Origin of the sequence: Capnocytophaga bilenii, from assembly GCF_017565765.1 — a bacterium.
In the GTDB taxonomy this organism is placed as follows: Bacteria; Bacteroidota; Bacteroidia; order Flavobacteriales; family Flavobacteriaceae; genus Capnocytophaga; species Capnocytophaga bilenii.
Genome location: NZ_JAGDYP010000001.1, coordinates 374,386 through 463,971 on the forward strand (window position 1 = coordinate 374,386; position 89,586 = coordinate 463,971).

The window sequence follows — 89,586 nt, forward strand, 5'->3', positions numbered from 1 at the left end:
TTTAGATAAGAAAATAGAAGTCCCTCTCAATATTTTTTTGAATACTGTATATGGAGCTTCAATGAGTTTATATTTAAATTATAAAGGAAAAGTAGATAATAGTAATGGTATTTTAGATGAATTTAAAACAGAATTAGGTAGTTTTAAAAGAATTTTATTCTAAAAGTGAGTTTTTTATCAATAAGGGGCGTATGATGAAAATGGGAAAAGGTGTGGGCACGAGAATTAGACCTTTACGGGAATGCTATTGCTGGTGATAGCTCGTTTATTCCTTTCTTATACCAAGGACAGTATTATGATGAGGAAATAGGGTTAGCTTATAATAGGTTTAGGTATTACTCGCCTGAGAGCGGTACATATATTAGTCAAGACCCGATAAGGCTGGCAGGGAATAATCCCAATTTCTATGGGTATACCTTTGATTGTAATACTGAGGTGGATGTTTTGGGGTTAAATATTCTTGATGATATTTTAGCTAATCCTGCTTCAGTGTGGGGAAAAAGTGCAAAAGAGTTAGAGGATGAAATAAATAAGACAGAAGGAATTAATGCTTCTACCAACAAAACGACTAAAGGTTCAAAAAAAGCAGATAAAGTTTCGATTAATGGGAAGTCCCAAATTTCTCAAATTCAGGTACATCCAGGAGGTGGTAGACATACTGAGGGACCATATTATAAAATATCAACTAGTTCAAAAGGAACAATAAAAGTTATAGATCCAACAGATTATAAATATCAAGGAGACAATTGTCTTTTCTATGATTATAATGGTAATAGAGGACATTTTATAGAAAATGGAATAGATGAAAAAGGTAAAACTACATATATTTGGCAGGAGTTAGAACACAATCATTAAGAGTTATGTCAAGAGATTTTTTTTGTCAAGAAATAAATCCAAATTATATAGGAAATATATGTTTGGAACAACCATTAGAAAGCCTTCAAGATGTATGGAAATATGGCTATAAGAATGGTATTTTAGATATAGAGTTATCTAATAATTTTTTCTTAAGGTTTTCATTTGATGAAAATCTTATTGTAAATATCAATTTATTTAAAAATAAAATTGCACAAATATCTGTTTTAAATAATTATTTAGGTAAATTTAAAGGTATAGGAATAGGAAGTACACTTGGAGAATTATTGAAAAAATACCCCAATATTATATATGATAATGATGAAAATTTTTTTATTATTCCTGAATATAAGAGTGTCTGTTTTTTCTTTGAAAATCCATATGAAAAGGAACAATTAGATAATAAAGTAGAGGAAATAACTTTGAACTCTTACGAACTTATAAAATATCCTTTTTAAATTTTATTAAAAACGTCCTATTTTATATGAATTTTTATCCGATACTTTAGGGCGGGATTGGGAAGCGGTTATCAGCAGTGGGGAGAACCTGCATCGCCACTATGCACCACTTCCTGATGAGGAAGAACTCACTGATATTCCTTTAGAAAGCACAGAAGGTTAGTGATTTTTGAAAAAAATAAAAGAGGTTGTTTGAAAGGTTTTGTTTTGTGAGGGCGATTTGCCAATCGCCCCTACAATGTGAATAAACATCCCCTCTTAACACATACTCAGCTGCGCCAGCTTGCGGACTTCCTTCAAAAGAGGGGTATGCCGCAGTAGTTCTTTTAAAGACTTTTTGGACAGCCTCCAGCAGGGGAAGTAATTGATAAGGAATGAGCGACACGCTCTTATTATAGTAGGCACGAGCTACAAGCTCGCGCCAGCAGGGGGTGGACAATGGATGATGCATGAATCTGCAATAAGAGGATTATCTCCTGAAGAGATTAAAGAAAAATTTAGTCTCCCTGAAGTGCCTACTCATAAAACAACAGTAGTTGTACCTGAAGGAACCAGAATCAGATCAGGAAAAATCAATCCTCTTTTAAGTTTTGGAGGAATAGACAAAAATGCAAAACAATTCCAATTATTAGAGCGTATCCCTGATGAGTGTTTCAAAAATACAAAACCTTTAAAAAAAGAGCATTAATCTGAATGGAAAAACAAAAAATAGATATTAGTAATCTTGAAGTACAGATACTTTTAAAGTGTAATGGTATTATTGTTAAATTATATAAGGTTCCTGCGGGATATACATGTAATAGAAATATAACAGGAGAAGATATTAAAGGAAATTTAATTTGGCAAGTTGAAGATATAAACCCACTTATAGATTCTCCCTTTACTAATATTAAGGTATATGATGGTAATTGGATAATAGCCTATAATTGGTCAGGTATCAACTATTATATTAATATAGAAACAGGAATTTGTGAAGTTATAAAAAGTAGACCTTGGTGATTATAAGAAACCAAGTTTTGTAATTCTTTTCACAAATTTAAAATTTTGTACCTTCAGTAAGATCAATTGTACAGTATGCAGGAACGCCGTATGAGGCGTATGATGAAGAGGGGAAAAGGTATGGGCGCGAGAATTAGATCTTTATGGAAATGCTATTGCTGGTGATAGCTCGTTTATTCCTTTCTTATACCAAGGACAGTATTATGATGAGGAGATTGGGTTAGCTTATAATAGGTTTAGGTATTACTCACCTGATTCAGGTACGTATATTAGCCAAGACCCGATAAGGTTGGCGGGGAATAATCCTAATTTCTATGGGTATACTTTTGATTGTAATACTGAGGTGGATGTTTTTGGACTTGCAGGTACAGGAGGGGCGTATATGATAAAACTTAGTGACGGTAAGATTTATGTTGGAAAAGGTGAAATTGGTCGTATGAATGAATCTATTGAGGAGAGAACAAATAAAGAAGTTGAAATAGATGGAAAAAAGCAAAAAAGAACTGTAGTGGGCAAGGCACATATGAGTACAAATGGAGATAATGAGTTAGGAAAAGCTGTTGAGTATAAAGCATTGGAAAATGAAGGAGCTTATGCTAAAAGTGGAAAAAATAAAGCTTATATACCAAAGGATAGATTAGAAAATTCTATTGTCACAGGTAGCACCGCATACAAGAATTTAACAAAAGATAAAAGATTAGAAGCTGATAGATTAGCTAAAGAATTAAGAGAAGAGTTAGATAAAGATATAAAGAAGAAACATCATTAAATTTTATGAATTTTGAATTAGATTTTACAAATAGTCTTAATGTCCCTTATAACTTATTGTTAGAGGGAGTTGCTTATGCAAAAAATAAGAGAATAAAATCTATTACTCTTAGGCAAGAAGGATTTGAAATTCCTGATATTGATTTATCAGCTTTGTCTCTATATCCTGATATTGAAACCCTTAACTTCTCTGTACGCATAGGAAAAAACTCTAATATTGATGGAATTTATATTCTTAAGCATTTAAAGCGTCTTTCGTATGCGGGGTATGATAGCATACCTTTAGATCATACTCAATTAACATCTATAACATATCTATACACTCATTTTTCTAAAAATCATTTAGAAGGAAATGCAAGGTTTCAAAATCTAAACGATCTTGAAACCTTGCATTTATGGCATTTAAACCATACCGATTGTGTTTTTTTATCAGAAATAAATACATTAAAAAATTTAGAACTGACACACGGTTCACTTCCAACTATAGAGGGATTGCAATATTTACCTAATTTGGAGCATCTCAAACTTGACTATCTGCCAAAGTTGAAAGACATCAATGCTATTAATCAATGCGATAAAATTAGCTCTTTAACAATTCTTAGGAGTAAGAACATTTACCTGGAGTCTTTAAAAGAAAGTAATATTAAAAATTTATTTATTGATAAGGTTGATAATTTAGAATTTATAAAAGATTTTAATAGTTTAGAAAACCTTTATATTTATGATGATATAAAAAACGGAGACTTAAACCCTATTTTTTATAATAATTCTCTAAAAAAGATTGAAATATATAGCTATAAAAAGAAATATAATCGTACTGAAGAGCAGATAAAAGAATTTCTAAATAAAAAATAGTTGATGAGTAGTCCTTCAATATATAAATACTTATCAAGCGTGATCCTAATGTAGAGCGAATGATTTTTATCCGATACTTTAGGGCGGGATTGGGAAGATATTATCAGCAGTGGGGAGAACCTGCATCGCCACTATGCACCACTTCCTGATGAGGAAGAACTCACTGATATTCCTTTGGAAAGCACAGAAGGTTAGTGATTTTTGGAAAAAATTGAAACTACTTTTATAATCAGTTTTAAATAAAGAAGATACAGGAATTACAAGAAGATAAGATAATGATTTATTTTATTTGATTGTACCTATTTTCTGAGTAACTTCTAAATGCAAAGGTACAATATCTTGACAATATAACCAAAAAAAATTACCTTTGCACCGGCTTCTGAATTATGAATTGTGGGACGGGTGGGACAAATGGGACAAGTAGGAGAGAGAGAATTGTGAATTGTGAATTGGGCACAAGCTGCAAGCTTGCGCCAGCAGGGGGTGTGAGCCACACGGGTGATTATGGGACTTGTAGGACGGGGAGAGAATTGTGAATTTTGAATTTGGCACAAGCTGCAAGCTTGCGCCAGCGGGGGGGGACACTTGTGTTCCGAATCATTGACCATTTTGGGTTGGATGTAGCTGATATAGAAAGCTATGGTAGTGCGAGTAAAATTATTAAAAAAAATTGGAAAGTAGCAGCATTAGCAAGTGATATGGCACGAGGCTTTTGTGCTTGGTTTATTTTACAACATTTACGAGGTTATAAACCTTTCATTACAATAATGGAAAAAGAACAAATCTTAAAATTTAAGATATGAGAGTATTGATATTAATGATTTTAGCGTTTGGATTTTTATCTTGTGATAGTTATGACCCAAGTAAGCCAACGACTTTTTGTAAAATTAAAGGAAAGGAAATTTCATATATTATTAACAATCCTCCTGATGATACATTAGCTTTAAAAATAGAAGTTGAAAAATTTATTTATAGTAAATTTTCAGCTGACTCTATAAGAAAAGAAGATAGAACCTTTCATTTTTATAAAGCAGATAAATATTTAACTTGTGATTTTGAAGAAGGAAAACCTTACAAAATTGTACCTTGGCATATGACCTTGGATACCATTCAAGATTTGAGAAACCATATACAAAATAAAATTATTAGGTTTGCTGTGTATTGTAGAGAAGATGGTACAGGTTTTTATCGTTACGATTTCGATTATACTATGAAAGGTGAAGAACTTTATACAGAACATATATTCAGAGATTTTAACAATATAGATTCTTTATTTGAAGCAAAACAAAAAGAGTATGGTATTAAATAGTTCAGGTTTCTGTGCTTGGTTTATTTTACAGCATTTAAGAAGGTATAAGCCATTTATAACAAAAAACGTGTTTAAACTTTTTTGAGGAACTTGGAGATAAACCCTAATAGGAGCATTCCAATTCAAGTTACATCAAGATACTCATATCTCATTATCAAACCTTTATATCCGTCAAGCCAACCATTTGCTTGTTCAATCTTAAACCTATTTTTGTACAATTCTTCATCAAAATAAACATCTGGTTGCTTTCCTTTATTAAAGCTAAACCTTCTTTTTTCTACACTTAAAAAGAGAATAATCCAATTATTTATTGTATCTTTGCCCAAAGTTCCTGAATTTTGGTGTTCTTTTTTTCTCAAACACAAAATTACTAATTTTCGGGAACTTTTATTATAAGAAAAAGTTTAAACAGCTTCTATAATTTAAATTCAAATGATGAAAGTCTTTCTGAAGATAGTAAAATTAAACTAATAACAAAAAGAGTTAAAGGCACTGAGAAAGGGTATGAAAATAGAAAAAAACATTTTGATTCAATAAAAAAAGCAATTAATTATGACAAAAATAAATGTCCTACTATTTAGTTTTTTTTCTTTGATATATTCTATCAGTGTTCACGCTCAAGAGAAAGATGATGGTTCTTTTCGCTATTTGGCAAAACATCAACCTGAGTTGTTTAGGGATAAAGATTTTTCAATAACCTCAAAAAAACTGCATAAGACCATTCGTTTTAAGATTTCTCTTAAAGAGGCTAAGGGGGATGATTACGATATTCTGGTGCATTTTCCTAAGAAAGAGAACCCGTGGTTGGCAAAAGATGTACAAATTATAAATGACTGTACATCATGGAGTATAGGATATATTAGCGCAACTGTAACATTTAATAAAAGACATATCTATATTATCCTTACGTATGGTCAACCTAAACCACTTGGTCACGTATTGGTATTTACAAAGAACCATAAAGGACTGTATTATTTAGAAAAAAAACAGTATTTTTATCACAATGATGGAGTTGATATATGGTATACCACAAAAACAAGAGAGCAGCGGATGGAAAGAACCAGTAGAGATGAATATAAAGATGTGCCTATTCGCTGGTATAAACCTGTGAAAGATAAACAAAAATGACTAACTACATGACAAAAATTGATAAACATTGATTTTAAGATAGTTAATTCCCGAAATTAATATCCTTGATCACTAGTGTCCCATTAAAAATATAAAATGTTTTTTTAAATATTTGATATATAGTTAGTTGCAAAGGTTTTTAAATAGAACGGATTTGATTTTATTTAATTTTTATCTTTGCAGATATTAAGAAATCAGTTCATGAATCAATCTAAAAACGTGTTTAAACTTTTTTGAGGAACTTGGAGATAAACCCTAATAGGAGCATTCCAATCTAAGTTATATCAAGAAAATAAACATCTGGTTGCTCTCCATTATTAAAGCTAAACCTTCTTTTTTACACTTAAAAAGGGAATAATCCATTTATTTATTGTATCTTTGCCTAAAGTTCCTGAATTTTGGTGTTCTTTTTTTTTCAAACACAAAATTACTAATTTTCGGGAACTTTTATTTTATTATAAGAAAAAGTTTAAACAGCTTCAATGAGAATAGTTTTAAATATAGTTTTATATTTGGGGATTTGTAATATCATTATATCAAAAGAATCTTTCTTTATAGAGAGCTATAAAGAAAATATTAAACAGACGAGAGATACTATAGATCTGTCATGTATAAATTTTTTAGACGAAAGGAATAAAAAGGATAGTATTTCATTATCTGATTTGGGTCAGGGAGAGTTATTTCCAAGTTATAGTGGGGAAATTAAGCAAGGTTTTTTTTCTGTTAATTTTATAGGGAAAACAAAGAAAGAACGTTTTTTTTGGAGTATTTATAATAACAAAGGTTTTTTCAAAAATAACAACCCCTATTTGAAAAACTCCAGAGACATTGAAAAAATTATTAATAAAAGAAGAGGTAATTACTATATTTTAGTTGTGTTTTTAAGTAATAAATATATAAAACATATAGATAAAAATACTGGAGATTTTGAATTATCTAAAAATGCTGTTAATGAAATATATTTATATGAAAATAATCAGTGGAAATTTATAAAAAAAGAAAAAATTAATTTTTTAATTATTCCCTCCTTAAATTATTATGTAAATATAATAAATGAGTATAAAAAGTAGTTTGAGGTGTCAAAGTATTTTCATATATTTGCACTCTGAAAATTAATATATTATGGAATTATTCAAAGGACAAAGCCTCTTAGAGTTTACTGAACGCTTTAAAACAGACTTAGATTGCGAAGAATATCTAGCTTCAAGTCCGTGAAGCTATGAAATCCAGTGAATCGCATAAAATGAATGATAGCGTTTAGGTTGATGAATTTACCATAGGAGGAAAAGAGTAAGGAAAGGCAGTTTATACCAAAATTATGTACCTGCAAATGAGGCATATAAAGCAGCAATAAGATATATTCTAGGACAAGCAGAAGGGAGAGCTATACAAGTGGTTGTTGAGAAAAGAGATAAAGTAGAAGAATTAAGAACCTTAAAAAATTAATAAGATGAGTAAGATTATAAATTTAGTAACAATTGTTTTGTTATTTATTAGTTGCAACAACACTTCTAAGAAATTAGAGATGCTAAAAGAAGGCACATTTATTTATGAGAGAGAAAGAGTTTTTGAGAAAAAAAATATTACAGTTGAACAATCACAAATAGAAACGATAAGAGAAACTAAATATATTGTTGAAGAAAAAGTTATTTACGATAGTTTAGGTATCTTAGAAATATATGCTGGTGCTGCAGAAGGTTTTATCGTTTATTCAAGAGATAATGATTTTGGAAAATCTGTTATCAAAGAAGAAGGATATAGTAATAAAGTTCTAATAGATAAGAAGCAGGATTGCCTTATAGACGGAAAAGATACGATTAGGAACTTTGAAGTGTTTTTAAAAGATAGGCTTATAATGGTCTATCCTAAAGAAGGTAATAGAATTTATATATACAAATTTAAATAATTAATATATTGAGGTATCAAAATAATTTCATATATTTACGCTCTGAAAATTAATGTATTATGGAATTATTTAAGGGACAAAGCCTCTTAGAGTTTACTGAACGCTTTAAAACAAACTTAGATTGCGAAGAATTTTCCTACATTACATAAGGTAATACATCAAGTAACGTTTCCCAAAGTCAATTAGTATGTAACTAAATAGACGCCTCAAAAAGTAGTTATTCCAATAGCAAAATATTAAGAAGAATTTCAAAATAAAACAAGATAGAACAATGAACAATCTATTCACCCATTATCCTGTGAATTGGATAGACGGAATGAAGCTAAGCAGCAGGAAACACTCTTATTATACTAGGCACGAGCTAAAGTCGCTGAATACTTGGAAGCGAGTATGTGACTCGCGCCAGCAGGGGAAGTAGAGGAATCTAATTGGAATAACAAAAATATAGGAGAAACAAAATGGACTGGAAAATTATAATACTTTTTTTAATAGTAACTTTTAATAGCTATAGTCAGGAAGATAAAGAATTAATAACTTTTTTGTATCATAATGCAGAAAAAATAGACATTGAAGATGATGAGTTTGACAATATCTTATCAGAATGGGATTTTCGGAATTTATATTTGTCAAAAATGATAAAAATAACATTTGGAGATAATGATACAACAGCTCGTAAATTAAAAATATTAGAAAAGATCAGAGATAGTTTTTATAAACATGCTCTAAATGAAGTGAAAAATGAATATAGAACATATAATAATATTTCAGGACCCTATTTCGTTTATCTTGTAGAAAAAAAAGACAAAGAGGTCAAGGGAATATTAGAAAAGATTATAGCAGATACTACTATGAGACATGACAATAGGGAAGAGTTAAAATCTTTCCTAAAAGAATATGATACTCACTATTATATTAATGGAAAGAAAAGAAATATAGAAATAAAAAAAGAAGCAAATTCATCTTCCTATACTATAAGTAAGATAAGAAACGGAGAAGAAGTAAGAGTAGTTGAAGATGGAGACGAAGGCGATTGGTTATTAATTATAACAACAGATGGAATAAAAGGATATATTCATAAAAATAATATAAAAATAGAAATCATACAATGAGAAATATAACAAAAATAGATTTTGAAAAAAATGCTTTTAAAAGAAATGAAAATGATAAAATAAGATTAGCCGTTAAATCTACAATAGATGCGTTAAATTATTTTGATAAAGGAAGTAATGAAAAAGAGGATATTTCAAAAAGAACAATAGGATGGCATGGTATAGACATTTTTATTAAAAGAAAAGATGGAAAACTAACGCTTTTTCAGGAAAAACTATTTATCGAAGATAAGCATATAGATAATTTTTCACATCCAAAATACGGAAAGTGGAAAAACAATAAAACATTAGATAAGTCTATATTTGTTTCTGTATCAGTTCATAAAACTGAAAAAGGTTTGCCAACATTATTCTATAAAACAACAGAATTAGGTTATAAAGAATTATGAAGAAAAGTTTTATTATTTTATTACTATTAACTCAATGTATTATTTTTGCTCAGAATAAGAAGACATATTCCACAAAAGACATATACGAGTCTTGTTGTTGGAGTGAGTCAGATGATGGCGATAGCTATTATGTCGTTGATGAAGATATTATGGGTGATCATATTTATTTATGCATTAATACAGCAAATGGTTCATTAGGTACTCATAAATGTACTAATGTTATAAAAGAAAAATTAAAAAACAATCCTTTTTTAAAGATTAATAATCAAGTTATACAATTAGAGGAAATTGATAAAATTTATAGTTGTATACCTATGGTGCTTTGGTCTAAAAAACAGAATAACAACACCTATATCGCAATTGAATTATACACAATGTGTTATAGTAAATATTGCCACGATTATTATTATATCTTTGTATATATGGAAAAAGGAGTTGTTATGAATTCAAAAATAATTATGAGTGAGGGTACTTTTATTGATAGCTATACAAAAATCAAGCATTATATGCGTAATGGATTAAAATATTAATCTTTAAAAATAAAAAAATGAGATTTCTTTGTTTGTTTCTGTTTTTTAATATAGCATATTCACAGCAAAATGTGAGGTATGCTAAAATAGATTTGATTGATAATCCTCCCTATTGTTGGGGGCTTCTAAACGATTCTTTTGGCAGGTATGTGATAAATATCAAAGCATTAGATAATGACATCTATATGCTTATTGATACGAAGAATGATAGAAGGAGAGAGCCAGAGTGTTCTATCCCCAAACACAGTATAGACAACGGATATTTTCTAACCATCAATAAGCAGCAAGTGAGGTTTGACAAAACTGAGGAACTTGCATTAGACTATTGTATTCCTCTTGCTATATATTGCTCAAAAAACAAGAAGGATACTTATGTTGCTATTGAGATGGTTGTTGCTTGTTATATGAAGGATTGCGCGACTTGTAGCTATATTTTTGTGCATCTATATGACAATAAAGTTAAGGAAGTCAAAGCAATAGGAGAGCTAGACAACGAACTCACGGATAAGAAAATAAAGTCATATATGAGCAACAATGGTTTTAAGTTTTTAAAATAATGAACTTATTTATTTTATACGGATATAAATTCAGGAGGAACTAATGGAATTTCTTTTTTAAATGGAATGAATAATGTTTGGGAAAATTATTGAGTCATATTCAATTCTGGATTAAATAGTGAAAGAACTACAATTCATGAGTGTGGACATTCGTTATCTCTTCCTCATATTTTTCAAGAAGGTGGATTAAGTGAACATGTATTTTATCAAGGATATACAGATAATTATATGGACTATGATAGGAAGAAGGTAAATGCTCCTGATTCAAGCGATAATGATTTCAAAGGAAAGATGTATTCTTTTTTTAAATGGCAATGGGAAATAATGAGAAGAGATAGAAGTTTAATTTTTAATTATTAGTCTTATGAAGTATTTATTTTTATCTTATTATTTTTTTCTTTTTTGTACTAATTCTTGTGGTGTAACAGATATATATTACAATAAGAAATTTATTAAATTTAAAACAACTAAACATCAGGTTTCTAAAATAGCCTTCTATCACATTCCCTCTGATCGGCCTTTTAGTATAAATGATACAATCAATGGTATTTTTCTGACTAGAGATAGTGTTTGTTTATTTGAAAATATATATAAGGATACTCTTGTTATAGAATCAAATATTAAAAAAAGTATCACTAAAAATAATGAGTTTTTTTTTGAAAAGATACCTTACAAATATTTAGATAATAATAATTTTAATTTTTTAAATTATATACCTATTTGTGATGAGGAGTTTTTTTATATTGCATTATTTTTTAACAAGAATAACACAAATCCAGATATACTATGGTCTATAGATCGCAACTCACTTCCAGAAGACTTGAAGTTTGTGATGGAGTATTATGAGAAAATAAGAGGAAGTTTATAAACTTTATTCCCCTTTCTTCTCTACCAAATGCCTCAGCTCAGGGTCGTTGGTGATACGTTCTTTTTCGCGTTCAATGATTTCAACGACATCTAACTTTATTTGGCGGTAGTTGGCTTCTACCTGTTCTTTGGTGGTGTCGTTGCCGTTGGCATCGGTGAAGGAGAGGATTTGAGGTATATATTCTTGGGTATCAGAATTTAACTTAGACCGCTATTTAGCTGAGTATAGTTTTAGAATCAATCGCTCACAGAGCAAAGATACTATCTTTAACAATCTAATAAAAAGATTGATTGAAAGAAAACCTATTTTCCAATCTCAGTTGGTGTGTAGCTAAATAGACACCTCAATAAAATTGTAATAATATATGAGAAAAATAATAGTTATATTTATCATACTAACAGCAATGGTAATATCTATTTCTATTGCATTTGTTTTGTATTATAATCAAAAGAAAGCTATCTATTATGCTGAACACAGTTTGCTATATAAATATTGTATTGATAACTATAATGCAAATAATAGGAATTTTTTATATAATAAATTCTTAAGCACAGTAGCACAAAAAGATGATACTTTATATAATCTTCTCAAAAAAGAAAAAATAGTTTTTTTACCTTATCATGGGTTTATATGGAAACGTTCCCAAAACATTAAAAATTACATTGACAATAATGAGTATACCTTTTCTAAATTTTTATTTTCTGATAAGAATATTTATATACAAAAGGATGTAGAAGCGCCTATAACAAGTTATAAACCATCAGTAATCTATAAATACAAAAATAATATCTTTATTGAGGATACTCTATTTAATGATAAGTTATTAAGAAATAAATATGCAGAGATTATCAACTGTCCGTTACAAAATTTTAATGCTTATCTTAATAATAAAAAAATAGAAGATTTAAATGCATTAATTCTGATGCAGACTAATAAGATATACTTTATATATTCTGATTTTGACAAAGAAAGTGAGGAAATTATAGCACAGATTCTAAAAGATAATTACACTTCTACGAAAGATACATTTATAGTAAAAATCAATTATTATAATCTTAAAGATGCAGAATGTGTGTATATAAAATAAGCTCATTTTTATTCCTCTCAATCAATTATTCCCTATATAACTCCTATATACGCCCTATATAAATAAATTGCGTATATAGGGTAGTTATAGGATGTTAATAATTTATAATTATTCACAAATATTTGAAAAAAAATATTTGAGGTGTCAAAGTATTTTCATGTATTTGCACTCTGAAAATTAATGTATTATGAGATTGTTTAATGGATAAAACCTCTTATAGTTTACTGAACGCTTTAAAAAAGACTTAGATTGAGGGTGTCCAAAAAGTTTTATTTTAGCTTAAAACAAGCTTATTAATGAACAGAATATTTTGTAACTAATTGATTATTAACATCCCCCCTTAACACATACTCCGCTGCGCCAGCTCGCGGACTTCCTTCAAAAGGGGGGAGATGCCGAAGTAGTACTTTTAAAGATTTTTTGGACAGCTTCTTCCATAAAATGGGAAAAAGGGTATTGTTGCCGTAAAGTTATGAAATTAGTCGTCAGACTGCACATTATTTTATGCAAAAAGTCCGTGAAACTATGAAATCCAGTGAATCGCACAAAATGAATGATAGCGTTTAGGTTGATGAATTTACCATAGGAGAAAAAAGAGGAAGGAAATACACCAAGTAAAATCTTGGATACGAGGTATATATTCTTGGGTATCAGAGTTTAATATAGACCGATATTTAGCGGAATACAGTTTTAGAATTAATCGCTCACAAAATAAAGATACTATCTTTAACAAATTAATGAAAAGAATTGTAGAACGTTCTCCCGTTTCCCAAAGTCAATTAGCATGTAACTAAATAGATACCTCAATAATTTTACTTCATTAAACATCTATCATTAAACATTATTTTGTACCTTTGCGCTCAAATTAAGTCTAAATAAGGTGTTATGACTACACAATCATCTAAAAATCATACGGTTGCCGATCTTAAGAAAGGCGAAAAAGGCGTTATAGTTTCATTTGATGTAGATAAAATTCCCCTGAAATTGATTGAATTAGGCTGCTTTGTGGGTAGCGAAGTGGAAGTTCTGCAACGCGCTACTATGGGCGACCCTATCTATATCCGTATGAATGAGGCTTATTTATCTATACGAAAAGATATGGCTAAAGAGTTAGTCGTTAGTGATTAGTCGCTAATCGTTAGTGGTTGAAAAAATAATCTAATTAAGTAATATACAATTGGTGAACTCAATAAAAGTTGCGCTTATAGGGAATCCTAATACAGGAAAAACATCGTTATTTAATGCGCTCACGGGGCTGAACCAGAAGGTGGGAAACTACCCTGGTATAACAGTAGAAAAAAAAATAGGACAAACGAGCTTGTGCAGCCATTGCAAGGGCGTTATTATTGACTTGCCTGGTACTTATAGCTTGAACGCAAGCTCGGAAGATGAACGCGTGGCAGTGAATGTACTACTTGACCGCAAAGGGGAATATTTCCCTGATGTGGTAGTGGTGGTGTGCGATGTGAATAACCTGAAACGGAATTTGCTTATCTTTACGCAAATAAAGGACTTGCAACTGCCTACACTGCTGGTTGTAAATATGGCTGACCAGATGGAACGAAAGGGCATCAGCCTTGACATTGCTGCGCTAGAGGCTTCGCTGCAAACAAAAGTGGTGCTTACCAGTACCCGTACGGGAATGGGTATTGAGGCGCTAAAAAAAGCAATTATGGACTACCAATCGCTGCCTATAGCCCCTTGTGTGTCGGTAGAACGAATTGATAAAAGCTACTTTGACAGTTTAGCCACTCTTTTCCCCAATGAAAACACTTATAAGCTGTGGCTTATTGTGTCGCACAACACTTATATTATTGAAAATTACAAAGAAACTGACCTTACGAGGGTAAAACATACCAAAACAGAGAGCGAAATACGGCGAATGAAGCAAAAAGAGACGATTATTCGCTACCAATGTATCAACGAAACGCTCAAAAAGGCTTATTCGGTAGATTATCACAAGGCACAAACCCTGCGGGCGCGCCTCGACCGCTTGCTCATTCACCCTATATTGGGCTACGTGATTTTTACGTTGGTGCTTTTGGTGCTTTTTCAGGCGGTATTCAGCTGGTCAAGCTACCCAATGGACGGGATTGAGTGGCTTTTTGCTCAACTTACAGACTGGTGTGAGTCGGTTTTGCCTGAAGGAGCTCTTACCGATTTGCTCACTAAGGGAATACTGAGTGGTATTGCGGGTATTGTGGTATTTATACCGCAAATTGCTATTCTTTTCACTTTCATTTCGCTGTTGGAAGAAAGTGGCTATATGAGTAGGGCTGTTTTTTTGATGGATAACATTATGAGGCGCTTTGGGCTAAACGGCAAGAGTGTCGTACCACTGATGTCGGGCGTGGCGTGTGCAATTCCTGCTGTGATGATTGCTCGTAATATTGAAAATTGGAAAGAACGACTCATCACTATACTGGTAACGCCTTTTATGACTTGTTCGGCGCGATTGCCTGTGTATCTTATCATTATAAACTTGGTGATTCCTGAGGGTGATTTCTTGTTTTTCAGTTATAAGGCTTGGGCGTTTTTCGGTATGTACTTTTTGGGGGTTGCAGCGGCTTTGGTTTCGGCTTTTATCTTAGATAAGGTGCTGAAAATGAAACAACACAAGAGCTTTTTTATAGCCGAAATGCCCGACTATAAAGTGCCTATGTGGCGCAACGTGGGGATTACGGTATACGAAAAAACAAAAGGCTTCGTAACAGGGGCTGGTAAAATTATCTTATCCATCTCGGTACTACTGTGGTTCTTAGGCTCGCACGGCGTGGGTGAACGCTATAACACCATAGAACAACGTGCCGACACTTTGGCAGCCGAACAACAATGGGACGAAGACCAGAAAAACCATTATATAGAGGGCGAGCAGCTAGAATATTCATTTTTAGGGTATATAGGCAAGGCAATAGAGCCTGTATTTCGTCCGTTGGGATATGATTGGAAAATAAGCATAGGAGTAGTGGCTTCGTTTGCAGCGCGCGAGGTGTTTATCAGTACACTATCATCGGTATATAGCCTTGGCGGTGATTTAGATACTGAAGGTGAAGAGGGGGAACGTACTATATTGGCAAAAATGCGTAGCGAACTGCGTGCCGATGGTACACCTATATATACTTTGGGTACGGGTATTTCGCTTTTGCTATACTATGCTTTTGCTATGCAATGCCTTAGTACAGTGGCGATAGTGCGCAAAGAAACCAATAGCTGGAAATGGACGGCTATACAATGGTTTTTTATGACGGGGGTAGCATATATCAGTGCAATGTTGGCGTTTTTATTGATTAAATAAGCTAGTAAATTGATTTTATGAAAAAACTTGGTTTGGTATTTTCAGGAGGTGGTGTGCGTGCTTTGGCTCACGCCGGACTTCTGAAAGCACTGGAAGAACAAGGCATACGCCCCGCTGCTATCTCGGGTACCAGCGGTGGTGCTTTAGTGGGCGGCTTGTACGCTTCTGGGGTTACCCCCGATGAAATGCTTGAGTTCTTTAGAAAAACGCCCGTCTTTAAATGGTCGATGGTAACATTTAAAAAAATAGGGCTGATGGATAGTGCTAAATATACCAAGTTCTTTGAAAAACACTTCAAATATCGTACTTTTGAAGAGCTGAATATACCTCTTGCAGTAGCTGCTACTAATTTGCTCACGGGCAAGGTGCAGTATTTCAATAAAGGAGAACTAATACAACCCCTGATTGCTTCCTCGGCATTGCCGCCTTACTTTTCGCCCGTGCGGATAGATAAAGGGCTTTACTCAGACGGTGGTATATTAGACAATTTCCCAATAGAACCTATCAAAAATTTGTGTGAAGTGGTCATAGGTAGCTTTATCAATCCGTTAGAGCCTATTGGCGAAGACGAACTGAAAAACTCTTTACAGCTTTTACAGCGCATTTACAACATTGCTATGGACGGCAACTACACCCGCAAGTTTAAAAAGAGTGATTATGTATTTTTTCACAACCTGAGTAATATCAACGTACTCGATACTAAGATGTTAGAAAATGCTTTCCAATACGGCTACGAACAGGGAATTGAGAAAATTGAAACGATTAAACAATTAGTAAATTAACCCATAAATATATTGATAAATTAATTAAAAAACGATGAAAGAGATTTCTGAAATTCTATTTTTGGTATCGGATAGCTTATTGATACCTGACATAGTGGTGCTATTAGTACTTTTTGGGCGTGCGTTGCTACTGGTGGGCAGCTTCTACAACCGCTTTATTACGAAGTACAAAAACGATAAACAACTAAATGCAGCTATAGGGGCACTCACCCCTGACGGAGCGCAGCAGCTAAAGGCATTGCTGCCCGAACGCGACAACTCGCTCTACATACAGTATTTGCGCGACTTGCTTAGTCACGAACCCGATGCTGACTACTACGACTATATGATTGCTAACTTTGAAAACGAAGGCGAAAAAGACATCGCGACCTCTAAACTATTGGCAAAAGTAGGTCCGGTATTGGGGCTTATAGGTACGCTTATCGCTATGAGTCCTGCACTTACGGGGCTTTCAACAGGCGACATTTCAAAAATGGCAAGCAATATGCAGGTAGTATTTGCTACCACCGTAGTGGGGTTAGTAATTAGCTTGGTGGGCTTGGTAACCTTGCAGTTCAAACAACGCTGGTATGCTAAGGAAACCAACAACTTAGATTACGTAGCACGTGTATTAACTAAAAACAACACCAAATGAGAAATAACAGACGTTCCCTTGCTTTCAAAGATGACGATGCCGACCCGCTAAGCGTAGTTGTAAACCTCTTTGATGTGGCTATGGTTTTTGCCGTAGCTTTGATGGTATCTATGGTGATGAACCTCAATATGCAAGATTTCTTTTCGGGCGAAGACTTCACCATAGTAAAGAAAAAAGGCGATGATATGGAAATCATACGCCGCGAAGGGCAAAAAGTTACTAAATACAAAACAGTAGAAGGTGCTGCTGCCCCCGATGCAAGTCAAAAACGCGGTAAACGACTCGGAATAATGTACGAAACCGATACCGGTGAAACAATTTTGGTAAATGATTAATAAGTAAGCTAAAACAACAATGGAAAATAATAGGCAAAAGAAAATAGCAGGAATTATACAAGAAGAGCTGGCAAAAGTGTTGCAACAAGCCATACGCGATGCTGGGCAAAGCAACCTGATTATCTCGGTTACAAAAGTAAACGTAGCAGTTGATTTATCAACGGCTAAAGTATACGTAAGCGTATTTCCCGAAACGCAGGCTGCCGAAACACTCAAAGGGCTTAGCAGCAATGCGCCTCTCATCAAGCACGAATTGTCGCAAATCACTAAAAACCAATTTAGGCGTATGCCCGAATTGTTCTTCTATATAGACGACTCTTTGCAATATATTGAAGGTATTGAACAATCACTCAAAGAAGAAGAAAACCCTATAGAGAACCGCACCTTGCTCTACAAACGCAAAATGACCTAATAAAACGATGAAAACTAACGCCGTTCTGTACATTGCCAAGCGTTATAGCTTTGCCAAAAGCTCGCAAAACGTTATCAATATTATCAATAAAGTAACAGCCGTAGTAGTAGTGCTAGGGGCGGCGGCGTTATTCATTGTATTAGCAGGATTTGCAGGACTGAAAGACTTTACGTTATCATTTTCAACCACCTTCGACCCCGACTTGAAAATCTTCCCCAAAACGGGCAAATACTTGGCATTAGCAGCTACCGATACTCTCAAATTGCAACAAGTAGAAGGCATAGCTCATTTTACTAAAGTGTTGGAAGAGCAAGTATTCCTCACGCACAACCAGAAGAACCACATTGCTTACATCAAAGGAGTAGATGCTCAATACCCCTTAGTGAATGCTGTAGATAGCATTATCTCTTTGGGGCAATGGAACACAACGCCGCCAAGTGTAGTAGTAGGGGGGATTATCTTCAACAAATTAGGGCTCAATCTCGCCGATGGCAATTCGCCACTGCAAATAGTAGTGCCCAAAGCAGGCAAAGGGAGTATCCTCAATGACCCGATGCCCTACCGACAAGCTTTCACCGTAGTAGGCGGCATCTACCAGCTCACCGAAGATTTAGATAAAAAATACGTATTCTCAAGCCTTCCACAAGCACAATTTATATTAGGGTTACAACCCAACCAAGTCTCTGCCATAGAGCTAAAACTAACCCCAACAGCCAACGAGCGCAACGTTATAACGCAAATAGAGCACAGTTTTTCACAACCCGTAGTAGTAAAAAACCGTGCCCAACTAAACGATGCACTTTATCGTATGCTCAATACCGAAAATATAGCCGTTTATCTCATTTTTATCTTAGTACTCATCATAGCACTATTCAACCTTGTAGGAGCTATTATAATGATGATATTAGACAAGAAAGACGACCTATACACCCTCTATGCCTTAGGCTTCAGCCAGCAGCAATTACGCCGCATTTTCTTTTGGCAAGGAGTTATCGCCTCTGTAACAGGAGCCCTGATAGGCATAGCGATAGGCTTTGCAATAATAGTGAGCCAGCAACAATTTTCCTTCGTAAAGATAGCACCCACACTGCCTTATCCTGTAAGTATCACTTTGCTCAATACAATAGTCGTTTTTGCCACTATAGTAGTATTAGGCGTATTAGCCTCGTGGATAGCCTCCTCACGCGTGCCGCTTCGCAGGTGATGAGCGTGTAACTACTGCCACTACTACAAAAGCTACTAATGAGGGCAACAACCATTCCAGCTTAAAGCTACCCAGTGGCAGCCACTGTTTTACAACAAATATCCAATCGCGTAACATATATGCTAACCACCAAGGCATATCGAGGAGGGCAATACCAGCTACATCAATAGCCGAAACAATAGCTGTAACTACTACTGCCGTAACATAAGGTGCAGGGCGTTGTACCCATTTGCCAAAAACAAGCACATATAAAATAATCGTGAATACAATAGGATATACAAACAATAGTATATATACCGCATAAGCAATAATACTATCTACCGAATTTACAGATATAACTATAGAAACAACTGTAGTAATCACAGCCCATACCTTGTAAGATACACGCCCGCGAGTAAGTCCCTCAAAAAAAGAACTCACCGATGAAATCAGCGCAATAGCGGTAGTAAGACACGCCAGCCCAATAGCCAGCGCTACCCCTATCGTACCCCATTTGCCTAACGTGTTGTGCGAAATATACAACAGCAAATCAGTGCGCAGTATCACACCTTCTTTGCCTTCATACCCCGAATGAGCCCCCAAATAAATCAGTCCCCCATAAATAAACAACAAGCAAAGCGTAGAAACTACCCCTCCCATTATCGTAACTCGTGTACATTCTGAAGGCTCGTTGTAGCCCTTATTTACGATTGCAGCAATAATAATACCCGCAAAAATCACCGAAGCCATAACGTCCATTGTCTGATATCCCTCTGTAAAGCCCAATACAAAGCTTTGCGAAGCCCCTAAATTTGTAGGCATCGCCTCTGCTTCAGGATATACCACCCCCAAGAAGATAAGCAAGATGAGCACTATCAGCAAGAAAGGCGTGAGAAACTTCCCAATAACATCTACAATACGTGATTTAGAGATAGAAAGTACCAATGCTACGCCAAAAAAGAAGATAGAAAAACACAGTGATTTAGAGATAGAAAGTACCAACGCTACCTTAAAAAAGGAGATAGAAAAACACAAAGGCGAAAGGTTAGGCAGTAGCGGCTGGATACCAATCTCATAGGTAGTAGCCCCCGTACGAGGTAAAGCCAAAAGAGGTCCTATAAAAAGAATAATCACAAAGGTAAGAGCACTTATCAGTTTAGGGTGGATAAGCCAACCCAAGTCGGTGAAATGTTTGCCTACACGCGCCACCATCAGCACTCCCAAAAAAGGCGCTATAATAGCCGTAATAAAAAAACCAGCCAAAGCCCAATACCAGTGGCTACCCGTGTTTAAACCAATAAAAGGCGGCAATATAAGATTGCCCGCACCAAAAAACATCGCAAAAAGCGCAAAACCCACAGTAAGCGCCGTAAGCCATTGATTTAGTTTCAACCCTCTCATAATAATCGGTATTATAAATAAAGTTGCAAATAAAAGAAAAATAACACAATTATCAAAATCTAAAACCTACAATTAACAATTTTTTATTATCTTTGCACTGAAAATCAATAATTCTTTTTATAAATTTACAGTATGCGTACCCTTGTAATTGGCGATATTCACGGCGCTCTCATAGCCCTACAGCAAGTACTCCAGCGAGCACAAATCACCCCCAAAGACCATCTTATCTTCCTTGGTGACTATGCCGATGGCTGGAGCCAAACCCCTCAAGTGTTAGACTTCCTTATTGAATACCAGCAGCAACACCACTGCACCTTCTTGCGCGGCAACCACGATGCCCTATGCTACGACTTCCTTTGTGGCAAAACAAACGACACTATGTGGTACCAACACGGCGGTAAGGCTACCGTAAAAGCCTATGAAAACATCAGTGAAAACACAAAAGAAGTCCATCGCAACTTCCTTTTCGCGCTGGAAGACTATTATTTAGACGATGACAATCGTTTGTTTTTGCACGCAGGCTTCACCAACCTGCGCGGGGTAGCATACGAATATTTTACTGAAATGCTCTATTGGGACAGAACCCTTTGGGAAACCGCCTGCAGCACCACCCTTGCACCTACCCATCCCCAGTATCCCACCCGCTTACGCCTTTACAAGCAAATATACATAGGGCACACCCCCACCACCCGTTTGGGCAGCACCCATCCGCTCACCTTTCACAACGTAACCAATGTAGATACAGGCGCAGCCTTTAAAGGCGTCATTACAATTCTCGACATCGATAACAATACCTATTGGCAAAGCGATCCCGTTTACACCCTATACCCCCAAGAACAAGGGCGAAACACAAAATAATAGTTAAGTTTTAGCCCACAGTCCCACCGAACCTTGAGCGAAGGATAAGCGAAGGTTGAGCGAAGGATAAAAGCCTGTGCGGCTCGCACCGAGCTGGTGCAGCGGAGTATGTGACGAATATATACCCTAATCATTAAACATTAAACATTATTTTGTATTTTTGCGGACTGACACTAACAACACCATACTATGGAAGAAACATCACAAGGAGAGTTGCTCCTCTATCAAGATGAAAAGGGGGCAACCCAAATAGAAGTACGCCTTGAAAACGAAAACGTTTGGCTTACACAAGCACAGTTGGTAACCCTTTATCAATCTAGTAAAGCTAATATAAGCGAGCATATTAAGCATATTTTTGAAGAAGGAGAATTAGAGGAAAAAGCAGTTGTTCGGAAATTCCGAACAACTGCCGCTGATGGCAAAAATTATAACACAGCTTACTACAATGTTACTCGTGCGCCACACACTTTGTCAAACTTTCAGAGTTTGACAAAGTTAATTACTCTGATAATCAATCGATTTTATTCACATTGTAGGGGCGATTGGCAAATCGCCCTCACGAAACAAAACTTTTCGGACAGCCACTACCCTTCACCAGTCCCACCGAACCTTGAGCGAAGGATAAACCTATATACCCTACTTCTAAAATAATCATTAAACATTAAACATTATTTCGTATCTTTGCACACCACAATTTTGATACCTACAGAAAAATGGAAAATATCCAAGCTATAAAACAACGATTTAGCATCATTGGCAACGACCCCATGCTGAACCGCGCCATAGAAAAAGCTATACAAGTAGCCCCTACCGACATTTCCGTTCTCGTAACGGGCGAAAGTGGTGTAGGAAAAGAAAGTATCCCCCGCATCATACATACCCTATCCAACCGAAAACACGGAAGATATATCGCTGTAAACTGCGGTGCTATCCCCGAAGGAACGATCGATTCCGAACTCTTTGGGCACGAAAAAGGAGCTTTCACAGGAGCTACTGCCACCCGTAATGGCTATTTTGAAGAAGCTGATGGAGGCACTATCTTCCTCGATGAAGTAGGCGAACTACCCCTCACCACCCAAGTACGCCTCTTGCGCATCCTCGAAAATGGCGAATTTATGAAAGTAGGCTCTTCAGTAGTACAGAAAACCAACGTACGCATCGTAGCGGCTACCAACGTAAAAATGCAAGATGCTATCAAAAAAGGACAATTCCGCGAAGACCTCTATTACCGTCTCAGTACGGTTGAAATACACCTACCCCCCTTGCGCGAACGAAAAGACGATATTCACCTGCTGTTCCGCAAATTTGCTTCCGATTTTGCCAGCAAATACAAAATGCCCGCCATCAAGCTCACCCCCGATGCTGTATCCCTCCTCACCAACTACCGATGGAGCGGTAACATACGCCAGCTGCGCAACGTAGCCGAACAAATATCTGTATTAGAACAGCAACGAGACATCACAGCCCCCGTACTGCAAACCTACCTGCCCACCCCCACCAGCACCCTCCCCACCGTAATACCCCAAAATAATCGTAACGAAAACGACTTTAGCAACGAGCGAGAACTCCTCTATAAAGTCCTTTTTGATATGAAAAACGACCTCAACGACCTGAAAAAACTCACCCTTGAGCTCCTCAAAAACGGAAATTCAACCAAAGTGCAGGAAGATAACCAAACGCTTATACACCGCATCTATGGTAAAACCCCAGAAACCCCAGTCCCCACACATTATCCCGAAAATACCACACCCTATACCCTTATCCCTGTGAAAACCAATGAAAATACCACTATCCACCCCGTAGAAGACACTTATACTTACGAAGAAGCTACCGAAGAAGAACGCTTTTCGTTACAACAACAAGAAAAAGAAATGATTAAAAAAGCCTTAGAGCACAACGAAGGCAAAAGACGCGAAACTGCCAAAGAACTCGGCATCTCCGAGCGCACACTCTATCGCAAAATAAAACAATACAATTTAGACAATTAGCCTATTTGCTAATTGATTTATCAGCAAATTATTATGAAATCATACAAAATAGGCATCATAGGGCTTGGTTATGTAGGATTCCCCTTAGCCTGCCTCTTTGCCAAAAAATACCCCACCATAGGTTACGACCCACAAGAAAAACGCATAGCGCAGCTGCGCGAGGGAATAGATATCACCAATGAAATCGATACAGAGGTGATACAAGCACGCCTAAATACATACCTGCAATGCACTAATGACCCCAATGCGCTGAAAGACTGCAATGTATATATCGTAGCAGTCCCCACACCCATAGACCTTTATCAGCAACCCGACCTTACAGCACTGCGCAAAGCAAGCAAAACCGTAGGCACACTGCTCAAGCAAGGTGATATTGTTATCTATGAATCTACCGTCTACCCTGGCGTTACCGAAGAGGTATGCGTACCTATATTAGAACAGACGGCAAAACTTACCTTCAATAGCGATTTTTTTGTAGGCTATTCACCCGAACGCGTAAACCCGTCCGACAAGCAGCACACAGTAGAAAACATCAAAAAAATAACCTCTGGCTCTACTCCCACTATTGCTTCCGAAATAGATGCCCTCTACAACAGCGTTCTCACAGGAGGTACCTACCCTGCCGAGAGCATCAAAGTAGCCGAAGCAGCCAAAGTAATAGAAAACGCCCAACGCGATGTGAATATCGCCTTTATGAACGAAATTGCACAAATATGTAACCTCTTGAATATCGACACCCAATCGGTTATCAATGCCGCTGCCAGCAAATGGAACTTCCTGCCCTTTTGCCCAGGATTAGTAGGAGGGCACTGCATAGGCGTAGACCCCTACTACCTCATACAAAAAGCCAAACTACACGGCTTATCACCACGCCTGATGATGGAAGCCCGAAAAACCAACGATAGTATGGGAGGGTATATAGTACATCAAATTGTGAATAAATTATGCACTCTTGGTATTAAAGTGAAAGACAGCAGGATACTTCTCTTAGGATTTACTTTTAAAGAAAATTGTCCCGATATTCGCAATACCAAAGTAATAGACTTATATCATAGTCTGGAAAGTTTTACACACAACATTACTATCTACGACCCTCACGCCAATGCAGAAACTGTACAAGAAGAATACGGCATCACCCTCATTACCGATATGAATAAGCTGCCCAAAAACAACGATGTTGCAGTACTATGCGTTGCCCATAACGAGATGTTATCTATAGATATTAATCAGTATATCAAGCCCGAAGGTATTATTTATGACGTAAAAGGAATACTACCCCTTAGCCCAAAAACTTATAGGCTATAAAACGACGAGGCGTGCAGTTTCACAACTACACGCCTCTTTTAGTATATAAATAATAGCGATTTCTGAAGAAATATTCCTCCTATTTTATTTAGAAAGATATTACATTCTTCAAGTAGAATCTCAAAAACCGTGCCAATCTTTTTTTTAATCATTAACATTAATCATTGATATTTAAACATTATTTCGTATCTTTGCCCCCGAAAACAACTACACACTATGGCTCTGCTAAAATTGAATAAAAACGAACTTATCAACTATCAGCTCATCGGGATAGAAACCCCCTTGCCCGACTATAAGCTCGCCTATAAACTAAACCAAAAACTACATATTCAATTAGCAAAACATAATGACTATGAACCTCTAATAGCTACAAACCAGCAATACCACTCTTATTACACTTGGCAAGACCCTGCTACCGACCTAAAATGGCACTGTATAAGCAATAAAATGCTCATAGAAGGTACTCCCAATCAGCTATTCGGCATAGAATACCTCATAGATAAGTATAAAACAATAGATTATTTCTTAAAAATAGACACCCTCGATACCGACTTATGCAATGCTAATACCATAATGCAGCAACTAATACCCCTAAAATGCAAAATTATAGACCCTAATAAACTGAATTTAAAACATAATTACATATTTCAAGAATGCTAAATAGTAAAAAAACCAAAATAGTAGCTACCTTAGGTCCTGCTACCGCTGACCCCGAAGTTATCAAAAATATGATGATTGCGGGAGTAAATGTGTTCCGTATCAACTTCTCTCACGCCGACTATGACGATGTGCGAGAACGCATTGAGATGATACGCCGTATCAACCAAGAAAACGGTTTCCATACCGCTATCCTTGCCGACCTGCAAGGTCCTAAATTACGCGTAGGCGTAATGGAAGAAGGTACCGTAGTAACACCAGGAGATAAAGTTACTTTTGTAACAGGTGAACCTTTTGTAGGCAACAAAGAGCGTGCTTATATGAACTACGAAAAATTCCCTGCCGATGTACGCTCAGGAGAACGCATCTTGTTAGATGACGGTAAACTTATCTTCGAGGTATTATCATCAAACGGAGAAAACGAAGTAGAAGCTGTCGTAATACAAGGAGGTCCTTTCAGCTCTAAAAAAGGGGTAAACCTCCCCAATACTAAAGTATCACTACCTGCCCTTACCGAAAAAGATATACGCGATGCCCTATTTGCTATCACTCAAGAAGTAGATTGGTTTGCCCTCTCATTTGTACGCCACCCCGAAGATATTCAAGACCTTAAAGACCTTATCGAGGAAAACGCAGGGCACAAAATACCTATTATTGCCAAAATTGAAAAACCAGAAGCTCTAAAAAATATAGATAAAATTATGGCAGCCTGCGATGGTATAATGGTAGCTCGTGGCGACCTTGGTGTAGAAATCCCTGCCGAAGAAGTACCTCTTATCCAAAAAGAGTTAGTACACAAAGCCAAAGCACACCATATACCTGTAATTATCGCTACCCAGATGATGGAATCGATGATAAATAGCCTAACCCCCACCCGTGCCGAAGTGAATGACGTAGGGAACTCTGTCCTTGACGGTGCCGATGCGGTAATGCTTTCGGGCGAAACTTCTGTGGGTAAATACCCTGTACAAGTAATAGAGCAAATGAGCCGCATTATTCGTAGTGTAGAAGATTCTGATATTATCAAAGTACCACTCGTTACCCCTTTTATACGCTCTTTGCGCTATATTACCAACACCATTTGCTTTCACGCAGCCAAGATGGCTAACGATACCAATGCCAAAGTGATAACCTCACTCACCAATAGTGGCTATGCAGCATTCCGCATTTCGTCATATCGCCCCAGCTCACATATTTTGATATTTACCTCTAATAAGCGATTACTCACCCAGCTAAACCTATTGTGGGGTGTAACCACTTTCTATTATGACCGCTTTGTCTCTACCGATGAAGTTATAGAAGATATCAACCACGTAGCCAATGAAGAAGGCTATGTAGATATGGGCGACATAATGATCAACCTCGTATCGATGCCAATGCAAGGCAAAGGAATGGTAAATACCCTACGCGTTACCGAAATCGACTCTTGCGCCGTAAGTTTTGACAAGAAAAAACGATAAAGGTAATTATAAATTAATCAATAAGATAATAAATTAACACACAGAGGCTGTCCGAAAAGTTTTGTTTTGTGAAGGCGATTTGCCAATCGCCCCTACAATGTGAATAAAAGTGATTGATTATCAGAGCAATTAACTTTGTCAAACTTTCAAAGTTTGACAAAGAGTGTGGCGCAATCATACTTTTTAAAACTTTTCGGACAGTCCCTTTTAATGAATAAACTGTAAAAATGCAGTAGCATCACACTCCATTAGTAGCCAATTACCATTCACTCTCATAAAATAAAAATTAAAAGTATGAAAAACAGAGATTTAGGATTACTTATTTTGCGACTTACTATAGGCTTATTAATGATTCCACACGGGATTAACAAGGTTATACATCCTGTCGCCTTTCGTTTTATAAAAGAGACTGTAGAAGCCAAAGGGTTACCTATATTTATTGCTTATGGTGTATTTATAGGTGAGATTGTAGCCCCTTTATTAGTAGTATTAGGATATAGAGCACGTATTGCAGCCTTTGTGATGTTCCTCAATGGGTTAGCAACTCTTTATTTAGCCTATAGCAATAAGCTTATAGCACTCACTGAGTACGGTGATTGGTCACCAGAACTATCCGCCCTTTTCTTTTTAGGTGCATTGGCTCTATTCTTTACAGGAGCAGGCAAATACAGCCTTTCACATCGCAACACTTGGGACTAAAGCACTGCACTACACCCAAAACTCAAAAACAGCTGGTAGCAAAAAAATGCTATTGGTAGATTTAAATCATAAATAAAAAGTGTTACTTCCGTAATTTTCTCATCTACATTAGCTAATTAGCAAATTATTATTATCTTTGCCTGAGAAATTTAAAAAAACAGGTAATATAATGAGCAGTACTAAACAACGAGAAGAATTACAAGCCGCTATTTGGAAGATAGCCAATGATGTACGTGGCGCTGTAGATGGTTGGGATTTTAAACAATTTGTATTGGGTACCCTTTTCTATCGTTTTATCAGCGAGAATTTTACTAATTTCATCGAAGGTGGCGATGAGAGCGTGCAATACGCTCAGCTGCCCGACAGTGCTATTACCCCTGAAATAAAAGACGACGCTACTAAAACCAAAGGCTACTTTATTTACCCTACTCAGCTTTTTGTAAATGTAGCCAAAAAAGCAAATACCAATTCCAATCTCAATACCGATTTAGCGGCTATCTTCTCGGCTATTGAAAGTTCTGCCAATGGCTACCCTTCCGAAGCGGACATCAAAGGACTGTTTGCCGACTTCGATACTACTTCCAACCGCCTTGGCAATACGGTTGAGGAAAAAAACAAACGACTTGCGGCGGTAATAAACGGAGTAGCAGGACTTAGTTTTGGTGATTTTGAAAACCACCAAATCGACCTCTTTGGCGATGCTTATGAGTTCCTTATCTCCAATTATGCTGCCAACGCAGGCAAATCGGGAGGGGAGTTTTTTACCCCTCAGAACGTATCAAAACTCATTGCGCAGTTGGCATTGTTAGGACAAACTTCAGTAAATAAGATTTACGACCCTGCTTGTGGGTCGGGCTCTCTACTACTACAAGCTAAAAAACACTTCGATGACTACCAAATAGAAGAAGGCTTCTTTGGGCAGGAAATCAATCATACTACCTACAACTTGGCGCGTATGAATATGTTCTTGCACAATATCAACTACGACAAATTCAATATTGCCTTAGGCGATACCCTCATCAACCCTTGCTTTGGCGATGAAAAACCTTTTGATGCGATTGTTTCTAATCCTCCTTATTCGGTGAACTGGATAGGTAGCGACGACCCTACCCTTATCAACGATGACCGTTTTGCGCCAGCAGGTGTATTAGCTCCAAAATCTAAAGCCGACTTTGCCTTTGTATTGCATTCCCTCAGTTACCTTTCCGCTAAGGGGCGTGCGGCTATCGTATGCTTCCCTGGTATTTTTTACCGTGGAGGTGCTGAGCAGAAAATCCGCAAATACCTCATCGATAACAACTATGTAGAAACCGTCATTGCCCTACCGCCCAACCTCTTCTACGGTACGAGCATTGCCGTAAATATATTAGTGCTTTCCAAACACAAACCCGACACCCTTACCCAATTTATAGATGCCAGTGGTGAGGACTTTTTTAAGAAAGAAACCAATAACAACGTGCTGACCGATGCCCATATAGCGCGTATCGTTACTATTTTTGCCGACAAAAAGGCGGTACCTCACACCGCAGTACAGATAGATAACCAGCAGATAGCCGAAAATGATTACAACCTATCTGTGAGTTCATACGTAGAAGCTAAAGACACCCGCGAGGTGATAGATATAAAGGTGCTAAATGCTGAAGTAATACAAACGGTAGCGCGTATTAATGAGCTGAGGGCTGATATAGAGGAGATTATTAGAGAAATAGAAAACTAATAGATAAATATGGAAGCACAAAAATCAGCCGAAGCAACTGTCAAGATTTTCTTGACAATTCAAAAAGAAGGTAACTAAGACGTTAGGCAACAATATTAGAAGAAAGTGGTATGTCGGAATTTCCGACACACCACTCAAAAAGCTTAAAAGCATTAGAGAAAAACACAGCTAAGCTATTGAAAACGAAACACAAATAACAACCTATGACACAAGAACCAAAAATATTCCCTTATATAGCGCGCCTCCTGCAAGGCGCTGAAGTAGTATGGAAACCGCTAGGAGAAGTATGTAAAGTATTAAGAGGTAAATCTTTGCAAAAGTCTGATATAGGATTAGGTAATGTTCCTATAATATTGTACGGAGAATTATATACCACATATGGAAATTACATAACAGAGATAGTGTCACATACTTCTTTAGAGCGAGTTGAAAAAGCAACTATAGCTAAAAAATCCGACTTATTATTACCTCTATCTAGTACAACAAAAGAAGCTCAAATAGGTAAAGTTTCAGCCATTTGCATAGATATACCTGTGTATATAGGAGGAGATACCCTTATTTTATCTCACTTACAAAATGCAGGATATTTAGTTCATTTATTAAATAGTGAATGGTTTGAAAAACAAAAAATGAAATGTGTAAAAGGAACAACAATAATGCACCTCTCCCCAAAAGAGTTTTTGAAACTCCCAATCCCTCTCCCTCCTCTTTCTGTTCAGCAAGAGATTGTTCGTATTTTGGACAAGTTCACCCAGCTGGAGGCGGAGCTGGAGGCGGAGCTGGAGGCGGAGCTGGAGGCGGAGCTGGAGGCGGAGCTGGACTGCCGCAAGCGGCAGTATGAATACTATCGTAATAAGTTACTGAGTTATGAAGGAAATGAGGTAGAATGGAAAACGCTGGGAGAAGTAGCTAAAGTTACTATAGGAGAATTTGTCCATAAAAATTATCAGAAAGCAGACGGATTATACCCTGTTTTTAATGGTGGAATTACTGAGACAGGTTTCTATGATAGATTTAATCAAAAAGGTAATAAAATAATTATTAGTGCAAGAGGAGCTAATGCAGGTTTTGTTAATAAAATTCACTCTCCTTTTTGGGCAGGTAATAGCTGTTATACTATTGATTTGAATGATAAAGATGGAAAATATTGGATATATGTATATTACTATTTAAAGAATAATCAGGAAAAACTAATTGGAGTGCAACAAAAAGGAGGAATACCTGCAGTTTCCAAAAAACAAATAGAGACTCTTAAAATCCCTCTCCCCCCATTAGAAAAGCAAAACCGCATTGTCGCTATTCTTGATAAGTTCGATACTTTAGTTAATTCCATTAGCGAGGGGCTACCCAAAGAAATAGCCCTGCGCAGAAAACAATACGAGTATTACAGAGAAAAATTATTGTCTTTCCCTAAGAAATAAAATGCTTAAGCAAGTTTTGCCCTTTGCTAAGCAAGGAAGAAATGTAATTATAACTCACTGAAAATCAATAGTAAAATTTAAATAAGCAAGTTTTACCCCTAAATAAGCAAGTTTTTTATACCAATAAGCAAGGAAAAATTATGAATAAGCCAGTATCAAAAATTAATAGTATTATTACCAAGCAATACTTAGAAAAACAGCTTGAAAACCAATATTTTGAAAGGAAAGGCTTAGGAGAGAAGGATACGAAACCTACCAAAATTGCGGAAGAGCTCATCGGTATGCTCAATGCTGATGGAGGGGTATTAGCTTTTGGAATAAGTGATAAAGGAGAAATACAAGATCTCAACACTATAGCTGACAAATTGGATGAGTATAGAAAACTAGTCTTTGATTTTATTATTCCTCCTTGTAATATTGTATTAGAAGAAGTATTTGTAGATGGAAAACTAATCTTTTTCTTTCATGTAGAACAAGATGTAGAGCGTATATATTGTCGTAAAGATAATGAAAAATTTTTTCTAAGAATAGCCGACAGTAACAGGGAACTAAACCAAGAGCAGATAAAAAAACTTGAATACGATAAAAATATTCGTCTATTCGAGGAAGAACTTATGCCGGACTTTGATGAAGAGGACTTAGACCAAACTTTATTGGCAGCTTATAAAGAGAAACTAAACTTTACAGGTGAGGTATATGATTTGCTTTATAAACGAAATCTATTAGCCAAGAAAGAAGGGAAATACCAATTTAAAAAATCGGCAATACTTTTGTTTTCTACTTCGCCTGAGCGTTATATCCCGTCTGCCTCCGTGCGCTATGTACGTTATGAAGGAACAGAGGCAAAAGTGGGTAGTGAGCACAATGTAGTGAAAGACCAACGTTTTGAAAACAATATCCCAAGACTTATTGATGAACTTACCTATTTTTTGCGTACCTCATTGCGAGATTATTATTTTTTAGATGTTACTATAGGAAAATTCAGAAAAGTACCTGAATACCCCGAAGAGGCTTGGCTTGAAGGGGTGGTCAATGCTCTTTGCCACCGTTCCTATAATCTACAGGGCAATGAAATTTATATCAAACATTTTGATGACCGGCTTGAGATTAGTAATAGTGGTCCTCTCCCTGCACAAGTTACGATTGAAAATATAAAAACAGAACGTTTTGCTCGAAATCCACGTATAGCAAGAGTGTTAGAGGACTTAGGGTATGTTCGTCAGCTCAATGAGGGAGTATCACGTATTTATCAATCTATGGAAAAGTCATTGCTTGCCCAACCAGAGTATAGAGAGCAGAATAACAATGTATATCTCACTTTGCGCAATAGGGTAAGTGCTCACGAGAAAACGATTTCAAAAGCACTAATGAATGCTATTGAAGAGAAGTGGAATGAATATAATGAAACCCAAAAAGCTATTTTACTCTATTTATTCAGAAAAGGCTCTGCTGTACTTTCTGATTTGCTACAATATACAAAGATTAATCAAAATTCTGTACGCTCTTATCTAAATGCATTTATCGCTCAAAACATTATAGAACGACATAGTGGAAAACAGCGTGATGTGAATGCAAAATATACCTTCAAGAAAGAATAAGCAAGTTTTGCCCCTTGTTAAGCAAGGAAGAAATGTAATTATAACTCACTGAAAATCAATAGTAAAATTTAAATAAGCAAGTTTTACCCCTAAATAAGCAAGTTTTTAACAATGAATTACAACACTATCGCCGAAACACAAAACTACATTGTTTTAGACAGTTATACTAAGCTCTCTAAAGTAAATGAAGCTCCTGCTACTTACCAAAGCGAAAATGCGTTGGAACGCGAATTTATAGAGGATTTGGTAGGGCAAGGCTATGAATACTTGCCTCTGCTTACTACCCCTACAGCTCTCTTGGCAAATGTACGCACGCAGCTGCAAAACCTTAATAGCGTAACCTTTACCGATGCCGAATGGGCGCGCTTTGTAGAAGAGTATTTAGATGCCCCCAGCGATAACTTGGTAGAAAAATCACGCAAACTGCACCGCGATTATATCTACGACTTTGTGTTTGACGATGGGCATATACAAAACATCTATTTGGTAGATAAGAAAAATATCATTCGCAATAAGGTGCAGGTCATCAACCAGTTCGAGCAAAAAGGCTCTCACGCCAATCGCTATGATGTAACAATTTTAGTAAATGGCTTGCCCTTAGTGCAAATAGAACTCAAAAAGCGAGGCGTTGCTATCCGCGAGGCGTTCAACCAAGTGCATCGCTATAGCAAAGAGAGTTTCAACAGCGAGAGTTCTCTATACAAATACCTACAACTCTTTGTTATTTCCAACGGTACCGATACCCGCTATTTTGCCAATACCGTAAAGCGCAATAAGAACAGCTTCGATTTTACGATGAATTGGGCAAGAGCCGATAATACGCTCATCAAAGACCTGAAGGATTTTACAGCTACTTTCTTCCAGAAAAATACTTTGTTACAAGTGTTGCTCACCTATTCGGTGCTTGATGTAAGCGACACGCTACTGGTGATGCGCCCCTACCAAATAGCCGCTACCGAGCGACTGCTCTGGAAGATTAAAAGTGCCTATCAGGCGAAACATTGGAGCTCTCTTGAGGGAGGTGGTTATATATGGCACACTACAGGTTCGGGCAAAACACTCACTAGCTTTAAGGCTGCCCAATTGGCTACCCAGCTCGATTTTATTGATAAAGTATTCTTTGTAGTAGACCGCAAGGATTTGGATTATCAAACAATGAAGGAGTACCAACGCTTTTCGCCCGATAGTGTAAATGGTTCGGGTAGTACTGCCGGACTCAAACAGAATTTAACCAAGAACGACCATAAAATTATCGTTACTACTATCCAAAAACTCAATAACCTGATGAGGAGTGAAGAGCATTTGCCGGTATATGACCAGCAAGTAGTCTTTATCTTCGATGAGGCGCATCGTTCGCAATTTGGCGAAGCCCAAAAGAACCTTAAAAAGAAGTTTAAAAAGTACTACCAATTTGGTTTTACAGGTACCCCTATTTTCTCCGAAAATGCTTTGGGCAGCGAAACTACTGCCAGCGTATTTGGTCGCGAACTGCACGCCTACGTGATTACCGATGCCATTCGCGATGAAAAGGTGCTGAGGTTCAAAGTAGATTACAACGATGTACGTCCGCAATTTAAGGGTATAGAAACCGAGCAAGATGAAGCCAAACTTAGTGCTGCCGAAAACAAACGCCTCTTGCTACACCCCGAACGTATCAAAGAGATTTCTACCTATATCCTGCGCAATTTCCGCCTTAAAACACATAGAAACGAGGGCAGTAATAAGGGCTTCAATGCGATGTTTGCCGTGAGCAGTGTAGAGGCTGCCAAATGCTACTACCAAGAGCTCAATGCCTTGCAAAAAGATAGCGACCGACCGCTCAAGATAGCGACTATCTTTTCCTATGCTGCCAATGAAGAACAAAATGCGATAGGCGACATTACCGATGAAACTTTTGAGCCTACAGCTATGGATGTTAGTGCCAAAGAGTTTTTAGAAAAAGTCATTGCCGACTATAATGCGATGTTTAAAACAAGTTTTTCATTAGAGAGCAAATCGTTTGAAAACTACTATCGCGATTTGAGTAACCGAATGAAAAATCAAGAGGTAGACCTGATGATAGTAGTGGGTATGTTCCTCACAGGTTTTGATGCGTCTATGCTCAATACATTGTTTGTAGACAAAAACTTGCGCTATCACGGACTTTTGCAGGCTTATTCTCGCACTAATCGCATCTACAACAGCACTAAAAGTTTTGGCAATATTGTTACTTTTCGCGATTTAGAACAAGCTACTATTGATGCTATTACCCTTTTTGGCGATAAGAGCACCAAGAATGTAATCCTCGAAAAGAGCTATCAAGAGTATTTAAATGGTTTTACCGATATAATTACCGGTAAAGCCTGCCGAGGCTATAACGAAATTGTAAAGGAACTAAAAGAACAATTCCCCGACCCCGATGAAATTCACACTACTGCCGATAAGAAAGCCTTTGTAAAGCTTTTTGGTGAATATTTGCAGGTGGAAAACATCTTGCAAAACTACGATGAGTTTACCCATCTCAAAGCGCTACAAACGATTGATAAAAACGACCCCGAAGCGTTAAAAGTCTTTGCCGAAGAGCATTTCCTAACCGAAGAACAAGTAACTTCTATGGTACAATTAGAGGTACTCAAAGAGCGATTAGTGCAAGACTATAAATCTACTTATAACGACATACGCGATTGGGTAAATAAAGAACGCGAGAATGCCGCACAAGAAAAACAGTTAATTGATTGGGAAGAGGTAGTTTTTGAAGTAGATTTGCTAAAATCGCAAGAAATAGACCTTGATTACATACTCGAACTCATCTTAGAACACCACAAAAAGAACAAAAACAAAGAGGCTTTGGTAGAGGAAGTGCGCCGCACTATTCGTGCCAGCATAGGTAATCGTGCCAAAGAAGGTCTTATAGTAGATTTTATCAACGAAACCGATTTAGATACTATTGACGATAAACCAACTATCATAGCAGCTTTCTTCACTTATGCCCAAGAGCGACAAAGAGAAGATGCAAAGAACCTAATTGCTGAAGAAAACCTAAATGAAGAGGCTGCCAAACGATATATACAACTCTCCTTAAAACGCGAATACGCTAGCGAAAATGGTACCGACCTTAATGGTATTTTGCCAAAAATGAGTGCGCTAAATCCACACTATCGTACCAAGAAACAAAGTGTATTTCGCAGAATAGCAGCTTTTGTAGAGAAATACAAAGGCGTAGGGGGTGAGTTGTAATTTTCTCATCTACATTAGCTAATTAGCAAATTGTTACTATCTTTGCGCTCGTAATCTTTAAATTCTATGTCTGAAAAACATCATTACAAGGGGCTTACCGAGGCGCAAGTCCTTGAAAATAGAAAAAAATACGGCGACAATACTCTTACTGCTGCCGAAAAAGAATCGCTGTGGAAGCAGTTTATTGAAAAATTTACCGACCCTATCATTATCATTCTATTGGTAGCGTTGGTATTTTCTTTTGCCGTTTCCACCTATGAGTTTATTGTTCATCAACAAGGTATTCACGCTTTCTTAGAGCCTGTGGGTATCCTCTTTGCTGTGCTTTTAGCTACGGGGGTGGCTTTTTACTTCGAGGTAAAAGCTAATAAACAATTTGAAATCCTCAATCAGGTAAATGATGATATTTACTACAAAGTTATTCGCAACGAACGGGTAACGCAAGTGCTTAAAAAAGACATTGTTGTAGGCGATATTATCCTTCTCGAAACCGGTGAAGAAGTCCCAGCCGATGGTGAACTGTTGGAGGCTATATCGTTGCATATCAACGAGTCGACACTTACAGGAGAGCCGATGGTGCACAAAACGACAAACCCTGAAGAATTTGAGCAAGAAGCTACCTATCCTTCCAACTACATCTGTCGTGGCACTTCTATTGTAGATGGGCATTGTGTGTTTGAGGTGAAAAAAGTAGGCGATGCTACCGAATACGGCAAGGTGTTTGAAGGCGTACAAATAGACAACTCAGTAAAAACACCTTTGAATGAGCAGTTAGACAATTTAGCCGACTTGATTACCAAAATAAGCTATGCCATCGCTGCTTTAGTAGTTGTGGGCAGGTTTATTGTTTTCTTCTCCAATCCTGCCAATACCATTGAGCATATAGATTGGGTACTCTTTGGCGGCTATATGCTCAATACCGTGATGATTGCTATTACCGTAGTGGTAGTTGCTGTGCCTGAAGGGCTTCCGATGAGTGTAACCCTTAGTTTGGCTTATAGTATGCGCCGTATGATGGCTACCAACAACCTTGTTCGCAAGATGCACGCCTGCGAAACAATGGGGGCAACCACCGTTATTTGTACCGACAAGACGGGTACACTCACCCAAAACCAAATGACCATCTATGAAACCTACTTCAATCCTGCTACCGATGATACATTAGTAGCCGAAATGATGGCTGTCAATTCCACCGCTTATTTAGATTTTACCGATAAAGACAAGCCGAATGTCTTAGGAAATCCTACTGAAGGCGCTTTATTGCTTTGGTTGTATGGCAAAGGTATTAATTACTTGCCTATACGCGAAGAAAATGAAGTGCTTCAGCAACTTACGTTTTCTACAGAACGCAAGTATATGGCTACCTTAGTACAGTCGGTAGTTTTGGGCAAGAGCGTATTGTACGTAAAAGGAGCCCCCGAAATAGTAATGACCTTCTGCCACAGTGCAGGCAAGTTCAATTCTCAAATTTCGCAAGCCGACTTTGAGGCGAAGCTCCTACAATATCAGCAGCAAGCAATGCGCACCATTGGCTTTGCATACAAGGTGATTGATGACCCCAAGGCAGTGATTTCCGAGAATGGTAAGCTGGTGGTAGAAGGCTTGCAGTTTGTAGGTATTACCGCTATTTCCGACCCCGTTCGTCCTGATGTGCCAGCCGCTATAAAAGAATGTATGGGCGCAGGCATACAAGTGAAAATCGTTACAGGCGATACTCCAGGTACAGCCAAAGAAATTGCACGACAAATAGGACTTTGGGACGACACTTGCACCGATATCAATCACATCACAGGCGCAGAATTTGCCGCAATGAGCGATACCGACCTCTCTAAGCGCATCACACACCTACGCGTCATTTCGCGTGCTCGTCCGTTAGATAAAGCCCGCTTGGTAAATCTCCTACAACAGCGAGGCGAAGTAGTAGCCGTAACAGGCGATGGCACCAACGATGCTCCAGCCCTAAAAGCAGCCCAAGTGGGGCTCTCTATGGGCGATGGTACTTCGGTAGCCAAAGAAGCCAGCGACATTACTATTTTGGATAATTCATTTAGTAGTATTGGCAAAGCCGTAATGTGGGGACGCTCGTTGTACCTTAACATTCAGCGTTTTATCCTCTTCCAGATGACCATCAACGTGGCAGCTTGTATTATTGTACTTTTTGGAGCGTTTTTGGGGGTACAATCGCCGCTTACCGTTACACAAATGCTATGGGTGAATTTGATAATGGATACTTTTGCCGCTTTGGCATTAGCTTCATTACCACCAAGTGAGCGCGTGATGAGTGATAAACCTCGCTCGCGCAGGGCTAATATCATCAGTAGAACAATGGCAGACGGCATTTTTGGCGTTGGCGGACTTTTCGTATTGTTGCTCTTTGGCTTTATACAATACTTTAAGAATGAGGAAATTACCAGCCTCACCCAGTTCAGCGTGATAGATTATTTCGCCCATTTCTTCCATTTCGGAAGTTTCCAGAGCGGATTGTCAGCCTATGAATTATCGCTATTCTTCTCAATCTTCGTGATGTTACAGTTTTGGAATATGTTCAATGCCAAAGCCTATCGCACAGGCAAGAGCGCTTTTGCAGGCATAGGCAATAGCAAAGGTTTTATAATGATAGCCTTAGCCATTATAGTAGGGCAGGTATTGATTACCACCTTTGGAGGAGCAATGTTTAGCGTAACCCCCTTAAAAATAACCGATTGGCTCATTATTATAGGAGCCACCAGCACCGTCCTTTGGGTAGGCGAAGCCCTCCGAATGATAGTGCGTAAGTAGTTATATTTAATCGTTATTTAAGAGGCTGTCCGGAAAGTTTAGTTTAAACTTTTAAGGACAGCCTTTCTTTTTTTCATTTTATTCCTGTGAGATACTTATTTTTTAAAATTATGACTTATAGACATTTGTAGGTTGGTAATTATTTTGTACTTTTGCATTGATTCAAAATAATAACGTATGATAGATTACTATAAAACATTAGAGGTTAGCAAAACAGCTACTCAAGATGAAATCAAAAAAGCATATCGGAAGTTGGCGCGCAAATATCACCCAGATATGAACCCCAACGATAAGAATGCCGAACAAAAGTTTAAAGAAATTAACGAGGCAAACGAAGTGCTTTCTGATCCCGAAAACCGTGCTAAATATGATAAATATGGCGAACATTGGCAACACGGCGAAGAGTATGAAAGAGCCCAACAACAAGCGCAAGGTGGTTTTGGAGGCTTTGCACAAGGCGACTTTCAGGAAGGTGATTATTCCGATTTCTTCCGCGATATGTTTGGCGGTCGTGCAGAAGGCTTCGGGCGTGGGTATGGTAGTGCAGCACGCAAGTTTAAAGGACAAGATATTTATGCCGATATGCAACTCTCTTTGCGGGAAGTCGCTGTTAGCCAACAACGTACTTTTTCGGTAAACGGTCAGAATATACGCATTACAGTACCAGCAGGAGTATATGAAGGGCTACAAATAAAGCTAAAAGGACACGGGCATCAAGGGTATAACGGAGGTCCTAACGGCGATTTGTACATTACCTTCCACATAGCCCCCGATAGTCAGTTTGAGCGCGATGGGAATGACCTAAAAACCACAGTGAATATAGACCTTTATACAGCTGTACTCGGTGGCGAAGTGCAGATTGAAACCCTTAGCGGCAAGGTGAAAATGAAAGTAGCACCCGAAACTCAAAACGGCACTACGGTACGACTAAAAGGTAAAGGTATGCCCATTTACAAGCAAGAAGGTGCTTTTGGTGATTTATTCGTTCGTTACAATGTTACGCTGCCCCAAAATCTCACCGATAAACAAAAGGCATTATTTGAACAACTTAAAAATTCATAGTTATGGAAGAAAGAATATCAAAAGAAGAAATAATCCGTTTGTACAATATAGAAGTTTCATTTTTCAACGACCTCGTATCAAGCGGACTTATACAAACGGAGGTAATTAATAACACTACTTATTTGCACTATGACCAGCTTTCTGCCTTCGAGCGTTTTACGAACTGGCATTATGACTTAGAGGTAAATATGGCTGGCTTAGAAATTATTCATCATTTGCTTGAACAAATAGAAGCTCTTAAGCGTTAATTTTTTTGTATACCCTCAGCGAAGGTTGAGCGAAGGTTTAGCGAAGGATGAGCGAAGGATGAGCGAAGGAAAGTCGGCGAGCTGGTGCAGCCGAGTATGTGAAGCTTGTGCGGCTCGCACCGAAGGAAAGTTGGCGAGCTGGCGCAGCCGAGTATGTGACGAAGGATAAAAGCCTGTGCGGCTCGCACTTGTATATTAAACATTATTTTGTACCTTTGCATTATGAAAAAATATTTAATAGCCTGTCTCGGCAATATAGGCGAAGAATACGCACTCACGCGTCATAATATAGGATTTTTAGTAGCCGATAAGTTAGCTAAAGACCATAACGCTACTTTCACCACCCAAAAATTAGGCGACCTTGCTGAAATAAAGGTGAAGGGGCGTACTTTTATACTCTTAAAACCTTCCACTTATATGAATCTCAGTGGCAAGGCAGTACGCTATTGGATGGAAAAAGAAAATATTCCTTTAGAAAATTTATTGGTGATATGCGATGATTTGAATATCGCTTTCGGCACGTTGCGCCTGAAGGGCAAAGGCAGCGATGGCGGGCATAATGGACTAAAGGATATTCAGGCTCAGCTAAATACCACTAATTATGCAAGGTTGCGCTTTGGTATAAGCAGCAATTTTGAGCTGGGGAAGCAAATAAACTATGTGCTGGGTGAATGGACTGACGAAGAGAAGTTAGCTTTGCCCGAACGCATAGAAAAATGCGCCGAAGCCGTAATTTCCTACGGCTTAGCAGGTCTCGCCATTACAATGAATACCTTTAATAATAAGTAGCTATTAACAACTCATAACTAAATAATTAGCTAAACGATGTACACACACCACATTCTCTTATTACTTCACCTTATAGCAGCCACCATTTGGGTGGGAGGACACTTATTATTGGCTATAGGCTATTTGCCTAAAGCCCTAAAACACCGTGATTTTAGCTATATTGGCAATTTTGAACGCACCTATGAGCCCATCGGGATGCCCTCACTGTTGGTATTGGTCATCACAGGCATACTAATGGCGTATGATTTTGGAGCTACTGCCACCACGTGGTTCCATTTTCAGTTTCCTGTAGAGCGCGTTGTATCGCTGAAATTGTTGTGTTTGCTCACCAGTGTGTGCTTTGCTATTTCGGCACAAACGCGCGTACTCCCCAAGCTCCGCAAAGGGCACATAGAAAAGTTGCCCGAAATGGCAGTACATATCATTTGCGTAACCCTTTTGGGCGTAACAATGGTATTACTCGGCAGCTTAGTACGCATCGGCGGACTATAATTGCCATACCGACTGCACCTAAAAACTAACAACTAAACATTGTGATTGAACAAATAAATTTAAACTACGAAAAAGTAGTGCTCGTTGGGATTATCAACCAGCAGCAAACCGAAGAAAAATCTAAAGAATACTTAGATGAGTTGGAGTTCCTCACCTACACCGCAGGAGGTGAGGTGCTGAAGCGTTTTACCCAAAAATTGGACGTTCCCAATCCTAAAACCTTTATAGGGACAGGTAAAATGGAGGAAGTGCAGCAGTACGTTGAAGAAAACGAGGTAGGTACTGTCATTTTTGATGATGAACTTACACCAGCGCAACAGAAAAACATAGAGCATATACTCAAAGTAAAAATATTAGACCGTACAGGGCTCATTTTGGATATTTTCGCACAGCGTGCCCAAACCAGCTATTCGCGTACGCAGGTGGAACTCGCACAATATGAATACCTTTTGCCACGCCTTACAGGACTTTGGACGCACTTAGAACGCCAGCGTGGGGGGATAGGAATGCGCGGTCCTGGGGAAACCGAAATAGAAACCGACCGCCGTATTGTGCGCGATCGTATCGCCTTGCTGAAAAAGAAACTCAGCGCTATTGATAAACAGATGGCTACCCAGCGCAGCAACCGCGGGGCATTGGTACGTGTAGCACTTATTGGTTATACCAATGTGGGCAAATCTACTTTGATGAACGTAATTAGCAAAAGTGATGTGTTTGCCGAAAACAAACTCTTTGCTACCTTAGATACTACCGTGCGCAAAGTAGTGATTGAAAACCTGCCTTTTTTGCTTTCGGATACAGTAGGCTTTATACGCAAACTGCCTACCCAGCTCATTGAGTCGTTTAAAAGTACCCTTGATGAAGTGCGCGAAGCCGACTTGCTGCTGCACGTAGTAGATATATCGCACCCTAACTTTGAAGATCATATACATTCGGTGAACCAAATATTGGCTGAAATAGAAAGTGCCAACAAGCCTACCATTATGGTTTTCAATAAAATAGATGCCTACACTCACGAAGTAATAGCCGAAGACGATTTAGCAACCCAGCGCACCGCCAAGCATTTTACCCTCGAAGACTGGAAAAATACGTGGATGCAGAAAATGGGGCGTGATGTCCTCTTTATTTCGGCACTCAATAAGGAAAACTTAGAGGAATTCCGCAAAGTGGTGTATGAAAAAGTGAAGGAAATACATATCACCCGCTTCCCCTACAACAATTTTTTATATGATATAGATGAAATTAGCTCTTAGCTCAAAAATCATTAGTTGTTAGATTGGGGGTATTGACTAACAACGAATGACTAATGTACAACTAAAAATGGTAAAAATAGGAAATATAAATTTAGGAGAGTTTCCCTTGTTGCTTGCCCCTATGGAGGATGTAAGCGACCCTCCTTTTCGCCGTCTCTGCAAGCAGCACGGGGCTGATATGCTTTACAGTGAGTTTATCTCTTCCGAAGGATTGATACGCGATGCTATAAAAAGCAGACAGAAATTAGATATTTTTGATTATGAGCGTCCTGTAGGGATACAAATTTTTGGAGGTGATGAAGAGGCTATGGCTCTTTCGGCAAAAATAGTAGCAACGGTCAATCCCGACCTTGTGGATATCAACTTTGGTTGCCCTGTAAAAAAGGTAGTTAGCAAAGGGGCTGGTGCTGGGGTACTGAAAGATATTGACCTGATGGTGCGGCTTACCAAAGCGGTGGTGAATAGCACTTCGCTGCCTGTAACTGTAAAAACGCGTTTAGGTTGGGACGAACAGAGCATCAATATTGAAGAGGTGGCTGAACGGCTGCAAGATGTAGGGATTAGTGCCCTTACAATACACGCCCGCACCCGTAGCCAGATGTACAAAGGTCATTCGGACTGGAGTTATATTGCAAAAGTGAAAAACAACCAGCGTATAGTGATACCCATTTTTGGCAATGGAGATATTGATAGTGCTGAAAAAGCTTTGGAATACCGCAATAAATATGGTGTAGATGGAATAATGATAGGGCGGGCTGCCATTGGCTATCCGTGGATATTTGAAGAAATAAAACACTATTTTGCTACGGGGCAACTGCTACCCCCCCCCACTATGGCAGATAGGGTAGAGGCAGTGCGCAATCATTTGCTATGGTCGGTGGAGTGGAAAGGCGAGCGGCAAGGGGTATTAGAGATGCGTAGGCATTATGCGAATTATTTCAAGGGGATACCAAATTTTAAGCCTTATCGCCAGCAATTAGTAACCTTAGATAGCGTAGAAGAGATTTTAAAAGTTTTGAATTTTGAATTGCCTGTAACAAATGACAAATGACAAAAAAACTAACGACTAACGGCTAAAAACTAACAACTAAATTTGTATAAATATAGAATTTTCAATAAAAAATTGGAATATCATATTATATTGTATATTGAGCATATTTTTTAATGATTATTAAAGAATATGCTTTTTTATTGAATATATTTTAATAAAGAAAGGTTTTTTAAGATGTACTTTTTTACGTTTGTAATAGTTACACACATAAAAAATAAAATAAAAAGTTTTGATTAGAAGAATATATTTTCTACTTTTGCGCGGTAATTAAATATTTTTAGAAGATGAAAATAAGTAAGCAGAGCAAAGTATGGTTTGCGCTATTGTTGGCAATGATAGTGCAAAGTGTCTCGCTAGCGCAAGAGCGAGAGGTTAAAGGAACAGTACGTGATGTTAATGGGATGGAGATGCTAGGAGTAGCTGTAATGGTGAAAGGAGAGAATCACGGTACACAAACGGACTTAGATGGTAAGTATACTATTAAGGTGGCACAAGGGAAAACCTTAGAGTTTTCTTTTCTTGGTATGAAACCTCAGTCCCACAAAGTAACTTCTTCTGGGCGAATAGACGTTATACTACAAGAAGAAGCACAACAAATAGACGAGGTAATTGTTACGGGCTATATGCAAACTAAGAAAGATGCTGCTACAGCAGGGATTACTACTGTAGGCAGTGAAAGCTTAGGGAAGCTAAACCCTACTACTTCAGTAGATAATATGCTACAAGGTAAAGCTGTGGGAGTAGATGTTACAGCCCTAAACGGTAAGCCAGGACAAACCGCTTTTATAAAAGTGCGTGGGGCTGTTTCACTTAATGTGAAAGGTGGTGATAAATCACAACCGCTATATGTAATTGATGGGGTGTTCGTAGATAAAGATGATTTGAACATTCTCAACCCTAGTGATATAGAATCTATGTCGGTACTAAAAGATGCAGCAGCTACTGCTATCTATGGTTCGCGTGGTGCCAATGGGGTTGTGGTAATTACTACTAAACAAGGTAAGAAAGGACAAACTAAATTTACCTATTCAGCACGCTCAGGATTTGGCGAAAAAACACCTGATCCTTTTGAGATGATGAACGCTGAAGAAAAAATTCGCTATGAAGAAGCTGTAGCCCCTGCGAACTATCAAAGAACAGCAAAGGAAAAAAGAGATTTGATTAGCTATGATAATGATTGGCTAAAAAATGTATTGAAAACAACCTTTATCACCTCACATATGCTTTCTGCATCGGGTGCAGGAGGTGAAACTACCTATTTCCTTTCAGGAGGCTGGGATAAAAATACAGGTATCGTAAAACACTTAGATGGTTTTAATCGTTATACAGCGCGTTTAAACCTCAATACAAAGCTTACTGATAAAGCAAAATTTGGTTTTACTTCAAGTTTGGCACAAACCAAAACCGATGAGCCTCGTGATAGGTATAATCAACAAAACCCTTTTGCAGCAATGTATTGGTATAATCCATACGAAAATGTTTACAAACGCGATGACAATGGTCATTTTGTAAAAAATCAGCAAACAGGAGAATATGAATACGAAACAGGTTCTCAGGTGCTTTCAATTATAGAATCACTTAAAAATATACCTGAAGTACTTAAAACTACTCAGCTTTTAGCAAGTGCTTTTGCGAGCTATGAGATTGTACCAAGCCTTAGCTATACAATGCGTTATTCAGCAAACTATAGACGTTATAAACGTGAATATTACGCTCAACCAGGTTCAATGTTAGATGAGATAACAGGTGATAAATCTGCACCAGGAGCTAAAACTGATTCAGGACGCGATACTTATAACTACACTTGGTTGAACCAATTGAATTATACAAAATCATTTGGTAAAAACAATTTAAGTGCTACCTTGTTTACCGAATATACTGATAATTATACTCATTACTATAGCTTAAGAAGTAAAGGGTATATGTCAAAATTCTTAACTACACAAGATAATAGTGCTGCACCTACAAATGTAAGCTCTTCAAAATCAGAAAGTGCAATGTTCTCAATGGCAGCGGCACTTAATTATGATTACGATGGCAAATATGTACTTACAGGTTCAGTACGCCGCGATGGAGCTTCTCGCTTTGGTAAAGACAATCGTTACGGTAACTTCTGGAGTGCAGGGGCAAACTGGGATGTGGCTAAAGAAGATTTTATGAAACAAGCAGAATGGCTAAATCGTGCCAACCTAAGCGTTTCATATGGTACTACAGGTAACTGGGATATTCCTAACTATGCAGCTAAAGGCTATTATCAGTCTTCCTCTTATGGTAATTTACCAGCTGCGTTGCCAAAAAGTGTGATTGCAAATCCTAAACTTACTTGGGAAACACAACAATCATTCAACGTAGGGGCTGAGGTAGCGGCTTTTGCAAATCGCTTATCACTAACAGCAAGTTATTTTAAGAACGTACGTAAAGACTTTTTATTTGAAATTCCACTTTCTTGGGAAGGAGGGGCTTATAGCCAATATGTGAATACAGGTAATATGAATACCAGCGGTATAGAGCTTTCTGTAGGAGGCGATATCGTAAAAACAGCTGATTTTAAATGGAATGTAGGAGCTAATATCACCTTTATTGATTATAAAATTAAAAGTTTAGGAAATCGTAACGAGATAACTGTAGGTATGAAAACCATCTTGAAAGAAGGTGAATTACCATTTACATATTATATACCACGTTATGCAGGTGTAGATCCTTCTAATGGAGATGCGCTTTACTATAAAGATAAATATGATAGTAACGGAAAAGTGATAGGAGAAGAAATAACTAATAACTATACTTCAGCAAAACACTATGTATTGTCGGGCAAAAGCCCATTCGCGAAACAGTTTGGTGGTTTCAACACTACCTTTACTTATAAGGGAATAGACCTAAATGCCGATTTTTCTTTCAAAATAGGTAATTATATTTATAACCAAGTGGCACAAGACTTGCTTAGTGATGGTGCTAATGTAACTTCTAACCAAAGAAAAGATGCACTTGACTATTGGAAACGACCAGGAGACAGCAAGTTGCCACGTTTGAATGCAGATTTCAATCAGGATTCTGATAGATTTTTACAAGATGGGTCATATTTGCGTTTCCGTACCTTATCATTGGGCTATACCTTGCCAAAAGATGCTGTAAAAGGCGTAGGAGCACGTATTTTTGTACAAGCACAAAATCTTTATACTTGGACGAAGTTTGAAGGAGACCCTGAAGTTTCTATAGGTAATGGTGAAAGCCAGTTAGAAGCAGGACAAGAATTTGTATCAGGGGAGGTTTATAGATATTCATACCCTACATTACGCTCTTTTTCATTAGGGCTTGACTTAACATTTTAAATTGTATGACGATGAAAAAAATATATAAAAAAATAGTACTTATGTTGTCGCTCGCTACTACTTTAGTAGCTTGTGATTTAGATCGTGAGCCATACGATGGGGTAGAAGCCGATAAGTTGTTTTCTACCATTGAAGGTTTTCAAACTGCACTAAAAGGAACTTATGGTGGCTTTATGGCATATGGTTATTACAGTAATGATGGTGGTATTTTCAATTGCCCTGATGTACTTTCGGATAACCTAACTTACAATCCTAATGGACGAGGAAGCTTTAGGACATTATATGAGTTACGTTACAATGCTAATACTCCTGGTTATAACCTTTATTCAAGGGCGTATAAGCTTATCAGTAGGGCAAATGACATATTAGGTCATATAGATGGATTAACTAAAGCAACTCCTGCAGCAAGAAATGCTATCAAAGGTGAAGCTTTGGCACTTAGAGGTCTTGCTCATTTTGATATCGCTCGTTTGTATTGCAAAATACCTACACAATCAGCTGATGCTAAGCAAAGTTTAGGTATCTATTACTTTAAAAAGTTTGACCCAGAAGCTCAGCCACGCCGTGTGGGTACTACTGTAGATAATACCTATAAAGCAGTTATTGAAGATTTAGAAAATGCAATAACGCTAATGGACGATGTTAAAAGAAATGGACGACTAAATAAAACTGCTGTACGTGCTATATTATCAAGAGTATATCTTTACTATGGTGATTATCAAAAAGCAGCACAATACGCTACAGAAGTTATAGCTGATAACTCATTCAGGATAGCACCTCGTGATCAGTTTGCTAATGTGTGGAAAGATGCCTACACTGCCAATGTGCTCTTCCGTGTGCTTTTTACTGATAAAGACAGAATACAAATAGGAAATGCTTACGGACAAAAATCACAAGGACAAAATAAAGCAGAATACGTTTGTTCATATGATTTGTACCATTTGTACCAAAGTAATGATATCCGCAAATCAACCACTATCTCTACAGGGGTTTATGGTTCCAATACTTACAACAGTGTCTCTAAATACTTTGGTAGAGCTTCAGGAAATGCAAACGTAGTAGATGGTAAATATATCCGTATAGAAGAGGTGTATCTTACAAGAGCTGAGGCTAATTACCGTTTAGGAAATACTACTCAAGCCCTTGCCGATTTGGATGCGGTACGCTCACAACGTTATGAAAGCTTTACAAGTGGTAACGAAACGGGTACAGCACTATTAAACGCTATTATCTTAGAACGCCGTTTAGAATTAGCTTTTGAAGGAGATCGTTTCTTTACGCTAAAACGTTTGGCGATGCCTATACAACGTAACCCTACTAAAGGAGCATTTGCTGATGGTAGTGGTACAGTACCCGAAGCTGGTTGGGTAACACTTCCAGTGGGAGATAATCGTTGGCAGTTGCCTATCCCTAAAGATGCGTATAGTGCAAACCCAAGTCTTACACAAGCAGACCAAAACCCTGGGTATTAATATTCTAAACCCTATATAATAATCAATATAAACTTTGCCAAAGGTTGTGCAACAGCTTTTGGCAAAGTTTTGTTTTTTACAAATTCTGAGATTCATAAATAATTACTATCTTTGCCCGCTGAATGGCTTGAACTAACTATGAATGAAAAACGTGATATAAGAGCGCTTAGTAAAGAGGAACTGCGTACTTTTTTTAAAAATAAAGGAGACCAAGCTTTTCGTGGTAATCAGGTGTACGAATGGTTGTGGCAAAAGGGGGTTCATAGCTTTGAGGCGATGACGAGCTTGCCCAAAGCTACCCGTGAAATGCTGGAAGCGGAGTTTGTAATCAACCATATAAAGGTGGATGTGATGCAACGCAGCGATGATGGTACTATAAAAAACGCTGTACGCTTGCACGATGGGCTGCTGGTAGAATCGGTATTGATACCTACCGATACGCGCACTACGGCTTGTGTATCGAGCCAAGTGGGCTGTAGCTTGAACTGTTCGTTTTGTGCTACGGCGCGCCTTAAGCGTATGCGTAACTTGCTGGCTGATGAAATATATGACCAAGTGCGTGTGATTGATGAGCAAAGTAGGGCTTTTTTTGGCAGACCGCTTACCAATATCGTCTTTATGGGTATGGGCGAACCGCTGATGAATTATAACAACGTGCTGAAGGCAATTGATAAAATTACTTCGGCGGATGGGCTTGGAATGTCGCCAAAACGCATTACGGTTTCTACTTCGGGGGTACCCAAATTGATAAAAAAAATGGCAGATGATCAGGTGAAGTTTAAATTGGCAGTATCTTTGCATTCAGCTATCAAAAGTGTTCGTACTAGCATAATGCCTTTCAATGAGCAGTTTCCGCTGGAAGAGCTTCGTGAGGCTTTGCAGTATTGGTATCAGAAAACGCGCAACCGGATTACTTATGAATATGTGGTGTGGAAGGGCATTAACGACCAGCGCAAAGATGTGGAGGCACTTATAAAATTCTGTAAATTTGCTCCTTCTAAGGTAAACCTCATAGAGTATAACCCTATTGATGATGGTGATTTTCAGCAAGTAGCACCAGAGGCTTTGCAGCTTTACCAACAGCTTCTTGAGGAGGCAGGCATTACGGTAACGGTGCGGCACTCACGCGGCAAGGATATAGATGCCGCTTGTGGTCAGTTGGCAAATAAAGGACAAAATAAATAACAAAAGGATAACAATTATATTTATGGATATATTTTTGATAAAAGCGGCTCAGCTGTTACTGAGTCTTTCGATTTTGGTGATTCTGCACGAAATGGGTCACTTTATACCTGCAAAACTTTTCAAAACAAGAGTAGAGAAGTTCTTCCTATTCTTTGATGTGAAGTTTGCCCTTTTCAAAAAGAAAATAGGAGAGACAGTATATGGTATTGGCTGGCTTCCGCTGGGTGGCTATGTAAAAATAGCGGGAATGATTGATGAGAGTATGGATAAGGAACAGATGGCACAACCTCCTCAGCCTTGGGAATTTAGGTCGAAACCTGCGTGGCAACGCTTGCTCATTATGATAGGAGGGGTAACGGTGAATTTGCTGTTGGGTTTCTTTATCTATACAATGATTTTATTTGTGTGGGGGCAAAAGCAGTTGTACGCTGATGGGGTAAAACAAGGGTTTGCTATATCGCGTACGTTGCGTGCTTACGGCTTGCAAAATGGTGATATTATTACAGCTGTAAATGGTAAAAAATTAGAAAATTTGGTAGACGCCAATAAGTATATTTTATTGCGCGGAGCTACTCAGCTAGAGGTGTTGCGCCAAGATGGTACTGCTCATCGCGTATCGCTTCCCGATACATTGGGGAAAACGCTTTTTATGCGTGGTGAAACTTCGCCTGTAACGATGAAAACTTTGCCTATCATAGATACTGTAGTGGCAGGAATGCCTGCCGAAAGAGCAGGCTTGCGCAAGGGTGATAAGATTTTGGCTATTGGTGGTGAACCTATCTATTATTTTTCGGATGTATCGCCTGCAATTAATTTGGTGGGTAATACTCATTCTATTCCTTTTACTATTGAGCGCGAGGGTGTGCGTATGGAACTGAAGGTTGTGCCTAATGGTGATAAAAAAATAGGTGTATCGGGCTTTCAAAGCGAAGGTGAAGTACATTTTACTAATAGGCAATATGGTTTGGGTGAGGCTTTGGCGCACGGCGTACAATATGGCTATGATGTGCTGCGTGATTATGTATCGCAATTCAAGTTTATATTTACCAAAAAAGGTGCTAGTGAATTGGGGGGCTTTGGTACTATAGGGAAACTTTTCCCTGAGAGCTGGAATTGGCTGGCTTTTTGGCATATTACGGCTTTCCTTTCGATAGCTTTGGGGGTAATGAATATTTTGCCAATACCTGCCTTGGATGGTGGGCACGTGGTGTTCTTACTCTACGAGATGATAAGTGGCAGAAAACCAAGCGAAAAGGTTTTGGAATATGCTCAAATGGTGGGGTTTGTAATTTTGGTAGCACTACTGCTCTACGCTAATGGTAGTGATTTGGTACGAGCCGTACGGGCGTATCTTTAAGGACTAAACACTAAATACTAACGACTAACGATGGATTTTGAGCGTATAAAGGAGAAATTAGCCATATTGGCTGATGCGGCAAAATATGATGTGTCGTGTGCGAGCAGTGGTGCTAATAGGAAAGGCAAAAAAGGTGCGCTGGGTAATACGGCTTCTTTTGGTATTTGTCATTCATTTACAGAAGATGGTCGTTGTATTTCGCTACTGAAGATTTTGCTTACCAACCATTGTATTTACGATTGTGTGTACTGTGTGTCGCGGCGTACAAACGATATTGCTCGCGCTGCCTTCACCGTGCAAGAGGTGGTGGATTTGACAATCAACTTTTATCGTAGGAATTATATAGAGGGGCTTTTTCTTAGTTCGGGTGTGTTTAAAGACGCTGATACTACAATGGAGCGCTTAGTGAGGGTGGCTAAAAAATTGCGTACGGAGGAGCGTTTTAATGGATATATCCACTTGAAAACGATTCCCGGTGCTAGTGAACATCTGATACGCGAGGCAGGACTTTATGCCGATAGGCTTTCTATCAACCTTGAAATTCCTACTAAAGAGGGGCTCAAACTGCTTGCTCCTGAGAAGAATCACGACCAAATGGTGGCTCCGATGCGCTTTGTGAAGAACGAATTGGCAATACAATCGGTAGAAAAGATGAAATACAAGCATACGCCTACTTTTGCCCCTGCAGGACAGAGTACGCAAATGATTGTAGGAGCTACTGACGAAACTGACCAGAAAATTATAGATGTGGCAAGCTATATGTACGGCAAACTGCAGATGAAGCGTGTGTATTATTCGGGCTATGTGCCTGTACTAGAGGATAGTAGATTGCCTTCTATCCATACACAGGTGCCTGTGGTGCGCGAAAATAGGCTTTACCAAGCCGATTGGCTAATGCGTTATTACGGCTTTGCTCCTAATGAATTGCTTGACCCTGCTCATCCTTTTTTGGATTTGGAGATAGACCCGAAACTGGCGTGGGCTTTGCGTCATCAGGATTTTTTTCCGATAGATGTGAATACGGCTCCTCGTGAATGGCTACTTCGGATTCCTGGTGTGGGCGTACGCGGTGTAGAACGTATCTTGGCTACACGGGTATTTCAGAAACTGACATACTATCACTTGAAACAGATGGGAATAACACTTAGCAGGGCGAAGTATTTTATTACTTGTAGCGGTGCAATGCCTATAGCGGGAACTATGGAGGGGGTAAAACTACGACAACTATTGCTCAGTAAAGGGGGTAGTAAATATAAGGGTCTTTTTACGGGACAACTGTCTTTGTTTGATTGAGTTATGGTTCAGTTGCAATATGATGGTTCGTTTGAGGGCTTGCTAACAGCGGTGTTTGTGGTATATGAATACGGCTATAAGGAGGTGGATATTAAGCCTGAAGGTGCTGCAACTACTTTGCTTTTTGGTGAAGAGGAAACAATATATACCGATGCCGACAAGGCTTGGCGTGTGTTGCATAAAGTGGAACAGCGTTGGGGCAAGGCGGGGGTGGCTATACTGCTAAGGGCTTTTCTTTCGGCTGAAACACAGATAGAAAATCATATATTAGAAGCAATACGACTGATGGTGCGTATGCCTGAAATGAATGTATTAGAGAATTTTGGACATCAGGCTATAGCTCATATACAAAAGGCAGCCAAGAGCGTGTCGCGCGAGGTGCATAGAATGAAAGAATTTGTGCGCTTTGAAAGGGTGGGCGAGGTGTATTTTGCACAACTTACCCCTCAGTATGATGTGTTGCCACTGGTGATACCTCATTTTAAGAATAGATTTTCTGACCAACAATGGATAATCTACGACCTTCGCCGGTGTTATGGCTTTGTATACGACTTGGAAAAGGTTACAACTTTTACTCCTGCCAATAAGCAGTTTGGCAAACTTATTGAACGTGCTACTGATGTGTATGAACAGCTTTGGAAGACTTATTTTCGGCATATCAATATTGTTGAGCGTAAGAATAGTAAGTACCAAATGAGAAATATGCCCAAGCGATATTGGCGCTACCTGACAGAGCTAAAAGATTGATTGAAAAATGAAAAAATATATAATTTTACTACTAATGCTGTTGAACGTTGGTTTGTTGCCAGCGCAAACACTTGCTAAGATACGTAGTGCTTATACCACAGCAGCTGATAGTGAGGCGAATGCGGTTGCATTTGAAACCCTAATGGCACAAAATGTATCAACCGATGGGTTGCTAACTGCTTATAAGGGTGCAAGCAAGGTGATACTAGCTAAATATAAAAAGAATCGTATCGCTTTGCTGAAAGAGGGGAAGCCTCTGATAGAGGAGGCTATTGCAGGGCAGCCTGATAATGTTGAGCTGCGGCTCATCAGGCTAAGTGTGCAAGAAAATTTGCCAAAAATAGTGCCTTATCGCAACCATATTGCTGAGGATAAGGCGTTTATCATTGCAAACTACGAAAGATTACCACTTGATGTTCGGCACTATGTGGCGGGGTATATAAAAAAATCAAAAGAATTTACAGCAGCTGATAAAAAGGCTTTGGGCTTATGAATTATTGCGTACTGATACCTACTTATAATAACGATCGTACACTCACACGTGTGATTGAGGGGGTGCTAAAACACACTCCTAACATTATCGTGATTAACGATGGCGCTACTGATAGTACGGCTTTGCTGTTGAAAAACTATCATCAGCTGGAGGTGATTACTTTGCCGGCTAATAGAGGTAAAGGCAACGCTTTGCAAGTGGGCTTTGAAAGGGCACGTGAGCTGGGTTATGAGTATGCTTTGACGATAGACTCGGATGGGCAACATTACCCAGAAGATATAGAGGTTTTCCTTCAGGCACAAGCACAAGCTACAGAACCTACTCTTTGGGTGGGTAGCCGCAATATGCAACAGGAGGGAGTGCCTAAAAAGAGTAGTTTTGGGCATTGGTTTTCTAACTTTTGGTTTCAGTTTGAAACGGGCGTAAAACTCACAGATACACAGTCGGGGTATAGGATGTACCCCTTAAGGCTTATACCTAAACGTTACTACAGCAAGAAGTTTGAATTTGAAATAGAGGTGCTGGTGCGAAGTAGTTGGCGAGGTGTGCCGCTAAAAAATGTGCCTGTGCAGGTACTTTATGACCCTGCAGAAAGAGTGTCGCACTTTCGCCCTGTGCGTGATTTTTTGCGTATCAGTGTGCTGAATACGATATTGGTGCTGATAGCTCTTTTTTATATTAAGCCGCGTGATTTTATACGAGGCTTTAGGAAGAAAAGCTTTAAACGATTTATAAAGGAAGATGTGCTTGAGAGTGATAGCAGCGATGAGGTGAAGGCTTATTCAGTAGCATTGGGGCTTTTCTTTGGTTTGTCGCCTTTATGGGGGTTGCAGACAGTACTGACACTTGCTTTGGCTGTTTTTCTAAAACTGAATAAGACTTTGGCTTTTGTGTGTTCTAACGTAAGTATTCCGCCAATGATACCGGTGCTTATGCTTGCCTCAATGAAAGTGGGTAGTTTTTTTGTAGGAGGTGAAGTGCTTCCTCGCACTACTGACTTTACTATGGACTATGCCAAAGAATTTATAAAAGATAATCTTTTGCAGTATTTGGTAGGAAGTGCTATCCTTTCTACTACTGTGGCAATAACTTTAGGAATGCTTACCTATCTTATGCTGAAACTGAGTAGCAAAAAAAGGTAGCTAACGCGAGAACTTACAGAGTTCATCAACAGTAATATTGAACACTTCGGCATATTGTTGTAGCGTTTTGGCAGATAGTTTTTTGAAAACAGAAGGTTTGGCGTGTCGTTTTATAATCCACTGCCAGCGATGCATAGCGCTAGCAAGTACCGCCCAGTCCATACGATTGAGCAACATATAATAGGGAATAGGGCTGCTAATGCCGTTTTCCATAGCTGTTTTGGCTTGCGCTATCTGTTCGTTTAGTAGTGCAAATGAGGCTTCTAAAGCTATGTTTTTCACTTCCCATCCTGCACTTAAGCAGGTAGTATAATTGCCATTGGTATCGGTGGCATAGCATAGTTCTTTTATATCGCCCAGTGCGCCCTCTTGCTGAGGTACTTCATTTTCTTTCATAAGGATAAGTTTTTAATTACTAAATTGAGTTCGGCAGTAGCCAAAAGGGTAGATTGTTCATAAGTACTGCACTTCATAGCGCAGAGGGTATAGTCTTCTGTATCTATTTGTGAAAGTAGCGTAGCTTCGGTGCGTATGGTTTGCCCCTCTATAGGTAGTTTGTATATTTCACTCTTTTTTATAGTGCTTATGTACCCTATCAAATTAGGTTGCTCGTGTTGCTCATAAATAAACTGCCCAACAATAGCCGAGCAGGTTTGTGCCATATTTTCTATCAATCCTATTTCGGCAAAAACTCCCTTAGCAACAAAAATGCAAGAGCTGCTTATAGTAAATTCGGTAACTACGTGTGTACTGCTGATATTTGTAATAGTATCAACCATTTGCATCGGAGCTCGGTGGGGCAGATATTGCTGTATAGGGATATTCATTGTAGTAATATTTAGGGAGTGGAAGCCAAAACTGTTTTCATTTCGCCTTCGGCTATAAGGGTGTTGTTACTAAAAGTTTGTATTGCTACGAGGGTAACATCCATAAATTCTTGAATAATTTTCAGTTCAGTGCGCAGAGCTTCGCCCACTATAGGCAAGCGATATATACTGATATGCTTTATGGCTCCTATATAGCCCATTGGGGCTGGTTTTTGCTGCAAATAGTGATAATACCCCTTGTGCAATGCGATGCTTTGGGCAATATGCTCTATAAGCCCGCTTTCTAAGAACCTTCCTTGCTGCACGAAAAGGTTATCAGCTGTAAGGCTCAGCCCTGTTACACCTGTAGTAGGGGTATATTCCCAAAGCGCATCTACCATTACTATTGGCGAACGTTGTGGGATAAGGCTTAATACATCAGCAATATCAGTAATAGGTAATTCCATAAACGTTTGAATATTAAAGATTATACAACTCTTAAAAAAGCATAGGAGTATGAAAATCTACCACTTTCAGGTACTGATAGTAGTATGGTATCACCCGTTTTCAGTTTGCCAGATTGCATTAGGGCTTCCAACATCAAGTAAGCAGATGCAGAGCCTACATTGCCTACTTCAGGCAGGTTTATAAACCAACGTTCTAGCGGAATATCAATACCCACTCCCTTGAGCGCCTCATACAAGCGTTCTTTGAAGTAACAAGACGATATATGCGGCAGAAAATAGGTAATATCCTCAGCTACAAGCTGGTGTTTGTGTAAGGTAGCACGCATACTTTCAGCTCCTTTCACCAATATATTTTCATTGAGCAGCTTTACATCTTGCTTGATAGCAAAAACAGACTCTTGTAGCCACGCTTCAGCGGTGTATTCACTCCATCCCTTCAAGCTGCCGTCTTCCAACTTATCCCCTCCTGCATACATACAAGCCTCTAACTGATGCGCATACGAATAAGCGTCCATCCACTCTATAAGCAAAGCCCCTTCACGAGGTTTGTTTTCCAATAAAAATGCACCCGCACCATCGGACAGCATAAAGCGCAAGAAATCTTTCTTAAAAGCGATGACAGGTTGCGCTTCCAATTCGGCTAATAATTGTACTTCATTTTCGTATTTATCGGCACGCAACCACGCCGATACGCGTTCAGAACCCGTACATACCGCATTGGTACTATTGCCCGATTTTACCGATAAATACCCAAACTTCAAGGCATTCATACCTGAATTGCATACCCCCGATGAGGCATTCAGCTCTACCGAGTGCCCTCCTAAAAGCCCGTGTACCATTGCACTATGCGAAGGCAACAGCACATCAGGAGTAGAAGTGCCACACGAAAGCACTTCAATAGCCTCCCACGGCACATCACTGCTCATTAGGTTTTTTACAGCCAAAGCAGTAAGCTGAGCATTGCTATGAGTAGGATTACCCTCAGCATCAAGCGCATAATAACGCTTTAGAATACCATTATTGCGCAGCACAATACGCCGTGCCTTCGAGGCATTCTGATTGATAAGCCCTAAATAAGACTCCATTTGCTCATTACCAATAGGGTCGTTAGGTAAATATTTACTTGCTTTTGTTATATAAACGTTCATAAAACACTATTCAAAAATGTCATTATTCTTCTATTGGAGTCATTTTGATTAAATCAAGAAACATCAATCTTGTATCTTCAAGCTCATCTTTGTTAGTTAAAAATCTAAACCCTATTTTCTCATAGAAAGGTAATGCTTGTTTGTATGCATCTACTAATAGCAATCTACAAGCTTGCTTTGTATTTAGTTCTAAGCAATCTTTTATAATATTGTTGATAAATATACTTCCCAACCCCTTTCCTTTATAGGTTTTATCAATTGCTAAGCGACCTATTTTTACTGCAGGGATGTTTTTTAAATGCCGCTTTGAGTGGGGAACTAACTTTAGAAAATTTTTATATTGACTTTTAGATAAAAACAAGTTCTCTTCCACACGAAAACCATCACTCAATACGCTATAATACCCCAAAGTACGTTCACTACTTTCAAGAATAAAAGTAGTAGCAAGCATTTGTTCTTTGTAAGGAATAGCTTCATTAAACAAAAAATCGTTTAAATCCTCATCTTCACAATCAAAAGGCTTAATTATATGCCCTTCTGTAAGCAAAAGAAAAGTTAAATCTTCTGCATTATTTTTCTCCATTTCTTCCATTAGGCTTAAATATAGATTTTAAATAGTTAGCATCAGCCTCTATTTTTTTAATATCAAATTTAATTCCTTTTTCTTTTAGGTAGGCATCATAGTTTTCTATTTTATCCCAAAAAGCCTCTGCCTCTTTTCCTACCAAAGTAGGGGTAGGTTTTATCTCTCTTGCCATAATCTTTAATTTTTTAATTATTACTGATTACCCTTTTTACGTCCCGCTCCACTTTCCAAAAAAATAGCGGATATGTAAGCCAATACAGCAACCATACTACAGGCATCAGTACCCAAATAGCTATATATAAGTAGTAATGAAAGCACTTTAGCAACAGTTTGCGCCGTTTGCTACCATAAATCATTTTTGCCCATATTCCAAAGAGGCGATTTGCCTTTTTTTCTGCCGAAATCAAAAAACGCCTGTAATGCACCCCTCCATTAGCAACTATTTCCTCTTGAAGCCCTGTGTAATTACCTGTTACTAAGTGAGCAGCAATAAGTTTGCCATACACACTCGCTCCTTGTATATCTTTGGCAGAAACCCCTGCTTTTGGGAAAATACCAAGATAACGCCTATTTTTATCCCCCGAAAAAAGCCATTGTACAATTGTGATAACGCTAATGTGATTGTGATGCCTATCCGTCAGAGCAATATTGCCCACCAAATGCGCCCCACAATCAGCCAAAAGCAGCTTAACCTTCTCTTGCGCCATAACCCACATATTTCGTGTACCCGATATAGTAATCACAGGCTTATCTCGCAATAACTTCCTGCCTGCTTCACTTCGTAAAAAAGAATTAATAGGAATGGAAGGCGATAAATACCACACTTGGTAACCCAAAATCACCAAATCGTAATTATCGGAAGGCATTTCAAAAGGTTGCAGAGGCTGTGCAATTTGCAAAAACGACTCAGGAAAAGCCCCAAAGAAAGCTTCATCTGTCCAAGGAAAAGGAAAACCCTCAATTGTATCAATAGCCAAATAATCTACAGCAACACCCTCTATAGGCTGCAACAAACTATCTATAATCTCCTTTAGTTGCCCCGACTGGCTGTAATATACCACTAAAATACGCTTCACTGCTCCCAAAAATTAAAATAGTTAAACCACTGTAGTGGATACTTTCTAAGCATCTGCTCCATACTATCCGTATAAGCCTCCAATAGCGACTCAGCATCTGCTTTTTTCACCTCTGCAACCCGCGCATAAAGATGATAGTGCAACCCCTTTTCCTTCATTACATATACAAATACAACAGGCACTTTCAGTCGCGAAGCTATCACAAAAGGACCTGCTGGGAAAATAGCTTCTGCACCCAATAAGCGCCCTTTTAGCGACCTACCCCCCTCAAAATAACGATCCCCTGTAAAGCATACAATATTTTTATGAGCAATTACATCGTTTATTTCAAATATATGCGACATATCAGGTTTTACATAAATGTACTGATTCAACGACTTGCGCTCCGTTATACCCTCCAAATACTCCTTAATTACCGAACGCTCCATATCAGTAGTAATCGTACTAATTTGCAATTTTAGGTCTATCTTTCTGAAAAAAGGTTCAGCAATTTCAAAATTACCAATATGAGCAGAAATCAAAACCCCACCTTGTTGCTCTTCTAGTAGTTTGAATAAAAGCTCCTGTCCGTCAAAATCAAAAGTAAATTTATGCTCTAGTCCAGCTAAAATAGCAATTTTATCAATGATAATCTGTCCAAAAGTAAAGTAGCTTAAGTACAGCGAACCAATAGTTTTAGCCAACGAATACCCCAGCCTATGCCTAAAGTAATAGAACATAAAGCGGTTAGACTGCCATTCGGTGAGAAAGTAATAAAAAGCAACAAAAATCAGTAACGAATAAGCCGCATAAATACCCAAATGCCTCATCAAGAAAACAAAGATACGGTAGCCAAGTACCGTACCTTTTGATTTTCCTTGCCATTTGGTAGTTGTATTACTATTGTGCATTCACTTTTTCTTCTAAAGTAGTATAAAAGTCAGCAAAAGTAACAATCTTTTTAAAATCATTTTCTACCAACTTCACCCCCAATTCTTCTTCAATAATTACTACCAAATCTACATAATCAAGGCTATCAAGCCCCAAGCCTTCACGAAAATCAGCTTCAGGACTTATTCGCGTAGCCTCCACCTCAAACTCTTCTACAAAAATACGAGTAGTAATTTCAATAATTTCTTGTTTGCTCATTCTCAATATTTATATATTTATTAGTCTCTATTCACTTGTTTTCACTTTTTCCCAAGTATCTTTCAGTCCCACAGTTTTGTTGAACACAAGGTTCCCATTTTTGCTATCGGCATCTATGCAGAAATAGCCAAGACGCTGAAACTGAAGCGTCTCACCTGCCTTAGCGGTAGTTAAGCTGGGCTCTACATAGGCGGTTACTACTTTTAGCGACTCAGGGTTTATATAATTCAAGAAACTATCTTCTTGGCGGTCAGGTTCCGCTATAGTGAAAAGACGGTCGTACAGACGCGCTTCAGCAGCTACTGCGTGCTTTATCGATACCCAGTGCAGCGTACCTTTCACCTTACGCATACTCGCCTCCGTGCCACTACCACTGCGGCTATCAGGGTCGTAAGAGCAATGTATTTCAGTGATGTTGCCCTCTGCATCTTTCACCACACTCTCGGCTTTGATAATATACGCATTTTTTAGGCGCACTTCACCCCCCAACTTCAGTCTAAAGTATTTTTTATCAGCTTCTTCGCGGAAGTCATCACGCTCTATATACAGCTCTCGGCTAAAAGGCACTTTGCGGTAAGTCATAGGGGTTACTTCAGGGTTATTTTCAGCCTCCAACCACTCTTCTTGTCCTTCAGGATAGTTGGTAATCACTACCTTCACGGGGTCAAGTACTGCCATCACACGGTTAGCTTTCTTGTTGAGGTCTTCGCGCACACAAAACTCCAACAGCGACACATCTATCAAGTTTTCACGCTTAGCAATACCGATAGTATCGGCAAATTTTCGTATAGATTCAGGAGTATAGCCACGCCTGCGCAATCCCGAAATAGTAGGCATACGAGGGTCGTCCCAGCCAGCTACATATTTTTCAGTAACCAATTGCAATAGCTTGCGCTTGCTCACAATCGTATGGCTGAGGTTGCGGCGTGCAAACTCACGTTGTTTAGGTCTCACACTTCCCCTCTGTTTGGAGTGTGCTCCTTCCTCCCCTTGGGGCGAGGGGATTACTTGGTCTAAAAACCAATCGTACAATTCCCTGTGAGGTAAGAACTCCAGCGTACAGAGCGAATGTGATATTTGTTCAAGATAATCACTTTCTCCGTGAGCCCAGTCATACATAGGGTAAATATGCCATTTATTACCTGTGCGGTGGTGCGAAGCATTCATAATGCGATAAATAATAGGGTCACGCATCAGCATATTAGGCGAAGCCATATCTATTTTGGCACGAAGCACATAAGTTCCATTGGCAAACTCACCATTTTTCATACGCTCAAACAGCGCAAGGTTTTCTTCAGGTGAAGTATTTCTATACGGACTATCACTACCCGGTACAGTAGGCGTACCTTTTTGGGCAGCTATTTCTTCCGAAGTTTGTTTATCTACATAAGCCTTCCCTTGCTTTATGAGCATTACAGCCCAGTCATATAACTCTTGAAAATAGTCGGAGGCGTAGCATTCTTTATCCCATTGAAAACCCAGCCACTGCACATCGCGCCGGATAGCATCTACATACTCCTGTTCCTCCTTGCTTGGATTAGTATCGTCAAAACGAAGGTTTACAGGAGCATTGTATCGCAATCCAAGTCCAAAATTTAAGCAAATAGAGCTCGCGTGCCCCAAGTGCAAGTAGCCATTAGGTTCAGGTGGAAAGCGAAAACGCAAAGCATTAGCAGGGAAGCCCCCAGCAAGGTCTTCTTCAATAATATTTTCTATAAAGTTATTAGCGCGTTGTTCTTTTATTTCTTCGGTCATTTTTAGTATATGTGTTAGTCGTTAGAAATCGTCATCAAATCGAGGAACATTTGTCGTACCTCCTCATTTTCATCATTTTTAGAAATATATTGAAACCCAAATCTTTCATAAAAAGGAAAAGCCTGTCGATAAGCATCTACTGTTATCAACCGACAAGCTTGATTTTTATTAAAAGCGATGCAATCACTTATTATATTTTGAAGTATCATACTCCCCAAGCCTTTGCCTTTGTAAGATTTATCAACCCCCAAACGACCGATTTTCAAGGAAGGAATACTTTTTAAATGTCGTTTAAGATGCGGCAATAATCCACCTACAAATTTTTTATATTGACTTTTTGAAGGAAATAGCTCTTCTTTTATTTGCATAGTATCATTCAGCAGGCTATAAAATCCCAAAGTTCGTTCACTATTTTCTACAATAAAAGTAGTAGCAAGCATTTGTTTTTGGTAGAGAATAGCTTCGTTAAACAAAAAATCATTCAAATCTTCGTCTTCACAATCAAAAGGTTTAATGATATGGTCGTCTGTGAGCAACAAAACAGTAAAGTTTTCAGAATTACTTGTTTTCACTTTTTTCTTCTTCTTTTTTGAAAAATGATTTAAAATATTTAGCACTTTCCTCCATTTTTTTACGACTGAGTACGATGCCTTTTTCTTTTAGATATTGGGGATAAGTCTCTAATTTTATTAAAAAATCAATAGCGTCTTGCCCTTCAAGTACCGGAGTAGGTTGTATTTCTCTTGCCATAATATTTAAATGTTATCAATTAGGGGATTTCCCTCCTCTTTACAAAGTGCAAAGGTAGTAATAATTTAGTGAATTAGCAAATAAAATCTATTTCCCTTCATTACCGCCAATTCAAAATTCAGAGTTCAAAACTTCATCGAACGATAGCTGAAGATAAGGGGAAGATAAGGGGAAGATAAGGGGAAGATAAGGGGAAGATAAGGGAACCTTTATTGTGTGTCGGGGACAGCTTTGCCCAAGATAATAGCCGCAGCCATTGCTACATTCAGGCTTTCGGTGCGTTGGTGTTTGCTAAAGCGCGGAATATACAACGAACTATTGCCCAAAGCAGCTACTTCAGCACTTACCCCGTTAGCCTCATTCCCCAAAACAACGATAAAATCATCAGGAAAAGAAGTGCTGTACAACCCCGAACCATTCTTAACATCTGTTACATAAACCGACATACTAGTAGTTGCCAAAAAGCCTGCCAAATCAAGGTAATGCACCGCTACACGTGTGAGCGAACCCATAGAGGCTTGCACTACCTTAGGATTGTAACAATCTACCGTACCATAGCTACAAAGGAGCGTTTCCACCCCAAACCAATCGCATAGCCTGATAATAGTACCCAAATTGCCAGGGTCTTGTATATTGTCTAAAGCAACGATTACTCCTTCTTGCAAAATACCCTTATGTTTGGGTTGCCGAAAAACAGCTAAGCCCTCATCAGGATTTTGCAATCCACTAACCTTACGAAGTTCATCTTTGCTTACCAAGGTAACAGGGCAATCAGCAGGCATACTACTAAAAACATCAGTTCCCAGCAAGAGTTGCGGCTCGTAGCCGGCTTGCAGGAACTCAAGGATACTTTTTTTACCCTCTACAACAAAAAGCTGCAACTCATTACGATATTTTTTTTGTTGTAGTTTTTGTATAAGTTTAATTTGATTTTTGCTAAGCATAAAAAGAAATTGAGTGATAGATTGCAAAGATAATTATTTTTTTGTATTTTTGCCTTAAAATTAAAGCTACTTTTATAATCTGTTTTAAATAAAGAAGATAAGGGAATTATGAATTTTGAATTATGAATTTTGAATTGTGGGAGCTATGGGAGCAATGAGAGCAATGAGAGCAATGAGAGCAATGAGAGCAATGGGAGTAATGGGAATTTTGAATTTTGAATTGGGCACAAGCTGCAAGCTTGCGCCAGCGGGGGGCGTATATTACTTATTATCAAAGAATTAGTTCTTGATTTAGCAGAGATTCTTGAGATACCTTTTGAAGAACTAATAACAAAAATAATATCTGAAAATAAGCAACTTATGAAATGGATTAATTTGAATCCCTTATCTGAAGCAGCTTAGAACAACTTGCGAAACTTAAATAATTTATATTATTCTTTAAAATGAAACATATTATAATCACATTATTACTTTTTGGACTTACATTTTCCGTAAAGGCACAAGTTTATTTAGGTGAAACGGATAGTATTATTGTAAAAAGATACTATTATAGAGATAAAGAATTGTCTCGTATTGGTTCTACAGAAGATAAGAAAGATATTTTTGAGGAGTTATCTTCAAAAGAACTAACTCACAAACAAGAAAAAATATTACGCCAAAAATTAAAACAAAAGAAAAGTTTTTATCATCAAAGAGCTTTATTAAATCATTTTAATATAAGTGTTCTCATCTACAAAGATGGAGCAAAAGTTTTTAAAATTAATTATTCTTCTTTAACAAACAACTTAACTATCTATAAAAGGGTAGATGAAGATGACTATGATTATATATATAAAGGGCAAGCCACCCCATACTTATATCGCTTTTTAAATAAATTATAACTATGTCAAACCCAATTACAGACAATACCAATTCTGTTAAGAACAGAGTACTAAAGGTATGGCGTGCCCAGTGAAATGAAATGGGTTTTTCACGAATGATGTTACAATCTTTCATCATCTTTTAGCCGAAAATTGAAGCTACTTTTATAATCTGTTTTAAATAAAGAAGATAAGGGAATTCTGAATTTTGAATTTTGAATTTTGAATTGGGTACAAGCTGCAAGCTTGCGCCAGCGGGGGCAGTGGGAAACTATACGAAAACATTATTTATTAAAATAAATTTCTTATGAGGAAAATATTATTATACATTGTAGTATTAACAATAAATTATATGATGGCACAAGAAAATAAAAATTCTTTAAAAGATACAATTATGTTCGAAAAATTTGATTTTAACCTATGGAATACAAGGTACAAAGATTTCGAGAAAGATCCTAAATATGGGGGGTATTACAAATTAAAAGATGGTTCTTCTTTTCGTCCTATGTATGGAGGAGAGAACTATACCTTTTATGATGTAATTCCTCCCTTACCTGCCTATTATCATTGTTTTTATGATTATTATGGAAATGGAAATCTTAAAGCCTATGGTAAATACGCAGGTATGCAGGTAGTAAAAATAGGTGTTTGGCATTACTTTGATGAGAATGGCAAAGAAACTCAGGTGAATGAAGAAGCAAAATTAGGTAAATGGACATTTAATGCTATTTTAGAGGTATTGCATAAAGATGGCGTTATTGATCTCTACACAGGTAAAAATAGGGATTGGCATAAATTATATATTGAATTTAAAAATAATAATAGAAAGGTAGCTGTTATCGTTTTTAAAGAAAGAATAGATGTTTTGATAGATACCTATTACGAATATATTTTTAATTGTAAAACAGGAAAATATACTCGTGAGGAGTACGAACGTTATAACGAAAATGCTATGGATATGCCTACACTGCCTCCTCTAAAAAATAGCAAAAAGAATAAACAACGAAGAAAGAATATATTAATGCTGTTGCGTTGATTTTTAATTTTTTGTTATAAGACATTGTTTATCAGTACTTTATGTCTGTTTTATTTTTTTGACATTTGAATTGAGTTAAATTTGCATTTTTATATAAGTGCAATGAACTCAGGAAAATACGTTTTTCTATGGCTTAATGGACAAAATTCAGGCTAAAAAATTACCTTTGCAGCGATTTTGAATTTTGAATTTTGAATTGAGCGCAAGCTGCAAGCTTGCGCCAGCGGGGTTTAAACACGTTTAGTAACAAGAATTGCATAAAACAATGAAAAAAAGAATATTGATTATTTTATTTCTATACATCTCTTCGCCTTTAAAAGCACAGGACTCTATACATTTAATAGATGTATTGCTTAATTTTTGCTCAGAAGCAACCAAAGAAGAGCCTTCAGAAGAAAAAATACTTTATATTTTTCAGAGTATACCCTCTGAAAAGATAAATTTTCTTCCCATAGAAAAGAAGAATAACTTAGCAGGATTCGCCAAAGAAAAAATAGTTTATGCTAATTTAAAAGGGGATGAATATGATGGTGAAGCATCACTAATTTTTTATAAAAAAGGAGATAAAAAAGTATATACATTAGATTTATCTATCCATAGTAGGTATGATGTAATAAAAGGGAAAGTCTGTTATGATAAGACTAAATACCTTATTTCCTTTCCTGAATTAACAGAAAAATTAGGAAATATTTTCTATGATTCTGTTTTTCAAGCTAAAGACACCAAAAGGAGTAACTATATTTATCAGAATCCGCAAACACATAAAAAAATGGTGTTTTCCATCAAATCTTATAATCCTCCCGAAGCAACGTACAATATTATATATCGTATTGAAATAAGAGATATTTCTTTCTTTGATGAAGTCTCTTTGAAAAAAGATAAGTTTTATATAAAAGATTGATATTTAAAAATTACCCCTGTGGGTGGAATTGGCGTAGTAATCAAAAAATATTTTTGTGTATATTATTATTTTTTCATAATTTTGCAACCGCTAAACGTATTATAGATATAATAGATAATATAATAAAAAAATATGGGTTTTTTTGACTTCCTTACTGAAGAAATTGCTATTGACTTAGGGACTGCCAATACTTTGATCATTCATAATGATAAAGTGGTAGTAGATAGCCCCTCAATTGTAGCCTTAGATAGAAATACTAAAAAAATTATAGCCGTAGGGCAAGAAGCTCGCATGATGCAGGGTAAAACACACCCTAGTATCAATACCATACGTCCGCTAAAAGACGGGGTTATCGCCGATTTTGACGCTTCTGAGCAGATGATTAGTATGCTCATCAAGAGTATTCCTGCGCTCAAAAAACGATTCTTTTCACCTTCATTGCGTATGGTGGTATGTATCCCTTCGGGTATTACTGAAGTGGAAACTCGTGCTGTAAGAGAATCTTGCGAACGTGTAAATGGTAAAGATATTTATCTTGTGCACGAGCCTATGGCTGCTGCCATTGGTATAGGGCTGGATATTATGCAGCCTAAAGGGAATATGATTATCGATATAGGTGGAGGGACTACCGAAATTGCCGTGATTGCTCTTGGCGGTATTGTGTGCGATAAATCTGTGAAAATTGCGGGGGACATCTTCAACTCGGATATAGTGCATTATATGCGTACCCAGCACAACTTGTACGTAGGCGAAAGTACTGCCGAAAATATCAAAATAAGTGTAGGTGCTGCTACCGAAGATTTAGAAGCGCCACCTGAAGATATGATGGTGCAAGGGCGCGACTTGCTTACCGGAAAACCTAAACAAGTGCAAGTGTCTTATCGCGAAATGGTAAAAGCTCTTGATAAATCAATCTTGCGTATTGAAGATGCTATTATGGAAACTCTTTCGCAAACACCTCCTGAATTGGCTGCTGATATCTATAATACAGGTATCTATATGGCTGGTGGAGGGGCTATGCTTCGCGGATTGGACAAGCGTATTTCTCTAAAAACAGACTTGCCCGTGTATGTAGCCGAAGACCCTTTGCGCGCTGTAGTACGCGGTACAGGTATCACCCTCAAAAATATTAGTAAATTTAAAAGTATATTGCTGAAATAGTCGTTAGTCATTAGGGATTAGTCATTACTCGTTAGTATATCGTAATCTAACGACTAATGGCTAAGAACTAACGGCTAAAACATAACTATGAATCAAATAATACAGTTTTTTATACGCACACGTGATTTTTTTCTGTTTTTAGTGTTGTTTGCAGTGTCATTAGGATTTGTATTTAGTAGCAATTACTATTCACAGAGTGCTTATATCAACTCGGCTAATGCTATTAGCGGTAATCTTTACGCTTTTAGCAATTATTGGTCGAGTTACTTTCATTTGCGTACAGAAAACGAAGCTCTTACTGAAGAAAATAAAGCGTTGCGCTCACGCTTGTTACAGCTGGAAAACAAACTTAAAAACCTACCGCTGCCTGATTCACTTTCGGTAGTGCAAACCGATAAAGTGAAGTATAAAATTTTTAAGGCAAATGTGATAAAAAACAGCTATCGTTTGCACAAAAACTACCTCACTATTGATAGGGGAAGTAATGATGGAGTGCGCCAAGATATGGGGGTGCTTTCACCTCGTGGGGTGGTGGGCATCGTAGAGCATACCTCTGGCAGATTTGCTACAGTGCAAAGCGTACTGAACAGCAAATCGGCACTTAATGCAATGATAAAACGCACAGAACATTTTGGCTCATTGCGCTGGAATACCCAGCAGCCTAATGTAGTACAATTATTAGAAGTGCCTAATATAGCGCCTATACAAATGGGGGATACTATTGTAACGGGCGGAATGTCGAATATATTTCCAAAAGGTATTCCTATAGGTAAGATAGTACATTACGAACGCAGCAAGTTTGATAACACTTATATAATTGATGTACTGCTATTTACCGATATGACGAACTTGAATTATGTGTATATTATAGAGGATATAGATAGAGAGGCTATCAAAGAATTAGAAAAACAAGACGCACAATGAATCACCCATTAGTAAAGAATACCTTTTTATTTATAGTATTGGTGCTTTTGCAGGTGCTATTGTTCAACAATGTAGCCTATTGGGGGTATGTAAACCCAATGATATACATAGTATTTTTGTTGGTAGCACCTTATCAGGAAAACCGTACTGTGTATTTGCTGTCGGCTTTTTTCTTAGGAATTACGATAGATGTTTTTTCAAATACAGGAGGTTTGCACGCTGCCAGCAGTGTATTGATAGCCTACTTGCGCTCGCCAATACTTCATATAGTGTTTGGCAAGAATTTTGAGTATCAAGATTTGGATTTGCTGGCATATCCGTTTACAAAAGTCTTTAGCTATACAACCTTGATGGTGGTACTGCATCATTTGCTATTCTACTTTTTAGAAGTGTTTAACTTCAATCATTTGTTTATAACGATTGTAAAAATAATAGGAGCTTCAGTATTTACCATCATAGTGTGTTTGCTATACATTTATTTGTTTAGTAAAAGTAAAAAATGAGGAAATACTTATTACCTGCTGTTATTATATTTTCTGCAACAGTAATATTGTTGCGGCTTTTCTTCTTGCAGGTTGTTTTTTACAATGAAGCTACTTCAGGTATAGATAATATTGCCATAGAAACTGTGTATGATTACCCCGAAAGGGGCTATATTTACGACCGCAATGGTGAGCTGCTGGTATCCAATCAGCCTGCCTATGACGTAATGGTAATTCCAAGTGAGGTAAAAGGGCTTGATACACTCGAGTTGTGCTCTTTATTAGAACTTGGCAAAACAGAATTTGCAGATCGCTTGCAAAAAGCAAAAGATTATTCACGCAAAAAACCTTCAGTAATAGTACATCAGCTTTCTAATAACGATTATGCTAAATTGCAAGAAAAGTTGCGTAAGTTTAATGGATTTTACATTCAGAAACGTATGTTGCGCAGCTATCGCACTCATAATGCGGGGAATGTGTTGGGCTACATCAGTGAGGTGAATGAGTGGGAATTAAAGAAAAACCCTTATTACTTGGCGGGTGAGCTTATCGGGCGCAGTGGGGTAGAAAAACAGTACGAAGAGTTCTTGCGAGGCAAAAAAGGAGTGCAGTACTTTCAAAAAGATAAGCACAACGCGGCTATAGAACGTTATAAAAATGGTGCTTTGGATACCTTGCCACAAATGGGCAAACCTTTGCAACTTACGATTGATATAGGATTACAGGCTTATGGCGAACTGCTGATGAACCACAAACACGGAGGCATCGTGGCAATAGAGCCTAAAACGGGCGAGATTTTAGCTTTGGTATCGGCACCTACCTTTGATCCTGCTTTATTGGTAGGGCGTGAACGTTCTAAAAACTATACAGATTTATTCAACGACTCTATAGGTAAACCTCTTTACGACCGTACCCTCTTGGCAGAATATCCACCTGGTTCGCCTTTCAAGGTAGTCAATGCTCTGATAGGGCTACAAGAAAAAGTCATTACTCCCCAAAGTGTGTTTAGCTGCGGTGGAGGTTATCGCTATGGGGGTCATATTATGCGCTGCCACTGTGGGCGCGGTGCCAATGACCTATTGCACGGAATCGCGCTGTCGTGCAACGCTTATTTTGCCAATACTTATAAACGGGCAATAGATATGCGCACAAGTTCGCAAGTGGGTATGGATCAGTGGAATAAACACGTGCGCAGCTTTGGTTTGGGCGGTTTCTTGGGGAGTGATTTGCCTACCGGTAGACCTGGCAAAGTGCCTAATACAGCTTTGTACGACAAACAATATGGCGTAGGGCGATGGAATGGTACTTCCAACATTTCTAACGCTATTGGGCAAGGCGAAATACTTACTACCCCCTTGCAGCTTGCCAACGTAATGGCTGCCATAGCTAATAAGGGCTACTTCTTTACGCCTCATATTGTAAAGCAAATTGATAATAAAATAACACCTTTTCAGGAATACACAGTAGCTAAGCACACTACAATAGAGTCTCAGTATTTTGACCCTATTATTAAGGGTATGAATATGGCGTATTTGCAAGGTACTGCAAGGCGCACTCAGATAGATGGCATAAATATTGCTGCCAAAACAGGAACTGCCGAGAACTTTATCAGGGTGAATGGCAGGCGTATGCAGCTTACCGACCACTCTATATTTGTGGCTTTTGCCCCCGTAGAAGACCCTAAAATAGCCATCGCAGTATTTGTAGAAAATGGTTATTACGGGGCACGTGTAGCAGGTCCTATAGCTTCGCTAATGATAGAAAAATATCTGAAAGGGGAGGTGTATAGGTGTGATTTTGAACGACAAATGATTGAGAAAAGCTTAGAACACGAATATTTGAAACCTTATAGTGGTCAGCGGTTTAGTATTAATCAGTAAAAAGAGTAACTATGGAAATTACACAACTACAACAATTAGACCTTGTAAGTGGCATTTATTCGTATGCTGACTACTTGCTTTGATAACCTATTAAAATAATAATGAAAAAGATACTCCTTGCCTCAGGCTCACCGCGCCGTCAGCAGTTCTTGAAAGAATTAGATATTCCCTATGAGGTGGTACTCAAACCTGTAGAAGAAACTTATCCCACGCACTTGCAGCGGGAACAAATTACAGATTATTTGGCTCAGCTAAAAGCTACACCCTTTGCAGGAAATATTCCTGCAGATTGTGTGCTCCTAACTTCCGACACTATCGTCTGGCACGAGGGCAAAGCTCTTGGCAAGCCCAAAGATGCTGCTGATGCCTTTGCGATGTTGCATTCGCTCTCAGGTAAGACCCACGAGGTGATTACCTCGGTGTGTTTTACTACCAATGATGCTCAAGGTACGCATCACTGCGTTACAAAAGTAACTTTTAGAGAGCTTACCGATAAGGAAATAACGCACTATATTGAAAAATATAAGCCTTTTGACAAAGCAGGCGCTTACGGCATTCAAGAATGGATAGGACATATAGGGGTAACCTCTATTGAGGGCTCTTATAACAACGTAATGGGACTGCCTACGCACCTGATTTGTCAATTAATTAATTAATAAATATGAAAAATCTCCTTTTCATACTCCTATTTCCATTAGTCTTGCAAGCACAAGCATTGGTAGAGAAAACTCCCCCTGAGTATATCAAGACAATTATCTTTAAAGCCGATGCTAATGATAAGAATCAATTCCCTATTGTGCGCCGTAATGAGTCGTTTAGCCTGCAATTTGACGATATTATAGGCAACGAAGAAACTTATTACTACCAGCTTACGCATTGCAACGCCGATTGGACTCCTTCACAATTGCTAAAAAGTGAGTACCTAAAAGGTATTGACGGGCAGCCCATTCAGCCTGAAGCCAACTCATATGGCACATTACAAACTTACTCGCATTATAGGGTTACTTTTCCGAACGAACTTACCCAGCCTACACTTTCGGGCAACTATATGCTTTCTATTACCGATAGTTATGGAACGGAGCTCTTTTCACGGCGTTTTATCCTCTATACGCCTTTGGTAGCCGTACCTACCGAAGTGAAACGAGCACGAGATATGAAGTATTACGATACTAGTCAAGTAGTGCAATTTAGTATTCGGCAGCGCGATTTGAGGTTAGAGAATCCACAAGAAGCTGTAAAGGTAGCTATATTGCAGAACTTCCGCTGGGATAGAGCTATTACGGGTGTAAAACCTCAGTATGTAATAGGTAATGATTTGGTGTATAAATACGACCGCGAAACCTCTTTTGAGGGGGGCAATGAATATTATTATTTTGATAGTAAAGACCTGCAAGTAGCAGCTCAAGGGGTAGTTCGGCTACAACGCAACAAGTTGATAAATAGTTTTCTAACAGTCAATACGCCTCGCGCAAACCATCTCTACACATATTACCCCGATATCAATGGTGATTTTCTCATAAAAACCCTCCACGGTGCAAATTACGCTACAGAAGCAGATTATACGTGGGTGCATTTTGCCTTACAAGGCACTTCGGAGTTGTGGAATAAAGAAGTGTATGTATATGGTAAATTCTCCAATTACGAACTCCTAAACGACTATAAACTTACCTATGACCCCGATGACGGACTTTTCAAAGGGAAGGTATTGCTAAAACAAGGTTTTTATAATTATAAATTTGCTACCAAACAAGGCAACAAAGTTGATTATGACGAAATAGGTGGTAATTTCTACCAAACAGAGAATACCTATTTAGTAATAGTGTATTATAGGCAACCGGGCAACTTATATGATGAGGTTATAGGTATAGGAGCTGCCTCTGTAGCTCAATAATGATACCTATTACCCCATAATTTTTTCAGATATTCCCGCAGTGCCTGCTCACGGGGGTTGTTCCCAGGTTGATAAAACACCTCTCCTTGTAAATCATCGGGCAGGTAATCCTGAAAAGCAAAGTTTTGGTCGTAATCGTGAGCATATAGGTAATCTTTGCCATAGCCCAATTCTTTCATCAACTTAGTAGGAGCGTTGCGCAAATGAATAGGCACAGGCAAATCTCCTGTCTGTTTCACAACCTGCTGTGCCTTGCCAATCGCCTTGTATGAGGCATTGCTCTTAGGTGATGACGCCAAATAAATAGCACATTGGCTCAAGATGATACGAGCTTCAGGATAACCTATCGTAGTTACTGCCTGAAAAGTGTTGTTAGCCAATATCATTGCTGTAGGGTTCGCATTCCCAATATCTTCGGAAGCTAGTATAAGCATACGCCGTGCTATAAACTTCACATCTTCACCGCCCTCAATCATTCGGGCAAGCCAATACACAGCCCCGTTGGGGTCGCTACCCCTGATAGATTTTATAAATGCTGAAATGATATCGTAATGTTGCTCACCCGTTTTATCGTAAAGCACTGTGTTTTTTTGAACCAAATGCAGCACACTATCATTGGTAATCACTACAGGTTCTCCTATGGGGGTAGCATTCACAATAAGCTCAAAAGTATTCAGCAGTTTGCGCCCATCGCCCCCCGATAGCCGTAAAAGAGCCTCTGTTTCTTTCAGTACAATTTCTCTTTTTTTCAGCAGCTCGTCATTGGCAATGGCGTTGTGCAATAGGAGTTCCAAGTCTTTACGTTCAAAGGCATTGAGTACATACACTTGGCAGCGCGATAATAGTGCCGGTATCACCTCAAAGCTTGGGTTTTCAGTAGTAGCACCTATTAGCGTAATCCAACCCTTCTCTACCGCCTGCAACAGCGAGTCTTGCTGGGTTTTATTAAAGCGGTGTATCTCGTCTATAAACACAATGGCATTTTGGTGAGTAAACAATCCACCTCCTTGTTTGCTTTGGTCTATCACCTCGCGTACCTCTTTAATGCCCGAGCTAATGGCACTCAAGGTAAAAAAACGCCTATTGCTTTGCTGGGCAATAATATTGGCAAGCGTAGTTTTACCCGTACCAGGAGGTCCCCAGAAAATAAGTGAAGGTAAAAATCCACTCTCTATCTGCTGTCGCAAAGCCCCTTGTGCGCCTACCAAATGCTCTTGCCCCACATATTGCGCAAGCGTTGTAGGGCGCATACGTTCTGCTAACGGAATAAACATCTTTATAGTCTCACTTTATAAACTTACAAAAAAAACCGCTTTTAGCGGTTCTTTTATAGTTCAGTATTTTGTAATTTCTTAAAACTTATAAGCTATTTTGATACCCAAATTAGGTTCTACAGCCCAAAACTTAGAATCTCCATTTACCTCTTTACCAAAGTTACGCGCAATATTAGCATAAGGAGCTATCACAAAAGTATCGTTGTAGTTAAATTGATAACCAGCCCCCAAGCCCACTATAAACGAGTTCATATTCACCTTAGTAACTTCATCGGCATAGGTAAATTTACCAAAACGGGTTTTTATAAATGGATTGATGTAAGGGCCTGAATTACCATCAAGGTCAAAATAGTAGTTATAGCCCAGCTTGAAGCTAGTACAGTTATATTTTTCACCACTTTTCTTAAAAAAGAAAGAATATTGGTCGTTTATGAACAATTCACCTTCTATTGATTGGTTGAATGCTACATAGTGCTCATACCCCAATTCTACTGATGAGAGCCAAATTACATTCAAAATGTTCAAATTCACTTGATGTTTAGGATAATCATCTTGTGCAAAGGTTTTTGCTGAAAAAACCAATAATATTACAGCTAAAACAATTTTTTTCATTCTATTATAAGTTTAAATTTACCGCAAAGGTATAAAATAAATCATTACTACCAAATTTAATTGTCAATTTTAACATAAATATAATAATAAAAGTCCGCTCTTATAGAAACGGACTTCACTATTTAAAACTAACTAAATTCACTTATGGAGCGTAATAACAACTTAAAAAACACTAAAAAAGATACCTCCACAGTGAATACAAACGAAATATAAAAACACTGCTAAATATATTTCATCATACTAACAACACGGCAAAGATATATATTATTTTGAATATATACAAATAAAGTATAGAATAATTTTAAATTATTTTTCTATCCAAGAGGCATATTTCACGTAATTAGTTGAAGTTCTTGCTATTAACGCTCTTTGTTCCTCAGTAATATTTTTAATCTTTTTAGCAGGAACGCCTGCGTATAGGCTACCTTTTTCTATATGTGTATTCGGAGGCACTACCGCACCCGCTGCCACGATGCTATCACTTTCCACCACACAGCCGTCCATTACAATGCTGCCCATACCTATTAGCACATTGTCTTCAATAGTACAACCGTGTACAATAGCATTATGTCCTATCGATACATTATTACCTATTGTAGTAGCGTGTGTTTGGTAAGTAGCGTGAATCACCACACCATCTTGTATATTAGTATAATTACCTATCCTGATGCTATTCACATCACCACGAATAACCGCATTATACCATACAGTGCAATGGTCGCCAAGCACTACATCTCCTGTAAGCGTAGCATTTTCTGCAAAAAAACAACCCTCACCATAAGCAGGCTGCTTCCCATTTACTTTTTTTACTAACACCTTATTAAATTTTGATTTGTGAGTTTTGAATTATGTAATGTTAGTCATTTTAGTCACTATATTGCAATAGCTACTAATGATAAATGACTAATGCCTAATTAATATGCTTCAGTTTATCAATAATTTCTTGTAGTCCGTTTGTTTTTATCTCGAAGGTAGTAGCCAATAGCATTCCCAATTTCCCTTTAGGAAAGCCCTGCGAGCTAAACCATTCAAGGTAAGACACCGGCAAATCAGCAATCATAGTGCCCTCATATTTACCAAAGGGCATTGGGGTTGTAATAATTTCTTTAAGTATTTCGGGGTTCATTTAATTTGCTTAAAAATGATTATTATACAATGCTTTTAACTTTACCAAAATGTATTTTACTAATTAGCACTGCTAATAGGCTCTTCAAAAAATCCTTCAGGAAAACGTATTTTCTTCAGTACTTTATTAGCTCGTTCTAACTTTTTAGAAAAATATACCCGCGTATTATCTAATATAGGTGTATCACTATATCTTATTCTGATGTTGTATTTTTCTAAATACTCTTTTTCTTTAGCTTTTTTTTCTTGTGCTGTCATATGATTGTTGCTTTTTACGATGAACTAAAAAACCTATATAATTACCATTAGGGTCAAAGGGTTCCATAACTTCTTCAGAAACTAAACCATAAATATAAAAATCTTCTAAGGCTTGTTTTAAGAACTTTGTAATTCCTTTTCTATAAAGCCTATTTCTTGATGGAGTACTACCTTCAGCATATATGTAAGCATCAGGATTTTCATCTGTAAAAAGGTAAACAATAGCAACTACTGTTGCTAATACTTTCTCACTATCTCCATTATCAGACACTATAGTATCATCTAATAATTCTCCAGTTTCGTTATCTTTATCCCCAAAGCCTAAGTTGAAAAAACCTTTAGCTTCAGTCTCTTGAAAAATTACTATTTTATAGATTTTTCCTCTTTTCCCTTCACTTATAAATTGATATGTATAAGGTGTTTCATCTTGGGTTATATCGTATTGTGGTAGCTTCATCTTCACAGAGTCTTATTTCCCTACTTTCACTCGCTTTTTCTCCTCATTGCGTTCTATTTTATGAGTAGGGCGCGTCCATTTAGGATTTTCACCTAATGAGTGGTATTGCGAATCAGCAGCTTCTACGGTAGCAGGTTGTGGGTGTGTTTCAAATGGTTTCTGAATACGTATCCCCAGCTCGTTAAGCATACGCATATCCTCATTAATATCAGGATTAGGAGTGGTAAGCAGCTTGTCGCCCGCAAAAATAGAGTTAGCCCCTGCAAAAAAGCACAAAGCCTGTCCCTCTTGGCTCATTTGAGTACGTCCTGCCGATAGGCGTACTTGCGAACGAGGCATTACAATACGTGCCGTAGCCACCATACGCACCATTTCCCATATAGCCACAGGCTCAGCATCTTCTAAAGGCGTACCCTCCACAGGCACCAAAGCATTGATAGGCACCGATTCAGGTTGCGGATTCAGCGTAGAAAGAGCCACCAGCATATTAGCGCGGTCTTCAAGAGCCTCACCCATACCTATAATACCACCACTACACACTGTAATATTCGTTTTGCGTACATTCTCTATCGTCTGCAACCTATCCTGATAACTGCGAGTAGAAATAATTTCTTTGTAATAATCTTCCGAAGTATCAAGATTGTGGTTATAAGCGTATAAGCCCGCTTCAGCCAAGCGTTGTGCCTGATTTTCAGTAATCATACCCAAGGTACAACACACCTCCATATCCAGTTTGTTGATAGTACGCACCATCTCCAAAACTTGTTCAAATTCAGGACCATCTTTCACATTACGCCACGCAGCACCCATACACACACGCGATGCCCCCGCCGATTTTGCGCGCAAAGTTTGTGCCTTTACCTGCGAAACGCTCATCATATCAGCATTTTCTATCTTCACTTCGGTCTCATAACGCGCCGACTGTGGACAGTAAGCACAGTCTTCAGAACAGCCTCCTGTTTTTATTGATAGCAAACTCGATACTTGCACCGAGTTTGGGTCGTGATATTTTCTGTGCACTGTCGCTGCTTCGTATAGCAGTTCCATTAGGGGTTTGTTATAAATAGCAATAATTTCTTCCGTTGTCCAATTATGGCGAGTGCCATCGTTATTACTACATTGGCAATTGTGATCACACATATCTCTTCTATTATTAGTCTTTTAATATTGATAATATTTTATCTACTTGTTCCTCTATTGTTAAGTGCGTGTTGTCTATAGTAATGGCATCATTAGCCTTGCGCAATGGCGATTCTTTACGAGTAGTATCCACGTGGTCGCGGTGTTTGATGTTTGCCAAAACCTCCTCAAAAGATACTTTTTCACCTTTCGCTTGCAATTCTTTAAAGCGGCGTTGTGCACGTACCTCTTCAGAGGCTGTCATAAATATCTTTAGTTCGGCTTCAGGAAATACAACAGTTCCTATATCGCGCCCGTCCATTACCACGCCTTTTTCTTCGCCCATTTTGCGTTGTAAGTTCACCAAAAAAGTCCGCACTTCAGGTTGTTTAGCAATTTCGCTCACCCAGTTTGCCACATCTATACTGCGGATATTATCCTCAATATTCTTACCGTCCAAGTAAAGTTCCGAGAAGCCCAAAGCAGGGTTATATACAAAATTGAATTTGCTGTGTCGCAAAGCCTTCATCAGAGGTTTTATTTCTACTCCTTGGGTAGAAACGAGTCCCTTTTCCAGCGCCAAGTAAGTAACGCCGCGATACATAGCCCCTGTATCAATATACACATAGCCTAAAGCTTTGGCTACCGCTTTGGCAGTAGTACTTTTTCCTGTTGATGAATAGCCATCAACTGCTATAATGATTTTTTTCATTATTTTTTAGTTTTTAGTTGTTATAGTATCGTTCTTAGTTGTCGTATCGGTAATCTCTGTAGGAGTACGCATTTTGTGCGATAGGTATCTACCCATATAATTTGCCAATAAGCTAAATACAATAACCGCAAATACGATGATACTCCAGCCTATCACTTTCTGTATCCGCTTATTGCGCCCCATTATTTCTTTTTTTATAGGAGAATCCATAAATCACAAAAGTAATATTCACATTGCAAAGGTACGAAATAATTTTTAATGTTTAGTGTTTAATGATTAATTTTTAGCTGTTACCCCCATTTGCCCCAATTCAAAATTCAAAATTCATACATTGATAATTAGTGTTTTTTATTCACATTGTAGGGGCGATTGGCAAATCGCCCTCACAAAGCAATTTTTTTGCGCACCCACCCTAATTCAAAATTCAAAATTCATACGTTGATAATTAGTATTTTTTATTCACATTGTAGGGGCGATTGGCAAATCGCCCTCACAAAACAATTGGCAAATCGCCCTCACAAAACATTTTTTTTGCGCCCCCCTAATTCAAAATTCATAATTCAAAATTCATAATTCACTAAAAATTCGTTTTAACAAATAAAAACCAAAAAACAATAATCAATTTTACTGATACCGTAATTATAAGAAACTATATTGCTGATAATTTAATAAAATCTCAATTTTAAAGATTTTTTTCATTTGTAAACTGAAAATGTGATGAAAAAAAGTTGTTAAATTATTTGGAAGTTTAGAAAAATCATTATATTTTTGTCCCGAGTTATTAAAATAATTAGCTATGATAAACACTAAAAAAATCTGCTTTGCACTATTTTTACTATATATAGTGCCTTTCGCATTGCAAGCGCAAGAACGCGAAATCACGGGTACAGTACGTGATGCCAACGGATTAGAAATGCTTGGTGTAGCCGTAACGGTAAAAGGAGAACAAAAGGGTACTCAAACCGACTTTGATGGAAAATACCACATCAAAACCGAAAAGGGTAAAACCCTTGAATTTAGCTTCCTCGGTATGAAAACCAAAACCTTTGTGGTAGGAGGCAACAATCGTATCGATGTCGTACTCGAAGAAGAAACTCACGATTTAGAAGAAGTAGTAGTTACAGGCGTGGGCGTAGCTACCGATAAACGAAAAGTTGCTATCTCGGTAGATGCCGTCTCAGAGCAATCGCTCAAAAAAATACCCGTTAAAAGCATAGACGATGCTTTAGGCGGAAAAATAGCTGGAGCTCAAATACAATCTATGTCAGGACAACCAGGGCAGCAAGCTAATATCATCTTGCGAGGTATCAACTCCTTAGGTAGCACACAACCAATGATAATGGTAGATGGTGTGCAGGTAAACGCTACCAATGCAAGCGTAGGATTTGATAGTAGCAACGTTTCCTCTCGTCTTTCCGATTTAGACCTCTCCAATGTAGAACGCGTAGAGGTTATACAAGGTGCTGCCGCAGCTACTATCTACGGGGCTCAGGGTGCCAATGGCGTTATACAAATATTCACCAAGCGAGGCAAAAAAGGACAGCGCACCGAGTTTTCTTATAACTCATCGCTCAGCCTTGATAATGCCCTTAGTGGAAACCTAGCCTATGCAAAATACCACTACTACAAAACCGATACCGAAGGCTATATAGTAGATGGTAACAACCGCCCCATAAAAGTAGACCCCACTACCGGATATTGGACACTCCCCGATGAAACGGTAGATGGCAATACCATACTAAACAAACCTTACAAAGAAAAAACTTACGACCATCTCAAACAGTTTTACAAAACTGCCTACACCTATCAGCAATCACTCAATATTACAGGGGCTACAGGCAATGTAGATTACGCCGTGGGTGCTACCTTGTTCAACCAGAGCAGTACCACCTTTGGGCGCTATCTAAAGAAGAATTTCAACGCCAACTTTGGAGTAGAGCTCTTCAAGAATTTCACCCTGCGTTCAGGCACTCAGCTCATTACCAGCAACAACACCGCCAGCGATGTAAACGGGCGCGATACTACCTATGGCTCGTCCAATGTATACAGAGCTTTCCCCTTTGTCGATATCAATTACATCACCACTGCAGGCACGCCCTTTGTCAATTTTCACCCAGGCGAAAACTCAGTAATGCCTGCCTATATGTATCACTTCCGCACAAGCAATTCCGATGTAAATCGTGTAATACAAACCATTAGTGCCAATTACAAGCTATCACAGCATATAGATTTAGATTACAAGTATGGCTTAGACCATACCCGCTATGAAAATCGGGACTTCATCAAAAACCAAACCAAAACCACTACACCCAGCAAAGGTATAACCCCTTTTGTAGGGCAACTTAGTGTATCACAAACACGCACTACCTTCCAAAACTCTTTGCTTAACTTATTTGCACGTTTTGATTTTGAAAAAGATTTTAAGTGGAACTTCCCCCTGCAATCCACCACACAGCTGTCGTATGATTGGCGCAAAACTACCGATTATTTGCACCAAAGCGTAGGTACAGGCTATGGGCAAGAACCTCCTTTCACCATTAGTAATGCCAACTCTGCTACCTCCGAAGATTATACCCAAGAGTTCGTTACCTTTGGCTGGCTGGTAAACCAAAAGTTTGATTATAGTAACCTATTCGGTTTCTCAGTAGGGGTACGTTCAGATTACTCATCAGCTTTTGGTAAAGGAGGAAAACCATTTACCTTCCCTCGTGGCGATGCCTATTTTCGCCTTTCCGAATTTATCAAAAACGACCGTATTTACGACCTCAAATTGCGCGCTGCTTATGGCGAAGCTGGTATTCAGCCCAATGCTTACGACCGCTTGCTAAGCCTCTCTAATGCCAAATTTGGCACGCGTGGATATTACTACTTGCCTACTACTGCTCGCAATCCCGAATTAGGCGTAGAAAAAACACGAGAATTTGAGGTAGGGCTAGATTATACCTTCCGCTTGGGCGAACATTGGTTCCATCGTATAGGAGGTACAGCTGCCTATTGGGCTCGCAAGTCGCAAGGCTCTATTTACGATATCAGCACTCCCCCTTCTTTGGGTGCTAACAAAATTAAAGACAACGCTATTAGCCTCTCCAGCAATGGACTGCAACTATCGTTAGACCTCAACGTATTTAGCAACGACCAAATAGATTGGAACTTCGCTACCCGTTTCAGCAAAGGAAAAACTATGGTAGATGAAATCTCAAACCACAAAACCATAGTAGTAGGAGCAGCAGGCTCTGGGCAAACCTCTATCAAAGAAGGAGAACCTGTAGGCGCATTCTATGGCTTCAAACCGCTTACCTCGCTCACTCAAACCAATTCCAAAGGAGTGCGATATATTGCTGATGCCGACCTCAATAAATACGAAATCGTCAATGGTTACGTAGTCAATAAAACCGATAAAACCGTAATGTTCACTACCGAACAAGAACGCATCGGCGATGCTACCCCAGATTTTACAATGTCGTTTTTCAACGATATTACCCTTTATAAAAAACTAACACTATCGGTACAGGTAGATTGGACACAAGGCGGAAATATATACAATGCCAGCAAACAGTGGATATATAACGACAAAATACACGCCGATTTTGAAAAACCTGTTACCATAGGCGGGCAAACAGCTCCTTTTGTAGCGTATCACCATAGTTTTTACCAAACGGCTCGCAGCAATGCCTACTTTGTAGAAGATGGTACTTATGTGCGATTGCGCAACGTTTCGCTAAGCTATGATATGGGTAAAATATTAGAAGATACTTTTATAAAAGGGCTCACCATTACCGCTTCGGCTCGCAACTTGCTCACTTTTACTAACTATTCAGGTGTCGACCCCGAAGCGGTGGGTACCAATGTGAATAACCCGCTCTATCGCGGTATCGACCTTTGGACATTCCCCAATACTCGTAGCTATACTATGGCACTCGCTATCAGATTCTAACCCCATTAAAATAATACAACAATGAAAAGATTATATATACTCACAGTATTGTCTCTATGGCTCACCAGCTGTAGCAAAGACAGCTTAAACCTTGAAAATCCCAACGAAAAAGGCTTAGAAACCCTTAAAACCGAAGAAGGTATCGAAAAATTTACCATAGGCACTTACGAGCCCTTGCGTTATCGCTACAGGGTGAGCAACTACACTTGGGCTGCCCTCACTCTGCACAACCTTATGGGCGATGCTACTTCGGCTTTTGCAGGCAATTTAGGCTTCAGAGCAGGAAATACTCCATACACTATCACACGCCCCAATGGAACAGTGGTACCCTCTACATTGGGGGCTTCTCAAGCTACTATTTTTGAAATTGACAATACCCGCGATAAAGGTGAAGATAATGGTATGCACAACGAATGGAGCGCTCTTTATGGGCTTATTGGGCATTGCAATGTAGCGCTACAGCTGCTCAATAACAACGAAGTAGCTTTTCAAGGTGCTGATGCCAATACCAAGCTGAAAACCTACAAAGCGTGGTACTTGTGGTGGAAGGGCTTCGCTTATTCGCGATTAGGTTCTCTCTATAGCAAAGCCGTGATTACAAACCAATACAACCAACTCAGCAATAACTATCAGCCTCGTGAAAACGTCATTGCCGAAGCTACTCGCCTTTTTACCGAAGCTCAAAACATTCTTAGCACCATTAGCGAAAGTGATGCTACTTATATAGAGCTCTTCAAACTCTTTGTCCCTTCGCACTTTCAAGTAGGCAAAGGGGGCGTACTAAGTCCGCAAACGTTTATTAGGCAAATAAATACCTATAAGGCACGTAATATCTTGGTAAATAAATACGCTACCGACCTTACTGCTGCCGACCTTGCCGAAATAGAACAATTGTGCAACAATGGTATTCAGGCAAGCGACGTCATCTTTACAATGCGTGCCCATCCCGATGCTTCACTGTGCTTTGTAGCTACCGACTATTGGTCGCCTTCTATGATGACTACCACTTGGGAATACCCCTCAGAACGCTGGGTTCAGGACTTTAAGGCTGGCGACAACCGCTTTACGCGCAATCTCCACCGCCGCTCCGAGCCTTATTTCAACCCTCGTGGGCGCGGACTATCATTAGGCACTCGTTATGAATTTGTAGATGGTGCCGATTATGCAAGTTCTACCCCTGGGCAAGCCGAAATGCCTTTTGCTTGTACCTATGAAGAAAACCAATTGATGCTTGCCGAAGTGAAAATACGACAAGGCAATACCGATGCTGGTTTGGCTCATATAGATGCCGTACGCAATTACCAAAATGCACAATTGGTTGCGGTAGCTGGTACAGGACTGTCTCAAGCGCAAGCATTAGAAGAGTTACGCCGTGAGCGCCGCATAGGGCTATTCCTTAAAGGTACTCCTTTTTACGATGCACGCCGCTGGGGGCTGCTAAAGCCTTTGGCACAAGGCGGGGGCAGGCATAATGCCATTGTATTAGTAGAGGCTGATGGTACCGTAGAACCCTGCACTATCGATTATCAGTACAAAGAATGGTTTGATGTACCGGCTTCTGAAACCGACTTCAACCCTCTGCGCTAAGTTCAACCCTCTCGGCATAACATAAATACAACCAATCCCTCTAAAATTAATCATTAATTATTGGCTATTAATCATTATTTTGTACCTTTGTGCTTTCAATATCAAAATAAATGGAACATTTAAGAAAAATAATAGAAACAGCGTGGGACGATCGGTCGCTTTTGCGTGAGGAAGAAGTGCAACTTGCCATACGCGAGGTAATTCACCTTTTAGATTTAGGTCAGGTGAGGGTGGCAACACCTACTAGTAAGGGCTGGCAGGTCAACGAATGGGTAAAGAAAGCTGTTGTGCTTTACTTCCCCATACAAAGTATGAAAATAGCCGAGGTGGGTATCTTTGAATATCACGACAAAATACCTTTGAAACACGATTACGATGAAAAAGGCGTGCGTGTAGTGCCTCCTGCTGTGGCAAGGCGTGGTGCTTATATCGCTAAAGGCGTAATCCTGATGCCAAGCTATGTGAATATAGGAGCTTATGTAGATGAAGGCACAATGGTAGATACGTGGGCTACGGTAGGTAGCTGTGCCCAAATAGGTAAACATGTGCATTTAAGCGGTGGCGTAGGTATTGGAGGCGTGTTAGAACCCTTGCAAGCTGCCCCTGTAATTATTGAAGACGGAGCTTTTATTGGCTCTCGTTGCATAGTGGTAGAAGGAGTGCGTGTAGGCAAAGAAGCAGTATTAGGAGCTAATGTAGTGCTAACGGCTTCTACCAAAATCATTGATGTTACAGGCACTGAGCCTAAAGAGCTAAAGGGCTATGTACCAGAACGCTCGGTAGTAATCCCCGGCAGTTATACCAAAGAGTTTCCCGCAGGAGCATACCAAGTGCCTTGTGCGCTTATCATTGGGCAACGAAAGGAGTCAACCGATAAGAAAACATCGCTCAATGACGCACTTCGCGAGTATAACGTATCGGTGTAAATTGTGATTTTTGAATTATGAAAAGAGGCTGTCCAGAAAGTTAAGGACAGCCTCTTTTTTTATCTAAGAATAAGTGTTACTAAGTCTTTCAGCAGGTCGGCTTGGGAGGCATTAGCAGTGCCCACCCCTTTGCTTTTCACATCAATAGTGCGCAAGCCGTTGATGATAGCACTTACTTTTTTCATTGGGTACAGCTGCGCCGCAGTGCGGTATTCTTTTATAAAAAAAGCGTTTTCTTTTAGAGCAGTAGCGGCAGCCTTATCACTTTGGTCGGTAAGACCGTGAAAAGCCAATAGTTTTTGGAAGAAAGTATATAGTACCGATAAGGTTACCACAATAGGGTTATCAGTAGGATTATCGCCAAAGTGCTTGATGATGCGCATCACCTTGATTTCATCTTTGGTAGCAAAAGCACTTTTTAGTTCGTAATTATTAAAATCTTTGCTGATACCTATATTTTGCTCAATCACTTCAGGAGTAATTTCGCTATTTTTAGCAATGATGAGTGCCAGCTTGTCTATTTCGTTTTGTATGCGGCTCAGGTCGTTACCCAAAAAGTCTACCAGCATTTGTATAGCTTTAGGTTGTATCAGCAAGTGTTTTTTCTTCACTACATCAGGAAGCCAAGAAGCGATTTGGTATTCTTTTAGCTTGTCGCTCACCAGCACACAAGCCTTGTGTTTTTCCAATGTTTTGGTTAGTTTTTTGCGAGCGTCCAATTTTTCGTATTTATAACAGAAAACCAATACTGTAGAAGGAGTAGGGTTTTCTACATAAGGTACCAATTGGTCTATAGTAGCCTTTAGTTTTTGAGCTTCTTTTATGATAATTACTTGTCGTTCCGACATCATTGGGAAACGCCGTGCATAGTCTATAATAGCAGGCACAGTTACATCTTGCCCGTATAGCACCAGCTGGTCAAAACCTTTTTGGTCTTCTTGCAGTAAGTTATTTTCTATATAATCGCTTACGATGTCTATAAAATAAGGTTCTTCCCCCATTAGGAAGTAGATAGGGGCTATTTCACCTTTCTTGATGGCAGCTATAATTTTTTTAACTTCTTCTTTCATAGTGCAAAAATAATAAAAAAATACTATTTTTGCACCTATGAACGCATTAAATTTTAAAACCTACGATTTCTGTTTCAGAAAGCAAGCAGGCAAAATAGAGATTTACGATATTATCAGGCATAAATATGTAGTGTTGCAACCCGAAGAATGGGTACGGCAGCACGTGGTGCGCTTTCTTATCAACGAGAAAGGATACCCACAAGCACTTATCAATGTAGAAAAAGAACTCCTGCTCAACGGACTTACCAAGCGTTATGATGTAGTAGTATTTGCCACCGATGGCAGTATAGAAGTGGTGGTAGAGTGCAAAGCACCTACGGTAGCCATTACTCAAGAAGTATTCGACCAAATCGCACGTTACAACCTCAGTCTTAAGGCACGTTATTTGATGGTTACCAATGGGCTGAATCACTACTATTGCCAAACCGACTATCAGGCGCAATGCTATGTATTTTTACCCGATTTGCCATCTTATCATTGTACTGCTCAGCCAAGCGGTCTTTAAATTCCTGACTCTGCTCTAAGAGCCAGCGGCTGTAAATCTCTTTCTAAAAAATAATATCATCAATAATATACTTGTCCTTCTTCTTAGCAACTTTTAATTGTATGCTATCATATCTGTTATCATAAAAGTCAAAAAGATACACATTATATCTTTTTGAATTTATTTTCTTTACTTTAAGATAATCTAACCATTTTATTGTATAGTACTGTGCTCTTACAATAGGATCTGCACTTAATTCATCTGAATTTACTTTCCGTATTAATTTACTTGATAGAAACTCCCTTTCTATTTCCCTTAATTCTTCTTCGCAAAACTCCCTGTTATCAAGACAAGGCATTTTATCTTGTTGCCTGATGTACTTATCATAAAATTCTAAAATCATTTTTGTAGCTTCATCAGTTTCTTCTTTAGGAGCTTGAATTGGTGCAATTGTATCCTTATTTACTATTGTATCTCTTTTGATAGAGGAAATAGTATCTCTAATATCATCAGAAGATGATACTTGGGTATTGTTATTGTTACAAGAAAATAACAATAAACACGCTGAAATAAAATAATAAATCTTTACCATCTGAATATTTTAAAATATAATATCATCAATAATATACTTATCCTTCTTCTTAGCTACTTTTAATTGTACGCTATCATATCTATTAAAAAAGAAATCAAAAATATAAACATTATATCTTTCTGAACTTATTTTCTTTACTTTAAGAGAGTCTAACCATTTTAGGTTGATATCTTGGGCATTTAGAATAAAATCCATATCTCTATCTTCAGTAGGTTTTATTTTTTTTATCAATTTATTTGATAAATAATTTTTCTTAATTCTTATCAATTCATCTTCACATTTTTTTTCTTCTTCATATAAATCAGAGCACGGTATTTTATCTCGTTGCCTGATGTACTTATCATAAAATTCCAAAATCATTTTTGTAGCTTCATCAGTTTCTTCTTTAGGAACTTGAATTGGTGCAATTGTATCTTTTTCTACTATGGTATCTCTTTTGATAGAGGAAATAGTATCTGTAGTATCATCAGAAGATGATACTTGGGTATTGTTATTGTTACAAGAAAATAACAATAAACACGCTGAAATAAAATAATAAATCTTTACCATCTGAATATTTTAAAATTAACTTCTCTTTTTTCTTCTTTTCTCTTTTTATAATCATTTTCATAAGCAGTACCAGGCCAGAAACGTCTTTGCACAAAATCTGACACCCACTTCTCTCCATTGTACATTTGGATATGCCCAGCAGGTTGTAAGCCATAGTTAAGGTCTATGGTTTGTAAGGCTATGGCATCTCTAACGCTATCGGTAACAAAGTTCTGCACAGCAATAAAATGGCTGCTGCTTAGCTTCATTCCGTCTATCCAATTCACAGGATAATGGGTGAGTAGGTTGTTCATTGTTCTATCTTGTTAATTTTGTTTTGCAAAGGTAAGGGTTTTTATAGAAATGTAGATTCTATTTTTTTTAGAACATAACTGAGATATAAATCATGGTATCCACTCTGCTTTTACTTTTCTCACACTATTACTCTTTAAAGAATCTATTAAAATAAAAGTCGTATCTCTATCCTTTCTATATAACTTTCTATATAAAATACCTTTTTTTTCATTATAATTAAAATAAAAAGTATCTTGAGTTTCTGGATAATACATCATTTGTAAGTGATAGATTAAAAGAGAATCTTGTTGGGAAACCCTTTCTATTTTCCACTCAGAGGGTTCCATAACATTCCAACCATCAATAAGCATTGAGTCAGTAAAAATAATTTTAGCCATATCATAATCGTCTTCAAGATATGGGTATATTGAGAGCGTCAATTCTCCATTCTCCTCTTTATCTAAATAATAAAACTTTTTACCTGCAAGAGGGTTGTTTAATACAATATCATCAGATGCTATATTTACTATAGAATCTTTAGCTTGTTCTATTTTATCATTGCTATTAGTGTTTTTGCAAGAGTACATTACCACTAAAAGCAAACTAATAAGCAATAAAGTCTTTTGAATTCTCATATCTATTTCTTCTTATTTTTAGTGTAAACCTATTTCAGGATATGACACATAATTCCCCCCTCCCACACACAACTGCGCACTGCCCCCTCCCTTTTGGGGAGGGGGAACGGGGGTGAGGAGCTCATACCCCTTTCTTGTTTTTAGTGTAAATCTATTTCAGGATATGACAGTTTTTTCATTGCTAATAATATACTATTTTTCTACTTTGGTGTTCGATATATTTGCCATTCGTGTAGGTTTGTTTTAGGGTCCAGTTACCTTGAGTGTCGTACTTGTAGCGGTAGGTAGTTACGGAGGTTGCTGTGGTATTGTCTTCTTTTTTGTAGCTTAATTCTCTGCGACTTATATCGCCTTGTGGGGTGTATTGATAGCGGTATTTTTCAGCTTGATCTAGAGGGAGCTTGGTGTTGTATTCAGTTTCTTCAACTACTTGATTTTTATCGTTGTATTGATATTCTGTTATAAACTGATCGTATCTTATTTCCTTGATTAATTGTCCTTTATCATTGTAGTGATATAGTTTTTCTTCTTCTTTTAGTTGGTTTTTATCGTAGTTAGTAATGCTTTTAATCTGCCTATCGGGGGTGTAGCCTATTTCTAAGCTTAAGGTATTCTTCTCACCAAAAGAACGCAAGCGCTGCAGGTTACCTTTGTCGTCATAATCAATTTTCAGGGAGAAGACCACCTCTTCACCATTATTAAAGAAGACTTCGGTGCAGTATTGTTTACCGTTCTTGGTTTGGTAATTAAAATAAACGATTTCGCCCTCTTGATAGGCAATATGGCTTATTTGTCCGTCATCATTGCGGGTGATGATACGATTTTCAGACAAGAAAAACACATCTAAGCTGCCTTGCAGGCGTGTATCTAAGAAATCTTTAACGTAAGTTTCGTGGTATTCCATCTGGTCTTGGCCTGTGAGGGAATCTTTCGAATAAGTGGGAGGATCCCAGATACATATAGGGAACTGATAGATGAAGGTTTCTTTAGTAAAGAACACATCATTGAAGTGATCTTGGCGGAAGGTAAGACGCCCTAAGGTATCGTACTCTGAGATGATAGGCAAGGTATCATTTCTGTATTGCTGATAAGTGATGAGTTGTTTTACTCTGCCGCGAAGATGTTCTTTTTCCCAATCGGAGAAAGGATTGGAAGGTTCTGGTCTTTGAGAGCAGCTTATCATCAAGCAAGACAGGAAAAGTGCTATTTGTATTTTGGATATGTATTTCATAGAGTGTTTTGCTATGTGCGGCAAAGGTAAGCATTTATTTTGAGAGAAGCCCCTCTTTGCTGTTTTTTATTAGGTCAAACGCATCAAAATTTAAATTAATCATCTGATTATCCCCCGCTGGCGCAAGCTTGCAGCTCGTGCCCAATTCAAAATTCACAATTCTCTCCCCATCCTACTTGTCCCACAATTGCCCGTATGGCTCACACCCCATTGCTCCCATTGCTCCCATTGCTCCCACAATTCAAAATTCAGAATTCAAAATTCATAATTCACAATTCCCCTCGCACTATTTAGAGCATATTATAGGCTTAAAAAACTCTTTTCTCTATGGTGGGTAAAGAAAAATAGTAGGGCAGTTCTTTTGTATTATACTGATTAGTAAGTTGTTGTAATTTTAACAACATATCTGATACATTACCCTTTATAGTGATTTTTAAAATCAGTTGTTACCTCACACTCTCTTAGAAGGTAAGAACGTCCATC

Annotated in this window: 95 protein-coding genes and 2 pseudogenes (1 of these 97 only partly in view); 67 read left to right on the forward strand and 30 right to left on the reverse strand. The window is 38.3% G+C overall.

Annotated features, from left to right (window positions below; translation table 11 throughout):
• The 9 genes from J4N46_RS01910 to J4N46_RS01950 all read left to right on the forward strand — a co-directional run.
• Positions 1-163: the 3' portion of a hypothetical protein gene (locus tag J4N46_RS01910; RefSeq protein ID WP_208057865.1), read on the forward strand. The gene continues 266 nt to the left of window position 1, outside the view; only the last 163 of its 429 coding nucleotides appear in the window; its start codon lies off the left edge, out of view; its stop codon occupies positions 161-163.
• Between the two features lie 47 nt (positions 164-210).
• Entirely contained in the window at positions 211-855 is a 645-nt protein-coding gene (locus J4N46_RS12610) for an RHS repeat-associated core domain-containing protein (RefSeq protein WP_317194283.1), read from the forward strand.
• Positions 828-1,313 carry a hypothetical protein gene (locus J4N46_RS01920; protein WP_208057868.1) on the forward strand — a complete coding sequence of 162 codons (486 nt, stop codon included), beginning with the start codon at positions 828-830 and terminating at the stop codon, positions 1,311-1,313. Before J4N46_RS12610 ends, J4N46_RS01920 begins: the two co-directional genes overlap by 28 nt.
• 442 nt (positions 1,314-1,755) lie before the next feature.
• Positions 1,756-2,001, forward strand: coding sequence for a hypothetical protein (locus J4N46_RS01925; protein ID WP_208057871.1), 246 nt, complete (start codon positions 1,756-1,758; stop codon positions 1,999-2,001).
• 5 nt (positions 2,002-2,006) lie between these two features.
• Entirely contained in the window at positions 2,007-2,312 is a 306-nt protein-coding gene (locus J4N46_RS01930) for a hypothetical protein (RefSeq protein ID WP_208057873.1), read from the forward strand.
• A gap of 175 nt (positions 2,313-2,487) precedes the next feature.
• Positions 2,488-3,081 (forward strand): RHS repeat-associated core domain-containing protein, encoded by a 594-nt coding sequence (locus J4N46_RS12925; RefSeq protein ID WP_317194287.1) that lies wholly within the window; start codon positions 2,488-2,490, stop codon positions 3,079-3,081.
• Between the two features lie 5 nt (positions 3,082-3,086).
• On the forward strand, positions 3,087-3,935 hold the full coding sequence (locus tag J4N46_RS01940; protein ID WP_009415008.1) for a hypothetical protein: 849 nt from the start codon (positions 3,087-3,089) through the stop codon (positions 3,933-3,935).
• A gap of 545 nt (positions 3,936-4,480) precedes the next feature.
• On the forward strand, positions 4,481-4,738 hold the full coding sequence (locus tag J4N46_RS01945) for a DUF3289 family protein (RefSeq protein WP_208057875.1): 258 nt from the start codon (positions 4,481-4,483) through the stop codon (positions 4,736-4,738).
• Positions 4,735-5,244, forward strand: a complete 510-nt coding sequence (locus tag J4N46_RS01950) for a hypothetical protein (RefSeq protein WP_208057877.1) — start codon at positions 4,735-4,737, stop codon at positions 5,242-5,244. Before J4N46_RS01945 ends, J4N46_RS01950 begins: the two co-directional genes overlap by 4 nt.
• Positions 5,245-5,366: 122 nt before the next feature.
• Here the strand turns inward: J4N46_RS01950 and J4N46_RS01955 are convergent, their stop codons facing one another.
• Positions 5,367-5,603 carry a hypothetical protein gene (locus J4N46_RS01955; RefSeq protein ID WP_208057880.1) on the reverse strand — a complete coding sequence of 79 codons (237 nt, stop codon included), beginning with the start codon at positions 5,601-5,603 and terminating at the stop codon, positions 5,367-5,369.
• 193 nt (positions 5,604-5,796) lie between these two features.
• Between J4N46_RS01955 and J4N46_RS01960 the strand changes: the two genes are divergently transcribed.
• The 19 genes and pseudogenes from J4N46_RS01960 to J4N46_RS02050 all read left to right on the forward strand — a co-directional run bounded on the left by J4N46_RS01960 (position 5,797) and on the right by J4N46_RS02050 (position 19,480).
• The gene (locus J4N46_RS01960) at positions 5,797-6,372 is read left to right on the forward strand and encodes a hypothetical protein (RefSeq protein WP_208057883.1); all 576 of its coding nucleotides are present in this window, start codon (positions 5,797-5,799) and stop codon (positions 6,370-6,372) included.
• A gap of 482 nt (positions 6,373-6,854) precedes the next feature.
• Positions 6,855-7,442, forward strand: a complete 588-nt coding sequence (locus J4N46_RS01965; RefSeq protein ID WP_208057885.1) for a hypothetical protein — start codon at positions 6,855-6,857, stop codon at positions 7,440-7,442.
• A gap of 380 nt (positions 7,443-7,822) precedes the next feature.
• On the forward strand, positions 7,823-8,278 hold the full coding sequence (locus J4N46_RS01970) for a hypothetical protein (RefSeq protein WP_208057886.1): 456 nt from the start codon (positions 7,823-7,825) through the stop codon (positions 8,276-8,278).
• A gap of 271 nt (positions 8,279-8,549) precedes the next feature.
• Positions 8,550-8,696 (forward strand): hypothetical protein, encoded by a 147-nt coding sequence (locus J4N46_RS01975; protein WP_208058026.1) that lies wholly within the window; start codon positions 8,550-8,552, stop codon positions 8,694-8,696.
• Positions 8,697-8,736: 40 nt separating this feature from the next.
• Positions 8,737-9,387 (forward strand): SH3 domain-containing protein, encoded by a 651-nt coding sequence (locus J4N46_RS01980; RefSeq protein WP_208057889.1) that lies wholly within the window; start codon positions 8,737-8,739, stop codon positions 9,385-9,387.
• The gene (locus J4N46_RS01985; protein ID WP_208057892.1) at positions 9,384-9,776 is read left to right on the forward strand and encodes a hypothetical protein; all 393 of its coding nucleotides are present in this window, start codon (positions 9,384-9,386) and stop codon (positions 9,774-9,776) included. Before J4N46_RS01980 ends, J4N46_RS01985 begins: the two co-directional genes overlap by 4 nt.
• On the forward strand, positions 9,773-10,306 hold the full coding sequence (locus J4N46_RS01990; RefSeq protein WP_208057894.1) for a hypothetical protein: 534 nt from the start codon (positions 9,773-9,775) through the stop codon (positions 10,304-10,306). Before J4N46_RS01985 ends, J4N46_RS01990 begins: the two co-directional genes overlap by 4 nt.
• Before the next feature lie 17 nt (positions 10,307-10,323).
• Positions 10,324-10,863 (forward strand): hypothetical protein, encoded by a 540-nt coding sequence (locus tag J4N46_RS01995; protein ID WP_208057896.1) that lies wholly within the window; start codon positions 10,324-10,326, stop codon positions 10,861-10,863.
• A gap of 364 nt (positions 10,864-11,227) precedes the next feature.
• Positions 11,228-11,731: a hypothetical protein gene (locus tag J4N46_RS02000; protein WP_009416133.1), complete on the forward strand. Its 504-nt coding sequence runs from the start codon at positions 11,228-11,230 to the stop codon at positions 11,729-11,731.
• A 172-nt stretch (positions 11,732-11,903) separates the two neighbouring features.
• A pseudogene (locus J4N46_RS02005) lies at positions 11,904-12,065 on the forward strand (IS1595 family transposase); the annotation flags it as partial.
• 30 nt (positions 12,066-12,095) lie between these two features.
• Positions 12,096-12,818, forward strand: coding sequence for a hypothetical protein (locus J4N46_RS02010; RefSeq protein ID WP_208057904.1), 723 nt, complete (start codon positions 12,096-12,098; stop codon positions 12,816-12,818).
• Positions 12,819-13,423: 605 nt separating this feature from the next.
• A pseudogene (locus J4N46_RS13000) lies at positions 13,424-13,612 on the forward strand (IS1595 family transposase); the annotation flags it as partial.
• 91 nt (positions 13,613-13,703) lie between these two features.
• Positions 13,704-13,946 carry a FeoA family protein gene (locus tag J4N46_RS02020; protein WP_208057906.1) on the forward strand — a complete coding sequence of 81 codons (243 nt, stop codon included), beginning with the start codon at positions 13,704-13,706 and terminating at the stop codon, positions 13,944-13,946.
• Positions 13,947-13,998: 52 nt separating this feature from the next.
• Entirely contained in the window at positions 13,999-16,113 is a 2,115-nt protein-coding gene (gene feoB / locus J4N46_RS02025) for a ferrous iron transport protein B (RefSeq protein ID WP_208057909.1), read from the forward strand.
• 17 nt (positions 16,114-16,130) lie between these two features.
• Positions 16,131-16,895, forward strand: coding sequence for a patatin-like phospholipase family protein (locus J4N46_RS02030; protein WP_208057910.1), 765 nt, complete (start codon positions 16,131-16,133; stop codon positions 16,893-16,895).
• Positions 16,896-16,929: 34 nt separating this feature from the next.
• The gene (locus J4N46_RS02035) at positions 16,930-17,529 is read left to right on the forward strand and encodes a MotA/TolQ/ExbB proton channel family protein (RefSeq protein WP_009416139.1); all 600 of its coding nucleotides are present in this window, start codon (positions 16,930-16,932) and stop codon (positions 17,527-17,529) included.
• Positions 17,526-17,864, forward strand: coding sequence for a DUF2149 domain-containing protein (locus J4N46_RS02040; RefSeq protein ID WP_009416140.1), 339 nt, complete (start codon positions 17,526-17,528; stop codon positions 17,862-17,864). Before J4N46_RS02035 ends, J4N46_RS02040 begins: the two co-directional genes overlap by 4 nt.
• 19 nt (positions 17,865-17,883) lie before the next feature.
• The gene (gene rbfA / locus J4N46_RS02045; RefSeq protein ID WP_208057911.1) at positions 17,884-18,276 is read left to right on the forward strand and encodes a 30S ribosome-binding factor RbfA; all 393 of its coding nucleotides are present in this window, start codon (positions 17,884-17,886) and stop codon (positions 18,274-18,276) included.
• 7 nt (positions 18,277-18,283) lie between these two features.
• Positions 18,284-19,480: an ABC transporter permease gene (locus tag J4N46_RS02050; RefSeq protein WP_208057921.1), complete on the forward strand. Its 1,197-nt coding sequence runs from the start codon at positions 18,284-18,286 to the stop codon at positions 19,478-19,480.
• Here J4N46_RS02050 and J4N46_RS02055 read toward each other — a convergent pair.
• Positions 19,457-20,860, reverse strand: coding sequence for a branched-chain amino acid transport system II carrier protein (locus J4N46_RS02055; RefSeq protein ID WP_208057924.1), 1,404 nt, complete (start codon positions 20,858-20,860; stop codon positions 19,457-19,459). The two genes, J4N46_RS02050 and J4N46_RS02055, sit on opposite strands and share 24 nt — an antisense overlap.
• Positions 20,861-20,992: 132 nt before the next feature.
• Between J4N46_RS02055 and J4N46_RS02060 the strand changes: the two genes are divergently transcribed.
• From J4N46_RS02060 to J4N46_RS02185, 26 genes are all read left to right on the forward strand, one after another.
• On the forward strand, positions 20,993-21,718 hold the full coding sequence (locus J4N46_RS02060) for a metallophosphoesterase (RefSeq protein WP_208057926.1): 726 nt from the start codon (positions 20,993-20,995) through the stop codon (positions 21,716-21,718).
• 189 nt (positions 21,719-21,907) lie between these two features.
• Positions 21,908-22,369, forward strand: coding sequence for a hypothetical protein (locus J4N46_RS12825; RefSeq protein WP_262897129.1), 462 nt, complete (start codon positions 21,908-21,910; stop codon positions 22,367-22,369).
• Between the two features lie 62 nt (positions 22,370-22,431).
• Entirely contained in the window at positions 22,432-23,706 is a 1,275-nt protein-coding gene (locus tag J4N46_RS02070; protein WP_009415709.1) for a sigma-54 interaction domain-containing protein, read from the forward strand.
• A 33-nt stretch (positions 23,707-23,739) separates the two neighbouring features.
• Positions 23,740-25,011, forward strand: a complete 1,272-nt coding sequence (locus J4N46_RS02075; RefSeq protein WP_208057931.1) for a nucleotide sugar dehydrogenase — start codon at positions 23,740-23,742, stop codon at positions 25,009-25,011.
• Between the two features lie 216 nt (positions 25,012-25,227).
• Complete coding sequence (locus J4N46_RS02080) at positions 25,228-25,671, forward strand: IPExxxVDY family protein (protein WP_208057932.1); 444 nt, start codon at positions 25,228-25,230, stop codon at positions 25,669-25,671.
• Entirely contained in the window at positions 25,665-27,128 is a 1,464-nt protein-coding gene (gene pyk, locus J4N46_RS02085) for a pyruvate kinase (protein WP_208057934.1), read from the forward strand. Before J4N46_RS02080 ends, pyk begins: the two co-directional genes overlap by 7 nt.
• Positions 27,129-27,422: 294 nt before the next feature.
• Positions 27,423-27,827 carry a DoxX family protein gene (locus tag J4N46_RS02090; protein WP_208057936.1) on the forward strand — a complete coding sequence of 135 codons (405 nt, stop codon included), beginning with the start codon at positions 27,423-27,425 and terminating at the stop codon, positions 27,825-27,827.
• Between the two features lie 169 nt (positions 27,828-27,996).
• Positions 27,997-29,544, forward strand: coding sequence for a type I restriction-modification system subunit M (locus J4N46_RS02095; protein ID WP_208057937.1), 1,548 nt, complete (start codon positions 27,997-27,999; stop codon positions 29,542-29,544).
• Positions 29,545-29,747: 203 nt separating this feature from the next.
• Positions 29,748-30,965, forward strand: coding sequence for a restriction endonuclease subunit S (locus J4N46_RS02100; RefSeq protein ID WP_208057940.1), 1,218 nt, complete (start codon positions 29,748-29,750; stop codon positions 30,963-30,965).
• A gap of 140 nt (positions 30,966-31,105) precedes the next feature.
• Positions 31,106-32,563: an ATP-binding protein gene (locus tag J4N46_RS02105; protein ID WP_208057942.1), complete on the forward strand. Its 1,458-nt coding sequence runs from the start codon at positions 31,106-31,108 to the stop codon at positions 32,561-32,563.
• A gap of 111 nt (positions 32,564-32,674) precedes the next feature.
• Entirely contained in the window at positions 32,675-35,779 is a 3,105-nt protein-coding gene (locus J4N46_RS02110) for a type I restriction endonuclease subunit R (protein ID WP_208057944.1), read from the forward strand.
• A gap of 66 nt (positions 35,780-35,845) precedes the next feature.
• Positions 35,846-38,557, forward strand: coding sequence for a calcium-translocating P-type ATPase, PMCA-type (locus tag J4N46_RS02115; protein ID WP_208057947.1), 2,712 nt, complete (start codon positions 35,846-35,848; stop codon positions 38,555-38,557).
• Positions 38,558-38,734: 177 nt separating this feature from the next.
• Complete coding sequence (locus J4N46_RS02120) at positions 38,735-39,619, forward strand: DnaJ C-terminal domain-containing protein (RefSeq protein WP_208057949.1); 885 nt, start codon at positions 38,735-38,737, stop codon at positions 39,617-39,619.
• A 2-nt stretch (positions 39,620-39,621) separates the two neighbouring features.
• Complete coding sequence (locus tag J4N46_RS02125) at positions 39,622-39,867, forward strand: chaperone modulator CbpM (protein WP_009415695.1); 246 nt, start codon at positions 39,622-39,624, stop codon at positions 39,865-39,867.
• Positions 39,868-40,089: 222 nt separating this feature from the next.
• A complete protein-coding gene (gene pth / locus J4N46_RS02130) occupies positions 40,090-40,656 on the forward strand; it encodes an aminoacyl-tRNA hydrolase (RefSeq protein WP_208057951.1) in 567 nt (188 codons plus the stop codon).
• Positions 40,657-40,692: 36 nt separating this feature from the next.
• Positions 40,693-41,148, forward strand: coding sequence for a copper resistance protein CopD (locus J4N46_RS02135; RefSeq protein WP_208057954.1), 456 nt, complete (start codon positions 40,693-40,695; stop codon positions 41,146-41,148).
• A gap of 41 nt (positions 41,149-41,189) precedes the next feature.
• The gene (gene hflX, locus J4N46_RS02140; RefSeq protein ID WP_009415691.1) at positions 41,190-42,401 is read left to right on the forward strand and encodes a GTPase HflX; all 1,212 of its coding nucleotides are present in this window, start codon (positions 41,190-41,192) and stop codon (positions 42,399-42,401) included.
• Between the two features lie 67 nt (positions 42,402-42,468).
• Positions 42,469-43,452: a tRNA dihydrouridine synthase DusB gene (gene dusB / locus J4N46_RS02145; protein ID WP_208057956.1), complete on the forward strand. Its 984-nt coding sequence runs from the start codon at positions 42,469-42,471 to the stop codon at positions 43,450-43,452.
• Positions 43,453-43,736: 284 nt separating this feature from the next.
• A complete protein-coding gene (locus J4N46_RS02150; protein ID WP_236013567.1) occupies positions 43,737-46,781 on the forward strand; it encodes a SusC/RagA family TonB-linked outer membrane protein in 3,045 nt (1,014 codons plus the stop codon).
• Positions 46,782-46,792: 11 nt separating this feature from the next.
• The gene (locus J4N46_RS02155; RefSeq protein ID WP_208057957.1) at positions 46,793-48,253 is read left to right on the forward strand and encodes a RagB/SusD family nutrient uptake outer membrane protein; all 1,461 of its coding nucleotides are present in this window, start codon (positions 46,793-46,795) and stop codon (positions 48,251-48,253) included.
• A 138-nt stretch (positions 48,254-48,391) separates the two neighbouring features.
• Positions 48,392-49,438: a 23S rRNA (adenine(2503)-C(2))-methyltransferase RlmN gene (gene rlmN / locus J4N46_RS02160; RefSeq protein ID WP_208057958.1), complete on the forward strand. Its 1,047-nt coding sequence runs from the start codon at positions 48,392-48,394 to the stop codon at positions 49,436-49,438.
• A 22-nt stretch (positions 49,439-49,460) separates the two neighbouring features.
• A complete protein-coding gene (gene rseP / locus J4N46_RS02165; protein ID WP_208057960.1) occupies positions 49,461-50,795 on the forward strand; it encodes an RIP metalloprotease RseP in 1,335 nt (444 codons plus the stop codon).
• A gap of 30 nt (positions 50,796-50,825) precedes the next feature.
• Positions 50,826-52,088, forward strand: a complete 1,263-nt coding sequence (locus J4N46_RS02170; protein ID WP_208057962.1) for a putative DNA modification/repair radical SAM protein — start codon at positions 50,826-50,828, stop codon at positions 52,086-52,088.
• A 3-nt stretch (positions 52,089-52,091) separates the two neighbouring features.
• A complete protein-coding gene (locus J4N46_RS02175) occupies positions 52,092-52,835 on the forward strand; it encodes a TIGR03915 family putative DNA repair protein (RefSeq protein WP_208057963.1) in 744 nt (247 codons plus the stop codon).
• Positions 52,836-52,842: 7 nt separating this feature from the next.
• Positions 52,843-53,328, forward strand: a complete 486-nt coding sequence (locus J4N46_RS02180) for a hypothetical protein (RefSeq protein WP_208057964.1) — start codon at positions 52,843-52,845, stop codon at positions 53,326-53,328.
• Positions 53,325-54,470, forward strand: a complete 1,146-nt coding sequence (locus J4N46_RS02185; RefSeq protein WP_208057965.1) for a DUF2062 domain-containing protein — start codon at positions 53,325-53,327, stop codon at positions 54,468-54,470. Before J4N46_RS02180 ends, J4N46_RS02185 begins: the two co-directional genes overlap by 4 nt.
• Here the strand turns inward: J4N46_RS02185 and J4N46_RS02190 are convergent, their stop codons facing one another.
• The 13 genes from J4N46_RS02190 to J4N46_RS02250 all read right to left on the reverse strand — a co-directional run bounded on the left by J4N46_RS02190 (position 54,471) and on the right by J4N46_RS02250 (position 63,130).
• Positions 54,471-54,866 carry a hypothetical protein gene (locus J4N46_RS02190; RefSeq protein ID WP_208057966.1) on the reverse strand — a complete coding sequence of 132 codons (396 nt, stop codon included), beginning with the start codon at positions 54,864-54,866 and terminating at the stop codon, positions 54,471-54,473.
• Positions 54,863-55,297: an acyl carrier protein gene (locus tag J4N46_RS02195; protein ID WP_208057968.1), complete on the reverse strand. Its 435-nt coding sequence runs from the start codon at positions 55,295-55,297 to the stop codon at positions 54,863-54,865. Before J4N46_RS02195 ends, J4N46_RS02190 begins: the two co-directional genes overlap by 4 nt.
• An 11-nt stretch (positions 55,298-55,308) precedes the next feature.
• Positions 55,309-55,743: a hypothetical protein gene (locus J4N46_RS02200; protein ID WP_208057973.1), complete on the reverse strand. Its 435-nt coding sequence runs from the start codon at positions 55,741-55,743 to the stop codon at positions 55,309-55,311.
• Positions 55,744-55,763: 20 nt separating this feature from the next.
• The gene (locus J4N46_RS02205) at positions 55,764-56,891 is read right to left on the reverse strand and encodes a beta-ketoacyl-ACP synthase III (protein ID WP_208057978.1); all 1,128 of its coding nucleotides are present in this window, start codon (positions 56,889-56,891) and stop codon (positions 55,764-55,766) included.
• 22 nt (positions 56,892-56,913) lie between these two features.
• On the reverse strand, positions 56,914-57,483 hold the full coding sequence (locus J4N46_RS02210) for a GNAT family N-acetyltransferase (protein WP_394369217.1): 570 nt from the start codon (positions 57,481-57,483) through the stop codon (positions 56,914-56,916).
• Positions 57,461-57,649, reverse strand: coding sequence for a hypothetical protein (locus J4N46_RS02215; protein WP_208057979.1), 189 nt, complete (start codon positions 57,647-57,649; stop codon positions 57,461-57,463). The genes J4N46_RS02210 and J4N46_RS02215 overlap by 23 nt, the downstream gene beginning before the upstream one ends.
• A gap of 13 nt (positions 57,650-57,662) precedes the next feature.
• A complete protein-coding gene (locus tag J4N46_RS02220) occupies positions 57,663-58,553 on the reverse strand; it encodes a dialkylrecorsinol condensing enzyme DarA (protein ID WP_208057980.1) in 891 nt (296 codons plus the stop codon).
• Complete coding sequence (locus J4N46_RS02225; protein ID WP_208057981.1) at positions 58,550-59,443, reverse strand: LpxL/LpxP family acyltransferase; 894 nt, start codon at positions 59,441-59,443, stop codon at positions 58,550-58,552. The genes J4N46_RS02220 and J4N46_RS02225 overlap by 4 nt, the downstream gene beginning before the upstream one ends.
• Entirely contained in the window at positions 59,433-59,681 is a 249-nt protein-coding gene (locus J4N46_RS02230) for an acyl carrier protein (RefSeq protein ID WP_208057982.1), read from the reverse strand. The genes J4N46_RS02225 and J4N46_RS02230 overlap by 11 nt, the downstream gene beginning before the upstream one ends.
• Positions 59,682-59,708: 27 nt before the next feature.
• Complete coding sequence (locus J4N46_RS02235) at positions 59,709-61,436, reverse strand: glutamine--tRNA ligase/YqeY domain fusion protein (protein WP_208057983.1); 1,728 nt, start codon at positions 61,434-61,436, stop codon at positions 59,709-59,711.
• A gap of 14 nt (positions 61,437-61,450) precedes the next feature.
• Positions 61,451-62,008, reverse strand: a complete 558-nt coding sequence (locus J4N46_RS02240; protein ID WP_288898283.1) for a GNAT family N-acetyltransferase — start codon at positions 62,006-62,008, stop codon at positions 61,451-61,453.
• Positions 61,995-62,186, reverse strand: a complete 192-nt coding sequence (locus J4N46_RS02245; protein WP_208057984.1) for a hypothetical protein — start codon at positions 62,184-62,186, stop codon at positions 61,995-61,997. The genes J4N46_RS02240 and J4N46_RS02245 overlap by 14 nt, the downstream gene beginning before the upstream one ends.
• A gap of 209 nt (positions 62,187-62,395) precedes the next feature.
• Positions 62,396-63,130, reverse strand: coding sequence for a TrmH family RNA methyltransferase (locus J4N46_RS02250; protein ID WP_009415670.1), 735 nt, complete (start codon positions 63,128-63,130; stop codon positions 62,396-62,398).
• A 443-nt stretch (positions 63,131-63,573) separates the two neighbouring features.
• Here J4N46_RS02250 and J4N46_RS02255 point away from each other — a divergent pair, with 443 nt between their 5' ends.
• The 9 genes from J4N46_RS02255 (at position 63,574) to J4N46_RS02295 (ending at position 72,265) form a co-directional block, all read left to right on the forward strand.
• Positions 63,574-64,011, forward strand: a complete 438-nt coding sequence (locus tag J4N46_RS02255) for a hypothetical protein (protein WP_208057985.1) — start codon at positions 63,574-63,576, stop codon at positions 64,009-64,011.
• 373 nt (positions 64,012-64,384) lie between these two features.
• A complete protein-coding gene (locus J4N46_RS02260; RefSeq protein WP_236013569.1) occupies positions 64,385-65,026 on the forward strand; it encodes a hypothetical protein in 642 nt (213 codons plus the stop codon).
• A 265-nt stretch (positions 65,027-65,291) separates the two neighbouring features.
• A complete protein-coding gene (locus tag J4N46_RS02265) occupies positions 65,292-65,927 on the forward strand; it encodes a hypothetical protein (RefSeq protein WP_208057987.1) in 636 nt (211 codons plus the stop codon).
• Between the two features lie 132 nt (positions 65,928-66,059).
• Positions 66,060-67,088, forward strand: a complete 1,029-nt coding sequence (locus tag J4N46_RS02270) for a rod shape-determining protein (protein WP_009415034.1) — start codon at positions 66,060-66,062, stop codon at positions 67,086-67,088.
• A gap of 87 nt (positions 67,089-67,175) precedes the next feature.
• Positions 67,176-68,012, forward strand: coding sequence for a rod shape-determining protein MreC (gene mreC / locus J4N46_RS02275; protein ID WP_208057988.1), 837 nt, complete (start codon positions 67,176-67,178; stop codon positions 68,010-68,012).
• Complete coding sequence (locus J4N46_RS02280) at positions 68,009-68,515, forward strand: rod shape-determining protein MreD (protein WP_208057989.1); 507 nt, start codon at positions 68,009-68,011, stop codon at positions 68,513-68,515. Before mreC ends, J4N46_RS02280 begins: the two co-directional genes overlap by 4 nt.
• Complete coding sequence (mrdA, locus tag J4N46_RS02285; RefSeq protein WP_009415031.1) at positions 68,512-70,374, forward strand: penicillin-binding protein 2; 1,863 nt, start codon at positions 68,512-68,514, stop codon at positions 70,372-70,374. Before J4N46_RS02280 ends, mrdA begins: the two co-directional genes overlap by 4 nt.
• A gap of 101 nt (positions 70,375-70,475) precedes the next feature.
• Positions 70,476-71,030, forward strand: coding sequence for a Maf-like protein (locus tag J4N46_RS02290; protein WP_208057990.1), 555 nt, complete (start codon positions 70,476-70,478; stop codon positions 71,028-71,030).
• Positions 71,031-71,035: 5 nt separating this feature from the next.
• A complete protein-coding gene (locus tag J4N46_RS02295) occupies positions 71,036-72,265 on the forward strand; it encodes a type IX secretion system plug protein (RefSeq protein ID WP_208057991.1) in 1,230 nt (409 codons plus the stop codon).
• Here the strand turns inward: J4N46_RS02295 and J4N46_RS02300 are convergent.
• From J4N46_RS02300 to J4N46_RS02340, 9 genes are all read right to left on the reverse strand, one after another.
• The gene (locus J4N46_RS02300; protein WP_208057992.1) at positions 72,259-73,539 is read right to left on the reverse strand and encodes a replication-associated recombination protein A; all 1,281 of its coding nucleotides are present in this window, start codon (positions 73,537-73,539) and stop codon (positions 72,259-72,261) included. The genes J4N46_RS02295 and J4N46_RS02300 overlap by 7 nt on opposite strands.
• 78 nt (positions 73,540-73,617) lie before the next feature.
• A complete protein-coding gene (locus J4N46_RS02305) occupies positions 73,618-74,151 on the reverse strand; it encodes a DUF3575 domain-containing protein (RefSeq protein ID WP_208057993.1) in 534 nt (177 codons plus the stop codon).
• 306 nt (positions 74,152-74,457) lie between these two features.
• Positions 74,458-74,967, reverse strand: a complete 510-nt coding sequence (locus tag J4N46_RS02310) for a gamma carbonic anhydrase family protein (protein ID WP_208057994.1) — start codon at positions 74,965-74,967, stop codon at positions 74,458-74,460.
• Positions 74,968-75,061: 94 nt separating this feature from the next.
• Positions 75,062-75,277, reverse strand: coding sequence for a DUF3820 family protein (locus J4N46_RS02315; RefSeq protein WP_208057995.1), 216 nt, complete (start codon positions 75,275-75,277; stop codon positions 75,062-75,064).
• Positions 75,278-75,336: 59 nt separating this feature from the next.
• Entirely contained in the window at positions 75,337-75,534 is a 198-nt protein-coding gene (locus J4N46_RS02320; RefSeq protein ID WP_208057996.1) for a hypothetical protein, read from the reverse strand.
• Positions 75,509-75,991, reverse strand: coding sequence for a DUF6934 family protein (locus tag J4N46_RS02325; protein ID WP_208057997.1), 483 nt, complete (start codon positions 75,989-75,991; stop codon positions 75,509-75,511). Before J4N46_RS02325 ends, J4N46_RS02320 begins: the two co-directional genes overlap by 26 nt.
• Before the next feature lie 12 nt (positions 75,992-76,003).
• Positions 76,004-77,131, reverse strand: coding sequence for a biotin synthase BioB (bioB, locus tag J4N46_RS02330; RefSeq protein WP_208057998.1), 1,128 nt, complete (start codon positions 77,129-77,131; stop codon positions 76,004-76,006).
• A gap of 13 nt (positions 77,132-77,144) precedes the next feature.
• Positions 77,145-77,822 carry a (d)CMP kinase gene (cmk, locus tag J4N46_RS02335; RefSeq protein WP_208057999.1) on the reverse strand — a complete coding sequence of 226 codons (678 nt, stop codon included), beginning with the start codon at positions 77,820-77,822 and terminating at the stop codon, positions 77,145-77,147.
• 6 nt (positions 77,823-77,828) lie between these two features.
• On the reverse strand, positions 77,829-78,032 hold the full coding sequence (locus J4N46_RS02340) for a hypothetical protein (RefSeq protein ID WP_208058000.1): 204 nt from the start codon (positions 78,030-78,032) through the stop codon (positions 77,829-77,831).
• A gap of 586 nt (positions 78,033-78,618) precedes the next feature.
• Between J4N46_RS02340 and J4N46_RS02345 the strand changes: the two genes are divergently transcribed.
• From J4N46_RS02345 to J4N46_RS02355, 3 genes are all read left to right on the forward strand, one after another.
• The gene (locus J4N46_RS02345; RefSeq protein WP_208058001.1) at positions 78,619-81,756 is read left to right on the forward strand and encodes a SusC/RagA family TonB-linked outer membrane protein; all 3,138 of its coding nucleotides are present in this window, start codon (positions 78,619-78,621) and stop codon (positions 81,754-81,756) included.
• Between the two features lie 21 nt (positions 81,757-81,777).
• On the forward strand, positions 81,778-83,343 hold the full coding sequence (locus tag J4N46_RS02350; RefSeq protein ID WP_208058002.1) for a RagB/SusD family nutrient uptake outer membrane protein: 1,566 nt from the start codon (positions 81,778-81,780) through the stop codon (positions 83,341-83,343).
• 110 nt (positions 83,344-83,453) lie between these two features.
• Entirely contained in the window at positions 83,454-84,269 is an 816-nt protein-coding gene (locus J4N46_RS02355) for a 2,3,4,5-tetrahydropyridine-2,6-dicarboxylate N-succinyltransferase (protein WP_208058003.1), read from the forward strand.
• Positions 84,270-84,328: 59 nt separating this feature from the next.
• Here J4N46_RS02355 and holA read toward each other — a convergent pair whose 3' ends face one another.
• Positions 84,329-85,339, reverse strand: a complete 1,011-nt coding sequence (gene holA / locus J4N46_RS02360) for a DNA polymerase III subunit delta (protein ID WP_208058004.1) — start codon at positions 85,337-85,339, stop codon at positions 84,329-84,331.
• Positions 85,340-85,376: 37 nt separating this feature from the next.
• Here holA and J4N46_RS02365 point away from each other — a divergent pair, with 37 nt between their 5' ends.
• Positions 85,377-85,844 (forward strand): type I restriction enzyme HsdR N-terminal domain-containing protein, encoded by a 468-nt coding sequence (locus J4N46_RS02365; protein WP_208058005.1) that lies wholly within the window; start codon positions 85,377-85,379, stop codon positions 85,842-85,844.
• A gap of 43 nt (positions 85,845-85,887) precedes the next feature.
• Here the strand turns inward: J4N46_RS02365 and J4N46_RS02370 are convergent, their stop codons facing one another.
• From J4N46_RS02370 to J4N46_RS02390, 5 genes are all read right to left on the reverse strand, one after another.
• The gene (locus J4N46_RS02370; RefSeq protein ID WP_208058006.1) at positions 85,888-86,415 is read right to left on the reverse strand and encodes a helix-turn-helix domain-containing protein; all 528 of its coding nucleotides are present in this window, start codon (positions 86,413-86,415) and stop codon (positions 85,888-85,890) included.
• Positions 86,416-86,424: 9 nt separating this feature from the next.
• A complete protein-coding gene (locus J4N46_RS02375; protein WP_009388467.1) occupies positions 86,425-86,964 on the reverse strand; it encodes a hypothetical protein in 540 nt (179 codons plus the stop codon).
• Entirely contained in the window at positions 86,958-87,257 is a 300-nt protein-coding gene (locus tag J4N46_RS02380) for a hypothetical protein (protein WP_208058027.1), read from the reverse strand. Before J4N46_RS02380 ends, J4N46_RS02375 begins: the two co-directional genes overlap by 7 nt.
• A 90-nt stretch (positions 87,258-87,347) precedes the next feature.
• Complete coding sequence (locus J4N46_RS02385) at positions 87,348-87,872, reverse strand: hypothetical protein (protein WP_208058007.1); 525 nt, start codon at positions 87,870-87,872, stop codon at positions 87,348-87,350.
• 181 nt (positions 87,873-88,053) lie between these two features.
• On the reverse strand, positions 88,054-89,103 hold the full coding sequence (locus J4N46_RS02390; protein ID WP_208058008.1) for an RHS repeat domain-containing protein: 1,050 nt from the start codon (positions 89,101-89,103) through the stop codon (positions 88,054-88,056).
• Positions 89,104-89,586: the final 483 nt, after the last annotated feature.

What these genes read in the sequence shown, in the direction of transcription:
- J4N46_RS01925 (WP_208057871.1), top strand. Translation starts at nt 1,756, where the DNA reads ATGATGCATGAATCTGCAATAAGAGGATTATCTCCTGAAGAGATTAAA.
- J4N46_RS01930 (WP_208057873.1), top strand. Translation starts at nt 2,007, where the DNA reads ATGGAAAAACAAAAAATAGATATTAGTAATCTTGAAGTACAGATACTT.
- J4N46_RS01940 (WP_009415008.1), top strand. Translation starts at nt 3,087, where the DNA reads ATGAATTTTGAATTAGATTTTACAAATAGTCTTAATGTCCCTTATAAC.
- J4N46_RS01950 (WP_208057877.1), top strand. Translation starts at nt 4,735, where the DNA reads ATGAGAGTATTGATATTAATGATTTTAGCGTTTGGATTTTTATCTTGT.
- J4N46_RS01960 (WP_208057883.1), top strand. Translation starts at nt 5,797, where the DNA reads ATGACAAAAATAAATGTCCTACTATTTAGTTTTTTTTCTTTGATATAT.
- J4N46_RS01965 (WP_208057885.1), top strand. Translation starts at nt 6,855, where the DNA reads ATGAGAATAGTTTTAAATATAGTTTTATATTTGGGGATTTGTAATATC.
- J4N46_RS01970 (WP_208057886.1), top strand. Translation starts at nt 7,823, where the DNA reads ATGAGTAAGATTATAAATTTAGTAACAATTGTTTTGTTATTTATTAGT.
- J4N46_RS01975 (WP_208058026.1), top strand. Translation starts at nt 8,550, where the DNA reads ATGAACAATCTATTCACCCATTATCCTGTGAATTGGATAGACGGAATG.
- J4N46_RS01980 (WP_208057889.1), top strand. Translation starts at nt 8,737, where the DNA reads ATGGACTGGAAAATTATAATACTTTTTTTAATAGTAACTTTTAATAGC.
- J4N46_RS01985 (WP_208057892.1), top strand. Translation starts at nt 9,384, where the DNA reads ATGAGAAATATAACAAAAATAGATTTTGAAAAAAATGCTTTTAAAAGA.
- J4N46_RS01990 (WP_208057894.1), top strand. Translation starts at nt 9,773, where the DNA reads ATGAAGAAAAGTTTTATTATTTTATTACTATTAACTCAATGTATTATT.
- J4N46_RS01995 (WP_208057896.1), top strand. Translation starts at nt 10,324, where the DNA reads ATGAGATTTCTTTGTTTGTTTCTGTTTTTTAATATAGCATATTCACAG.
- J4N46_RS02000 (WP_009416133.1), top strand. Translation starts at nt 11,228, where the DNA reads ATGAAGTATTTATTTTTATCTTATTATTTTTTTCTTTTTTGTACTAAT.
- J4N46_RS02010 (WP_208057904.1), top strand. Translation starts at nt 12,096, where the DNA reads ATGAGAAAAATAATAGTTATATTTATCATACTAACAGCAATGGTAATA.
- J4N46_RS02020 (WP_208057906.1), top strand. Translation starts at nt 13,704, where the DNA reads ATGACTACACAATCATCTAAAAATCATACGGTTGCCGATCTTAAGAAA.
- J4N46_RS02030 (WP_208057910.1), top strand. Translation starts at nt 16,131, where the DNA reads ATGAAAAAACTTGGTTTGGTATTTTCAGGAGGTGGTGTGCGTGCTTTG.
- J4N46_RS02035 (WP_009416139.1), top strand. Translation starts at nt 16,930, where the DNA reads ATGAAAGAGATTTCTGAAATTCTATTTTTGGTATCGGATAGCTTATTG.
- J4N46_RS02040 (WP_009416140.1), top strand. Translation starts at nt 17,526, where the DNA reads ATGAGAAATAACAGACGTTCCCTTGCTTTCAAAGATGACGATGCCGAC.
- rbfA (WP_208057911.1), top strand. Translation starts at nt 17,884, where the DNA reads ATGGAAAATAATAGGCAAAAGAAAATAGCAGGAATTATACAAGAAGAG.
- J4N46_RS02050 (WP_208057921.1), top strand. Translation starts at nt 18,284, where the DNA reads ATGAAAACTAACGCCGTTCTGTACATTGCCAAGCGTTATAGCTTTGCC.
- J4N46_RS02055 (WP_208057924.1), bottom strand. Translation starts at nt 20,860, where the DNA reads ATGAGAGGGTTGAAACTAAATCAATGGCTTACGGCGCTTACTGTGGGT.
- J4N46_RS02060 (WP_208057926.1), top strand. Translation starts at nt 20,993, where the DNA reads ATGCGTACCCTTGTAATTGGCGATATTCACGGCGCTCTCATAGCCCTA.
- J4N46_RS12825 (WP_262897129.1), top strand. Translation starts at nt 21,908, where the DNA reads ATGGAAGAAACATCACAAGGAGAGTTGCTCCTCTATCAAGATGAAAAG.
- J4N46_RS02070 (WP_009415709.1), top strand. Translation starts at nt 22,432, where the DNA reads ATGGAAAATATCCAAGCTATAAAACAACGATTTAGCATCATTGGCAAC.
- J4N46_RS02075 (WP_208057931.1), top strand. Translation starts at nt 23,740, where the DNA reads ATGAAATCATACAAAATAGGCATCATAGGGCTTGGTTATGTAGGATTC.
- J4N46_RS02080 (WP_208057932.1), top strand. Translation starts at nt 25,228, where the DNA reads ATGGCTCTGCTAAAATTGAATAAAAACGAACTTATCAACTATCAGCTC.
- pyk (WP_208057934.1), top strand. Translation starts at nt 25,665, where the DNA reads ATGCTAAATAGTAAAAAAACCAAAATAGTAGCTACCTTAGGTCCTGCT.
- J4N46_RS02090 (WP_208057936.1), top strand. Translation starts at nt 27,423, where the DNA reads ATGAAAAACAGAGATTTAGGATTACTTATTTTGCGACTTACTATAGGC.
- J4N46_RS02095 (WP_208057937.1), top strand. Translation starts at nt 27,997, where the DNA reads ATGAGCAGTACTAAACAACGAGAAGAATTACAAGCCGCTATTTGGAAG.
- J4N46_RS02100 (WP_208057940.1), top strand. Translation starts at nt 29,748, where the DNA reads ATGACACAAGAACCAAAAATATTCCCTTATATAGCGCGCCTCCTGCAA.
- J4N46_RS02105 (WP_208057942.1), top strand. Translation starts at nt 31,106, where the DNA reads ATGAATAAGCCAGTATCAAAAATTAATAGTATTATTACCAAGCAATAC.
- J4N46_RS02110 (WP_208057944.1), top strand. Translation starts at nt 32,675, where the DNA reads ATGAATTACAACACTATCGCCGAAACACAAAACTACATTGTTTTAGAC.
- J4N46_RS02115 (WP_208057947.1), top strand. Translation starts at nt 35,846, where the DNA reads ATGTCTGAAAAACATCATTACAAGGGGCTTACCGAGGCGCAAGTCCTT.
- J4N46_RS02120 (WP_208057949.1), top strand. Translation starts at nt 38,735, where the DNA reads ATGATAGATTACTATAAAACATTAGAGGTTAGCAAAACAGCTACTCAA.
- J4N46_RS02125 (WP_009415695.1), top strand. Translation starts at nt 39,622, where the DNA reads ATGGAAGAAAGAATATCAAAAGAAGAAATAATCCGTTTGTACAATATA.
- pth (WP_208057951.1), top strand. Translation starts at nt 40,090, where the DNA reads ATGAAAAAATATTTAATAGCCTGTCTCGGCAATATAGGCGAAGAATAC.
- J4N46_RS02135 (WP_208057954.1), top strand. Translation starts at nt 40,693, where the DNA reads ATGTACACACACCACATTCTCTTATTACTTCACCTTATAGCAGCCACC.
- dusB (WP_208057956.1), top strand. Translation starts at nt 42,469, where the DNA reads ATGGTAAAAATAGGAAATATAAATTTAGGAGAGTTTCCCTTGTTGCTT.
- J4N46_RS02150 (WP_236013567.1), top strand. Translation starts at nt 43,737, where the DNA reads ATGAAAATAAGTAAGCAGAGCAAAGTATGGTTTGCGCTATTGTTGGCA.
- J4N46_RS02155 (WP_208057957.1), top strand. Translation starts at nt 46,793, where the DNA reads ATGAAAAAAATATATAAAAAAATAGTACTTATGTTGTCGCTCGCTACT.
- rlmN (WP_208057958.1), top strand. Translation starts at nt 48,392, where the DNA reads ATGAATGAAAAACGTGATATAAGAGCGCTTAGTAAAGAGGAACTGCGT.
- rseP (WP_208057960.1), top strand. Translation starts at nt 49,461, where the DNA reads ATGGATATATTTTTGATAAAAGCGGCTCAGCTGTTACTGAGTCTTTCG.
- J4N46_RS02170 (WP_208057962.1), top strand. Translation starts at nt 50,826, where the DNA reads ATGGATTTTGAGCGTATAAAGGAGAAATTAGCCATATTGGCTGATGCG.
- J4N46_RS02175 (WP_208057963.1), top strand. Translation starts at nt 52,092, where the DNA reads ATGGTTCAGTTGCAATATGATGGTTCGTTTGAGGGCTTGCTAACAGCG.
- J4N46_RS02180 (WP_208057964.1), top strand. Translation starts at nt 52,843, where the DNA reads ATGAAAAAATATATAATTTTACTACTAATGCTGTTGAACGTTGGTTTG.
- J4N46_RS02185 (WP_208057965.1), top strand. Translation starts at nt 53,325, where the DNA reads ATGAATTATTGCGTACTGATACCTACTTATAATAACGATCGTACACTC.
- J4N46_RS02190 (WP_208057966.1), bottom strand. Translation starts at nt 54,866, where the DNA reads ATGAAAGAAAATGAAGTACCTCAGCAAGAGGGCGCACTGGGCGATATA.
- J4N46_RS02195 (WP_208057968.1), bottom strand. Translation starts at nt 55,297, where the DNA reads ATGAATATCCCTATACAGCAATATCTGCCCCACCGAGCTCCGATGCAA.
- J4N46_RS02200 (WP_208057973.1), bottom strand. Translation starts at nt 55,743, where the DNA reads ATGGAATTACCTATTACTGATATTGCTGATGTATTAAGCCTTATCCCA.
- J4N46_RS02205 (WP_208057978.1), bottom strand. Translation starts at nt 56,891, where the DNA reads ATGAACGTTTATATAACAAAAGCAAGTAAATATTTACCTAACGACCCT.
- J4N46_RS02210 (WP_394369217.1), bottom strand. Translation starts at nt 57,483, where the DNA reads ATGGAAGAAATGGAGAAAAATAATGCAGAAGATTTAACTTTTCTTTTG.
- J4N46_RS02215 (WP_208057979.1), bottom strand. Translation starts at nt 57,649, where the DNA reads ATGGCAAGAGAGATAAAACCTACCCCTACTTTGGTAGGAAAAGAGGCA.
- J4N46_RS02225 (WP_208057981.1), bottom strand. Translation starts at nt 59,443, where the DNA reads ATGCACAATAGTAATACAACTACCAAATGGCAAGGAAAATCAAAAGGT.
- J4N46_RS02230 (WP_208057982.1), bottom strand. Translation starts at nt 59,681, where the DNA reads ATGAGCAAACAAGAAATTATTGAAATTACTACTCGTATTTTTGTAGAA.
- J4N46_RS02235 (WP_208057983.1), bottom strand. Translation starts at nt 61,436, where the DNA reads ATGACCGAAGAAATAAAAGAACAACGCGCTAATAACTTTATAGAAAAT.
- J4N46_RS02245 (WP_208057984.1), bottom strand. Translation starts at nt 62,186, where the DNA reads ATGGCAAGAGAAATACAACCTACTCCGGTACTTGAAGGGCAAGACGCT.
- J4N46_RS02250 (WP_009415670.1), bottom strand. Translation starts at nt 63,130, where the DNA reads ATGCTTAGCAAAAATCAAATTAAACTTATACAAAAACTACAACAAAAA.
- J4N46_RS02255 (WP_208057985.1), top strand. Translation starts at nt 63,574, where the DNA reads ATGAAACATATTATAATCACATTATTACTTTTTGGACTTACATTTTCC.
- J4N46_RS02260 (WP_236013569.1), top strand. Translation starts at nt 64,385, where the DNA reads ATGTTCGAAAAATTTGATTTTAACCTATGGAATACAAGGTACAAAGAT.
- J4N46_RS02265 (WP_208057987.1), top strand. Translation starts at nt 65,292, where the DNA reads ATGAAAAAAAGAATATTGATTATTTTATTTCTATACATCTCTTCGCCT.
- J4N46_RS02270 (WP_009415034.1), top strand. Translation starts at nt 66,060, where the DNA reads ATGGGTTTTTTTGACTTCCTTACTGAAGAAATTGCTATTGACTTAGGG.
- mreC (WP_208057988.1), top strand. Translation starts at nt 67,176, where the DNA reads ATGAATCAAATAATACAGTTTTTTATACGCACACGTGATTTTTTTCTG.
- J4N46_RS02280 (WP_208057989.1), top strand. Translation starts at nt 68,009, where the DNA reads ATGAATCACCCATTAGTAAAGAATACCTTTTTATTTATAGTATTGGTG.
- mrdA (WP_009415031.1), top strand. Translation starts at nt 68,512, where the DNA reads ATGAGGAAATACTTATTACCTGCTGTTATTATATTTTCTGCAACAGTA.
- J4N46_RS02290 (WP_208057990.1), top strand. Translation starts at nt 70,476, where the DNA reads ATGAAAAAGATACTCCTTGCCTCAGGCTCACCGCGCCGTCAGCAGTTC.
- J4N46_RS02295 (WP_208057991.1), top strand. Translation starts at nt 71,036, where the DNA reads ATGAAAAATCTCCTTTTCATACTCCTATTTCCATTAGTCTTGCAAGCA.
- J4N46_RS02300 (WP_208057992.1), bottom strand. Translation starts at nt 73,539, where the DNA reads ATGTTTATTCCGTTAGCAGAACGTATGCGCCCTACAACGCTTGCGCAA.
- J4N46_RS02305 (WP_208057993.1), bottom strand. Translation starts at nt 74,151, where the DNA reads ATGAAAAAAATTGTTTTAGCTGTAATATTATTGGTTTTTTCAGCAAAA.
- J4N46_RS02315 (WP_208057995.1), bottom strand. Translation starts at nt 75,277, where the DNA reads ATGAACCCCGAAATACTTAAAGAAATTATTACAACCCCAATGCCCTTT.
- J4N46_RS02320 (WP_208057996.1), bottom strand. Translation starts at nt 75,534, where the DNA reads ATGACAGCACAAGAAAAAAAAGCTAAAGAAAAAGAGTATTTAGAAAAA.
- J4N46_RS02325 (WP_208057997.1), bottom strand. Translation starts at nt 75,991, where the DNA reads ATGAAGCTACCACAATACGATATAACCCAAGATGAAACACCTTATACA.
- bioB (WP_208057998.1), bottom strand. Translation starts at nt 77,131, where the DNA reads ATGTGTGATCACAATTGCCAATGTAGTAATAACGATGGCACTCGCCAT.
- cmk (WP_208057999.1), bottom strand. Translation starts at nt 77,822, where the DNA reads ATGAAAAAAATCATTATAGCAGTTGATGGCTATTCATCAACAGGAAAA.
- J4N46_RS02340 (WP_208058000.1), bottom strand. Translation starts at nt 78,032, where the DNA reads ATGGATTCTCCTATAAAAAAAGAAATAATGGGGCGCAATAAGCGGATA.
- J4N46_RS02345 (WP_208058001.1), top strand. Translation starts at nt 78,619, where the DNA reads ATGATAAACACTAAAAAAATCTGCTTTGCACTATTTTTACTATATATA.
- J4N46_RS02350 (WP_208058002.1), top strand. Translation starts at nt 81,778, where the DNA reads ATGAAAAGATTATATATACTCACAGTATTGTCTCTATGGCTCACCAGC.
- J4N46_RS02355 (WP_208058003.1), top strand. Translation starts at nt 83,454, where the DNA reads ATGGAACATTTAAGAAAAATAATAGAAACAGCGTGGGACGATCGGTCG.
- holA (WP_208058004.1), bottom strand. Translation starts at nt 85,339, where the DNA reads ATGAAAGAAGAAGTTAAAAAAATTATAGCTGCCATCAAGAAAGGTGAA.
- J4N46_RS02365 (WP_208058005.1), top strand. Translation starts at nt 85,377, where the DNA reads ATGAACGCATTAAATTTTAAAACCTACGATTTCTGTTTCAGAAAGCAA.
- J4N46_RS02370 (WP_208058006.1), bottom strand. Translation starts at nt 86,415, where the DNA reads ATGGTAAAGATTTATTATTTTATTTCAGCGTGTTTATTGTTATTTTCT.
- J4N46_RS02375 (WP_009388467.1), bottom strand. Translation starts at nt 86,964, where the DNA reads ATGGTAAAGATTTATTATTTTATTTCAGCGTGTTTATTGTTATTTTCT.
- J4N46_RS02380 (WP_208058027.1), bottom strand. Translation starts at nt 87,257, where the DNA reads ATGAACAACCTACTCACCCATTATCCTGTGAATTGGATAGACGGAATG.
- J4N46_RS02385 (WP_208058007.1), bottom strand. Translation starts at nt 87,872, where the DNA reads ATGAGAATTCAAAAGACTTTATTGCTTATTAGTTTGCTTTTAGTGGTA.
- J4N46_RS02390 (WP_208058008.1), bottom strand. Translation starts at nt 89,103, where the DNA reads ATGAAATACATATCCAAAATACAAATAGCACTTTTCCTGTCTTGCTTG.